Origin of the sequence: Laceyella sediminis (genome assembly GCF_003003125.1) — a bacterium.
Classification (GTDB): Bacteria; Bacillota; Bacilli; order Thermoactinomycetales; family Thermoactinomycetaceae; genus Laceyella; species Laceyella tengchongensis.
Map to the genome: position 1 here is coordinate 56,700 of NZ_PVTZ01000004.1, position 115,343 is coordinate 172,042.

Here is a 115,343-nt window from a genome sequence, read left to right on the forward strand (position 1 = left end):
TGTCCGTTCTTTTGTCCGGATTTTCTTTAATTCCGGCTCCCCTTTTTCGTTGATGACAACAGCATCAGAGTCAGGATATTTGTGATCGACAATTCGGCAAGTGTGGTTCATCCATTCCTGTAACTGTTGGACAAACTCTTTCCCTTGTTTAGGAAAATCCATTTCATCAAGGTATTCAGATAAAAGAGGCTGGCATTCTTCCCAAGATAGCAGTTGCTCGCGATAATCGGCAAAGTCGTCAGAATCTTGAATACAGATATCTCCTGTTTTCAGTTCCGTTGCCATATAGGAAAAGACACACACCTCTAAATGGCGGCGAGCAATTTGATAGCCCCCAACACGCTGTTTGACCCGGATGGTCCGCCGCCAGGCGTCGGAAGCAAACGACAAATCGACCTCATCGGGGAGCCACTCCCGCCGGCTATTTTGGTGTTCTTTCACAAATTCGAGGGCCCGAATCAGACGGCCGTCCTCTGAAGTGGAATCAAGTCGAAGGGCATTAATCAGCCGGAACAGGACAGGGCGATGATTGTGCCGAAAAAACTTCAGAATCAAGGGGAGGTAGTTGTTTCCCTGGCAGGAAGCGACGGCTTCACAATCAACCAGAAGATCCGGAATGCTCCCTCGGGAAGCTAAAACCTCTTTGACCAATCGTCCCGCTTCCGCATCTTCAGGATGATCCTGTAAGGCTTGTAACACTTCTGTGAAAGCCAAAACCAAGGACCCTGTTTTCTCCCGGTGTTGCTCCCTGATTCGCTCCAATTCTTCTTTGGCTGCTTTATGGAGACTGGCCATCCGCTTAATAAACAAGGTTCCAAGATGATCACGGGTTTTCGTTTGGGCGCGATAGATCAGACAGAGAAGAAGTGTGGCTCGTTTGTCCTGTGAAAAATCTTTCATCTCCCGTGCGTCCAGTGCTTTGGCTTGAGCCGCAAAATGGCTTACTTTGGCTGGCGGGATTCCCTCCAAGTACGGTTTTGCATCTCCGAAAGTGGTTAACCAGGCCAAATGATCCAACCGCTCCCGGATCTCCGACAACCTGGACTTTTTAGGTAGGTTTTTCAAACGATTATATTCGCTATAGTGCGATTCTCCCCGTTCCAGTAATTCATCCAACCGTTTAATTTCCTGAATGCCCAGACGTTGAAACACCATTTCAAAAAATCCGTCATTGACGGATTTCCGGATATGGCGCGCCAAACGATCCAGCGTACTGAAAGCGGGAAGTTCATAGTTTTGCCGAACCAGTTCGGCAATGGCCACATTGATCAAGTCTGCCGGATGATCCATGACTTGGGCGGCCTTTTGCACTGTCTCTAGGGCAATCCGTTGGGCTTCTTTCCCATAGGATTGGATGCCTCGGAATTTCCGGATAGCTGTCTGGTGTTGATACCTAGTTCGCGGTTTATCGTATCCTGGAACCGTTTCTACAGGTAGTTTCATTCGATCGCGAATATAATTGACAATCTGAGCAGGCACTTCTTCGAGTTTAGGAAAATAGCCCAACCGCTGCGAAGTCTTCAACAAAATCATGGCACTTAGCAAAGATTTTGGGCCCCGTGCTAATTCGTATACAAACCGAACTTCTTCGTTCGAAGGTTTGTAAACCCGTTCCAACTCTTTTTCAGTGTATGAACGCTTGAGCCGGGGATATGCAGTACGCTCAATGGATGCCAAAGTCAATTTCCCCTCATGCTGTGGTCAAGTTTATTTTCACATAAATCATGGTGTGTCGAGACTGATGGACCTGACCAGTAGTATATTTATTTTCATCTTTGACAAAAATATAAGTACATGCTTATATAATAATGAGGTGATGAATATGATGGATTGGGAGCAGATCGCGGAGTGTCATAAAGCCTTGGCAGATAAAACTCGCTTGCGTATTCTCGCTTTACTAAAAGTGGAGGAATTATGCGTATGTGAGCTGGTAGAAATTTTGAATATGACGCAGCCGGCCGTTTCTCAACATATGCGGAAACTGAAGAACGCGAAGTTGGTGAAAGAACGTCGGAATGGTCAATGGGTTTTCTATTCATTGGATGGTTCCATCTATCCTTTCTTTCAATCTGTATTAGAGACACTTCCAAAGATGAGAAGTGAAATCGAGGAGTTAAAGAAAAGTGGGCGAAAAGTCGTCTGCGACTAAAGCTCCGGCCTCATCCAAAAAACTTAATATGAAAGGGCGTGATGCAATGAGTGGAGTCATGAGAAGACTCTCCTTTCTGGATCGGTATCTGACGTTATGGATTTTTCTTGCCATGGTCATAGGTATCGGATCTGGTTATCTTTTTCCAAGCATGGTGAACGTCTTAACAGAATTGCAGGTAGGGACTACATCCATTCCGATTGCCATTGGATTGATTTTGATGATGCATCCTCCACTGGCCAAAGTTCGTTATGAGGAACTGGGGCAAGTATTTCGGAACCTCCGGATTCTTAGTTTATCCCTGATACAAAACTGGGTGATTGGCCCTATATTGATGTTCGTATTAGCCATCCTTTTCTTAAGAGATCAACCGCAATACATGGTTGGTCTTATTCTGATCGGTCTTGCTCGATGTATTGCGATGGTAATCGTGTGGAACGACCTGGCGAATGGGAATAGAGAATATGCCGCTGGGTTAGTTGCCTTCAACTCGATTTTTCAAATTCTCTTCTATTCCGTTTACGCGTACATTTTCATCACGGTTGCACCGAAATGGTTGGGGTTAGAAGGAACTGTCGTCAATATTACCATGGGTCAGATCGCCGAAAGTGTTTTGATCTACTTGGGAATTCCTTTCTTTGCCGGCATGATCACTCGCTTTGCATTGGTGAAAGCTAAAGGGCGTGAATGGTACGAGACAAAATTCATACCAGTAATCAGCCCAATTACATTAATTTCATTGCTGTTTACGATTATTGTCATGTTTTCATTAAAAGGTGACTTGGTTCTTCAACTCCCGCTGGATGTAGTTCGAATCGCCATTCCTCTTTTAATTTACTTTGTTGTGATGTTTCTCATTTCATTTTATATGGGCAAAAAGGTTGGAGCAGATTATTCAAAAGCAGTTTCCCTCTCCTTTACTGCCGCCAGCAATAACTTTGAGTTGGCCATCGCAGTTGCAATTGGTGTCTTCGGCATCAACTCAGGGGCAGCCTTTGCCGCTGTAATTGGTCCGCTTGTAGAAGTACCGGTATTGATTGGACTCGTAAACGTCGCATATTGGTTCCGGCGTAAATACTTTGCACAAAAACTGTCCGAATCAAACTAAAATCTTTATTTTAAAAAGGAGGGAACAACGATGTCTAATAAAAAAATCATTTACTTCTTATGCACAGGCAACTCTTGTCGAAGCCAAATGGCAGAAGGGTTTGGAAAGAAATACTTAGGCGATCGCTTCGATGTGTACAGTGCAGGGATTGAAGCACATGGATTGAATCCGAAAGCAGTGAAAGTAATGGCTGAAAAAGGAATTGATATCTCCAATCAGACTTCTGATGTGATTGATCCTGAACTATTAAACCGTGCGGATTATGTCATCACTCTTTGCGGAGATGCCAATGATAAGTGCCCGCTCACTCCCTCCCATGTACATCGTGACCATTGGGGATTTGATGATCCAGCTAAAGCAAAAGGGACGGAAGAAGAAGTATGGGAAGTCTTCCGCCGCGTTCGAGATCAAATCGAAGCAAGGATTCAACAATTTGCTAAAGAAGGAAAATAAATAATAGCCACGTCTCTTTGTGGGATGTGGCTATTATTATATTAATCAAAATTGATTAAGATTATAATATTTTTCCATCGGCATAACATCAACAAATGTTCTTTTTCGTTCACTAGTGAGATCCTGCTCGGACGCTTTTCGAATGATCCAGTTTGGTTCCAATAGTTTCTGCCTCCCGATATCGATATTGAAATTCTTCTCGAAACAACTCCAATATTTTATGGTTGATTGCATAGAAATTCCATTTACCTACTTTCGTTTCATGAAGGAGGCCTGCGTCTTTTAATTCTCGCAGATGATAAGAGACTTTGGATTGTCCCATATTCATTTGCTTCTGAATATCACAAACACAGACACCACCGGAACAACATGCAACAGGAGGTGAAGTGCCAAGTTGATCATATCCTGCTTGAATGAGATCAAGGATTTTGATGCGAATCGGATCGCCAAGAGCCTTGGCGATTTGAGCAAATTTTTCTGTCGATAGGGACATCGCGCTCCCCTCCTTACTTCTTATTGATTAAGAGCAACAATCGGTTTCTGATTGTTTCGGTTCAGCGGCCGATTTATTGGATTTTTCTTCGGCATCGGCTAATACGGTAAACACTTCCCAACGGTGCCCATCCGGGCTGGTGACCCAAATTTTATCCTGGCGCGCATAGCAGCAAGTCGTATTCATCTCGTCAAAAGTAGCAAGGCCTTCTTTTTGAAGACGTTCTTTGGTAGCCAACACATCTTCCGTGGATTTCACTTGAATCCCCAAATGATTCAGACCGCCACTTACTTCTCCGCCTTCATTCAAAGTGAAGTTCAAAGCTGGTTGTTCCAGATCAAACTTAGCATACCCAGGACGAACTTTCACCGGCTCAACTCCAAACAATTGCGTATAGAAAACAACAGATTTGTTCAAGTCCTTCACGTTAATCGCTACATGGGGTTTTAATATCATCGTTTTCACTCTCCTGTAACTTCATATCAACTTTTCTTGATTTGAATATACATCAATTTATTTTGATTCGTCAATGCATAAATCAAAAAAAGTTGATGTTTTATTTATCGCAACGTCCTTAAAAGGGGTAGAGGTAGCATCCGTCGATTTCGGGGTCATTTACCCAACAAATGGAAAATGACTTGAGAACCACATGGGAACTCAAGTCATTTCGTGTTTATATAGGAAACTCAGGGATGACACGTTCATATTCATCCTGAGCATCAGTAATGGCCAACTTAGAATACACTTCAAGCGACTTGCGGCTTGCATGTCCAGAATAAGGCTGAATGAGTGCATCGTCAATGCCTTGTTTCTTGAGCCACGTTAACAGGAAGTGACGCAATTTATGCGGCGAAATGGATTGGACCATGCCGGCCTGATCGGAATACTTCTTGAGGATTTTCCGAATGCCGCGGTCCGTGTATTTTTTCTTCCAAGACGATTCAAACAGGTAGACGGCACCCTTTTTCTCCGCGCTATCGGCATGCATGGCCAACAGCTCTTTGAAGGTAGTTGGGAACGGCACGATCCGGTCTTTCTTGCCTTTGCCTTCGTTCACTCTGATTTGGCAGCGCTGAAAATCCACTGATCGGCGTTCTCTGACGGAACCTCCCTCGATTATATCGCAGAATGGAGTTTCTACGATGAAACAGATATGTATATTTTCACGGTGATTCTCCCATAATAATGTCATAATCAAATGACCATTTGACTGTGTAGTGATTCCGTTTTATACTTCAATCAAATAATAATTTGATTATTAAAGTGAGGTGCAAATCATTGAGTGAAGATCGCTGTGAAATATATTGTTACGACGAAGAAAAGGTCAAGCGAGTTCAAACTTCATTAGAAAAAGTGAAACCGATGGATACAGCCCAACTGTTTAAAGCACTTGCAGATCCAACTCGTTTAAAAATTGCTTATGCCTTAGTGCAAGAGGATGAACTTTGTGTCTGTGACGTAGCTAATATTATTGATTCTACCTTGGCTACGGCTTCTCATCATTTGCGTTTACTTCGTAACATGGGCTTGGCAAAGTACCGGAAAGAAGGGAAGCTCGTTTTTTATTCTCTAGACGATGATCATGTGAAACAACTTGTGCAATTGGCGTTTGATCATAGTAAGGAGTTGACCACAAATGGAACAAGTGCAAGATAAAAAAGTGTATCGCGTCCAAGGTTTTACCTGTGCCAGTTGTGCAGCGCAGTTTGAAGAGAATGTAAAAAAACTCCCAGGTGTAAAGGATGCCAAGGTGAACTTTGGAGCCTCTAAAATCACCGTTTATGGGAATCCTTCCATACAAGATCTAGAGAAGGCTGGTGCATTTGAAAACCTAAAGATCTATCCCGAAAACCAGGAAGTACGCATGGAGAGAGAACCGTTTTGGAAGCGGAGAGAAACCATTCAAGTTGGTGTTTCTCTGGTATTTCTCATAGTTGGTTGGTTGATGGGTGAGTCTTATGGAGAGAAAAGTATCCCTTCTGTCGTTTCTTACCTGCTCTCCATGCTGATTGGCGGATACGCATTATTCCGGAAAGGATTACTTAATCTAACACGACTACAATTTGATATGTACACCCTGATGACGATTGCGATCTTGGGTGCAGCGGCCATAGGTGAATGGGGAGAAGGTGCAACCGTAGTCATTCTCTTTGCCATAAGTGAGGCATTGGAGACTTACTCTATGGATAAAGCCCGTCAATCGATTCGTACTCTCATGGATATTGCACCCAAACAGGCCCTGATTCGCCGTGGAGATAAAGAGATCATGGTTCCAGTCGATGAGATCCAGATCGGGGACATTATGATCGTTAAGCCAGGGCAAAAACTGGCCATGGATGGAGTGGTAGTCAAAGGAAGTTCCTCGATTAACCAAGCTCCGATTACCGGGGAATCCATCCCTGCGGCAAAAAACGTCGGCGATGAAGTGTATGCAGGTACTTTAAACGAAGAAGGATTGCTTGAAGTTAAAGTAACCAAACGGGTGGAAGATACGACCATTGCAAAGATCATCCATTTGGTCGAAGAAGCTCAAGCGGAACGAGCACCTTCTCAAGCCTTTGTCGATCGTTTTGCTAAGATTTATACCCCCGCAATTTTGATTGCTGGGTTCCTGGTTGCTTTGGTTCCGCCTCTCTTGTTCCAAGCGGATTGGAGCGATTGGATCTATCGCGGATTGGCTCTCTTGGTCGTTGGTTGTCCGTGCGCATTGGTTGTTTCAACACCAGTATCCATTGTGACGGCCATCGGAAATGCCGCACGAAACGGGGTTCTCATCAAAGGCGGAATTCATTTGGAAGAAGCCGGAGCCCTTTCGATCATTGCCTTTGACAAAACAGGGACTTTAACACGCGGAGTTCCTGTAGTGACAGACTTTATCTCGCTCATACCAAACAAAGAAAGAGAACTCTTGGGTATTGCGGTATCTATTGAGAAAAACTCCCAACATCCATTAGCTTCGGCGATCCTGCGGAAAGCAGAGGAAGAATCCATTCCGATCCAAGAGGTAGAAGATTTCTCCTCTCTGACAGGTAAAGGCGTACAAGCGAAGGTAAACGGAGTCCTTTACTACATTGGTAGTCCGGGATTGTTTGAAGAACTTTTACCAGCTGGTATACCGGAAGAAACGAAGAAGACCATCGTCGACCTTCAAAAACAAGGTAAAACCGTGATGGTACTTGGAACAAAAATCGAAATGCTGGCTCTCATCGCCGTAGCGGATGAAGTACGGGAAAACAGCCGAGAAGTAATTCAACGCTTACACGAGCTTGGTATTAAGAAGACAGTTATGTTGACAGGGGATAACCCGGCCACTGCTGAAGCCATCGGCAAAAAGTTAGGGATTGGAGAAGTTCAAGCCGAATTGTTGCCTCAAGATAAATTGGAGTTTATCAAACAACTCCGGTCAGACGGTTCCAAAGTAGCAATGGTCGGTGACGGGGTTAACGATGCGCCTGCTCTGGCGACCTCGACCGTTGGGATTGCCATGGGCGGAGCTGGAACGGATACAGCACTTGAAACGGCGGATATTGCACTCATGGCAGACGATTTGAAAAAATTGCCGTTTACCATCCGGCTAAGTCGTCAAGCCCTGAGAATTATCAAGCAAAACATTACCTTTTCCTTGGCGATTAAAGCCATTGCTTTACTGTTGATTGTTCCGGGATGGCTTACTCTCTGGATGGCCATCTTTGCAGATATGGGAGCGACGTTGATTGTAACCTTGAATGGACTTCGACTGCTAAAGGTAAAAGAATAAGTCCACCCGCTCTTTAGGAACCCGACTTTCTTTTCACAAGGTCGGGTTCCTCCCATCATAAAATGCTGAGGGAGGACAACGTATGTTCAAAATCATCTATTTTACGGGCTTGATAATAATGTTCATTTTTCGCCTTTTTTATAGGTGGCGGAGTAATTGCCGATTATCAGCTGCCATCTTGGATGGGATGGGCTGGAGTTATGGTCCTCGTTGTAGCCTTCTGGCTATTCTGGTGCTCTCACGCTGATCTGGGACGAAACTGGTCTTATACCCTTGAATTGAGGAAAGGACATCAACTTATTACCAGTGGAGTATACGAATATATCAGGCATCCCATGTATGCAGCCATTTGGATGTGGGGAGTTGCTCAAGTTTTGTTATTGCATAACTGGATAGCAGGGTGGTCCCATTTGTTGTCGTTCAGCCTGCTTTATTTCTTACGTGTGCCGCGCGAAGAACAAATGATGCTCAATCAGTTTGGAGAAGAGTATCAATCTTACATGAATAGAACGGGTAGAATTATACCACGCCGGTTTTGGAAGTAATAGGGCTTTTCCTTAGAGTGGAATAACGAGGTTGTTTGTCTTATTCCGGTTGCTTAGCGTAGGATTTTTTTAAATTGCTGGCGGTACCCCTTGAGGCCAAACGGCTTTTCAAGTCATTTTCCATTTGTTGGGCAAATGACCCCAAAATCGACGGATGCTACCTCTACCCCTAAAAGTAGACCTTTAAAAACTATGAAATCCATGCAGTTTCATGCGTTTAAAAATGTATGAAAATCACTTTTTAAACGTTTATGAAAATACATATACCTTTGGAAACGTAATTAGATACAATAAAAGGGATAAAATCCATTTTATGGAGTGGATTCATGGTGAAAATCGGTTATGTTCGTGTTTCATCTGCAGATCAAAATGAGGAACGCCAAATCAAAAAAATGTTGGAGTTAGGAATCGAGGAACGGATGATCTTCATTGATAAGCAAAGTGGGAAGGATTTTGAGCGGCCCAGTTACCAGATAATGAAGCGTATCCTTCGCAAAGGGGATCTTCTTTATCTGGACGCTCTCGACCGTCTTGGCAGGAATTATGATGGAATCATCCAAGAATGGAAACAGATCACGAGGGAAATTCAAGCAGATATTGTGGTACTGGAAAACGAAACATTGTTTGATAGCCGCAAATATCGAGAGATGGGGGATATCGGCAAACTCATGGAGGACCAGTTTTTGAGTCTCCTCTCCTATGTTGCCGAACAAGAACGGAAGAAAATCAAACAGCGCCAAGCCGAAGGCATAGCGTTTGCAAAAGCCCAAGGTAAACATTTAGGAAGACCCAAGATCAATTTACAGACGCTGTCCCATGAGCAACGCCAGTTATTAGTCTCTCACTATCCGAGATGGAAAGACAGAGAGATTACAGGCGTTGAATTCATGCGGTTACTTGGGTTGAAAAAGAACTCATTTTATAAGGTGGTCAAAGAGTACGAGAGCATGTGATATCTATAAATAGCCGTTCCTTTACTAGGAATCGGCTTTTTCTATTTTTCTCCATTTGTAACTGTATATTTTACACGTATCTCGGATTTACCCCTATTTGATCAGATAGAGGGTTAGATTATCCATTTCTCTATACCATAATCGTGGAGTAGTTGTTATTAGTTCAAAAATTAAGCTTTCATCCATGTACTCTGTAACAAATTCTATTTGTTTCTCAGTTATAAATATAGGATGAATAGGATATTGACAAGGAGCGCCATGTACTTTGGTTGTCGTAAGATATAGCTGCCCTTTTTCGTAGGTAATCTGTAACTCTCGATTTGAGTTCTCTGTTTGATAGGTTCCAAGCAAATGATGAATCGTTGCTTCATTTAAATCTACGGATCGAATTGCCTCTGGAATCTTGATAGGAACGCCGAAAAACACTTTGGCTATATTTTTACCTATCCAAGTCACTGGAGTAAAACTAAGATTACTTAGTACAATTACTGTTAAGTTATCATCTACAAATCGAAGAATGTCACCGCAGAAGCCATTAATATCTCCATAATGACTTATACAAGTCCGCTTTTTACCACCGATCTCAATCTGTTGAATGGCCCATCCGTAACCATAATTTTGCTGATAAGGATAAAACATAGAGCAAAGAGACTCGTCTGAAATAAGTTGATTGGTATATAAAGCTTGGTCCCATCGATATAAATCCTCTACTGTAGAATATAGTCCGTAGCCTCCAAGCGGTATGGACATGTCTATAAATTCAGAATGAATCTTCTCCTTCCATATGGTATATCCAGAAGCCATATGTTTCAAAATGGTACGACCATTGTCTACACCTGAATTATTCATATGAAGGGGTTGTAAAATATATTGTTGCAGATACTCTTCATAGGATTGACCTGATAGTTGTTCAATAATCTTTGTCAAAAGTAGATAGGATGAAGAACAATACGAAAAACGCTCTCCTGGTGTAAATTCTAGTGAAAGCTCCTTAAACAACGCTATGGTTTGATCCAATGTAGATGGTAATCGCATAATACGTGTCCAATAATCTGGAAAACTAGTGAAATCAGGAATACCAGAAGTATGAGTTAATAAATGATGAATGGTAATTTGTTTACCATTGAGGAAGTCAGGAAGGTAGCGATCTATAGTATCCTGTACGGAAAGAACTCCCTGTTCTTGCAATTGCAAAATAGCAGTTGCTGTAAACCCTTTAGTGATTGAGCCGATTCGATATTTTGTTTGCGGAGTATTAGGGACATTATTTTCCACATTTGCTAAGCCATATCCCTGACATATTAAAACTTCACCCTTATAACCGACTAAAATCGATCCACTAAAATATCCATTTTGATCTAAGGCATTCAAATATTCTTCCAATTTGCCCACAATTTTCTTCATGTTTTATTAGCCTCCCCCTAAATAAATCAAATTGGCAAAAGAACCACATCAACTATTCTTTGAGAATCTCCCCGCACTCCACCCTCATTCTCCTTTCCAGACATACTGCACCATTCGCTCACCCACCAATTGCACCGTTTGAATGATCTGGCCTTGTGCTCGGCGGAAGTAGTGTCAGAGCTCGGCCATATCATTCAATATTGGATCGATGATGTGGTCGAGTTGGTCTTAGTATGCCTCCGCTATCTTGAGACACCTCTAAGTGGATATATCGCTTTTGCTTGACTTCAAAATCAAGGTGGTCGTCGTCATACAACATTTTCATCACCCTAAATTCATGATACCACTTAGATTAAGGTTTAGAAGGGAAGTGAAAGAGTTAAAAATGACATAAAAATAGTAATTATTTATATAATTTCTATTTTATTTCATTATTATTTATGATATATTCATAATATAATTAAATTTATGAAAAAGGAGACCTGAGGATGAATTTAAAACGAGTTAGTCTTTGTCTTTTGGCATTGGCTTGCGCTTTAATCATTCCATTCACAACCGCCTCTGCCAGCGAAGTGGGCCAAAAGGGTTGGGTCGTTCCCAAATCAACTGTGTCGAGTGGAAACGGGGCATCCATTTATGGGCCTGGGGAATGGGATTATGTAGGTTCTTCCACCTTCACCTATTCCAGCGCATACGCGTCTTCTGGTGGAGGGGACTTTATGGTTTGCCTCGTATCTGGCCCATCCACCACATATTATTTATATGAATACGATCCAGACAACGCAGATGAATATGTGGGATATGTATACTTAAGTGCCGGTCAATGTGGGGTTTTCCGAGGTATTGGCGGTTATGTGGATGGAGACAACAAAAAGGCTGAATTTTATGTCGAAAAGGACGTCGGTGGAACCGCAACAGTAGATTTCTGGGATTGATTAAATAAAATAAAGGGGATGAGGAGAACATTTCTTCTCTTCCCCTTTGTTCTTATCTTGAGGGTTCCTTAAGGTTAAACTCCTGAAACACGGGTCACGGCAGACCGCATAGCGCGGTCTTATTCTACCTTATATTATTGAATGATAAACTTTACACGCGTTCCGTCTAGATACGGTTCTCATTGATTTCCTACCCATGCACCAGCGCACTGTTCTTGCAATTGCAAAATGGCAGTTGCTGTAAACCCTTTAGTGATTGAGCCGATTCGATATTTTGTTTGCGGAGTATTAGGGACATTATTTTCCACATTTGCTAAGCCATATCCCTGACATATTAAAACTTCACCCTTATAACCGACTAAAATCGATCCACTAAAATATCCATTTTGATCTAAGGCATTCGAATATTCTTCCAATTGCCCCACGATTTTCTTCATGTTTTATTAGCCTCCCCCTAAATACAGAAATTTGACAAAACAGGAGTTGGAAACAAATGCCTAATAAATTAAACCAAAGTAAAGTAAGCTGGTTTTCTTAATGTATCTTTATTTTATCTCCTTTACCACTGGTTGCACGAACGCGGTATTGGGCCTGTTATACATTTTAGTTGTGTCTAAGTGCGCTTTTTGTTTGTATTACAAACTTGTTTATATATTAATCGAGATTGTCGTTTCATGATTCTTTGTGCTGATACCTAAAAGGGTAAGGAGATCATGTTCACTCTCCCCCTTTTACAAGCTTGATTTTCAAATGTTTACCGTAAACACATGTACGATAGCCACTTTATCGTCAAAACCAAAAGTGACACAGAATGCTGCCTGCGTCACTACTTAGTAGATGGAGATTCAACAGCTGTTGAGATTACTTTATATAATTGCAATCCAAGCTTCCGACTACGAGTAGCAATAGAAATCGATCTTTTTCTTCCGAAATTAGTAATAGGCAGAGCGAACAGCTGAAGATGGCCGATATTTTTAGCCATCAATTCGGGGAGAATGGTGATACCCATCCCTGCTGCTACAACCCCAAGAATAAAGTCTCCAAACGCTACCTCGCTAATAATATTAGGCTTATGGCCCAGCAACGCCATCTGTTCGAAAATATGCTTTCTTGTATCACAAGGGGCTTGGTGTACGATTAGTGGTTCATCGCAGAGCTCGGCAAACTCAACCGTTTTTCGCGAACGGAAACGATGATGTAAAGGAAACACTGCATAGTAAGACTCTGTAAACAATTCGCAACTCCACAAAGAATCCCCAACCTCTGATATATCAACGAAGACTGCATCTAGCCTACCTTCCTGTAATGATTGTATCAGTTCCCAGGAAGTATTTTGAATCATCAATGTCATTGGTCGATCCAAGAGGCGAGGTTCCTTGATCCTTGGAGGTAAATAATAAGTTGCCAGACTAGGTAGACTCCCGATGGCAATAGGGGTAGTTCGGCGAAATTGTCTTAACTCTTGACGAATCGCGGTTAATTCAGCGAGGACAGGCACAATTCGATTGTAAAAACGTTCGCCGGCTTCTGTCAGTTCAATACCGGTAGATGTTCTATGAAATAATACAATATCAAGCTCATGTTCTAGATTACGGATATGTTTACTTAATGCCGGTTGAGAAAGATTAAGTGCTTTGGCGGCTTTAGACAAACTTTGTTGCTTAGCTGCTTCAACAAAACTTTGGAACCACTCTATATTCATCTGTTTCACTCCAATTGATATAACCAATCGTTATAGCCCTCAAAAATATCAATTGTTCTGCTCGCCTTAATAGTTTGGTATTCTTTCGGGTGTAAAGGCTCGTTTCATTATAACATATCGTTTTATGTAGAAATCCTTATCAGGGTTGCTCAAATTTAGCTGTGTATCCAACCATGCTACATATGGTGCAAAAAATAAGGGGGGCTATGATGCGAAAAGTTCTTCTCCTCACGATCGGCATGTTCGCTCTTGGATTTGATGCTTATGTGGTGGCTGGTCTACTCCCCGATATCGGAGAAACATTCAAAATCAGTGCTTCTGAATCGGGACAAGTCGTTAGCGTGTTCACTCTTTGTTATGCACTGGCTGCTCCAGTTTTTGCTACATTGTTGGCTGGAAAACCCATGCGCCGGATTTTATTATTGGCACTCGCCGTATTTTCAGTAGGTAATGGAGCTAGTGCTTTAGCCCCGAGTTTCTTCTGGCTACTTATGTCTCGTGCTGTTGCAGGGATGGGAGCTGGGCTTTTTTCTCCACTGGCTGCTACAGCTGCCGCATCCCTCGTTTCCAAAGAAAAACGAGGCCGTGCTCTTGGTATGGTGCTAGGTGGCATGAGCATGGAGTCGTAGGTGTTCCTCTAGGAATGATCGTTGCTGAATATCTAGGTTGGCACGGGACTCTCTGGTTCATCACTGTGCTTGGTCTAATCGCCATGATGGGTATTGCGATCTGGTTTCCTAACTTTCCGGCTTCGGCGCCACCGTCTCTAAGTCAACGTATTGCAATGCTGACCAATAAACGGGTTGCAGCAACCATTGGAGTCACTCTTCTGACTAGCATTGCGAGCTTAGGTCTCTATACGTATATCGCATCCATCTTGCATAGCCTGGCAGACATTCATCACATTACGCCATACCTATGGGCATGGGGGATTGGTGGGGTGATCGGGAGTTTTTCCATTGGTAGCCTGATCGATCGAACGGGCAGACCAGGCTGGCTCATGGCCGGTATTCTAGCCATCATGGCTTTTGCCATGTTCAGCTTGCCCTTGGGACTCAAATTTCCTATTCTCGGCTTCCTGCCCTTTGTTCTTTGGGGAGGAATGGGCTGGGCCTCACAAGCCCCGCAACAACATGTATTACTTCACTTGCAACCTGATCATAGTGCAGCTACTGTTGCTTCAAACAGTTCCGCTAATTATTTAGGCAGTGCGATTGGTTCCGCACTTGGGGGAATGATGATGCTAGCCGGATTGGCACCTTCTCACCTTCCATATGCCGCCGGTTACCTTGTACTAGTCACCTTACTGGGACAACTGTTGGTCGTCATAAGAAAAAACAAGGAACAACAAGGATTAGATAATTAAAGAATAAAAAAAGACTATCTCGCAAAAGGAGATAGTCTTTTTCATCGTTTCCCTGCTGCGTGTCATTATTGCTTATCTCCACCATTTTTCTTGTGGTAACAGAATACAGTGTATATCAAAGTGCTTCTCTAACCAGTTTTTCATTTGTGTTTTCTTGACTAAAAACTCAGATGCCGCGTGGGAGACACCGATCAACGACATCGAAGTTTGATTAACGTACTCCATCATCTGTTGATATCTCTGCCGACCATAATCATTATCGATATGACAATGAATTTCTCCAGTGATATATGCTTGGGCTCCTTTTTCCTCTGCTTCTTTCATAGCACTTACTTTATCTCCACATCCAGCCACAATGGCAATCCGATTGATTTTACTCAAGTGTCTCCCTTCAAAATCCACATAAGGAATATCGAAGATCTGTAATGCCTTGCAAATGAGCGTCTCTGTGTTTGTCTCGGGTATTTCACAAATCAATCCACATTCTTTGAAAAATGAATCAACCACCGTTGCATGGAAGGCTTCTGCGATTGATATACTTGTTCCTACCCTTTTATTTACATCCATGGGCATATGGCAAGTATAGATGGATAATTTCTTTTCACGAATAGCGTCGATCAAGTGCTCTTTAATAGGAACGAATCCTTTTCCCCATGCGCCTCTTGGATCTCCACATTCCATAAACAGTGGATGATGCATGAACAACAGATCCCCTTCTTGAGATTGCTCTAGGAACTTGGTTAAGACATCATCGGTTGGAAACACGGCCAAAAATACATTTCTAACTTCTTCAGCTCCTTTTAACATCAAACCATTAAATTGTTGCGTGAATTTATGATGAAATACATTTCTCCAATCAAATCCAATCGGATCATAAACCATGGGAATAAATCGACTAAACGAAGGATCACTACCAAAGCGGTCTAGTTGAAACAGTTCGTCAAGCTTCTCCTCTAACATTGACAATTTTACCATTTCCCTCTCTCCCTTCTGTCCGTTTGCATGGCGCAGGACGAATAAATGATCTAACTTCTCCAATAAGAAATACTGTTTTGATATTTTATCCTAAATATTTACTGGTCGACACATGTTTGTTTTACAAACTTGTTTGGTTATTAATCATGGTTAGTTCTCATCTTTCTCTTTCAATCGAAGTGTCAACTTAAGATTCTATACTCACCTTTAGGTAAGTACCTGTAATAAAAGTGCATACTTACATTTGTATAGTCATCATCTTATACTCAAATTGAAATACCAATGAAGGAAGATCCATTGATGAAAACACTGGTTATCGTCTCTCACCCAAGCATAGAAACATCGGTCATTAATAAGCGGTGGGTAGAAGAGCTAAGCAAATATCCAGAAAAATATACGGTTCACGACTTGGCCAAAGTTTATCCTGATGGGAACATCGATGTGCATAAAGAACAAAAGTTGGTTGAATCACATGGCAATCTTATTTTGCAATTCCCAATCTATTGGTTTAATTGCCCACCTCTCCTGAAAAAATGGTTAGACGATGTTTTAACTTATGGATGGGCATATGGTTCAAATGGAGATAAATTAAAAAATCGTAAAGTTGCTTTAGGTGTGACGGCAGGAATTAAAAAAGAGGATTACAGCAAAAATGGACGATATCGGTATACGCTTGATGAAGTGTTGGTTCCATTTGAAATGACTTTCAAGTATTGCAATGCAGATTACCGCTCGTTTTTTGCGTTTTATGGCGAAGAACACAAGCCGTCTGCAAGCGAAGTATCAAAAAGCGCCCAGGATTATGTGAATTTTATCGACCAAATCTAACACGCAAAAAGGAAGTATCACCTGGTTATGGGGATACTTCTTTTCATTTAAACAACTCGCCATACCTACCGTTCTCCAGATTCGGCCTTAGGCAACCTGTTTCTTTCTCCCCACTCACACATCATATTTAACAAGGGAATCAGCGAACGGCCTCGTTCAGACAAGGAATATTCAACTCTTGGGGGGATTTGGGGAAATTCTTTGCGAATGATCAGGCCGTCTGCCTCCAACTCTTTTAACATCACACTTAACGTCTTAAAGGAAATGTTGCCAATACTCCGCTTCAGCTCATTGTGACGCATCACCTTATTCTCAGACAGCCAATATAATATAATCATTTTATATTTGCCGCCGATTAAGGACAATGTATATCCAAAGCCTGTATCTGTCGGCTCTACTCCAGTCGGAACACAGGTTTTGCGCATGATCTACACGCTCCTTCAAGTATTTCAAATCTCCCACTGCGGATTCCAGACCACTTCCCACAGATGCCCATCGGGGTCTTGAAAATAACCTGCGTACCCGCCCCAAAAGGTGTCATGCGCTGGGGTTGTAATGGTCGCACCCGCTTGTTTTGCCTGATCAATTATTTGATCCACTTCTTCTTTGCTTCCCACATTATGTCCAAGGGTAAATTCAACAGGGCTGGACGCGGTCAGTGGAACGTTTGCATCATGAGCAATATCTTTGCGTTGCCAAATGGCAAGCTTCAACCCTGATTGCAAGTCAAAAAAAGCCACTGCGCCGTGCTCATATTCTGACCCGATGATGCCTTCTGTGGAAAATCCCAACCCATCACGATAAAATGCCAATGACTTTTCCAAATCATCCACGCCTAAGGTAATTACTGTGATACGTGGCTTCAACACACATCATTCCTTTATCGATGAATTTGGTTCAAGCCCCATTATAAATCCAGTTAACTAATGTAGCGTCAAAAGTAGTGGGCTCTTCAAACATGGGGTAGTGCCCGCTTTGTTCGAAAACGACTTTCTTCACATTCGCAAACCCTTCGTCAACAGGATCCCACAACGAGACAGGACCCACTAGATAATCAAATCTACCCAGACCGACAAACACAGGCTTGTCAAATGCGGCCAACATATCAATCATATTCAGCCGCGCAAAAGCTTCCCCCCATAAATAGTCGATGATCGGCATGTTTGTGCGCACCCCTTCCCACATGGGAGCTGCGTCAATGGTGTAATCAAAAAAACTGTGGGCGCCCATGCGAATGCACATGTGAGCGAACCGTCTCTCCGGCTCTTTTTCAATATCGCCCGCTAATAATGCGAAATCTTTTTCAAACTTTCTTTTTCTATCCGGACTTGCCGTTTCATCAAAGAAAGCCATGCTTTGCGCTTGCCGTTTAGGGCTATTGGTAGGAGCTGAGTTGAGCAAAACCACCTTCTGCACATTGGCAGGATATTTTTTGGCGTATTCCAAAGCGAGAAAGGCATGCCCTGAATGGCCAAGGATGACAACGTCTTCAATCTGAAGTGTTTCTCTCATCTTCTCTATATCATCCAAAATGCGCTCCAATCTATAATCCTCCGGTTGGAGAGATTGTGAAGTCGACTTTGCAAATCCCCTGTGGTCAATAAATATGAATTTCAACGCTTGCTTTATCTTTTTTGAAAACAGCCGCGGATAATAAATCTTGCTACCGACAACCAACACCGGCATCCCTTCTCCCTCGATTTGGTATGCCAGTCCAAACCCGTCAATTGATATAACTCCTTGACGCTCCATATCAGCAGCCTCCTTTTTTGTTTCTCTTCGGTTGCATGTCTTGATACCGAGCTTGCTTACATGCTCATTCTACTACACTCACTAGTGAAAAATAAGTGATAGCGAAACGGACCCGAATTTTTTGTTATATCTGTAAAACATCCCCCATTAATCAGATTCGGCCCGCCGTTGCAAAATAACGGACGTTATTATATTATGTTTATGTATAAAACAAACAACAAGGGGTTTTGTTTATAAATGAAAGATATATCCGACTTGTTCTGGGACGCGTCCGTCGCCGAATTAAAACAAGGCTATGTGCACGATCAGGACACTGGCATCTATCGCTGCTTAATCTGCGGTCAATCTTTTGAAAAAGGCATCATTTATTCTGACGGCGATACTTTCTTTGAAGCCGAACGGTACACCCAGCATCACATCCATAATCAACACGGATCCATGTTTAACTATTTGTTGGGCTTGGACAAGAAATTGACGGGACTGACCGACCTGCAAAAGAAAATGCTGGACTATTTTTTCCAGGGCTTGACCGACAAAGAGATCGTTCAAGAACTTGGCGGCGGTAGCACCTCCACCATCCGGCACCACCGCTTCACCTTACGCGAAAAAATGAAGCAGGCCAAGGTATTCCTCGCTCTGATGGAACTAACAGAAGAACATGCCGCCAAACCAACCAAGTGGATCAATCCCCCGCGTCAAGCCAAAATGCTTGATCAGCGTTTTGATATCACTGAAGCGGAACAGCGCCAAATCTTGGAGAAATATTTCCCTGAAGGTCTAGAGGGGCCGTTGGCCGAATTTCCCAAGAAAGAAAAGCGTAAAGTGGCCATCCTCAAACATCTCATCACCAAGTTTCAAGCAAACCGCAAATACAGCGAACTGGAAGTGAACCGCATTTTGGAACGCATCTATCCAGATTACGTCACATTGCGGCGCTATCTGATTGAGTATGGTTTTATGGACAGAACGCCAGATGGTAGTCAATATTGGATTCTTTGAAGAAAAGGAGTGATAGGGATGGATAAGCAACAGCGCAAACAACTCATTCAAAACTATAAGCAAACTCATCGTCCCATGGGGATTTATCAACTCAAAAACCAAATCAACGGAAAAATGTTGATCGGCAGCAGCATGAATCTGGACGCAACCTTCAATCGGGAAACGTTTATGTTGTCGATGAACAGCCATATAAACCATGAATTGCAAGAGGATTGGAACCAATACGGAAAGGATGCTTTCACTTTTGACATACTGGAACGAATCAAACCCCGTGAAGAAATCATCACCCATCCCGATGAATTGGACAAATATCAAACTGAATTGAAAGAGATGGAAGAAAAATGGTTGCAAAAGTTGCAACCGTATGGAGACCAAGGATATAACAAATTGAAAAAAGCCAAAAATGCACGCTAGGCAGAACGCCTGCTAAGCACTTTGTGAATAATGGGAATCAGGCAAGATGGGTATGTGAAGCAAACTAGTTTACAATTAGCAGAAATGGTGAGTCACCCCTTCACCAGATATAGATGAAAAGGCACCGCTCTGGTAATCACAAGAGCGGTGCTGTTCATTAAAGAATTTAATCACAATATTTCAATATACCCTTCCGTTCCATGCACTCGAATACGTTGCCCATCTTTTATCCGCTTGGTGGCATTTTCAACACCCACAACGGCTGGCAAGCCATATTCGCGCGCGATGACGGCTCCATGAGTCATCAATCCCCCCACTTCGGTGACTAATCCTTTGATGTTTACAAACAATGGTGTCCAGCTAGGGTCGGTGTATGCTGTGATCAAGATATCTCCATCTTCCAGATCTGCCTCTTCCATCTTTAAAATGACCCGTGCCCTGCCCTCTATCACTCCGGAAGAAACCGGCAAGCCGACAATCGCACGCGCAGGAAGGTTTTCTCGTTTGTATTTACCTGCAACGATCTCACCGTCAGACGTAATAACGCGCGGGGGAGTAAGTTTTTCAAATCGTTTGTGCTCTTCTTTTCGCTTGTTGATGATCTGATCATCTAGTTTGTTTGTCGCGACAACTTCGCGAAGTTCTTCAAACGTGAGATAGAAGATATCTTCTTTTTCTCGAATGACGTTGGCTTGTACAAGCTGTTCGGCTTCCTTCATCAACGCTTGCTTGTAAACGAAAAAGCGATTGATCATACTGTATTTTGGATATTCTCGATAACCGATGAAATCCCGAATCAGTCTGATCACTTGTTTTGTTTGTTTAGCTTTATGCTCACCATCTGGCAGTTGCTTCAACCGCTCTAATAACTCTCGTTCCTTATTCAACGCTTCCTGCCGCCCTTGCTCAAATTTTCGCGCACTGGCATTGGGCGCAAAATTTTTGATGTTACTGAGAATCATCGGGATGAGTGCCGTTGGTTTTTCACTCCAACGAGGTTTGGTAATATCGATTTCCCCTGTACAGCGCATGCCGTATTTGTCAAGATAAGCAAGGATCGCCTCCTTCGCTTCCTGACCGCCGTCAAACTTCGTCAGTTCATCCAAAAAATTTTCATCTTTTGTATGTTGCAAATAATGAATCACTTCCGGATAAGGGCGAATCACATCGGCGACATCCAGTAGCGCCAACCCCATCTCCGAAGTAATGTTATTGGGTACCGATAAAGTCAGCGTATCTGCCGCGTTTTTCTCACCCAACCATTCCTGCATTTTTTTATTGATCCAAAAGGAAGCATTCATAGCAACCATAATCACATCTAAGCTTTGTGAATCAGATAACATCTTCTTTAATCGTTCGCAATCTTCCAGAATAAAATCAAACAAATCCAATCCTGATTTCGTTTGGATGTTTTGTTTTAACTCTGCTAACGATACCTCACTCTGCTTAATCAAATCACGAACAATTGTCGGATCTTTATGGAGATTTTTCTCCAAAAATCCCCAAGACATCCCTTCATTGATTTTACTGATATGTTCTACTCCTTCACCATTGGGTCGCGATTTAATAAAGCCTTCTCGCTCCACGATGGTGATGAGCGCATCTTTGATGAGCGGATCAGATTGTTCGATGGCATTTAATAACATCTCTCTGCTGTCAGGTGAAGCTAGCAAATGCGTAACATCGACAAACAACCTCCCTCCCGCTTTCTTCATGGGTTGAAACGATGTTAACTGAAATAAAGACAGGCCCAATGGTTTCATGGGGTCCGTCATCATTTGTTGATGGCCGACCGATACATAGACGCGATTTTCTTGATCATCCGCTTCTGGAATGGGGTATAAGGTCGTGATTGGCCGGCTCTGGACAATATAAAATGTGTCATCAACCAAACACCATTCGATATCTTGTGGGCAACCAAAGTAGGTCTCAATCTGTTTTCCTATGCGTGCCAGTTGTAAGATTTGTTGGTCCGTAAGGGTTTGCGATTTTTGCTGATCAGGATCGATGGGCTTCGTCTCGGTTCCACCTTCTTTTCGCCCATAAATAGCCCATTTTTTGGTTGCTATCATCTTATCGACAATGTTATCTTCTTGCACTTTATAGCAATCCGCTGTGACCAAGCCCGAGACGATGGCCTCGCCCAAGCCAAAACTGGCATCAATAGATACCACCTTTCGGTTTGAATGAATGGGATCGGCAGTGAATAAAACGCCTGAAGCCTGTGGGAACACCATCCGTTGAATAATTACAGATAGATAAACATGTCTGTGATCAAATCCGTTTTGCATGCGGTAAATCACGGCGCGATCAGTAAAGAGGGAAGCCCAACATTTACTAATGTGTTGCAATATTGCATCTTTGCCAATGATATTTAAATAGGTGTCTTGCTGACCGGCAAAAGAGGCATGTGGTAAATCTTCAGCAGTTGCACTGGAACGCACTGCATAGGCATGTTCATCGCCAAGCTGAGTGAGAACATGAGCCACATCTTTCACAACATCGGAAGGAATCTCCACTTCCATTATCACTTTTCGAATCTTCTTACATATTTCGCCAATACGTTCTCGGTCTTCTACGTTTAGCCGTGTTAGTTGATTCAACAATGCACGGAAGGCTTCGTTGTGTTTGAGAGCCTGATGATAAACTTCTGTCGTAATACAAAATCCTTCTGGCACGTGTATTCCATCCATCTTCGATAATTCCCCTAAATTCAACCCTTTGCCCCCGACGCGCAAAAGCTGCGTATGATCAATCTCCTGCAAGCTGACAACATAAGCACTCATTTCAACTCTCCCCCTCTTTTAAACACTGTTTATCGCCACTTTAAAAAAATAACCATCTCATCTTCTCTCTTTTGGCAATGCTCTATAGCGTTGATTACAATATTTATGTATAAATTCTAGAACTTAGCTCTAAGAATAAACAGCCTATATCTTATCCCATTTATACTTTATAATTGAAAGGGGAGAGACATACTCCATTTCACTCCCCTGTTCTTGTTCATGGAGAAAAGAAATGTTACATTCATCTAGTACATATCGAAAGAGCCCGGATGATGCCGATCAAAGGGCTCTTTTTTATGTGAAACGTTGTGACTTAGTAATTGATACCCGTTGCCCGCGCCTCGCACCCTGCGGCAGACGCAGGAACACTCCTCTATCACTCCCTCCTCTGCACATCGCTGTCCAAGCACGTTGGAAGTATGAACTTCCGCTTATTTGATCAAACTACTTCAGATGATTCCTCTTAACGACAAGGAGTGATTTTATGAACATCAAAGTTGTGCAAAACGAATTAAACCAACTGCGAAACCAATTTTCCAATGAAGTGAACGCATTGAAAGAGCAACTGGCCCAACTGCAACAATCTATGGATCGCCTAAGCCAAACCCAGTCATTACATCAGCCCGCATCAGTGCAAGAGCAAATGTCTCAACAAATCATGTCGCGCACAACACAACCTGATCACGAAGCCCATCAATATACCGGCAGATAACACAACTGGCCGATTGACGCGAATATTTCCTCAAGGAGGTCACCCTTGATGAAACCTGATATAGATCCTGAAATCGTCTCCGACGGAAAAAGGACACCATCCGGCTCAATCGACACACGACTGTCCTCTTCCGCCCGAGAAAACGCCCTTGCTCAAGATGAACCCAGCAAATTTGGCGAACTCGCTCCCAGGGACACCCTCGAAGATAAGCGAAACTGAATAATGGCCTTAGTGTAAACGAGCCGATGGTTTCTACGACAGCGAACCATCGGCTCGTTTAGTTATCAAGACACCTTTGCCGAATGAAATCGCCACACAACGCGCCAGCACAGCCGTATGCAAAGTGGCCTAGGCATCCCCCTAGAGGGGTGTTTTTTTCTTTTGCCCATCTTCCTGTGTAGCCACATTTTTCAAATATGCCACTGTCAATGTTCAATCAGATATTTTTTTATATTTATTTAGTTAAAATTATTATTCTTTTTTAAAAATAAATAATATAATGTGTTTATAAAAGATCCATTCACTGAAGGAGCGTGCTGCCAATGGCCAAACGGAACTTCTTTATCGCTACAACTACAGCGATCGCCTTGACGCTGTCCATCCCGATCGCATTTGCCGAACCGGGAATCAACTCTGACCAATCACAAGTAAAAACACTTGATGCCAAGTCCATAGCGGATCAGTACCTGAAGCAGAACGCCGATAAATACCAATTGCCATCAGATCTTTCTGGCCTTAAATACGTGACGACCATTGATACCCCTGCAGGCTCCTATGTTCGCTATCAACAAGAGATCCAAGGTGCACCCGTCTTCACCAAACAGGTGACTGTCACCATCGACCGCACAGGCACTCCCCTGCTCGCTGTCTCGGACTATGTCCCGTACAGTTCTATTGAACAAATGAAAAAGAAAATCTCCCATTCTGAAGCAGAAGCAAAAGCGCTCAGCTATATCGGTGGAAACGACACTAGCAAATGGACGCCGGCATCGCGCCAATTTGGCTATGTGATTGAAAACGGCAAAGCCATCCCGTCTTACCGCGTTGTCGTGAGAACAAAAACGCCTAAGGACGAATGGGATACGTACATTCACGCCGGTAGCGGGAAATTGCTCAAAAAGAAAAACCGAGTGCAACACGTCACTGGTACTGGCACCGTCTTTAACCCCAATCCGGTCGAATCCAAAGGAACGGCCTCTGGTTTGAGCGACAATCAGGACAAGGACTCTGCAGCACTGACAAGCCAGCTGAAATCGGTCATCCTACAGGGGCTGGACGGCTCGGGTTATCTCAGAGGACAGTATGTCACTATTTCGTCTAAAGCGAAAACATATTCTGCAACGAATACGTTCAACTATACTCGCGCGAATGACAGCTTTGAGGATGTCATGGCCTATTATCATATCGACAGTTTGCAACGCTACATTCAAAGTCTCGGCTTCAACAACATCAATAACCGTGCAATCAAAGTCAATGTAAACGGCACAACGGCGGACAACTCTTTCTACTCTCCGGCCACTAAATCATTAACTTTTGGAACCGGCGGTGTGGATGATGCAGAAGATGCCGGAATCATTGCGCATGAGTATGGTCATTCAATCCAAGACAATCAAGTGCCTGACTGGGGCCAATCGGCTGAAGGTGGAGCGATGGGCGAAGGGTTCGGCGATTTCCTGGGAGCCACTTATGAAGACGCCATGACTGGCAATGACTCATACGGGAAAGCTTGCATTGGTGAATGGGATGCTGTCTCATATTCCTCCACCAACCCGCCTTGCTTGCGCCGCTTAGACACAAACAAAGTGTATCCGCGCGATTGGGCTGGTGAAGTGCATGATGACGGCGAAATCTGGTCCCAAGGTGAATATGAAATGGCGAAAGCATTCGGACGGGATGTGGCCACAAAACTAATCCTACAATCCCATTGGTCCCTGACACCGAACGCAACCTTTGCCGATGGCGCCAAAGCAATTAAGCAAGCGGACGTCATGCTCTACAATGGTGCGCACGCCGCCCAAATCGATGCGATCTGGGCCGCACGAGGCATTCCCACCAACTAAAAAACCAAAAAACAGCCGGGAAACCAAAGTTTCCCGGCTGTTTTTCGTTATCACCCATTCAAATGAGATCTTTTTCTGGAATACAAGAAATAAATTGACAATCCAATGGTCAACCAGATGAGAAACGCGTACCAAGTGCTTGCAGACAGATTCGTCATCAAAAAAATGCAAACTGCCATCGACAACAGCGGAACAAAGGGGACAGCAGGTGTGCGAAACTTGCGCGGCAATTCAGGTTGCGTTTTGCGAAGAACAATTACCCCAAGTGAAATCAGGACAAAAGCAGTCAATGTCCCAATATTGATCATCTCCGCCAAACGATCCAGTGGCACGATGCCCCCGAGTAAAGCGGCAACACTACCAATGATCCACGTAGCCCGATACGGCGTTTGAAATTTTGGATGAACCTTGGAGAAAACGGAGGGCAATAGGCCGTCCCTTGACATAGCGAAAGCGATCCGGGTTTGTCCAAACAGCATGACCAACATAACGGTAAGCATTCCCACAATGGCTCCCAAATCGATAAAACCAGCAACCCAGTCCTGCCCCGCATACTGCAACGCGAGTGAAACCGGATGAGCAACCCCTTCGAACTCAGCAAAAGGAACAATCCCCGTCATGATCGCGGAAACAACGATATACAAAAGAATGCAGATAAAGAGCGAATACATAATCCCCCGCGGCAAATCTTTCGCCGGATTTTTGGTTTCCTCCGCAGCGGCAACAACAGCGTCAAACCCCAAAAATGCGGTAAACGTGATTGCGGCAGCAGAGAAAACTCCCTCCAAACCAAAAGGCATAAAATTATGCCAATTGTCAGGTTTGACATAACCGATGCCCACAATCACAAATAAGATCACGACAGCAGTTTTGATCAGCACCATGATATTATTCACACGCGCTGACTCTTTTACTCCTCTGGCTACAAAAAAAGTGATCACGATGACAACGACGAAAGCCGGCAAGTTAAACCATGTCTCAACCCCAGGCACGGCTCCGTGAGCCGCCGTCAATGCTGTTGGCAAGGAGATGCCTAAGCCTTGCAATAAACTCTGCAAATATCCCGACCATCCCGCAGAAACGAGACTGACTGCAAGAAGATATTCCAGAATCAAATCCCATCCGATAATCCAAGCGATCAATTCTCCCAATGTCGCATAAGCAAATGTATACACAGAACCCGAGACGGGCACCAAGGTAGCAAACTCAGCATAGCACAGGGCTGTTAAAGCACATGCCAAACCCGAAATGAGGAATGAAATCATGATTCCTGGACCGGCCGTCACCGCCCCTGTGCCCGTAAGCACAAAAATCCCCGTGCCGATGATGGCTCCCAACCCCAGCAATGTCAGATCCCATGTACCCAAGGTTCTTTTTAATGCTGTGCCTGTCTGGGCTTGTTGCATCATGGCAGAAATACTTTTCTTTCTAAACAAATCCATAAACCAACCTCCTACACCAGCAAAAACATCACAATTGTAAGTCAATTTCACAAAAAACCTTAACTATTTCATCCTTTGATCATAAAGGTATTATCTTCGTAAAACTTGATACAATATGTATGAAATAAGATGAATATTTTTGGATAAAAAGATCAAATCAAGCCACATTACAAAATTCATCCATCACAGAGCAATAAAAAAAGACGCCAGGCGTCTTCTACACTACTCCTTGCGGGAGTGGTTCGTATACAGAAGATTTAGATGGTCGAGGCTGTGTCAACGAAATGCTGACGAACAGAAATCCCTGCGAACATTTAAGTTGCTCGCAGGGCTGAAAGCTTGTGTTCCGTTCCAGTGCACCAGAGATCGTCCTTTATCCCGGCAAGATAAATCCATTCTCCTGCAATGATGTTTTGGTCAATCGCAGATAATCTAGGGATTTTTGCAGGTCTTGTTCGATTTCCACTGTCTTTTGACTTCCATTTAAAAGATTGATCACTGCAATTTTTTCAGGGAAAGATAACATTCCCCGATGGCAAAAGACAGAAATGATATGCTTAAATGCGTCCAAAACATACGGATTGTCTGAAACAACATATTTTTTTATGTTCAGCGAATTAGGGGTCCAATGAACCACATGCAAGTTCAATTGCAAACTCAGATCCAACTCTTTGATGAACGCATGCAACTCTTCAAATAAAAACACAGGCGGGTCCGCACGATGATCGTTGAGCAAATATTGCATCAAATGATCAGTCGTTTTCAACAACACTTCATGGTAATGATACTCCGATTCAAACAATTTGGCGTCAACTCTCCAATATCGGCCAATCAATTCAAGAATGCGGATGCCCGAACGCCTTTCAACGGGCAAGCGGTAATAGGCCTGAATCACTTGGTTTACTTTGTTTTGAACAGCCCGCATCCATTCGGGAGGCATCACATTGCCGCATCTGTCACAACAGAGCCAACCATACATCATATCTTCATCAGACAACACGTTCCCATCTCTCATACCCATTTCTTTCACCTCATTATTTGCCGGGCAGCCGCAGGAAGTTGACTACACTGGAGACACCTTTACCTTCCTCACCGCGACTGGTTATCGTTGCCATCATTATACCATCATTGATAACGATTATCAATGTCAATTTAACCCTCACCATCAACAAAGCATCATCGATTCCTGAAAAAAAAAGAGCGGATGATCTCCGCTCTTTTTCATATCACAAATGTCTTGAAGGCAGTGTAGCCTAATTCCTTTTCTGGTTATCAAAAATAAAATACCAGTAGAGCGCAATTTCGTTAGCAACTTCCTTTATCCCACGATAAACATATTGATCAAAACCACCCAAGACAAACCCATAGCGTTCATAGAATTTACAAGCACGCACATTATTATTTTGAGTTTCCAGCATCATCCCCATCATTCCTTGATCAACTGCCCACTCCTTGATCTTATTCATCAGTTGCCGGCCGAGCCCGTACCCCCTATATCTTTTGTCAACTTGTATATCTTCCACATAGGCCGTCTGATTCCAATTTCGCTTGGCAGCAACAAAGCCAACAATGTGGTTGCCTGCAAGGGCCACATACATGGTGCGATCCAGATGGCTGACATAATCGGCCCAATCCATCAGATCATCCATCTCTCCATATTGTTTTTCATATGCCGGAATCTTGATTACTGAGTAGTTGATTGAACTGTCCGTTATGTGCAAGCGCAATACCGAGTCAACTAAAAATCGGCCGTCAATAGCTACAGGCCGGTGCAGATCTTCGTTTGTTAACTTCTTCATCTCGATGTGCATGCCGGAAGAACAGACGCTAAACATTTCGTTGCGTCTGTTCCCACACCTCCTTATTACAATCACTCTAAAATAGTGAATTCATACCCTATGATTCGTCCAAGCTCTTCTCTATCAACATGCATATGAATATATGGAAAGTTAATAGAAATAATCACTTTCAAATCCGCCTGTAAAGGAGGGGATTTTGATGACTAGACGCGTTAAAAAGTGGGTTTGGAAAAACACAAACTGGAATTCAAACTGGAACAAAAATATTAACAAGAACACCATTAATATCAAAATTGGTGCCAAGAAAAAGAAAAGAAAAAAAAGACGTCGCTAAGACTATTAAATAGAGCTGTAAGCCAAACACCCTACTAAATGTAGGGTGTTTGGCATTTCTTAACCAATACAATAACCTCTCTCACTGGAATTACAACAGTCATTATAAACCAATCCGGCTCATTTTTATAGAATTTTTATAATATATTTTATTATTCACACTCTACGAGGGAGTGAAATGCTTCCCAGTATTCAAGGGCAATAACTGATCAAAAAACTAAAAATAAAAAAAGGGAACGACACCTTAAACAATGGCCGCAGGTGAAGCTTCCAAATACTCTGCTTTCTCTAAGCCCCAGAAGAAATTCTTGAGGGAGATTGCTATTCATAACCAGCTGGCATATAATTATAATAATTATCTAATGATAATCATTATAAAAAAAGGAGGGCGAACATCATTAAATCCCATGATTATCATCATCTCAATCACGTCAAACAACAGCCGACTTCTAAAACCGCCTTATGGATCACCCTGTGTTTGACATTGTTTTTCACCATTGTAGAAATCGTCGGCGGATTGCTGTCAAACTCTCTCGCTCTCTTGTCGGATTCGGCGCATATGATTTCGGATGTGATCGCTTTGGGATTAAGTTTGACCGCTGTCTACCTGGCTGCACGCAAACCAGATCACAAATACACTTTTGGCTTCCTTCGCTTTGAAATCATCGCTTCTTTCTTGAATGGATTGGCGCTCGCCGCCATATCGGTCGGCATTTTCATCGAGGGCATCCTTCGCATGATTCGGCCACAAGCAATCAACCTGCGGCTGATGTTGGGGGTCGCTATCGTAGGCTTACTGGTGAATTTGGTGTTGACAGTCGTATTGATGCGCCAATCCAAGAAAGAAGAAAATTTGAATATTAAAAGTGCCTTATGGCATTTTTTCGGCGACTTGCTCAGCTCAGTCGGCATCATTGTTTCCTCTCTGCTTATCATCACAACTGGATACACCCTGTTTGATCCGTTGGTCAGCATGATGATCGGTGGCATCATCTTCTATGGCGGAGCAAAAATTATTCGAGAATCTTATCTTATCCTGATGGAGTCAGTTCCCACCACATTCGACCTTGAGGCCATTCGCAACGACATCCAGTCGGCACCGGGGGTGGTTGATGTCCACGAAATGCACTTATGGGCGATATCCACTGACCACTACTCGCTGTCAGCGCATGTGTTTGTTCACGAAGATGCGGATCCCCTGCGTACCATTCAGACCATCAATCATCTCCTCAGGGAGACGTACGGCATCGAACATTCGACGATTCAAGCGGAACATCCCGCCATCCATGATCATGGCGAATATGGGAAACAATTTTTGGCCTCACACTGATCGGGAGAATAATCAACACCCAGACTAATAACGGTCTGGGTGTTTTAATGAACGCCTGCATGATGGAAAGGAAACCTCTGGCGGATAATTGGGGGTCAAGCGTTTCATTAGCAATATGCATAAAATTACAGATCCCGCAACCCGTCATTTGACAATGATCTCAACTTCTTCACACCCGTCAAATATCATTATGAAAACAAATGAACGTGATGACCTTATCTTCATTAAAATGGCATGATTATGTGGTGCAAACAGGTAAATATTCACACCATGATGCAAATTGCCATATTTAAATGTTATAATAAATTTGATATTGACAATACAATGAACTATGCCATTTTCCCAACACGAAACATGAAACAATGACGAAAGGTGTGAATTTATGAAGAAACTCTCACTGACAACCAAGATATTAATCGGTATTATTCTCGGTCTTATCGTCGGTGTCATCCTGAACTTATTTTTGCCCGAACTATTCAAAACATTGAACAATTATTTGTTTGACCCGATCAGCGTCTTGTTTATCAAAGCGATTAAAATGGTTGTAGTCCCCTTGGTTTTCTTCTCCTTGGTAGCTGGGGCTGCAGGCATTGCCGACCCCAAGAAATTGGGGCGGATCGGCATAAAGACCATCGTCCTTTATATTCTCACTACCGCGATTGCAATTACCTTCGCCTTGATATTGGCCAACTTCATCGAACCCGGTGTGGGTACCAGCATTGAGAAGCCGGTTGAAAAGCCGAAAATTGAAGCGGCTCCAAGCATGAAAGACACTCTGTTGAACATCATCCCTGAAAACCCGGTGTCGGCGATGGCTAATGCGGAAATGTTGCAAATCATTTTCTTCGCGTTGCTGTTTGGCATTGGCATGGCCATGTTGGGAAACAAAGTAGCGCAAGTACGGCAGTTTATCGATCAAGGCAATGAGATCATGCTGAAATTGGTAACCATCATCATGGCTTGTGCACCGTATGCCGCTTTCGCGTTAATGGCACGGGCGGTCGGGCAAGCTGGTATTGATTTGATCGGCTCGATGGCGTGGTACATGATCACCCTGATCCTGGCTTTGCTCGTTCACATGGCGCTCACCTACAGTGCGTTGCTAAGCTTGTTTGCCAAATACAACCCGATACAGTTCTTTAAGAAAATGGGTCGGGCGATGGAGGTGGCTTTCACCACCAGCAGCAGTGCAGCCACGTTGCCAGTCACCATGGAAGTGGCTGAGAAAGACTTCAACGTTCCCAAGTCAATCAGTAGCTTCGTTTTGCCACTGGGAGCCACTATCAATATGGATGGTACCGCTATCATGCAAGGGGTGGCTGCGCTGTTCATCGCGCAACTGTATGGCATCCCGTTGGGATTGGAAGAGCAATTGGTCATCATCCTGACAGCCACATTGGCTTCCATCGGCACAGCTGCCGTTCCCGGAGCCGGTTTGATCATGCTGACCATGGTGTTGCAATCGGTCGGCCTGCCGGTGGAAGGCATCGCGATCGTGTTGGGGGTAGACCGCTTGCTCGATATGAGCCGGACGGCAACCAACATCACCGGGGATATGTGCGTAGCAGTCGTTGTCGCCAAAGGAGAAAAAGACAAAGAAGAAAAAGCGGCATAACCATCTACAGAAAAAAGCCTCCTTTCGTAAGCGGAAAGGAGGCTCCTTGTTTTGTTCCGCACACAGGTGTCAACCTACGTCATCCATTCCACGCGTTGCAACACCCGGTGCTTCATCAGTGCCAAAATAAAATCTACATAATAATCTTGGCGCACAATCACCCGATATTCATGATTGGGGTATGCGTAAAACAGCACATCTGTATGCACATCATTATCCTCAAACAGCTCTTGCACCCGCTTGATCGCTTCCACAAGCGCTCCATCCAAGCAATGGATGTCAAATTCAACATCATTTCCATTTGCTTTTTCCTGCATGTTTAATTTCTGCTTGTCATATTCGTATCGAAGCATGAGCTCTCTCCTTTACACTAAATAACGGAAATAGACATAGACGCTGGCCAAGACGATAGACAACAACATCAGGGGAAAACCGACCTTCAGGTACTTGATGAAAGTGATTGGATGCCCTTCTTTGCCTGACATGCCGGCAACAATCAGATTCGCACTCGCCCCAATCAACGTACCATTGCCACCGAGGCAAGCGCCCAGCGCCAAACTCCACCACAACGGCTCCAAATTGCTGACCCCCATTTGTCCCATTTCTTGAATCATGGGAATCATCGTGGCCACAAATGGAATGTTGTCAAGAAAAGCGGACGCGAACGCGCTGAGCCACAGGATCAACATCGACGTTACCACCACATCGCCCTTCGTCAGTTCAATCGCTTGCTCCGCCAATTGGGCGATGACTCCTGTTTCAATCAAGCCCGACACGAGGACAAACAAACCGATGAAAAAGAAAATCGTCATCCATTCCACTTTTGTGAACGCTTCTTCCATTGTGTGCTCACCCGTCAACAACAGCAACAGGAACGCGCCGCCGAGAGCGACGGTGGCTGACTCCAGATGTAACAACTGGTGCATGAAAAAGCCCAGGATCGTCAGCCCCAAAACAATCAAACATTTGCGGAGCAGCTTATGATCAGTAATAACTTCTTTTTCATCCAGTTTCATAATGCTTTCTTTCAGTTCGGGCGTGGTTTGAATCTGTTTCCGATATATTAACACAAAAATCGGTACATAAATGGCCAAGATGATTATAGTAATCGGAGTTAAGTTCTCGATAAAGGCCATGAACGTCAATTCTTTCACCGCGCTGCCGATCATAATGTTGGGCGGATCACCGATCAGTGTCGCCGTCCCTCCCACATTGGAAGCGATAATCTGGGTGATCAAAAACGGGACCGGGGGCACTCGCAACTGACGGGTGATGCTGAACGTGACAGGCACCATGAGAAGCACGGTGGTAACATTGTCCAATAATGCCGACCCCAGGGCCGTAATCAGTGCCAACGATATTAATATCCGAACGGGATCCCCTTTGGCCCGCTTAGCCGCCACCACTGATATATACTTGAACAATCCTGTCTCAGCGGTAACGCTGACAATGATCATCATGCCGATGAGCAACCCCAGCGTATTGAAATCGATGTGATGGATGGCAGTTTCTTGATCGATAATTCCCAACGCCACCATCAGTCCTCCGCCAATCATGGCGACAATGGTGCGATGAATTTTCTCAGAAATAATCAAGGCATAAATCACCAAAAAAATGCCTATGGCCAAAATAGCTTGTTGTTCCATATCGTACCTCCTCAATTCTTATTTATTTATATCCACATAAAATGTGAATATAAACAACTGCGATCGGCGACGCTTTATCGCTTTACAATAAAAAAGCGAACATGACAAAAGGAGACCGCCAAGTGGCAGTCTCCTCCTAAATCATGTTCCGCATATTCATTTGTATACCATTATATAAAAACACTCGGGAATTGTAAAGAAATTGACGAGCGCAATGAAAAATAGCGATAACGCCCGTGGTACACCCCAATTTTATGGAATATCATGCACCGTTTTATCCATGCAATAAATATCCAATGTCAGTCCATTGTCGATAAAAATATTTGGCTGTCCAGATAAAACCGTATGGCCGGTGATCTCGGCAAGCATGGAACGCATATAGTTGTGATATTCCCTCTCTTTCATTTCCTGCAAGATTGGATCGATCCGTCTCCCACGAATAGACATGCGTGGAGAAACCTCCTTCATGATTGAAGCATTCCCGGCAATAATGAAAATCTTATCTTGGTGCACAATCGCTTCCACATCCTTGCGCACGGCCCCAAATAACTGACGTTGTCCTTCACTGTACGCATCACAAATCATTTTCTGTATTGCCGGCTGATTGCTTATTTGCATCTTCCCTACCCCTTTCTTACGTTCAGCTTCTGGCCGTGGGAATGGAAAAGACAAAAGGAGCCCATCGGTGACAGGCTCCTCCTAAAAATCCAGATTTAATCTTTTCAGTAATACTATGCACCGAAAACATCCACTTCATACATCCGTCGTTCACGATTCAGCATTTTTGGCAGATGTCTCCAGTTGATCCGTATATTTAACTTTTACAGCCGCAGAACGCTCTTGCTGGAATGACTTCATCAGTGAAACAATCACTCCGAACAAAATGAAAATGAAAGGGAAAGAGGCAATAATGGAAGTTGTCTGCAACGCCTCCAATCCACCTGAATAAAGCAACACCGCGGCCGACGAGGAAATGATAAAGCCCCAGATATACTTAACGCGATTCGGTGGATTTAAAGACCCGTTTGTTGTCTGCATTCCTAACACAAACGTGGCTGAATCGGCCGAAGTGATGAAAAAGGTGGCGATCAACAAGACGGCCAACACTGTCATCCCTTGTCCAAGCGGATATTGTTGTAACACGTTAAACAACACCACTTCTGTGCCTTTGTCATTCATCGTCTCAAATAAGGGGAGCCCTTGGTTGATGTCCAGATGTAAGCCCGCTCCGCCAAAAACGGCGAACCAAATAGCGCAAAAAGTGGTTGGTACCAGAAGAACGCCGATAATAAACTCCCTTACCGTTCTCCCTTTGGAAACACGGGCGATAAATGTGCCGACAAACGGAGCCCAAGCAATCCACCACGCCCAATAAAAAACGGTCCAATTCTGTACCCAATCATTCGCTTCGGGTTGGAACGGAGCCATGTAAAAGCTCATCGCGGGAAAGTTCTGCAGATACCCGCCGATGGTGCTGATCAGCAAATTCATAAGAAACTTTGTAGGCCCGGCGAATAAAAGGAACAACAGCAGCAACAAGGCCAACAAGATATTGAGATTGCTCAAATATTGAATGCCTTTGCTCAAACCTGTAAGCGCAGACAACAAAAACAAACACGTCACCACGATGATGATGGTAAGCTGGGTGGTAAAATTGTTATCAATGGAAGTAAGATATGAAATCCCCCCACCGATTTGGGCGGCACCAAAACCCAATGACGTCGCAACGCCAAACACGGTGGCAAAAACGGCAATCACATCGATCACTTTGCCGATCGGGCCGTTCACCTTTTCTTTCAACAAGGGATAAAAAATGTGACTGATAAGTCCGGGGGTTTTTTTTCGGAAATTAAAGTAAGCCAACGCCAAGGCCAACACACTATAAGTTCCCCAAGGGTGAAGACCCCAATGGAAGAAAGAGTAACGCATGGCCATACGTGCGGCTTCTGGCGTTTGTCCTTCACCTACAAGCGGTACGTGGTAATGGGAAAGCGGTTCAGCCACTCCCCAAAACACAAGCCCAATTCCCATACCGGCGCTAAACAGCATGGCAAACCAGCTGATTCGACTGTACTCAGGCTTATCATCGTCTTTGCCCAGCTTGATTTTGCCATACGGGCTAAAAATCAAATAGAGGGAAAAAATGAGGAATCCGGTGGCGGAAAAGAGGTAAAACCATCCAAAACGGTCTTGGAGAAACGTTTGGATCATAGAGGTAACACTGGCAAGACTTTTGGGTGCTACAACACCCCACGCAATAAACAGAACAGACAATACGATGGAAATGAAAAACACATTGGCAATTTTTTTCTTCATGATTCTCCCTTTCTAATTGGAATAATCTGTATGCCAAATCCGGCTTACTTAACCAATTTAACACAGATTGGACAAGCTTGCATGTCCGCCTGAGCAAAACCCAGGCGCTGACGTCCCCCCTAGCCGGCTTGAAATGATTGAACTACAAGAAAAGCCAACCGTTTGCTAACGGATGGCCGGCAGAAATCTTCTTTTTCACTATGCCCTTCTGTACGACGCTTTAAGGCGTTTTGGCGGGCAATCCCTGCAATTTGATAAACATATCGGCAATGGTATGGATATAGCCAGCATTCCAGCAAAGCATGTTAAAACCCTCGATGATATCCTTTTGTCATACAATATCTTGTCAGTATGAATGCACGATCTGTTTCAGACCGTGCATGCGATATCAGCCACTGGGAACCACGATTACTTCTACCCGGCGATTTTTCTGCATGTTTTCGGGAGAATCGTTAGCCACAAGTGGTTTCGTTTCTCCCCACCCTTTCGTTGACAGCAGAGCTTCGTTTACGCTGAACTTTTCCACCAACGCCTTTTTCACCGCGTCGGCCCGCTCTTGCGACAATTGCAGATTATGCTCATGGGTGCCCCGATGATCGGTATGCCCATGAATCTGGAAGTGAGCATTTTCCGTTTTGGAAAGGGATTTGGCGATTTGAGCCAGCGCCGGATAAGCCTCTTTGCGCAAGACGGCCGAGTCGGTATCAAACAAGATGTGTTCTGGCAGTTCAATCACCACATGCTTGTCAGTCGTTTTGATCTCCATGTCAGGATGGATCATTTCCGGCGGTACATATTTGAAATTGGCCGGTGCCATCTTAGGTGGCGTATAGGGTGGGGCTGGTATGTACATTTTCGGCGGTTGGTATAAATCTTCGGCAGGCGCCACCTTGTATAAATCATCCGGATCAGGTGCCACATACGGTGCTTCTGACTGGTTGGACGAGGAATTTTCTTCTTTCTGGGTCTGTTGATCGGCCACCGTCTTGCTATTCGAACAGGCGGCTACAAACAGCGCCACAGAACCGGCCATCACAACGGATAAAATCCTTCTCATGCGATCCACCTCCAATCAAATACTACAATACAGTCCTATTTCTTTCAATTCAGGCAGAAGGTGCGGGGCTACCCCCATCCGTTCGCAGCGGCCAATCACAGCCACTGCGAATAACTTGGTGACAGCGATCAGTCTATTCATCATAATCAAGTGTGAACACCACAATGGCATCATTTTCATGATCAATGTAACAAATCGATCGATACGAGCCCATGTTTAACTGAAGATTCCCTTCCAACCCAAATAAGCGCCGCATCTCCAACCGCGATGGGAAGCACTGGAGCTCTGCCATCGTTTCCATGATGGTGCGCTGTTCCGAAGGGGATTGCTCCCGCAAAAAAGGTACGATCGCGGCGCTGATCAACACGTGGCAGTCTATTGGCCCATTCCAAGTTACGGGAACAGCCAATTCGGCTTGCAACTCGCTTAGCGTCAACTGTTCCAACAAACCGCTCATTTGTTCCATTTCCCTTTCAGAAATGGGACGAACCACCGCTTCTTTCTTTTCAATCTCGGCATAAAATCGCCTTTTCTGTGATTGAGACGCATCCTGACTCGCTGTTTGCACCAAATTCAAAAGGAAAGCATGCGCCGCTTTCCATTCCCGCGGATCAAGTCGGTCAATGAGATCATATAAGTCCTGTTTTGAAACATCCATGGCGATCCCTCCACTGAATAGACATCAGGTGCATTGTACGCTCAATCATCCCAAAGACGCAAATTTTTCTTGTGGCAGAAACAATGATTGCACCCTTGATCCAGTTCAGCTTTGACCATACTTCCTCACCTTTCTCAACAGCGCGGTGTGGCTGATCCCCAAATCGCGAGCAGCTTGACGGACGCTCTGGCATCGTTTGAGCGCCTCGGCCACGATTTCCCTTTCATATGCTTCCATCCGTTCCTTTAGACCAACGGCATTTGTCGTCCCTTTGCTGGTTGCTTTATTTTCAATATGAACCTTTTTTAGCTCCTTTTCCTCTTCAAGGCAGAGATAGACACTTCGCTCGATCACATTGCGCAATTCGCGGACATTGCCGGGCCAATCATGGGTCAGCAACATATGCATGGCTTGGGAAGACAAAGACAACGGCGGGCGGCCAGCTAATCGGCGGAATTTTCCTGCAAAATGAGACGCCAGCAACGGTATGTCGCTTTTTCGTTCCCGCAAGGGGGGAAGCTGGATCGGTATCACATGCAAGCGGTAATACAAATCACCCCGAAATCGACCTTGCGCGACCATCGCAGACAAATCCCGATTAGTTGCCGCGATGATGCGAAGATCAATCGGGATGCGCTTATCGCCGCCAACCCGCCGCACCGCCCGCTCTTCCACCGCATGCAACAATTTTGCCTGCAAATGGAGGGGCAATTCGGCCACTTCATCCAAAAATAGGGTTCCCCCTTGGGCCATTTCAAACAAGCCCTTTTTTCCACCTTTGGCCGCACCAGTGAAAGCACCCGCTTCATAACCGAACAATTCGCTTTCTAACAGCGCCTCGGGAATAGCCGCGCAATTGACAGGAACGAATGGCCCGGCGGCATGCAAACTCTCGTAATGAATGGCCCGCGCAAACAACTCTTTGCCCGTCCCGCTCTCCCCGTACAAAAAAATGGTTGCGTCGCACCGGGCCACGCGTTTGGCGAGGGCGATGCAACGGGCCATTTCTTCACTACGATGTACAATGTCCGCAAATTGAACCATACCTGTGCTCTTGACTGATTGAATCAAATCGCTGATCTGTTTCATGTCCCTGATCACAATCACGATCCCCTGGTTGCGATTAGCCGTTTCCGAGCGGATCGGGTAGTAGCTGGCCACCATTTGCGCCGTTTCCCCAGTCTTCCTTTGAATCGTCACTGCCTTGTTCAATACCTCGATCCCGCTTTCCAAGCACTGGCTGCAATCGGCAATATGCCTCCCCCACAGATCTGCGAGCGGCCTGCCTTTCAACTGATCCCATGGAATCGGCAACATGCCGCGCGCCGCCCGATTGACAGCTTGAACGCGCAGCGCTTGATCCAACAGGATCATCCCTTCAGAAACAGTTCCCAGGATCGTGTTCATCTGATCTTCCCTGCCTTCTGAAGGCAAGAAAGGTATCACGTCGATGCGCCGCACACCGGAGATCTCCCCAATGGAAGAGATGAGCCGACTGTGCAACCTTTGCTCTAACGATTTGATTTTGATATAGATGTAATGCGGCTTCACTTCCATTCGCATGATATTGATGTTAGAACAAAGAAAACACCCGATTACATCATGAGTGATTCCGACCCGGTTTTCCGTCTCGATCTCAAACGTCGTCGTTTCCATGTCAGCCACCCTTTTTCGGTGTTTTCTTTTATCTTAACAGAGTCTCCGCGTCCATATCACACAAATGAAAGCGCATTCTCGAGATCGCAGATGATATCTTGCACCTCCTCAATACCGACTGACAATCGAATGAGGCCATCCGTAATCCCCATGTTAAGACGCTCTTCCCGTGGGACAATGGCGTGTGTCATGGAAGCTGGATGTTGGATCAACGAATCAACATCCCCTAAACTAACCGCCACTCGGCACAGCGACACATGATTAAGCATTCGCGTCGCAGCTTCATGCCCGCCTTTTAATTCAAAGCTAACCACTCCCCCAAAGCCATCCATCTGCTTTTGGGCCAACGCATGCTGAGGAAATTCAGGCAATCCGGGATAGTGAACGCGCTCCACTTGGGGGTACGACGTTAAAAACTGCGCCACCACCTGTGCGTTTTTCGTGTGTGCTTCCATTCTCACCGCCAGCGTCTTCAATCCGCGAAGGAGCAAAAACGCATCCATCGGCCCGAGAACTCCGCCAAAATCCTTTTGCGTGGTCTTTTGCACCTCCTCCAGCAACGACCGCGGACCTGCGACCAACCCGGCGATCACATCCCCATGACCGCCGATATATTTGGTCGCACTATGGATAACCAAATCACAACCCCATTCGATCGGCCTTTGCAAATAAGGGGACATAAAGGTGTTGTCCACAATGGTAATAATACCCAACTCCTTGCCCACTCGCCCGACCATCTCCAGATCAATCAACTCCATGGTAGGATTGACCGGTGTTTCTACATAAATCAGCTTGGTGTTAGGCTTAATCGCTTGACGCAACATTTCTTCATCGCTCATGGTGGAAAGGGAGTGCTCCACGCCAAACCGGTTTTGCAACCAATTCAACAAACTAAATGTGCATCCGTACATCCCTTTGGAGCACAATATATGATCACCTGTTTTCACCAAAGCCATCAACACCGCTGACACGGCCGCCATGCCCGATGAAAACGCCAAGGCCATCTCCGCCTTTTCCAAGGATGCGATCTTCTCTTCCAAAACGGAGACCGTCGGATTCCCCAACCGGGAGTAAATGTATCCCGACGCTTCACCAGCAAATCGTTCCGCCCCCTCCTCCGCTGTAGGAAACACAAAGGTCGATGTTTGATAGATCGGTGGAACGAGAGGCCCTCCGGCGAATCTTTGATGGGCGGTATCATGGATCGCCTTGGTAGCAAACCCGAAATCTCTTTTTTGTTGTGAATGGCTCATTTCCCTGTCCCCTTTCTGCTGTCTTTACGATCAAAACATGCAAAAGGGGTGCCAACCACAAACACACTACACATAGCCGTTTATGAGCATGCTTTTGGAAATCATTCGAACCGCGTTGGTATCATATGTTTCCACCATCATTGCCCATTTTGAACCAAATTTATAACTTTTGTAACAATTTCGCATTTATACGTCATACTTTCTACAACTTTTTTATGTACAATGATTAAGTTCACCGAATGGGTTGGGGAACATGCCTCTACGGTCATGCGCTACAACCCATTCGGCAACATCGACCTATCTTTTCCCAATTCTTGAAGAGATACCCCATGGCTTGGGGTATCTCGTTCCTCCTTTATCCCCAATGCTTTCCTGGCAATACATTGGCGGGATATCCCTCCCGCTCATGTAGCCCCCCTTCATTGATTCCCATTCACTTGCATCATACTGTTGGCAACGTGCCCAGTTTCTCTCCGTTCCTCACACTGTGTTCCCTGGGGACAACCTTACATCGACCATGCATCGTCCTGCCAATTGATGCCCACAGCAACCCAGAGATTTATAAAGAAAAGAACATCCCTGCTTTTGACAAAGCAAAATGCCCTTTCCCCTCCCAGAGGTGGGTGAAAGAGCTTTTGTTCACTGTTGCAAACCCTCGATTTTCTGCGCCAACTTGGACAGCTCTTGGACCAAGCTTTTTTCATGTCATAATCCCTTTCTTCGTACTTCAACGCTTACCTGCTTCACGCATGCAAACAAAATGACTATTCTGTCCCAGTAGGCGAGATCGTCCGGCACCACCTCCTTCTTTCCCGCGAACGAGTCTTTCCGAAACAGACAAGATGGAAAATTATTTTCCATTGAAAATGAGTTATGGTATAAACAAGGGATCTTTTGAAACAGGGGGAATACAACTCATGGAAAATCGCCTCAGATTGCGCGAATTGGGCATGAAGATCGGCAGATTTGACACTGGTGAATTAAACGGCTTGACCGACGTACCCGGGGTAAAAGTCGGCCACCACACCTTGTCATATGATTTGGAAGCGGGAAAAGCAGTAAGAACAGGAGTGACGGCGATCTTGCCGCATGGCGGCAATCTGTTTCAAGAAAAAGTGCTGGGAAGTGTGCACGTGATCAACGGCTTCGGAAAAACAGTTGGTTCCATCCAACTCCAAGAACTAGGTACCATCGAAAGTCCCATCATGTTGACTAACACCTTGTCCGTTCCCGCCGTAGCCGAAGGAACCCTCCGCTACCTACTAGACCAAAACAGCGACATCGGTGAATCGACCGGAACCGTCAATGTGCTAGTGGGTGAATGCAATGACGGGTACCTAAACGATATTCGAGGATTGCACGTCAGACCAGAGCACGCTTATCGAGCGATTCAATCAGCTACGGCAGGAGCAGTGGCGGAGGGTTGCGTGGGCGCCGGAACAGGCATGTCCTGTATGGGCTACAAAGGCGGGATCGGCACCAGCTCTAGGGTGGCCCCATTCGCTGAACATATCTATACGGTCGGTGCTTTGGTTGTCAGCAATTTCGGCGAAGAACGCGATCTGCTACTGCCTGGGCGTGGCCGGACGGCAGTGGCAGATCACACACCCCCTCCCACCCAAACACCCCACGGGTCCATCATGATCGTCATCGCCACCGATGCGCCCGTCAATGAGCGGCAACTGTACCGCATGGCCAAAAGAGCCACCTTCGGCTTGGCACGCACCGGATCATTTTCCGCCCATGGAAGCGGAGACATTGTCATCGCTTTCTCTACCGCCCATCGCATCCCCCATTATCCAGACCGGTTGACCCGGCCGTGTGCTTACCTTGTTGAGGATGGGGAAGCCATTTCCCGTTTGTTTGAAATGACCGTGGAAGCGGTGGAAGAAGCGATTTGGAATTCACTGTGTAAAGCGACCACCACGATCGGCAACCAAGGCAGAATAAAACGAGCGATCGAATACGACTTGTTCCTGTCCAACCTTGCCCAGCCGTAACCATTTGGCACCACGGCATGGATCCCAAAAAAAGACGAGACGATTTCACCCCAGCTCACCTGGGGCAAAAACGTCTCGTCAATCGTTCCTATCGTTTGATCTCTCAACCCAATTCTAACAACAGATCTCCCGCTTCAATGGTTTGTCCATCCTTCACATGAATGGCTTTCACTTCACCGTCAAACGGAGCTTGCACCGTCGTCTCCATCTTCATCGCTTCCGTGACGATAAGATATTCCCCTTTTTTCACTTTATCTCCCGGCTCCACCAACACTTTCAACACTTTGCCAGGCATGGTCGCGCCGATTTCCCCTGGCTCATCAGGATCCGCTTTGCGGTGGGCCTGGGCGTCTTCTTGCACTGACAAGTCACGCACTGTCACTTCCCGCGGTTGGCCGTTCAATTCGTAGTAGATGGTTCGCGTTCCATCGGAATTCAACGAACCTACATTGATCAGTTTCACAATCAAGGTTTTGCCCTGTTCAATGTCCACCTTGATTTCCTCACCCAAACGCAGACCGTAGAAGAAGGTGGGCGTGTCCAAAACCGAGAGGTCGCCATATTCACTAACTTTCTTCTCCCGATCGAGGAATACTTTCGGATACATGATGTAGCTCAGCAGATCATATTCTGTGACCGGCCGTCCGATCTTTTCTTCAAGTTCCGTACGCACTTTGGCGAAGTCCACTGGTTCCAGTCGTTCCCCCGCGCGGCACGTGAAATGTTCCCGACCTTTCAAGATCAGCTTTTGCAATGTCTTTGGGAATCCCCCCGGCGGCTGTCCGAGATACCCTTGGAAAAATTGGACCACCGACTCTGGAAAGTCCAAACGCTCCCCTTTTTCATACACATCTTGTTCCGTCAAGTGGTTTTGCACCATGAACAAAGCCATATCTCCCACGACTTTGGAGGAAGGGGTCACCTTCACGATATCGCCGAACATCCGGTTGACCGTCGCATAGGTTTGTTTTACTTCCTCCCAGCGGTCGCCCAACCCGACGGCAATCGCCTGCTGATGCAAATTGGAGTATTGCCCGCCAGGCATTTCATGCTCATACACCTCTGAGCTGGGCGCCTTGATCCCACTTTCAAAACCGGCATAGTACGGGCGCACATCCTCCCAGTAATCGGACAGCTTCTGCAAGCTGGCCAGGTCCAATCCGGTTTCCCGCTCCTGCCCCGCAAGCGAAGCCACCAATCCGTTCAGACTGGGCTGGGAAGTAAGCCCCGCCATGGAGCTAAGTGCAGCGTCAACAATATCGACACCCGCTTCATACGCTTTGATCAAGGTGGCCATTTGGTTGCCACTCGTATCATGGGTATGCAGATGAATGGGCAGACCCACTTCTTCTTTCAATGCCGTAATCAATTTGTACGCCGCGAAAGGCTTCAGCAACCCGGCCATGTCCTTGATGGCGATCATGTGGGCACCGGCTTTCTCCAGCTCCTTAGCCAAATTCACATAATACGTCAGCGAATATTTGTCGCGGTTCGGATCTAAGATATCCCCTGTGTAACAGATCGTCGCCTCGGCGATTTTGCCAGCGTCACGCACAGCATCAATAGCCACCCGCATCCCTTCCAACCAGTTGAGGCTGTCAAAGATACGGAACACATCGATCCCAGACTTGGCGGCTACTTTGACAAATTCTTGGATGACATTGTCGGGGTAATTCGTATAACCCACCGCGTTGGCTCCACGGAACAGCATTTGGAACAGGATATTGGGAATCCGCTCACGCAATATGTGCAATCTTTCCCAAGGATCTTCATTTAGAAACCGCATGCTGGTGTCAAAGGTGGCCCCGCCCCACATTTCCAGCGAAAACAAATCTGCCCCCAACTTCCCGGTGGCTTCGGCGATAGCCAACAAATCATGGGTTCGCACGCGTGTGGCAAACAAAGATTGATGAGCGTCTCGGAAAGTCGTATCCGTCACCAACAACCGTTTGCTGGACTTCACCCATTCCAGCAGCCCGTCCACGCCTTTTTCCTGCAAAATCTGCTTCGTGCCCGCGGGGTATGGCTGATCGACAGATGTCGCCGGAATGCGTGGTGCGGCAAAGGTTGGCTTTTTCCCGTGCGGCAACCCAGGATGACCATTGACGATCGTCTGGCCGATATAAGTCAACAACTTGGTACCACGGTCTTTCCGTTTGGGAAACACGAACAATTCTGGTGTGTTATCAATAAAAGACGTATTGTATTCGCCGCTTAAGAAGTTCGGATGCTGAACCACATTTTCCAAAAACGGAATATTCGTTTTCACACCCCGGATTCTAAACTCCTTCAGGGTTCTCAGCATTTTCTTCGCCGCTTGCTCATAAGTCATCGCCCAAGAGGACACCTTCACCAACAACGAATCGTAATGCGGAGTGATTACCGCGCCAGGATAAGCGTTGCCCGAGTCCAATCGAATTCCGAATCCCCCGCCCGACCGATAGGCAAGCAACCGTCCTGCTTCCGGAAGAAAGTTTCTCGCCGGGTCTTCCGTTGTGACACGGCATTGGATAGCAAAGCCGCGGGTGGTGATGGATTCTTGCCCCTGTATACCGATCTCGGGATCGCTCAAGGCATACCCTTCGGCAATCCGAATTTGCGATTGCACAATGTCGACACCTGTGATCATCTCAGTGATCGTATGCTCCACCTGCACGCGGGGATTCACTTCGATGAAATAAAAACGGTGATCGGGGGTGACTAGGAATTCAACCGTTCCTGCATTGTAGTAACCAGCCGTTCGCATGAGCCGCAAAGCCACTTCACAAATCTCGTTTCTTAGCTCTGGTGGCAGGGAAACACTGGGGGCGACTTCCACCACCTTTTGATGGCGACGTTGAATCGAGCAATCCCGCTCAAACAGATGAACGGCGTTTCCGTATCGGTCAGCCAGGATTTGCACTTCAACATGTTTAGGCTGCTCCAAGTATTTTTCAATGTAGACATCCATGTTGCCAAAAGCAGACTTCGCTTCAGACCGCGCTCGCGCAAAAGCTTCTTCCAGTTCTTCACCGGTGCGAACGACGCGCATACCGCGCCCGCCGCCACCCGCCGCGGCCTTCAGGATGATTGGAAATCCGTGCTGTTCCGCAAACTCGCGTGCTTCATCCAATGATTGAATGGGTTCGGGCGTACCCGGAATGACGGGGATGCCTGCTTGAATAGCCATCGCCCGGGCATCCACCTTATCCCCGAACATTTGGATGTGTTCAGGCGACGGCCCGATAAACACAATGCCTTCCTCGGCACACCTCTTTGAAAAGTCAGCATTTTCGGCTAAAAATCCGTATCCAGGATGAATCGCATCCACATGATGGCGTTTGGCCACTTCCAAGATCCCTTCAATATCGAGATAAGCCTCGATCGGCCCCTTGCCTTCCCCAATCAGGTAGGCCTCATCCGCTTTGAAACGGTGGAGCGACACTTTGTCCTGTTCAGTGTAGACAGCGACCGTGCGAATCCCCAACTCCGTACACGCGCGAAAAATGCGGATGGCTATCTCTCCCCGATTGGCCACCAACACTTTTTTGAAAGGTTTTACCACACTCATGAGCAAACGCCTCCTTTATAGGATGTGAAACACTTCTGGCAGGCATCGGAACTAAACCGCTCCCCGACGCCCCCTTTCTTTTATCATACACTCAGCGGTGATCCGTTGGGCGGATCACTTCAAAAAACTTAAGGATGAAACACGCCTCCTATCGCCTGGACAAAGCGACCAGAAGAAAATTTATCAAGTTGAATCTAATAATTATTATTCATATTAACATTATTATATCTGTAAATGAATATTTATTCAGCGCAACGATTGATTTGTTTTTCACATTTTCGCCATAATGATATAAGTATAAATTCAAAAAACATAGATGAAAGGTTATCTTTCATGGATTAATATAAAGTTTTGTCTGGAGGTGAAATTGTGAGCCTATTACATATCCGCTATAAACAGCTAAGTGAAAAATACAATGAGCTGGACCCCGCCAAACAGCAACGCATCAAGGCGAAATTGGTCAAGCAGCTGAAACGCCAAAAGCGGATGGGCAACCTGTGGAACCGATTTTTGACTCGCCTTCGCAAAGACGGATGGAAAATCGTCGCCGTCTTGCTCAGCATCGCCGCTTTGGTCTGCCTCGCCTATGTTGGAGTCAAAGTATGGATGAACACCAAAGGCTTGCAGGCCGAGGAAAACGCCGCTATCATCACCGGCATTGTGGCGCTTGTCACCGTGGCGATCACAGTCTACTCCAATCGCCGGTCCCATATGCAAGGGCAACGCTCTTTTGTGCACAGCCGTATCTATGACAAAAAGATGGAGGCCTACACAAAAATTGCCCAACTGCTACACAATCTCAACATGGCGTATTTCGCATATGATTTTTCAGGCGAAGCGAAATACGCGGAAAGAATTCGCTCCCTGTTTGCACAAGTGATCGGGGAAGTGGTTCCCCAATACTTGCTGTTCATCTCCAACGACGTGTTGGATTATCTCAATGATATGGCGCATACCATGCCCAACCGCGACGAAGAGACGGAAGAGGAAATCGATGAGAAATACGAGCAGTTCCTGCTATACTATTACGAACCGCTGATGGATGAGTTCCGAAAAGAACTTGGCACCGAATCGATCACAAAAGAGCTGCGGGAAATGGTGGAATTTCAATCATCGGAAACATTCCACCTCTTCTGATCGCAAGCGGTTTAAGCAAGGGAGCCGTCCCCCTTGCTTGGCCGCAATCGATGTCATAAGCAGTGAGCGTCGCTTCAGCGCATCGGTTGCAACGCCTGTTTCTTCCGCTCCACAAATCGCGCCATCCGTCGAAAAGCTTCCCTTAACTCCTCAATCGATGTGGCATAAGAACAACGAATATGCCCCTTCCCCGTCTCCCCAAAAGCGCAACCGGGTACGACGGCCACTTCTTCTTCGGTCAACAATGCCTCGGCAAATGCTTGTCCATCCATTCCCAAATCAGTGACGCGTGGAAAAACATAAAAGGCTCCGGCAGGCACATTGCAAGGTAGGCCCATTTCCGCAAACGCGGACACCGCCAGCCGCCTTCGCTCGTCATATTGCCGTACCATCGCTTGGCATGGCCCCCCGCCGTTTTGCAACGCTTCGACAGCTGCAATCTGACTGATCGTCGGAGCGCACAAGGCTGTATATTGGTGGATCTTCAACATTTCTGACAACAGCGGTTCAGAAGCTGCCACGTATCCAACCCGCCAACCGGTCATCGCAAATGCTTTAGACAGGCCGCTAACCAAGATAACCCGGTCTTTGACGCAGGCAAAAGAAGCGATAGACACATGTTCTTTCTCATAGGTTAATTCGGCATAGATCTCATCGGAAATCACAATGAGATCACGCTCTTCAATGAAACGAGCAATGGGCTCCCAATCTTCCCTATCCATGATGGCGCCCGTCGGGTTATTGGGGTAGCAAAAAATCAAGGCTTTGGTCTGAGGTGTAATTACTCGCTCCAGATCTTCCACCGTCAGCTTAAATTCATGCTCAAGCGATGTTGGCACTTGCACGGGCACCCCTCCGCACAGTCGCACAATCGGACCGTAAGGCACATAGCTCGGTTCGACAACCAGCACTTCATCCCCTGGATTGATTAGCATCCGCAACGCCAAGTCAATGCCTTCACTAGAGCCGTTGGTCACCAGTATCTCATCATGCCGATAATCCAAAGCAAACCGTTTGGACAAATAAGAAGCAATTTCTGCAATCAACTCGGGCAATCCCCGGTTAGATGTATAATGGGTCATCCCCTGCTCCAACGCTTCAATCCCCGCTTTGTTTATGGACGGCGGCGTACTGAAATCAGGCTCTCCCACCCCCAGCGAGATCACGGAGGAATTTTGGCTGGCGATGTCAAAAAAACGCCTGATGCCTGACGGCGGGATTTGTTTTACGATACGCGATACCTTGTCGTGTATAGGCATATTTTTCACCAACTAATTCTACTCAAATATTCCTTTTTCATATACTTTAATCAATTTTCCCACAATATCTAATGTGCAGATAAAATGCGTTATTACTGCATTATACCAAAGAATTTTATATAAACGCCATAAAAAAGTGTCATTATACAATTTAAAACATGCACTATGCATCAACTGAGTTTCTTCTCATCAGCCAAACAGCAGGCTACTGCCTCTTCTTAGCCCATTTTACGAATTCCTCTTGAACCTTACGTTACGTCATGTTGTACATTCAAATCAGTCACTCGAAAGGAGCGTACCCAAGTGGCAAAACAAGTTTGGAAAGTGGGAGAGCTGGCCAAACAGACAGGCATCACCGTGCGCACGTTGCGGTACTATGATCAGTTAGGATTGTTGAAGCCCACTGAATACACCGAAACAGGACACCGTCTTTACACTTATCAAGATTTGCTCCGGTTGCAACAAATTTTATCGCTGCGGCAACTAGGCTTTTCATTGGAGGAAATCAAACAAATCCTTGAAAGTGGAAAGCTTATTCCACTAAAGCTGGTTCGTATGCATCGAGAACGAGTGGAAGAACAAATTCGGAAGCAACAGGAGCTTTATCAACAACTGGCCAATTTGGAACGTGCCCTTACGAGTCGACAAGAGCTAAGTGTAGAACAACTTATCCAATTATTGGAGGCGATGAAGATGACGGAAAAGCACTTTAATGAGGAACAGATGGAATATCTGAAAAAAAGAAGAGAAATGTTTGGCGAAGAAACAATTCAGTCCGTTGAGAAGGAATGGCCAGAGTTGATTGCCAAAGTGCGGGCAGAGATGGACAAAGGAACTCCTCCGACTGACCCAACTGTTCTGGCGCTGGCAAAACGTTGGCATGAGTTAGTCCAAATGTTCACAGGTGGGAATAAAGAAATTTTCCAATCGCTTCAAAAACAATATCAAAATCCAGAGATGGCCACTCAGACTTGCGGTGATCCAGAGTGCTTCCGATATATTGGCGAAGCGATAAACCACCTGGGATTAAAATGGTATTAAAAAATTGATTATTGACAATCGACCTCCTCTGATTGATTCAGGGAGGTTTTTCTTTGGAAAGGTATTAACTCGACTCACCTTCATCATCCCATTTACTCTAAGTAAGCAAAAAGATCACCCCCCGGCATGGCCGGAGGATGATCCCCTTGTGCGGTCAGAGGCTCATTTTCAAAATTTCCAACACGTCCGCTTTCCCCACTGGGTAGGTGAGACCGACAGTGCCGTCCCCAGCCGCTTTTTCAGCCATCAATTCCAATTGGCTGTCATCGATGTTATAATCCGCCAATCGGCTGGGAGCCCCGATGCTGTTCCAGTAAGACCGCAGGCGGTTGATACCCTCCTCCGCGATCTCACGATCTGTTTTGCCCGTTGGGTCCACTTGGAAAACGCGGATCGCCAACTGTTTCATTTTGGGCAATGCCTTATCTAAGTTATAACGGATCCAGTTGGGGAAAATAATGGCCAACCCGCCACCATGTGGGATGTCATAAACCGCCGACACCGCATGCTCAATTCCATGCGTACCCCAGTCGCCGGGCATTCCTTGCGACAATACGCCATTTAAGGCCATGGTGCCGCAAAAGAGGATGGTTTCGCGTAGCTCGTAATTCTCCAAGTCCTCTACCAGCTTGCTTCCTTCTTCCATCACGGTGATTAACAGCGACTCAACCATGCGTTCATTATATGGAACGTTGGGTGCTAGGCTGAAATAATGCTCCAACGCGTGTGACATCATATCCACAATCCCATAGACCGTTTGGTCGCGCGGTACCGAAAATGTGTGGGTGGGGTCCAAGATAGAGAAACGCGGGAACACCAGCGGAGAACCCCAACCCAACTTTTCTTTCGTTTCCCAATTGGTGATCACCGATCCACTGTTCATTTCCGAACCAGTCGCCGCCAACGTGAGCACCGTTCCAAATGGCAACGCCGCCGACGGCACTGCTTGTTTGGTGATGATTTCCCAAACGTCCCCGTCATATTTCGCTCCAACGGCGATGGCCTTGGTGGCATCAATGACACTTCCACCCCCGACTGCCAACAAGAAATCAATCTGTTCTTTTTTGCAGATTTCTACCCCTTTGTGCACCGTGGACAAGCGAGGATTTGGCTCGACACCTGGTAGCTCAAACACTTCTGCATTGATTTCCTTCAAAAGGCTGATCGTCTTGTCATAAATGCCATTTCGCTTGATGCTACCTCCGCCGTAAACCAACAACACCTTGGTTCCATATTGGGGCACCTGTTCTTTCAAGGCTGGGAGTGTATCTTTACCGAAAATCAACTTGGTCGGATTATGAAAAACGAAGTTTTGCAAGGTCCTGCCACCTCTTTTAGTAGATAATTATGTACCTCTCATTTGTTATTATATCGAATGGTCAAGTTTTTATCGAGCACTTTGTTTGCATAGCAAACTTGTTTACTCTAATCACAATAATAAAAAGGGAGCAACCGCGTAAATCGCCCTATGTCCATAAATTGAAGAGGATTCAACGCTTTACAACTTTGGACACCCAATCCCGCCACACCCTTCTAATCCAGCCGCGCACCACTGAACCGGACCTTGGCATGGGGCCAGATTGGAAAAGCTTCGCCGACGGAGAATTGGTGATCGACACGCGTTCCATCACAAATGCTTCATAGCCGCCCGTCTGATTTCCCTCGATGACGTACTTTTTAACCTGATCCAAGGTGAGGTCACGCAAGTACAAGCGCTTGCCCCACCCCCCATTCACATAAATGGCCGATTGACAATGCTGTACAGAAATGCGGTCCACGCAAATATATCGATCAGGTTCCGTTTCATCGGTTTCATGCGGATGGGCGATTACCAGTCCACGACGCAAGCCTCTCGCCGCCACATCACACACATGCAATCGATTTCCGACTGGCAGGAGGCGCACCGCCGCATTGTCCATCCCCTCGACATCATGCAGGCCCATTCCCGCTTCGGCCGTGAAGCGCTCAATCCTGCCCGACACCGGCGCTTTTAACCATACGCCAAAGCCATAACACAGTCCATTGCCGGGTCTGACATCCCGTTGCCAGGCGCAGTCGATGATATGAATGTTGGGATGCGTCAAGTCATAGGGATTGGCTGCTCCTTGTGTTTCGGCCACAAATCCCGACGAGCCGGAACAAAGCGACCGACAATGGCGAAACACCATATCTCCTCCCCATCCGTTATGGGTGAGCAAGAATGATACGCCGCGCCCCTCCATATCGGTCACCCCTTCCACCACCGCGTCAAATGTACTGTCCAGGTCTACCGCGTGCCGGGTGCGGCAAGCATACCCATTACGCACCACCACTCCCAGATTGCCACCAAAAAACTGGACGCCATATCCCTGCCCCGAGCCGAGGCGTTGCGGAGGCAGTATCATAAAATTCTCCACAGTCACATCCATGCTACGCCGCACTTGAATCGCGGATTCTACTCCCTGTTCGGCGTACAAACCATTGACATGAAAGTGACGCACTTGCTGGGCCAATATGCCGAAACCTTTGGACGCACCTTGCTTTAAGCGATAACGAAAATTGACTATCCGACAATGCATAAGCGGGGTGATCTTCACCACATTGACCCGCGCCACCCGTTTGGGCAGCCGGATGAAATCACACACCGTCAGCTTGGTAAACACTTCTTTAAACGAAACCTGTTCCACCGACAAAGAGCGGGATTGGACAGCTTGCTCTGATGGCAACCGGAGGAAAATCCGGGCGCATGTTGCTCCGCGGGGGGCAACCCAATTGCAACCCTGATGAACATGCCAACCCTTGTATGAAAAAGAGATCACATCTGAGCGGGCAATCATTTTCCCCTGCTTCCCTACCCATTCCACATAACAGCTTCTACTAACTCCATTATCGGAGATACCGTGCTTAGCGGACACTTCTAATCGGTAGAATCGCCCGGCTTCAACTGGGATCGGCTCAGAGCAAATCAGCGCGGTGCCACGAGGGCCAGAAGGGGAATCCTCCCAACTCTCCCAGACTCGCAACCCAGCGTTCTCCACCGCATCTCCCAGCAACTCCCGCTCCCGGAACTCAACCTCGGCGACTTCATGCACTTCACAGTTGATCTCTTGTTGTCCATCAGACGGGCGGGCGCTGTCATCGCTCAGCCAAATCACATCCCCCTCCTTTATGTCACGAGCGGCGGACGGCGGAAGATAAAGCGCACGATCCCCCCGTTTAGCCTCTCTTAGCATGGGATAGCCGTCAGCGCTTTTCTCCCCCGCAAACCGAAATAAAAACGCCGTCTCCCGATCACTCGCCTCTACCCAGGCTCCCTCGGCAAACCATAGGGAAATGGACTTGGTCACCGTGATTTCTTTCACCGCGTACAGACCGGCGGGAACAAATAACGTCCCGCTTGGAGCCATCGCCCGAATCGCTCGCTTAAACCGGCCCGTGTCATCCGTTTCACCGGGAAAAGGCGGAAAATCGCCCAACTGATAAATGACGTGACCTTGCATCTCCGATTCCGCTCCTCGCACTCAATCGTTTTCGCATGATTCCTGCTACGCATGTATAGCACACATACCACATATTATGAATCTCATCGCTTCAACTATGCTTAGGCTCGAATGAACAACCATCGTTTGCTCCTTCTCTTTTTATGTTATGATAGTGGCGTTTTCACCCCTATTCGAAAGGAGATCCGTTCATCTTGCATATCCGTCCAGTCAATCACACCGACGCTGACATGCTGTTTACCTTCTTTGAACAATTGGACCGCGAAACAAACTTTTTGCTGTTTGAACCTGGTGAACGAATCCCGTCCCGTCAACAGCAAGAAATCCGGCTTCAACAAATATTAGAGGGCGATTCCGAGCGCATGTGGGTGGTGACCGACGAACAGCTCATTTCAGGTTACTTGGGCTTGCGCCGCGGCAACGTGCGCCGCAACCGACATGCTGCAATCATCGCTATGGGCCTCTTGCAATCGTGTTGCGGACAGGGGTGGGGCGCGAAATTGCTTCAACACGCGGAATCATGGGCGCGAGGACATCAGATCCATCGACTTGGCCTCACCGTGATGACCCACAATGAACGGGCATTGCGCCTTTATCAAAAGCAAGGATTTGTCATTGAAGGCCTGCAAAAAGACTCGTTGCTGGTAAATGGGACGTATGTGGATGAATACTTGATGGCGAAGATATTGACATGACGACAAAGAGCCGGGCATCAACTACCCGGCTCTTTGCTTCGACAACTTGTTCATCATTTTAACACGCCTCTTTGGGCCATCTTCCGGCTATACAAGAAAAGAACTAGCATCATGAGCAGGATGACAATGTCAAAAAGCGCTGACCATGGCCCAAACACATGCCAACGATCCCTCAATGCAAACGTCAGAACATCTAAGCAAATTAAAGAAACAAAGCAAATCAGCGCCCCCGAAACCGCCCAACGAGAGCGAAATAAAAGGAGGATGGAAGCAATCAGACCACTGCTGATGCTAACGGCCCAGAAAACATTAAACAGAATGGGATAATCCGTAAAATATGCGACGACAGCCTCTCCGTGATTGTTCATTCTGTAATAAGCCGAATCGTGTCCAAGCATCATAAAGTAATCATAAACTCCGCAAGCATTGAGAAAGACAAAGAATACTCCGACGAGCCAAAGATGCCATGGCGTCCCAACCCTTGCTTTTTTCTTCTCCATCTCACACCTCCTTCTTTGAATACTAAAACCCTACGAAAAGGATAAGTTCTTCTTTTACTTATTCCCAGTTAACTATAAAGATGAAACGATCGATGATCTATCCCTAACAAATCACAGCTGAGTAAATAGGTCATTGATACCAATCGTAATGTTATCGGTGACTCTCTTTTTCGACTGGTAAGTGCGCGGTCAATTTTCCAATTGTAACGGGTTTGACAGAGTCAAAGTAAATCTCCCGAACATACTTGATATTAAAACCACCAGCGCCTGGTTTAAAAAATTTCCCCATCAACCCTAAACTTTCTTTTAAAGCTTGAATCTCATCCTCTGTTGCGATCCGTTTTTCTCCAACGGTTCCTGACAGCCTCACCCCTGGAGGAGCATCAAATTTTCTGGATAGAATGGACCGTAACAAAAACCATTTGCTGTTGTTAATAGCAAGAATACAGACTCGATGATTGTGTTCCAGGTTTCGTGTCATCTGAGAAGTAAAAATCTGAAAATACAAGCCTTTGGGCTCATCTTTATCAAGTATGAGTGACCCGATCGGCGTAACATGTGGAGTGCCGTCAGGGTTGACTGTAGCAAATGAAAATGCAAATGACTGAGAGGCAACATCTTTCCAAGTATACCAGTGTTCAAACGGTTGCATGGTTTTCCCTCTTTTCTTCATATCAGTTGAGCAAAAGCCTTCTCGTCTTTTTCCATCTCTTGCATCATCGGGGATGGGCCACCTCTTTGTTTATCATGATTCATGTACTCCGTCTTTTAGCTTAGTTACACGCTCGCCAAAGCAGATGCGAAGCCTCTTTTTGACAAAGCGAGCATGCAAAATAGGTCTTCCTGTCAATGACCGAGGCAACATCACTTTTCTGCGATAAGTCCCCACTTGTATGGTTAGCTCATCTCCACATTGTATTAGATTCATATCTTTACTGTTGACAAAGGGGATCGTGAGATAAAGGATCAATCCATCTTGTTCTTGCTTGATTTCCTCCACTTTTCCGACATAAAATATTTCTTCCAATTTCCTTTCTCCAAATGCGATATCCGCCAACTCATGTAATGCGCGCAAGCCGGACACTTCCCCATTCATAAGAGGCACTCGCAAAATCGGAATCGGATGAAAGGTGTTGGCAATCTCTTCTTCATATTGCATTTGTCTCTTTTTCCACTCGGCCAAATAACCAACATCCGCATCTTCTGGCAAGACACGATTAACAATAATGGCATCTGAATTAAACCCATATAAATTCAAATAGGTAAATGATCGCCTCGCCTCAGCAATAACCATTTTCTCTGGATTGAGAACGATTCGAACCGAAGTGATTGAATGGTCTAACAACAAACGCTGAACCCTTATAACTCGCCGAAATAATTTTTCAACACTGTCCATCACTTCGTTATCAGGAAGTTCTAATCCACCTGTTACCACTTTCGCCACTGGACGTGCCAGTTTTAACAAGCGGCGGTGGTGAGGGAATATTTTTTCTAACCACCAGGTTAACACGTTTGGATAGCTTAATAAGCGAAGTGTTTCTCCAGTAGGGGCACAGTCAACAATTAAGGCATCATATTGACCGCTTTCTACGTGTTCAAGGATTTTCAACAGACAAAATAACTCTTCCATGCCCGGGAAATGCATTATCTCTTCTTTATTGACATCTTCGAGTTCCGACCAATCGATAACTCGACCAAACCAAGCCTGAATAACACCCCAATTTCGTTCCGTCTCCAATAGGTTATCTACTTCTTGTCCCCATAAGTTGTCAAATATGGGCGTAGGATCTGGCCCCAGCGAAACTTGAAATGCATCCGACAAATTATGAGCAGCATCTGTACTCATCACTAATGTTCGTAACCCTTTCGATACCAAACGCGCCCCTGTTACCGCAGCAATACTCGTTTTTCCCACGCCACCTTTTCCCGTATAAATGATGATTCTCATGATTTCCTCCTGTATGAAATGGAAAGACGGAGTCAATGAATGATAATACGAAATTAGTTCAATATCGTACTAATCCAGCAAAAAGGAAACTTGGTGTTTCCCAAGTTACTCATCTTCAATGTGAATCCGTTTATATAGGGGCTTGGATTGCTCTTCTTTCTGTACAGGTTCTGTTTGCACCACTTTGGCCACTTTGAGCAATAAATGAATGAGTTGCTCCAGTTCATCTGGCGTAAGCACATCTTTAATTTTTCGAAGCACACCGTTTATCGTTTCAAGAATGCGATTGGCGAGCTCTTCCCCATCTGCCGTCAGTCGCAGACGAATGATGCGTTGATCATCTGCATCACGATAGTGTTGAATCAGGCCCCGCCTGGTCAAGCGTTGTCTGATATTCGTGAGAGTGCTTTTTTGGACACCCATATCCGACGCTAGCTGAGACATGGTTGCTTCTCCTCTTTGTTTTAGCATGAGAAGCGCAATCAATTCGGAACGGGTCACTTTTTTCAAAATTTCATTGATCTCTTGATCAATGAGTAGAGGTGTCATCCAATTTTTCAGAAAGAGCGATAATAACTGATTCATATAGCGTCTCCAATGAAATCAACAAATTACTTGATTTTATTTTAATACGATATCGTACCTTTTTTCAAGTAATTCATGACTCTCTTTTTAACCCTTCTCGTTACTGGGTAAATAAAAGAAGATTGTACTGATTGGCATGCCGAATAGGGAGGTTTAGCAATGCGTAATGAAGAAAACCCGACGAATCTGACCGACGAAGAAATGGAGCGAGTCGTAGAAGCATGGCTACGAAAACACCTGCCAAATCAAGCGGAAAAACTGATGTGTGAAATCGGTGCCGCTTTGCTCAACGAAGCGGCGACTGTCGGTAGCCTAAGGATGGATTCACGCACTTATTTTCAGGAAGTAGCTGGTGAACGCTGGTTAAGGCAAGCGGTGGAGTCAGGAAATCCGCAAGCGATGTATGAATTGGGCTGGCGAATGGTCTGCGGGGAAGCATGTATTGCTCGAGATGTAGATACGGGAGAAAAGCTCTTGCGGCAAGCTGCGGAAGCTGGAGAAACAAAGGCGATGTGGGAGCTGGGTTGCCTCTTGTTAGATGGGGAATACCTCCCCCGGAATGAACAAGAAGGCCGCCTTTGGTATGAACGAGCCATTGCACAAGGCAACACGGATGCCCTATATGACTGGATCATCCGCCTTTTAAATGGGGAAGGAATTGCCCCTGATCCGAAACAAGCCGAGCACCTTCTTCGTCATTTATCAGCAACCGGTATGCGCTCGGCAAAGGATATGTTGAAGAAAACCTTTCCTCCAAGTGAATGACCTTTCCCGCAAAATCGGATCACTTGTTATTTATATCTTGCTCTAGGGATATTCTCCTCTTTTGCCAGTCCCAGCAAAAAGTAAGCATGAGTAGACAATATTAGGGAAAAGCCCGATTTCTCTTTGAAATCGGGCTTTTCTCATCTATTTCACAGCAGGCATCACTCATGGCGGTCTAATACCACTATAGTTACAACTAAAACTCAAATATATCGTTACCTCTGACAATCCGTTGACCGATATTTCAATACCACTATGGTTACAACTAAAACTGCTGGATTGTTGTCGATGTCAACGAAGAACTTTGCATTTCAATACCACTATGGTTACAACTAAAACGAATTGCGCGTTGGCATCGAGAGAATGGAGCGAATATTTCAATACCACTATGGTTACTACTAAAACCGATAGCCATCATCCATCTTTACATAGAGTTTTACATTTCAATACCACTATGGTTACAACTAAAACCCGTATGTGAACTTCAGTCATTTCAAGCATTTTCATTATAACAAAAACCAAAATAATCTGTGAACCGTTCATGATGCAAAAATCCCGGGAGGTTCACAGACTTTTTAGCACACTAAAGGATATGGTACATCTCCAATATCCACTTCATCCCTTAATTCTTTTTAGCATATCTATACTACCAACATCAACTCAAATAGCCATGCCCGTCATCTTACCTACCTTATCTCGTTTCGGTAGAAATCACAAGTAGCAAGAAGGTCATGTGCTATGTTTAAAGCCTGCTGATCAACTCAGCAGGCTTTTTTTCTAGTGCATATCTGGTGGCCGGCAATAGAAAAACCGTTTTCCTCGCTTCTATCCGCCAACGTGCTACAGACACGACTTAAGGCGATAACATCTCTTTGATTTTGTTCTCAATCTCCAATGGTATGGAAGCTTGTCCCCCAGCCACATAGCCTTTGAGCAAGAAGTTGCGATTTTCGTTCAGGTATTGCTCCACTACTGGCGGCAAGTCGGTCGTCGTGGTCAGCAAGATTGGAGAAGCGTTGCCGTAGTAGACAAACGCGGCCAGCGGGGTGATAGATAATGCGTCAGAGAAGACATCTCCCCGCGCAACCAGAAAGTGATGCGGCTCCAATTTGAAGTATTTCGCCACATTGACGGCCACTTCGTAGCGATCCTTGCCGCCGATTCGCGACACTTTTCCGAATGCAGCCAGCTGGGAAGCGACGTTGTCGGACACAGAGCCGGGTCCCCCAACGATCACGAACTTGGTGTAGTTGGGATGATTCTTTAAGAACGTGACCACCGAGTCTGGTAAACTCTGGGCTGTGGTCAGCAACAAGGGCATATTACGCCGCCCCGACACTGCTGAAACCGACAAAGCATCGGCAAAGTCCTGACCACTGGCAATGAGGGCGGTATCCCCGGAGGTGTTAAATTTGCCGGCGATACCGGTCGCCACTTCATAACGGTCCTTGCCGTCAATACGGCTCACTCCAATGGAGAGATCGCGCAATTGTTTTTCAACATTGGTAGAAACGGATGAGGTTCCCCCAACAATGACCGCTTGCTTCGGTTGGAGTTGACGAATGCGGTCTATCGTTTGTTGTGTTAATCCGGTAGAGGGGGTCAAAAAGAAGGAATATGCTTTATTGGCGGCGTATGCCCCCGCTCCCAGCGCATCAGCGAATTGGGTGCCACTAGAGATAACGATGGTACGCCCGGTGGGATCAAATCCGTCGTGGACATTTTCTTGCAATGCTTCCACCATGGCTAGATTGCTATTGACAGCCACTTCGTAACGGTCTTTGCCACCGATTCGCTGAAATTCAGGGAACAAGGGATGATAATCGATGTTCAACATATTGCCGTTAGCATTATAGGCATAAAAGTAGACGCCGCCATAAGTCGCTTCCTTCTTACCAAGCGTGAATGAAAACTTGCCGGAAATGGTTTTTTGCCCATCTTCCATATAGTGGGCGTATGCCTCGGTGGCATTCGTTTCGCCGGTGAAGGTGATAGAAGCGCTACCAAGAGGCAACCTCGGTTGCTGTTCAGTAGGACTGGTGATGTTCAGCAACGGCAAGGTGGTATCCGGCCGTCCGGCGAATGTCAGCCCGCTGATGACAAAATGATATGGTTTTTTGATCAAATCATCACTGGGGTCCTGATCGTGCAAAATATCTTCTGTAATATACATCCGATATTTCCCGGCAGGTAGCGTGTCCCCGTCTTTATAGAAACGTGTCTGACAATCATCTTGTCCCTCTTCGCATACGGACGCAATAGAGTAGCTCAAGCGGTCGAAACCGGTCTTAATGTCAAGATTGATCGTTCCTTCTGTGACGGTCTGAAAGTGGTAGACATGCGAGATACCTTCATTTACTTCTCCCTTGTATTCGACTGGGTCCGTATAAGGTTCGGCGGTGGAAGTGCCTACAAGGGATTCTGCGCGCTGAAGCATCATCCGGTCCAAGGTTTGTTCGTTTTTTTGTTGTTGCGTCATGCCGGTCTCTGTGCGCGGCAGAGGGATGGTCTGGGCAAAAGAGGGTGGAACAACCAGCAAACTTCCGATGGTTAAAGCTAAACCAGTGAGGAGGAAGATTTTTTTGGTTTGCCTCTTCATTCTCTCCATGTCATCTCCTTTTAAAAAATTGATTTCATATGAATTTATTCGTGAAATCAAGATATTTTTTGTCATGGTAGAACCGGTTTTCCTTGTCGAAAGAAAGATTGCTCTGCACCTTAAGCAAGGTAGGCTGGGTAGTGCAACAACGGCTAAAGTTGCATTTCTTCTTTTATCTGTCCATAATAAGATAGGAATATATGTTTGCATGGAAGGTGATTCACTGGTGAAGAAAATTTTGCATATGGATCTCGATGCGTTTTTCGCCAGTGTAGAACAGCTTGACCGCCCCGAATTGAGAGGGAAGCCAGTGATCGTTGGTGGCCGGGAGAAACGGGGAGTGGTGTCCACTTGCAGTTACGAAGCCCGGGCGTACGGGATACGTTCGGCTATGCCGATGGGGATGGCTCGTAAGAAATGCCCGCAAGGCATCTTTTTGCCGGTGCGGTACGAACGGTACCGTGAGAAGTCGGCGGAGGTACGCCGAATCTATGCCGCTTATAGTGACCGCTATGAGACTGTGGGATTGGATGAAGTCTACTTAGATGTCTCCCATTATGACAATGCCGTTCCCATCGCCCGTGAAATCAAGCGGCGGATTCAGGCAGAGACGGGGCTAACCTGTAGTGTGGGTTTATCATATAATAAATCCTTGGCCAAAATCGCCAGTGATTTAAAAAAACCGGATGCGTTTGTAATCATCAGACCGGAACAAGCGTTAGAGATTCTAAAGGATTTGCCAGTCGGTGCCCTTCATGGCATCGGCAAAAAATCTCAGGAACGGCTAGCGAAAAAAGAGATCTTCACCATTTCCGACTTTTGGCGACTCTCCCTGGAAGAAGTGGTGCGGATGTTTGGCAAGTTCGGCCATGCCCTGTATTATCGGGCACGGGGGCAGGATGACCGAGAAATTGTTATGGATCGGGCACCCAAGTCGCACAGTCGTGAAACCACATTGCCTGAAAATTTGTTTGAGCGGGAGGCTGTCGCGGAAGTAGCTAGAGAGCTGTTAGCGGAAGTGCAACGGGAGATTGCCGTTGAGAAGGTGACCCCGCAGACCTTGACCCTAAAAATCAAATACGCTGATTTCACGTTGCGCTCCAAACAGCGGACAACTGAGCCTGGCACCGATTGGGAGAAAGTATTGGAAGAGTTGCTTGATGCCTTTGATTATACAGCGGGGGTTCGGTTGGTTGGGGTGGGTTTTTCCAACTTCTTAGAATCGATGGTTGGAGGCTATGAACAATTGACGCTCCCCCTGGAGGAAGGGTAAACGGTTGTATGGCATCGAAAGCCAGCAAAGGCGACCTTATCTGTCGAAGGCCGCCTTTGCTGGCTTTTTATCGTTACCGGTCGGACACATAGATGCAATAGGTGATCCATTCCCCACCGTCATTCGCTTCAATCACTGCTTCGCCCTCTTTCAAGCCAGTAACCCTCAACCGTGGGTAAGAATATTGAAACCAGGTTTCAATCACGCCATCACTTTCACCAAAGTGAACAATGAATTGATCGCCATACAAGTAAAGATAGGAGCCTACATCCAAAAACTTCTTTTTATCACAACTTTGGATGACAGCGTCACTTTCTTTCACGGCGGCGTGCGCGACGTTTCCGCTGACGAGCAAGGGGGCCGCCAGCAGCGTGAATGCGGTTAACCATGCAACAACTTTCTTTTTCATGCGTTTTCCCTCCAGATGTTTAATTTTTTGTTATTGCAGTAATATTATAACATCTAATTATTATAATTTGTTGTATGTTAAATTTTCCAAAATGAAGCGATTGATTCAAAGTGGTTGGTACACCGCGAATGAACACGAATGAATAGATGAAAAATGATAATAAAGTAGCAATTAAACGGTGATAAGAGGATGAAATGTACAAGATGTTTAAATAGCTTTGGCCATTTATTGGCTCATGCTGCCAATCTACCTATATATCCTGTTCTATCTGGTGGTATATACATAGTTATGGACATAAATCAACCGTCTGTATTACATCGACAGACGGCTCTCTTAAGATAATGCTTTTTTACTTTTGAACATCGATTAACCCTTGGCTCTCCATAAAGCGCCTTTTTTTCATTAGTGAATCATATATAAATTCACCTGTATGTCGATCAAAGCTCGCAGTAACCAACAATAATGGAGAGGTATTCGGGATATTTCCTGAAAAACGGATGATAGGCAGATGATCAAAGACATATTGAGGATCATTGCGTACGATATCCCATTTCCCTTGTAGATGTACCCTGAATACTTCTCCAACATAACGTAACAAAGCATCTAGAGTCATTTTTTCTCGATCGTCCAGCATGGCATCCATTGAAGGATAATTTGCCAATATCCAACCCTCTAAGCGTAGTAACGATTCCGGCGAATAATCCAGATCAAGATGATGAAGTGCCTTCTCTAACTTCTCTAACTCATCTGGAAGTAGCATTAGCCATTCTTCAAACCAATCCTCGTTGTGATCATTTATTTTTTCTACCAATCGAACACCTCGATGTTGAAGATTAGGCTACTGGTTATTCCATCCAGTAGCTTTATTTTCTTGCTAGCAAATGCTCCACCCGCTCGATCGTCTTTTTAAAACCCTCCAGATTTCCAATCATAAACCGGCTAACCTCATGCTCCGCCCCATATCGCGTGACAATATCGTCTATCCGCTCTTTCACAGAAATCTTTTTCCCCACTGGCGATGTATGCAGATCACAATAAGTAATCAAGTCAATGAACAGCCGATCGGTTTCATCCAACCATTGCGCGTTGTAAGCATAGATCGAAACTAGATCCTGCCTTGTCTTTTTCACACTTTCATATGCTCCCGAGTGAAATAAGACGGCCGCAATCACTGGTTTAGGAAAACCGCATTGTTGTGCAAAAAACGCTCCGTCAAGGGGATGATAATCATATTGATTTAGCTTGTCGCTGTACCCAATATCATGCAAAAAAGCCGTTTGCAAAAGCAGATCCTTTGTTTCTTCTTCCATCTCTATTTGTGCCAATACCTCCTTCATCCGCTCCACAACGCCAAGAATATGCTTATAGCGATGACGATCTGGCGGAATATATTCACTTAACTCCTTCTCATCCATCACAACTCGACCCACCTCTTGGGATTGCTCCAATAAAAGAACGTCCGACAATTGCTGAAGATTGCGATCATTATGCATGTGATCCCCTCTTCCTTTTCAATAATAAGTGCCGTGTTTAACTAACTTCATCAGTCATCAACCAGCTGCTGTATGGCAAGATGACTTTCTCCTTAGCCACTTCAATTTTATATTACAGTGCGATTTTTTGTGTGAAATTTCGTTATCCCCCGGGTCAAGAGAGTTCAATCTACCATCTTGATACTTTTATACATAGACGGGATTTATTTTATTTCTCGGAGCTAGACTAAATATTCACTCCACTAAAAAATAATCAGAATAAAAAGGATTTCCCTGCATATCATAGTAATTAATTACTTAATACTATCCATTCGGTCAGAAAAGAAAAGGAGGATGTTCAATGAGTGATGAGTTGAACAAAAAATGGTCTCAGCTGCCCGATGATGAGAAGGCTGAACTTCTCAACTGGGCTGAGTACAAAAACAATCGAAACCGCCACAAAAGGCTAGATGTCGTCACCTTCCAACCTCATATAGCCGGGGTCTATCAAATCATTTGTGGCGTTAATGGCAAAAGATACATCGGCCAGTCTTCCTGCATCAATAAACGGATCATTAGCCATCGGACATCATTGGCCAACGGGTATCACCCCGCTCTGAAGTTACAAACCGAATTCCACAAGTATGGTCCCGGCGCCTTTGAAGTTGAAATCATGAAAAGATATCTGACAAGAAAAAGAGAAAGCAACGGGAAGCGTTTTGGATCGCAATGTATCCCTTTTCTAAGCTCTACAACACGGAACAAGATTATGACCGGGCAACGCAGGCCAAACGGAAAAACAAACAACGGATATCGTTCTACCAACCCTCGCTATTTGAACTCAGTTAGTCTTTTCAGCTAAAGTTATTAAAATAGCCAACCGACACTCACGGCTGGCTAAACGTTCCGGGGTATTATGTTAAGTCGCCGAAAGGCAAATTTTTGCCATATAAACGTCCTTTTGCCTTAGGCCGGTTCGAAAGTACACTATTTTTTATAAATAAACGTAGCATTCAACTCATCTATCAAAAAATAACCAATCGCAACGATTGTAGTAAAAATATAAAATTGTTCTAGATTATGGCCAATCGATAAAATAACACTTCCAATCACACCAGAAATCATATAGAGAATCAACTTAACAATATACTTTGTTCCACCTTTTATTTTTTTGGTTATAAAATCAAAAATGATTGATGTCAATTGAACGGGATAGCGCCTCTTTGGCGTTTATCGCCACCCCACGGAGAATATTCACACTTGCACGCAAATAAAATAAATCATATAATTAGTTAGTCAGATAACTAACTAAGGAGGGTAATGCTCGTGGCTAAACCCAATGGCATATCGAAACAGGAACTCATCGCCTCAGCAATGCGATGCATCGCCGAAAACGGCATCGGCAAATTGTCGCTCAAGGCAGTAGCCGAAGGTGCCGGCGTTACGCAAGGAACCGTGTATTACCATTTCAAGAGCAAGGAGCAATTGTTGTTTCAAATTGTCAAAGAAATATGTGAAACTTCATGGAACGAGCTCGTCAACACGGAACATTCTGATCTTAAACAAGCCGTCGCGCAAGCACTTCATTCGGCCCGAAGCCGATGCGATTATGAGTCATTCTATCATCAAGTGCTCCTATCGCTCGTCGTCACCAGTTTTCATCACCCAACCATGCGTGAACAACTGGGGACGTTGTTTCAGAAGGAGAATGATTATCTAGCACAATTACTTGATCGGCTCGGAGCCGAATTTCTCCCCCCAGAGGTGTCCCCGCAAACCGCAGGCATTTTATTCAATGCCCTGATTGACGGATTGGCTCTGCAAGCGTTGTTAAATCGAAACTTTCCTGCTGATCTTGTTTACAGCGAGTTGGAATCTTTGTTAACGAAGAGAATCAAAAAGAATGAAATATGAGGTGAGTTTGATGGTGTATTTTCCATTATTCGGCACTTCGCTTTGGCTCATCGCCACGCTGATCTTCCGGGCGTTCGGTACCAATCTGCTTAATGTGGAACGTCCGATTGTCCTTGTCGCTCTATTCGCCGCCGTGCCCATCATGGCGATTCCGCTCTTGCCGGCGCTCAAGCGCATCCCTGTCGACAAGCGGCTGCCCGGTACAGTGTTAATCGCCCTTCCCGGGATGTTGCTTGACATTTTCAGCTTAATCTTTCACGAAAGCGTATTTCCCGCGCTTGACCCTCAGCAAATCACCTTGCTTGCCGCATGGTTACTGTGGGCATATGGAATCATCATCAGTTGTGGTTTCATCAAAAAACAATTCACCCCAAAAAGTTGACTTAAGTGTCGATGATATGCCCCACAACCCGTCTGTTTAAACATAACGCAAAGAGCCGGACAGCTGATGCCCCGGCTCTCTTCTATCTCCGATGGTCTATCAAACAAAATCAAGCAACCCTTTTTTCAAAGCATAGCGAACCAATTCTGGCCGCGTTTTCAAATGCAGCTTTTCCATGATGTTAGCTTTGTGTGATTCGATCGTTTTAACTGATAAGACCAGTTTCTCAGCGATTTCTTTGTTCGTGTATCCCTGGGCGATCAAACTCAGCACTTCTTGCTCCCTCTGCGTCAAAATATGATAATCCTCCAACTGTTCCCCTTTTTGCACACGGTTGAGAAATTCTTGAATCAACATTTTGGTGGCTGAAGGGTATAAATAGGCCGCGCCTTGGGAAACAGTTTGTATGGCCCGGATCAACTCCATATCTTTGGCGTTTTTCAATATGTATCCAGAAGCGCCCGCGTGCAATACCCGAAACAAGTATTCTTCATCATCGTGCATGGTGAGGATCAATACATTGATCTCCGGAGCAGCTTCTTTCAGTTTTTTGGTGGCCGTCAACCCATTCTCTCCAGGTGGCATGCTTAAATCCATCAAAACGATGTCCGGCTGAAGTTCTAAGGACAGATCCACCGCTTCTTTGCCATCCATCGCAGCCCCAACCACTTCCATGTCGGGCTGAGAATTGATAAGCAATGTCAGCCCTGAGCGGACAATGGCATGATCATCCGCGATGAGTACCCTCGTCGGCATGAACAGACTCCCCCTCTCTGTCTATTGGTATACGAACATACACCATCGTGCCTTCATTAGGAGCTGATTCGATCCGCAATGCTCCCCCCAACAGCGCGGCCCGCTCTTTCATCCCGTACAAACCTAATCCGGTCCCCTCTCCCTCCACCTGGGACGGATCAAAGCCTCTGCCGAAATCCTCGATGAACAGGCGAACCTCTGCCGTGGTGTCAATTAGGCTGAGTTTGATTTTGTCGGTAGCCGCGTATTTGGCTGCATTGATCATCGCCTCTTGCACTATCCGATACAATGCTGTCTCAACGGTGGACGAATAGCGGCGTTTGGGGCCTTTCACCACAAGCTCCACCTTAATACCGAAAGTGGCTTCAAATTTTTTGGCGTATGAACGGATCGCTGGCAAAAATCCCAAGTCATCAAGTGCCGACGGCCGCAAGTCGGTAGCCAGGTTTTTCACTTCATCCAGCGTCTGCTCAACCATCGCTTGCACATCAAGCAAATGCCTCTTTTTCTCGTCATCAAGTGGGAGATGGTTGATCACTTTCAAGCCGATCAGAATGCTGTACAGCGCTTGCCCGACACCATCATGCAGTTCGCGGGACACTCTTTTACGTTCCTCTTCCTGCGCCTGAATGATTTTATTGGTGACAAGCCGATGATACCGCTCCCGCTCAGTGCGTTGCAATTGCGACATATCTCTGATGACGATGACCATGCAACCCAGCGGATCTTCGGGCAAGGTCGCCGCACTCGCCGTCACCGGATATTGTCTGCCATCCTTGGCCCTGATCTGCATTTCAAAGGAAGACAGCGACTGATGGTTGAAAAAACAGCCTGTACAGCTGGCCTCCTCCACACACGTCGCAATTCCTTTACAAATCGAGCAAAAAAGGATGTTTTTCAATTCTGACCGACTATATCCGGTCAATGTCAGAGCGGCCTGATTGGCTTCTCGGATTACACCGCCGGACTGAACGACAAAGATCGCATCCGCCGCGTGCTGAAAGATGGCCTCATAATAAGAAGGAACAACCAAGTCGCTCTCGCCGCTCAAATAAGTCATCATGTGTCGCCCCCTCCTCCAAACAGATCGAATGGCACCCCTACCGCCCGGGGGTGCTTGCTATGGATCACTGAAATGTAACCACCACTCTTAGTCTACCTTGGAGCAGGCAGACTTCGCCATGGGGGAATTCCCTGATGGGTGCTCCCCCGTCATGCCTCTTTTCCCATCCAGCGCCCACTTGTACAGACAACCGGGGTTAACCAATGCTCAACCTTCTCAAGCAAGCCTTTACTTTGCCACCGGCGACAAAATCGAGCGCTTCCTTGACATCCTTTCTCGTTCCCACAATCGAGCCTTTAATTCTGATTCCAAACAACACCTTGTCGAATTGCGGTACTTTCAACTCCTCATGGGGACTCCAAACCAGGGCAACCGTTCCGCCCCGCCGGACGACCAAGTATGATTGTCGGAACGGATTTTTCCTGATATCCAAACAGAGGGATGTATGCACACCTCCGATTTTTTGCATAATCACGGCAACGGGATCCGTATCTTCAGTATCCAAAACCATGTCGGCCCCCGACTTTTTCGCCAACTCTCTGTTTTCTCGCTGTTCATCCACTGCTACTACCCTCAAGCCCATCGCTTTAGCGTACTGCACGGCAAGATGTCCCTGGCCCGCCATTCCAAACACAGCTACCCATTCACCTTGTTTGACGCGGCTTTCTTTTAACGCTTTGTAAATCAAGACGCCCTTGCAAAAAATAGGAGCCGCCTCTTGAAAATGCAGATTTCCAGGAATTTTGACCACATGCGAAGCCGGGAAAACGCCATAATCGACTCCGTCGCCGAACACCTCTTCACTGTCTTCCAACTGATGTTCGCACATCCTTTCCTTTCCGGAGCGGCAATACCCGCATTCGCCGCAAGCAGAATGAAAACAGGGAAGGCCAACACGATCACCCACGGCCAGCGATGAAACCCCTTTGCCGATGCCGCATACGATCCCCATGTATTGTGGCGAAGGGCGATTGGAAGCCGCTGTGACACAGGCGGTTGAGTGACATCCTATGTGACACCCCCCGCAGCAATCATGCATTCGTATCAATACCTCACCAGATCCAATCAAGGGCGCAGACATCTCTTTCAGTTCAAGCTGGTTGAAAAACCGATTCACAACAGCCACTTTCATTTTACTCCTCCTACATAACCGATGTTGGTTAAAATCCCCACCGCAAAGTGATCCGTTGAGTTGGCTTTCTTTATTTATGGGTAATGGCCGATCATGGTCATAGACGAACGGTTGGTTGTGTTAATCTGTATCCGGTCTTCCGGCAAAGGACGATCCAATGGACTCTCCGCATTCCGGTCGATTGGCATGCCGCATTTGCCAACTCTTCACGTCTATCTTAAAACATCGGGTCGTAATTGTATTTCAGGGAATTCACTGATCCAGCGTAAAAATCTACCGGACATTTCGGTAGCGATTCCCGGCCGTCATTTTTTATACTTTTTAATTTAATATATTGATTAAATAAGCGAGTTATTGCATAATTAAATTAGAAAGGAATACCGATTACATAGGAGGGTTCTGAAATGGCGAAATTCGAACAGCCCGCATTGCCTTACGCTTTTGACGCATTGGAGCCGCACATTGACGCGCAAACCATGGAAATCCACCATGACCGCCATCATGCCACATATGTGAACAACTTGAACGCCGCTCTGGAAGGGGTGGAAGTGAGCGCTACTTCCGTAGAGGCCTTGATCTCCGACCTGAATGCGCTGCCGGAGAACGTGCGCACCGCTGTTCGTAACAATGGTGGTGGCCACGCCAACCACAGCCTGTTCTGGGAAATCTTAAGCCCCAACGGCGGCGGTGAGCCGACTGGTGAAGTGGCTCAAGCAATCGCGGATACCTTTGGCGGCTTCGACAACTTCAAGAAACAATTCACCGATGCAGCGGCCAAGCGCTTCGGTAGCGGTTGGGCTTGGTTGGTTGTGAAAGACGGCAAGTTGGCTGTGACCAGCACCCCTAACCAAGACAGCCCGCTGATGGAAGGAGCTACACCGATCTTGGGCCTGGACGTATGGGAGCACGCTTACTACCTCAAATACCAAAACAAGCGCCCCGCTTACATCGAAGCGTTCTGGAATGTGGTCAATTGGGATGAAGTAAACCGGCGCTATCTTGCCGCGCGCGCATAACTTTCATCCTATTACGCCAGCACAGAAATGAACGGCTGAGCCATGTGCGTTCAGTCGTTCATTTCATTTAAAATCATACTGATTATTACCAAACGAAGCAGACTGACGTTCCCACCTCTGGCAATGAAATAAGCCCTCCTGGCAATGGAAGGGCCTAATGCTTTATGTGTATTGGCATCCATTGACTGTGTGCGCTTTTCGACGTAATCATTATGTAACCTTAAGCTTGTGGCGGTTCGCCATACAGATATTTCATCCCGCTTTCACCTCCGTTTTTTTATTTTCTACAAATTCAGTTATTTAACCTTCTTTGGTTGCAATTTACACCGAATAATATTAAAAATATTAATCGTGTTGCTTGCGCAAATAGTAAATGCTACAATACGGATAAACCAGCGAAAGGAGAGTGCCCACATGAAAAAGAAATCACTGGAGTTTTCGTCCAAAGGGGTTGGGTACTCGACTGCTGTTTTTTACAATCTTTCTAATCACGGGATCAGCCTGTCTAAAAACAAAGCTTGCCAACGACTCGTCATCCTTTGATCAGAAAGCTTATAAAATGAAGGATGGATCACACGCCACGGGTCGTTAGCCCCGTGGTTTCGTATATCGCAATACCAACGCCACAGGGCCAACCTGTGGCGTTTTTTTATCTAGGACGAGTGTTTGGGGCATCAACGAGGAGGTTATGGCAAATGGAATTAAAAGGGAAAGAAATCTTCGTCCGAATGCTAGAAGTTGATGACGCTCCGGCTTTGGCGCGTCTTGAAACGGAAAACCGCGATTTTTTTCAAACATACACCCCCTTGCGCGACGAAGCGTTTTACACTGTGCAAAGGCAACAGGAACTGCTCAAGCAAATGAAGAAAAGAAAAGCTGCCGATCTAGAATACTGGTTTGGGATCTTCCTGTCGAAAAACGGGGAATTGATCGGCAAAATCACCCTTTCAGAAGTGATGCGACATAACTTGCAGAGTTGCTGGATCGGGTATTATCTGGATAAACGTCACAACGGCAAAGGCTATATGACCGAGGCCGTCCGCCTTGTCGTCTCCTATGCCTTCAACGAACTGAAATTGCACCGGATTGAAGCAGGAGTGATGCCTCATAACCTCGGTTCAATCCAAGTCTTGAAAAAAGTGGGATTCCACACCGAAGGTATCAATAAAAAAAATGTGCGGATTAACGGAAAATGGGAAGATCATGTGCATCTCGCCATCATCAACGAAGAAGATTGAGGAAAACAACAAAAAATGACTTGAGTGGCATAGCGCCTCAAGTCATTTTCCCTTCTGCCCAGTTTGCTGACACCCGCAGCAACCGGCCTTCCTGCGCATCGGCGACCTAGCTGATACCAAAGTGCCGTTTGGCCAATTCATTGAAAGTTTCCTGATCAATCTCTTCTTTCGTCGCCTGTCCGTCAACCCACCACGTGAAGGAACCTTCTGTTAACGTCAACCTTCCCCCTTCCGTCAATCGGGTGATTAACGGCTTTTTGTTAAAGGGTGATTTTTCGTGTTCGGCGATGATGGTTTGGATCTCTTCCAATTCTGTAGCCTTTTGCACCGGGTGTTTGGAATCAAACGCATAACCGATCCGCCAATCCTTGTCGGTATGCTTTATTTTTATTTTCAAAACATGATCACCGTATTCGGTATCCATTTGTTCCACCCGAAACTCCCCATTCGGCGATGTGACGGCCTCACCGCTCATCGGTACGGGGCGTAAGGGCAAATTCCCCCCGAACCCGGTGTCCACTAGATAGGTTTTTCCTTCATGTGTCAATAAGATGACAGCATGTGTTCTCCCCACTTCCTCAAAGTCTTGATTTTCGGCGTTGTACACCGCCCCCTTGACCATGATCGCATTAAACCCATGCTCCAACAAGAAATAGTAAAAAAGCGTGTTTAATTCATAACACAGGCCGCCTTCATTTCTCACCAACACTTTGTCGATCAGATTCTCTTTGGTGATAGCCTTCCTTTCCTTGCGGATGACGCACAAATTTTCGAACGGGATGGTCGTCGCTGTCTTTTCTAATATTCGCCCCAAGGCTTCAAATGTGACTTTTTCATCGACGGGAAACCCAATTCGCTTGCAAAACAATGCATGCATTTTCAACGTCATAAATAACCACTCCTAATATTGCGTATTTTTCTACATTCTATAAATACCCCAGCCACCTCTTTTTCAATCCTTGGAAATTACGAAACAAAAAGCCAAATTCGTCGTAGTTCCTTTTTAAGCAACGGCGGACCCGGAGTTTATGTTGTTCATACAAGTCACGCAAGCGCGATTTTGAACGAAAGTCCAAATCATTGGTCAACATAAAACCTTCTTTTCGGTATAACAGCCATTCGCCATGCTCATTAGCACTACCATGTTTTTTTCATGCGCGTTAACCCCTTTTCAAAAAGACATCAAAGGGGTTAACGCATCGCTCGTGATTACACCTTCCGTCTCCGGCGCGGTGTCGGGGTCGCCGCCGGACCGGTTTCAGTTCCAGCCGCCCTTCGCGCCTCCGTCCCCATCCCCGTATCTGTCATTGTCGGTGCTACTTTGGACGCATTCAAGCTACGTTGCAACGCTTCCATCAAATCGACCACATTGTCTGTTCGCGGCGCAGCATCTGGCTCTTCAATTTCCTTGTTTTGAATTTTGGCTTGAATCAACTCTTTGAGTGCTTCTTCGTAGTTGCTCTTATAGTCGTCACCAAAATTCTTGCTGATTTCCTCTATCAATTTGGTGGCCATTTCCAATTCCGCTTCACTTACCTCTGTTGCCGCAATCCCCTCAATTCCGGGCAAGCCTTCAACCGCTCTCACTTCAGCCGGATAATGAATGATGTTCAGCAAGAGGCAATCTTTGTGAACCCGAATGACCGCCAGATGCTCACTGGTGCGAAACGCAACTTTGGCGACTGCCACCTTCCCTGTCCGGTTCATCGCTTCATGCAACAGCTTGTACGGCTTCCCTCCATATCCCCCAGGCCCCAGATAGTATGATTTCTCATAGTAAACCGGATCAATGCTATCTTTGTCTGTGAAATGAAGAATCTCAATCGTGCGCAAGGTGGGCAAAGGCAATTCGTTGATGTCGTCATCAGTGATAATGACATAGTTGCCTGGAGCGTATTCATAACCGCGAATCACCTCTTTGGCTCCCACTTCACGGTCACAGACCGGGCACCATTTTTTGTATTGAATCGGGTGCTTACACTTTTCATGCAAACTGCGGAAGCTGGTCTTGTGGTCTTCGGTTGCCTTGTACAGGCTGACGGGGATATTGACCAACCCAAAACTGATACTCCCTTTCCACATGGATCGCATGGACATCCACCCTTTCGCTCTTTTCACTTATGTTCTCCAACCTCTTCCTGAATCACTCAGCGCCCCAACGCATAAAGGCTTTTTCGCCAGGCCACCCTATATCCAAATTGAGATGCGGACGGTGTGGAAGGTGTTGGACAGATTAGCGGAAATCAAAGTCAAAGCCGAAGGAACGATTTTTGAGGAGTTTGTGTCTTCGCAAGTGGAGAACTACAAGCGACAAAAACAAAAAGAACTAAAAAAAGCGAACATCAACAACAAATGGATTGACCATGCCGACGCGCTTTTCAACTTATTCGCCCAAATCAGCGAAGAGGTTAAACCACAAATCGAACCGTTTGTCGCGCGTGTCGAGTTTGTAGACAATAGGGAAAGCGACGGCGCCGTCATGCTTACCGTAGCCAATTTCAAAGATGAAACATTCTCTTTGCGATGCGCTGACCTGCATACAATGGAAGATTACGCGAAGTTGGAAGACGATGCATTCGTGGAAACATTGGACGAAGCGCAAGAAGAGGGAGGGGTTCAGTTCTTTTTTGACCCGGACGAATTAGTTGAGACGGTTGCGCATTCCCGTATTTTCAAGGAGGATGATCCCTTTGCCGCCCTCAAGCAGGTAATCGAACCCCATCTAGTGGAACTGCTCAAACGGACATTCGATATCGCCGCTCTCTTGGAAAAGAAAACCTGAGATAACCAGCTTACCCGCCATTTACATAACCAAAAAAAACATGGGGTTTACCCATGTTTATTACATCACCCGCCGTATCTCTTCCTCATGTCTCATGAACATCACATGTTCAGGATAGCTGTAACTACCATGTTCACTGATATCCAACCCCTTCAGTTCATCTTCCTTCGACACGCGGAGCCCCATGGTTTTATCCAATATCCAAAGTGCAATAAAAGTAACCAAGGCAACATATAAAGCCGCCACGACCACGCCAACCAATTGCACACCCAATTGACTGAATCCACCGCCATAGAACAATCCCGCTTTGCCGATCCCCACTTTCTCCACCAAACGCGGCGAAGCGAATAACCCCGTGGACAGACTGCCCCAAATTCCAGCAATGCCATGGACGGAGAAAGCAAACACAGGATCATCAACGCCTTTTTTGTCGAAATAGACAGCAGTGTATGTGGTCAGGGAACCAGCCACCAATCCGATTACCACCGCCGCCCAAGCCTCCACGAACGCACACGCGGCAGTGATCGCAACCAAAGCGGCCAGCACTCCGTTTAAGATAGCTGGAATTTCCGCTTTTCCCGTCAACAGGAGCGAGGTGCAATAGGCCGCCAAAACCCCTGCCGCCGCGGCCAACACCGTAGTCAGCGCCACATAACCATAAAATCCGTCTTGCGCGCTAAGCGTGCTTCCTGGATTAAAACCGAACCAACCCAGCCAAATGATCAGCACGCCCAATACAGAATAAACTTGGTTGTGTCCTGGAATCACATTGGATGAACCGTCGCGGTTGTATTTGCCTAAACGCGGTTTCAACATCAGTGTGGCGACCAGCGCCGCGACGCCCCCTTGCAAATGAACGACCGTTGATCCAGCGAAATCTTGTTTACCCAAGCTGTGCAACCAGCCTTCCGCGCCCCAAATCCAGTGCCCGACCACCGGGTAAATGGCCACGGTATAGATGAAGGCAAAAATCAAATACACACTTAATTTGGCTCGTTCAGCAAAGCCACCCCAAGCGATGGCCAAGGAAACCGCCGCAAAGGAAAGCTGAAACAGAAACGAAAGTTCATTTGGTATAGCGTCTTTCTCCTCCGGCAGATCAAGAAACCAGCCCGTTTGACCAATCCATGACCCCTCACCAAAAGTCAGCCCATAACCTACAGCCCAGAAAGTCAACGCGGCTACTGAAAACCCGAGCAATTGTTTGCCGGCAATGTGACCCGCATTTTTCATCCGTGTGGCCCCGGCTTCCAACAAAACAAACCCCGCTTGCATAAATAAGACGAGAATGGCAGACAACATCACCCAAACGCCATCTACTGCCAACATGCCTGACATATTCGCACGCCCCTTCATGTCATGTTAATTAACACCTTAAGGGCATATTAACATGTAAAGTATCTCCTAACCATATTTATGTCAGATAATATGACATATAAATCAAGCAGAAAATAAAAAACCAGCCTTGCCGATCACTTTCGGCATGCCGGTCAGTTTCTTCATCATTTACTGTTCTTGGTTCACCCAGTTATAAAATGAAAAGCCATTGGGCCGCGTAGAAGCTCTCTCTTGCACGTTGGTTTGGTACAGCATCCCTTTTTGTCTGAATTTACGGGAATATTCCACAGCATCTTCTGCTGTGCGGACTTGGTTGCGCTGCCACTCAAACAAAATCCGGTCAATATAGCGGAAATTCAATTTGCCGCAAAACACGGCTTCGCGCAACGCGGCTTCAATCAGTTCTTCCCGGTGTCCATCTTCACTCAGCCACCGCGCCAACATTTGGCACTCCATGGGAGACAAGGCTCTGCCAAATTCTTGTTCAAACAAACGGAAAATAAATTGATAGGATTCCTCGCTAGTTGAAGTGTCTTCCTCTTCCTTGGCGATATAGGAAGAGACTAGTTGCTGATACAGCGGCGTCAATGAAAACCGTTCGCTGCGCAACCCGTATTCATTCACTTCATCATCAATATGCAAAAAGCCGCCCCGCACTAACTGCTCAATCAAGCTGACGATCTGTTCTTTTGTCATGTTCATGCGTTCAGACAATTCGCTTGCCGTCGGAAACGCCTTATGTTCTTTTTGCTGATAGAGCATGATATGGATCATCAGCATCACTTGCGGCTCTGTCAAACCTACCCGCTTATATTCCGTCAACAACAGCACAGGCAGAGAAAGCGAACCTTGTTCAAGGAGATGAACGAGAGCGGTCTGCACTGATCCTTTTCGATCCATGTTCATCCACCTCACTTATCCACTTTACTATATCACGCACGGATAATCAGATATAGACTTGAAAAACGAAAAAACACGTTGAAAGATTTCCGTATCAAGTGCCTGGCACCACAACAAATCTCTTATCATCGGACATTCGACCGCTTAAGCCCGCAATGCGAAAAGCCATTTTTCCCCACAACGAACGGCGGTGAAAAAATGGCTTTCACAAGCGATGCGCGTCCCCTCGCCCGCCTAAAGTTCGACCGGGAGGGCGCCGGGATCTCCTATTACGGATACAGTCGGTTCAACATGCGTGGGAATGGAATCGTCTCACGCACATGGTCTAAGCCGCAGATCCAGGCAACGGTCCGTTCCAAGCCCAATCCGAAGCCAGAGTGCGGTACGCTACCATATTTGCGCAAATCCAGGTACCATTGGTATGCCTCAAGCGGTAGGTTATGCGCGGCATAACGCTCTTCCATCAAGGCAGGATCGTCAATCCGTTGGCTTCCGCCGATGATTTCCCCATATCCTTCCGGAGCGATCAAATCGGCGCACAATACCACTTCTGGGCGGTTGGGATCTGGTTTCATGTAGAAAGCTTTGATCTCTGTCGGATAATGCGTGATGAAAACAGGTTTGTCGAAGCTTTCGGCGATTTTCGTTTCATGAGGTGCGCCAAAGTCTTCACCCCACTTGAAATCGGTAAACCCTTCCCGATGCAATAGCTCAACCGCTTCATCATAGGTAATCCGTGGGAAAGGCGCCTGCACTTTTTCCAATTTGCTGATATCCCGATCCAGTGTTTTCAATTCACGCTCACAATTTTTCAGCACTTGCTGCACCACATAGCTGAGCATCTGTTCTTGGATTTCCAAGCTTTGCTCATGTTCGACGAAAGCCATTTCCGGTTCGATCATCCAGAACTCAATCAAATGGCGGCGCGTTTTCGACTTTTCGGCACGGAACGTGGGGCCGAAAGAATATACATTGCGCAAAGCCATAGCCGCCGCTTCCATGTAAAGCTGGCCGCTTTGCGTGAGAAACGCGTCTTCATCGAAATATTTGGTGTGGAAAAGGTTGGTCGTCCCTTCGCAAGAAGAAGGCGTCAACACTGGCGGGTCGACCAAGGTGAATCCCTGTTGATCAAGGAATTCTTGAATGGCCCGGATGATTTCCGCGCGGATGGTAAGAATCGCGCGTTGGCGCGGCGTACGCAACCACAAGTGGCGATGGTCCATCAAGAAGTCGACACCATGCTCTTTTTTAGTAATCGGATACTCCTCTGCCACTTGAATGATTTCCACATGTTTCACATCGAGCTCAAATCCGCTTGGCGCCCGGTCATCTTGCCGAACTGTCCCGGTCACGTACAGGGAGCTTTCTTGCGTCAATTTGCTCGCGTCTTCCCATACTTCCGGAGCGACTTGGCTCTTCACCAACACGCCCTGAATAAACCCGGTGCCATCACGCAATTGCAGAAATTGGATCTTTCCGCTTGAGCGCTTATTATATAGCCAACCGCCCAATTTGACCTCCTGGCCAACATGTGCGGCTACATCTTTAATCGTAGTTAGCACGTATGTAAACCCCCATCCCTTAAGTTAAACCGATTCAATTATACAACTCTGCATTTTGAACAGTCAATGAACCGCCATCATCCCACACATGCATAAACATGCCATAAGTTTATAACATATAAATTAAAGTTAAATAGATCACTAACAACGAAGTAGGTGACTCTCTCTGAAAAAGATAGTAACATTGTCAGCCCTTTTCTTTCTCCTCATTTTGGCCATGCTGTTTTCCTCCTTCTGGATTCCGCGTGCGCAACCCCCTTCCTCAAAGAACCCGCCCAGAGCCGACCCAGCACCATCTCAACCCAAGGTTGTTAAAATAGCGGCATTTGGTGATGTGATGATGCATATTCCGCAAATGAAAGCGGGCAAAACCGCGGCAGGGGGATACGACTTCCGACCCTTTTTCAAGGAAATCAAGCCTTACCTCTCCGCCGCCGACTTGACAATCGGCAATTTGGAAATGACTTTGGGCGGCAAACGATTGCCTTTCAGCGGCTTCCCCCGATTCAACGCGCCTGATGAAATCTTGACAGCCCTCACTGACGCAGGCGTAGACCTGTTGAGTACAACCAACAATCATGCGATGGACACCGGCGAAAAAGGGGTGATACGAACTTACCAACAAGTGCGGAAGGCAGGCATGCAGCCGATCGGCACAGCCCCGTCGGCAAAGGACAGAAAACCGGTGTTGGTGCGCAAAAACGGCTTAACCCTGGCTTTTCTCGCTTACACCGAATCTACCAATGGCCTGCCCGTCCCCAAAGAAAAACCCTATCTGGTCAACCGGCTAAACCTTACGCAAGTCGCCAAGGATATTGCTGACGCGAAAAAGCAGGGGGCACACGCGGTAATCGTGTCTCTTCACTTCGGTGTGGAATACCAGCGCCAACCAAACCCCAAGCAGATCAGCATCGCCCGACAGATCTTGAAAAGCGGAGCGGACGTGATATTGGGCAGCCATCCCCATGTGGTGCAACATGCCGAAAAAGTAAGCATCAATGGCCAGGACAAGCTGATCATTTATTCCATGGGCAACTTCATCTCCAACCAGCAAAAACGGTACACTGACGAGGGGATCATTTGGTATTTCGATGTGGTGCAACACCCGGATACCAAGCAGGTCACATTTGACAACATCGCGTATTTGCCGACTTTGACCCACCGTTATATCGGTCAAAAGGGCAAACAATATACCGTGCTTCCAATCACGGAGCAATTGCCGGAGCGACTGCCGCCGTATCCTGGCATCACCAAAGCGAAATGGCAAAGCGCATGGCAACACACCACTTCCTTGATCAACGCGAAAGGAACCTTTCCCGTATATTCCCCATGACCCCCATGTTAGAAAGTGCTTAAGCATTTCGGCAAAGCATCCCCAAACCGAAGTTTTTAGTCTGCATTCTTTCATCGCTATGCGGGAACGTACATCGACACCAACCGCAGGCAATGGGCAAAGTCTAACGCTCTTCGCTCGATTCACGTTCCCAGTCATGTCGTTTTTAAATTGATCCAACAGCTTAAGCACTTTCTCCATATGAAAGTGCTTTTTTCATCCCGCCATCCCTGTGTTTCCGGCATTTGCAGTTCATACACCGCATTAGCCAGGCAACCTTTTCCAAACGTTCGGTTTTATTATCGCCCAGTTCACAAATAAATTAAGATATAATAAATTGATGTATCCAATCTAAAAGAAAGGTGGCTCCCCATGAACATCCAGATCCGACCTTACACGCTCGCCGATTTCCCACAACTGCTGGAGATCCAAAAAGAGGCCTTCCCGCCTCCGTTCCCCGAGGATCTCCTGTGGAACCGCGATCAGATCTCCGCCCATGTCCACACATTTCCCGAAGGGGCCCTTCTGGCTGAAGTGGATGGGGTAGCGGCCGGTTCGGCGACCGCTTTGATTGTCCACCACACAGGCAAGCCCCACACGTGGGCAGAGGTGTCTGACAACGGTTATATCAAAGGAAGCCATGCGCAAGACGGGGACAGTCTATACGGCATCGATGTTTGCGTGCGGCCACAATTCCGCGGTCAAGGCATAGCGCAAGCGCTATATCAAGCGCGCAAAGAGCTGGTGGTGCGCTTAGGCTTGACGCGGTTGATCGCCGGATGCCGAATCCCAGGCTATCACCGCTATCAGCATGCGCTGTCGGTTGATACGTACGTGAGGAAAGTGAAGCAAAACGAAATAAGAGACAGCGTACTTAGCTTTATGCTCAGTCAGGGACTTGAACCTTTGCAAATTTTGGAACATTACCTGGATGATGAGGAGTCTTGCCATTTTGCCGTCTTGGTGGAATGGAAAAATCCATACAAAAAAGAGGGATGAACAATGAAACCACTGCGCATCGGCATTGTGCAATACGAACTAGCACCCTTAAAGTCGGAAGCGGACTTTTGGGATGGCATCCGGCGCGATACGGATCAAGCAAAAGCTGACGGGGTACAATTGCTGATCTATCCAGAATACTTAACCGCCCACCTCTTGGCCTTGAGCGAGCCGCTGGCCCACGATGAAGCGGCTCCTTACCTTGATCAGTTCACCGATCGATACATCCACTTTTTCATTGACTTAAGCCGCGACACTGGCATCATCATCCTCGCGGGGACGCACATCCGCCGCGTTGGGAGCGGCTATGTGAATGAAGCCTATCTCTTTTTCCCGGACGGTCGAATCGAGACCCAGCAGAAGCTCCATTTGACGCCCGAGGAGCGCAACTGCTGGCATCTGAGCCCAGGCAACCGCCTTAATATCATTGACACAGATTTCGGCCGAATGGCGATTCTGGTCTGTTATGACATCGAATTCCCGGAACTTTCCCGCATCGTGGCTGAACAGGAAGTGGCGCTCATCCTCAACCCCATTTATACCGATCAAGCGGCCGGTTACTATCGCGTCCGCCACTGCGCCCAAGCGCGTGCGATCGAGAACCAACGCTTTGTCGCCTTGAGCGGGATGGTTGGAAGCTTGCCGTACATTCCGCAGATCGACGCTGGTTACGCCGAAAGCGGCTGTTTCTCGCCTTGCGACTTTCCATTCCCGGCAAATGGCGTGCTGTGTATCACAGATAACATGCAAAAAGATCTGGTCATTGTCGATCTAGACCTTACCCAATTGAAGCGCAACTGGGAAGAAGGGCAAGTCTCTCCTTATCGGGATCGGAAGCCTGAGTTATACCAACAGTTGGCCGGTCAACCATCTCAATAAACGTAATCAATGAAAGGCACGATCGCTGTCAGGGATCGTGCCTTATGCTATATGCAAATAAAAAACACCCCCCAGGTCATTGGAGAAGTGCTTTTTCTCACGCTTTCTTATTCTCTCCGCCTTCGTTGGCGTTTTTCTCGCTACTGGATTGATCGCCCACATCTCACGGCTTAAGGTAGGATCAAGTTTGCCTTCTCGAATTTGTTTTAGTCGGTGTTTTTTCGCTTTGCTTCTGACCATCGTTCATTTCACTCCCTTTCTGTTTCCTATGGTGCATCAACAGGACTTCCCATTCCAATAGCCATGGTATACCCGTTTTGGAACCGGGTTAATCATGCATTCACCCCACTCAGGTGACTGCTCACAAAAACATCATCGAGGCAAGCCCAACAAACAATAGCCATAGAGATCGTCAACGGGCAACCCTAAGCCCACTTCTGAAATTTAGCGGCCAAGACTTTTCATATAAGTGACCTAAAACGCAGATTCAACCATCGGTTCTAGAGCGTGTCTGATGAATAGGCCAGCGGCTCCAAAACCATTTTCTCATTCGCTTCACGCGTTGCTAGGAGCTCCTCGAGAAAAGGTTTTTCCGCCGCTTCTTCCCTACCAACTCGATTTGCCAGACACACCCTAGACTCCTTTGTCGACTACCTAATCATTGTTCCCCAACTTTATGACCTCGATAAATGAACAGGTCAAATTGCCCTATCATTCGCCTTCTTCCGTGATCTCATCCAAGACATGATCAGCCAGTGCGGTGACAACTTTTCTATCAACCTTGCCTGCCACCGGTTGGGCCGCGTTCGCCGCTCCAGCCGCCACCGCTGTGGCCAGCGCGCGTTTTGCAGTAGAACCGTTGGCCAGACTCCACAAAAGTCCCCCCATAAATGCATCGCCTGAGCCGACGGGATTCACCACATCGACTTGCGGTGCAGGCACATGGTAATAGATCGATCGGTGATAAGCGACAGCCCCTTGGTCACCCAGCGTAATAATGGGAAAGTCGATTCCTTTTAAGACTAAGTCCGCCAATGGTTTGCGCCAGTGTTGGAGGCTTGGCGCCGCTGGTTGCTCCCCGGCATCCGCTTTCGTCAGAGCCGCGAACTCATGCTGGTTCGGTGTGATGATGCTGGGCTGACAAGCGATGGCGGCCGCCAAGGCCGTGCCACTGGTATCAACAACCACACGTGCGCCCCGCTGACGGACAAAGCGAAGCAAGCTACGCCATTCCTCCATCGGAAGACCTGGCGGCAAGCTCCCGGAAAACACGACGATCATACCTGGGGTGATCAGAGATTGGAGGCGCCTTTTTAACCGCTCCATTTGGCCAGCTGTCACATGTAAGCCCGGCTCCAAAATCTCTGTCGCCTTCTGGTAGCTTTCATCAATGATGGATAAGCAGATGCGAGACTCTCCCTCTGGGACTTCGCAAAATGCGGCGTCTATTCCCTCTTCCTGCAATTTTCTGATGATGGTTTGCCCATTGTCCCCTCCCACAAACCCGGTCGCCGTCACCGTCCCTCCCAAACGGTGAATGGTACGGGCTACATTAATGCCTTTTCCTCCCGCCTGGGTATACTTTTGCCGCACTCGGTGCACTTCCCCAGCTTGAAAATTATCCACTACATACGTGGTGTCCAAAGCGGCGTTTAATGTCACTGTCAAAATCCGGCTCATATCCCCCTCCTCATCTGCCTTACAAATCGAGTGCGAGGCATTGATGGAAAAACATGACAACCAATTCAGAGATAGCACCCATTTATGGCGTCACAACTTTTTAATGCGCCCCTTAAACCGTTCGATAAACCGCGCATTGGCCTCATCTCCGCCTGGTGCATTGCCGCTCATCCAAATCGGCGGCGTGATCCCTTTTTGCACCATCAGTCGTACCGCCTCTGCCATCACGCAGTTTAATAAGTAAGCGTTAGCAAAGGTAGACATGGCGGCGACCGGTTGATCCAGATTTGGAATGTTGATGACCGCATCTCCCACTTCTACCTTGCAGTCTAAAACCACATCCACCAATTCAAACAGATTTTTTTTGCTCGGATGGCGGGCTGGATGGTTCTCCGGCGTGGCAGTGGCATGTTTCACAGAGGTGACGCCGATGGTGGTCACTCCCCGCCGTTTCGCTTCCAGCGCCGCGTCGATTGTCGCCGCGTTAATTCCATACGCGTTGACGATGATAAGTAAATCACCCGCTTGCAGATTGTAATCGTCGATGACAATCGTCCCGTATCCCGGAGTGCGTTCAATGGCCATCGAGCGTAAGGCGCCCCCGCTCAAAAGGGTTCCTTCATCAAGGATGGCACTAACATGCATCAGCCCCCCGGCCCGGAAAAAGACTTCCTGCGCCCCCAGATTGGAATGACCCCCTGGGCCATACACATAAACGATCTTATCTTGGCTGACATGGTCGGCAATTAGGCGCGCCGCTCGATTGACCGCGTCCGCTTCCTCACGCAGCGATTCCAAGTGAGCGACGATCTTCCGCAAATACTGTTCCATGATGATCTCAGCCATCGGCACCGCCCCCTTGCATGTGGGTGTCTGCTTCATGCAGAATCGCCCCTTGTTTGATCGTGCGGAGTATCCGCACCTCCTCATCCTCCGGCTCAAACACGACCAAATCAGCCGGCGCACCGACAGCCAATCCCCGCCGCGCCGACAATCCCAAGTAAGCGGCAGGTCTTATTGATGCCATGTCCCATGCATCTTGCAATCTGCACAGTTGTTTCTTAAACAAGTTCCATACGCCCTGCCGCAAGGTCTGGACAGAACCGGCCAGCAGCTGCGGCCTACCTTTCAGATGGAGTTTGCCCTGCGGTGTCAACACCACGCGGCCGCCGATATGCGTCTCATACTCTCCCGGCTCACGCCCGCCCAGCTGCACCACATCACTGACCAGCATGGCTTTGTCCCGCTTCACGCGCATAATCACTTTGATGACCGAATCAGGCAAGTGAAACCCGTCGCCGATCATGCACGCCCACAAGTCCGGCTCGGCAAGCTGATCCCAAATGTAGTTGGGATGCCTGGGGAGCATCGGATGTGCACCATTGCCGAGATGGGTAGACAAGGTTGCTCCAGCCCGCACCGCTAATGCAAGTTGCTCTGTGTTGGCCGCAGTGTGACCGATGGCCACTTTCACCCCATGCCGGACGCAGGATTCTATGAATTCGTGTGCGCCTGGCCACTCCGGCGACAAGGTCACCAAGCGGATACGCCCGTCCGCCGCCTTTTGCCATCGCTCAAACAGTGCCCAATCCGGGGCTTTGACAAAGGCGGAATCATGAGCTCCACGCGGACCGTCCTGCGGCGAGATAAACGGGCCTTCCAAATGAATTCCCGGTATGACACGGTCAAGTGTAGGTAACTGGCGGATCGCTTCAGCAACGGCCCGTACCGCTTCTTCAATTCCTTCGTCATGGTTGGTAATGATGGTTGGCAAATAGGCAGTCACCCCTTCCCGCCACAACATACGGGTCACGGCGGTGACCGAGTCGGGGGAAAAGGGCGGTGTATTCAAGTCCACCCCGCCGAATCCATTCACCTGCAAGTCAACCAGTCCGGGCGCCAGCCACGGCAAACCCGGTCGGTTCTGAATACGGCGGATATGGCTGATGATTCCCCCCTCGATTTCCACCGCAATCGAACATCCCGTCCGATAATCCACTCCCTCGATGTGTCGAATCTCAGTCTCCTGCATATTCGCTCACCCCGTATGCAACCGTGTCCAGATACAATACCCCATCTTGGTGCCTGCGCAGGATCGACGCAGGGCAGTCCTCAGACACGGGACCGGTAAGAGCTCTGCGCACCGCCTCGCGCTTTGTCGGACCTGGAACGACGCCAATCAGGTGATCTGCGGACATCAGTGCTGGCACAGTCAGAGTCAGCGCAGTCTGGGGAACAGATGCAAGATCAGGGAAACACCCGTCGTTTACCTGTTGTTGCCTGCATTTCTCGTCCAGGCAAACTGATTTGACAACAGCGGGGTCATTAAAATCAGCCACGCCGGGATCATTAAAAGCGATATGCCCATTCTCCCCAATCCCCAGGCACACAATGTCAATCGGCGCTTCGCTCAACAACTGGGCGTACCTGGTACACTCCCGCTCTGGATCACCGTCTGGCCGGATCAGTTGCACTTGCCCCGGGTGGACGTGGCGAAACAAATGTTCTTGCAGATAATAGGAGAATCGCTGAGGTGAGTCCTCCGGCAACCCGATATATTCATCCATATGAAACACCTCAACACATGACCAATCCACTCCTTCTGCGCGACAAAGATGCATGAGTAGTTCATTTTGCGACGGTGCGGCCGCAAACACCATACGAACCCTTCCCTTACGCGCTTGCACTTCCTTCATCTTGTTCACAACCTCGGCCGCGGCCGCCGCACCCATGGCATCTCGGCTTTTGTAGACGCGAATCCGCAAATGGTCCACAGTGGTTTGCACGACTGGTTGCCATCTGGCATCCATGCCCATCCCCCTTTCCCGCAATCGGACGCGGTGCTTACGTCGACGAATCGCTGGCTTCCCCTTTGCTTTGTTGCGCCAGCAGGATTTTTCTCTTGGCCGCTTGTTTGACCGCTTCCCGCGCTGTAAGGAAATAGCGGCGGGGGTCGGCCTCATTCGGATGCGCAAGCAAGTAGTCTCGCAAAGCTTCCGCAAACGGCAATTTTAGCTCAGTAGAAATATTCACCTTGCTGACACCACATTGCACCGACCGACGCACCCCTTCATCCGGCACACCTGACGCTCCATGCATAACCAGCGGGATGGCGACGCGCCGAGAGATCGCTTGCAACCTGGCGAAATCCAGTTGGGGCTCGCCTTTGTAAACGCCATGCGCCGTGCCGAACGCCGGAGCCAAAAAATCAATTCCGGTTCGGGCAACAAACTCTTCCGCCAAAGCGGGGTCCGTATAAGTGGCTTCCGCTTCACCGACAGAACCTACCTCCTCGGCTCCGCCAATGGTACCCAACTCTGCTTCCACGGGCACGCCAACGGCATGGGCGATCTCCACCACCCGTTTGACTAGCGCCACATTTTCTTCGAACGGAAGATGAGAGCCATCAATCATCAATGACGTATATCCAGCACGCAAACATCGGACTACCGTCTCCACGCTGTCTCCGTGATCCAAGTGCAACGCAATCGGTACCTTGGCAGACTGTGCGGCCATCTTTGCCATCGACACCATGTAATCCAGCCCGACATAGTGAATCGTCCGTGGGGTTGTCTGGAAAATGACAGGGGCCTCCAGCTCTTCCGCTGCTTCGGTTACAGCCTTCATAACCTCTAGATTATGGATGGCAAACCCCACGACAGCGTAATGATGGCGATATGCGTCTTCCAGCATGGCTTTTGAAGTTACCAATGGCATGGCGACATCCCCTCCTCATCTATTCCGCCCATTGCCTCAACTGACTGGAAAAGCAGTTGTCTTCGCACCCCTACCAAGCGAATAAGAACACGGTTTTGAAGCCGCTGGTCTATACACCAGACACGCCCTATTCATCCAGCACAACCACTTGCTCCAGATTACGCGGCGAGTCTGGATTTAAGCCCATCTTCAACGTACGGTGATAAGCAAACAGTTGCAAAAATGGCAAATACAACAGACTCCGGCTAAGATCGCCCAAACCGCTGTCCAATGCGATTTTCACGTTGCAATGGAAATCATCCAATCCATCGCCCAACACCACCGCGTCGGCTCCAAACTTCCGCACATCATCGACCAACGCTCGCTCATAAGAGCGAATCGCCCCATTGCTCAACAGGAGAACGCGACATTGCCCGTCCAGTACCGAAATCGGGCCGTGGCGGAATTCAAGTGGGTTAAACGCTTCAGCGTACAGTTGTGTCATCTCCTTTAACTTCAACATCCCTTCATAGGCCAAACCCAGATATGCGCCAAGACCCAGATAAATAAAATGACCATACGCTTCATCCGCCGCCAATGATTCTGCAATTGGTTCGACACGGGCAATGACCGATGCGCCGATGTCGGGCAGGCGTGACAATTCTGCCAAAAACCCTTCGTCCGCAGACAGGATGCCAGCAAGCAACTGTGAAACAAGCAACAGATTCGTAAATGAGCCAGTCATGACCACACTTTTCTCCTGGGAGTGGGGCAAGCTGATCACATCATCTGCTATGCGGGCTAACTCACTATCTGGTTGGGTGGTAATCGCGATGCAATGTGCCAGCTTGTTTTGCTGGGCATAGGCAACTGCTCGGACTACCTCCGTGGTGTTTCCCGAACGGGAGGAACCGATCAACACCGTCCGCTTGTTCTTGCCAAAAACGGCACCTGGATTGAGGAAAACTTCCGAAGCAGGCACCGCCTTGGCAGAAATCCCCGTTTTTTCCTGAAATGTCGACGCGGCGGTCATCGCAATGTAATAAGACGTTCCGCAACCGGTGAACAACACTTCATCCGGATTGAGGTTGTTAAAGAGTTGTTTCAACTCCGCCGCTTTGGAAAGCACTAATTTGATCGTCTGCCGCCAAGTCTCCGGCTGCTGTTTGATTTCTTGGTAGGTGTGTGTTTGCACCATCCGTCTCCCCCTCTTTTTTTTTGCAAGTGATGATCCATTACGCCTTCTCCACTTTCTGCTTGGCGTAAAGCGCGCTGCCGATCACCCCCGCATCATCCGGCCAATGGGCCGTGCGTATCTTAAGGCGTGACCAGTATCCTTGATAAACGGATCGTTGCAACTCTTCCCGCATCGGCGCAAGCAACCGCTCCCCCGCTTCGGCTACTCCTCCGCCGATCACGACTACGTCCGGACTGAATAGCGTCACGGCGTAAGCTAAAGCCCGGCCCAACACCCTGCCGGTGTGATCCAGCACTTCCCGCGCCACCCGGTCACCGGCGTCATACGCTTTGGAGACGTCGGCCGCCGTTAATCCCGACAGATTGGCGGCGGGAAACCAAGTCCCTAAAACGCTCTGTTTCCCCTGGGCGACAGCCTCGCGAACCTGTCTGACAATGCCTGTGGCCGAAGCGACCGTCTCCAAACACCCCTGCATGCCACAAGCACAAGTAGCCTGTTCCCCCTCCATCCTCATGTGTCCGAGTTCGCCAGCCATAAAACCGCCGCCGTAATAAACCTGGCCCCGGACGACCACTGCCGCGCCTACCCCCGTGCCAAGCGTGATTCCCAGTACATGGTCATATCCCTTTCCGGCACCTGTGATCGCTTCGCCAAACACATACATCCGAACATCATTGTCAACAAAAACCGGAAGATTCAGTTTTCTACCCAACCGTTTCGCCACTTCCACACGGTTCCAACCGAGGTTTCCAGCAAACAGGGTAATCCCCTGTTCCGGATCAACTAGGCCGGGACTGCCCATTCCCACGGCCAGCACTTGACTGGTATCCCCTTGCCGAGATGAAATCAGTGTCTTTACCGTCTGGGCGATCGCCTCCAGCACATGTTCACTGCCGAGATGGGCTTTGGTTGGCCGCTTAATTTTTTCAAGCAGACGACCTTCACCATCCAACAGCCCGCATACGATGTTGGTGCCACCCACATCCATTCCCACCAGATATTTCATGATGATTCGCCCCCGTTTCACGACAATCGCCGCACCATCTGCAAGAAGTGATCACTGATCGATCAGCCGGTAGATCGCTTCATGGATGGCCGTTTCGACGGTAGCTTCGAACGGGGCGGGCAGACAGAAATAAACAATCGATTCCCGCGCCTCGTAACCGCCTTCGGCCACCTGACGTTGAGTGGGTACATATCCGATCATGCCGTTGCTATAAGGCACTGGCAACACAGACCCGGCAAATCGTTGTTTGATGAACAATCCGTATTCCACCACCATCTCCGCATTCATCGTCAGCAACGACAACCCCTCACACAGCTTCAACCAAGACATCTCCAACGGGATGGGAGGCAAATGATGTCGAGGCTCATCCCGCGCTAACTCATTACGGAACAGCAATGATTGAAAAGGCAACGGGACATGCGTCATTCTCCCAATCAAACGACATGGAGCCAATGTTTCCATCGGTTGGTTTAAGACCCAGGTCACCTCCTCCGCGAGGAGCTTCCCCAGCTGGCGAACATCCCGCTCACCGCCTCTATAAAACCGCCCCTCTTTGACCAAAGCAGGCCGGACATCACCGCAACATCCCTGCAAAAATGCGGCCACTGCCCCCGAATCCAAACTACTTTCAAGCAGCGCCATAGCCGCGCCGGGATACTCGGATGAAACGAGCGGCTCATCCGTGGTTGTGGGGTGGCAAGTGAAATGGACGAGCAACGCTTTGGTTTGGTTCGCTTTCGTGCGGAAACGCACCACATGCACTTCCGGATCGGCGGGTCCGTCGGGATCGGGCGCCATCTCAATCTTTCCGGCGACCGGTTTGCGGCGGTGGATGCTGAAACGGCAGGCGCCCTTTCCCCGCTCTGCTACCACCGGCTCCACATTGGCAGTAGCCAATGCAATCCCCTGAAGCAGTCTCTCTTCCAACCATGTTAGATACCCTGGATCGGCTTCTCCCAATGCGGGAGAAAAACGGTGGGTTGTCTGTGGCCCCGAATGGGTGTGTGTAGCATGCAGGATGAAAAACGGCGCCTCGATCCCCCACCTCTTCGCCAAGTGGCGGCGCAAGCTCTCAACCAACTCTGGCCCCCACCAAATCAGATCAGCCGACACAAGCAACGCCGACTGTGTTTTCCCGGCGTCGCTCCGCTGTTCAAAAAACAACATTCGGGCGTGCAATGGCAAAGATACACCGCGATATTTCCCTACCCGCCCTTCAAATCCCGCCAATGGCACCGGCCAAGTCGGGGTGATATCAACCTTGGCCGTTCCCAATGCCAATGTCGGTGTCATGTGGCATCCCCCAAGTGTATTTCCTTACCCGATGCATTAGACTGGTAAATCGCCTCGATCAACCGCACTGCATCTCTTCCTTCACGGGCAGCAACAGCGGGAGACCTTCCCTCAGCCAATGCGTTCACAAAGTCGGTTAGTTGCAATTGATGATACTCTGATGGGATGTCACGCGGATCAGTGACACCGGCTCCGTCGCCACGCACCCCGTCAAGTTGCGGCAGTGGCATGTCGGGAACGCTCCAATGCGTGATCGCCATCCCTTCCAATTTGATGGTGCCGCTTTCCCCATAAAAAGAGAGAGTGGGAGCAAAGCCCGGCCGGATACTAGTGGAAGAGAGGAGTGTGCCAAATGCTCCATTGGCAAACGTGAGCACAGCCAAGCCCATATCCTCTGCCTCCATACGGTGCGTCTGGGTAGCTATTTTGCCAAAAACTGACTTAACTGGGCCTGCCAACCATAACGTCAAATCGATGGAATGAATGCCCTGGTTCATCAGCGCCCCTCCGTCTTCGGCCAACGTCCCCCGCCACTTTGCACTGTCGTAATACGCTTGTGGGCGATAAAATGGGCAGGCCACTTCCACCATCAGCAATTTGCCGATCCCCCCGCTGTCCAGGACGCGTTTGACCTGTTGGTGTTGCGGTTCAAAGCGACGTTGTGACACGACCGTCAAATAAAGACCGTTTGCTTCTGCCGCTTGGATCAGGCGATCCGCCTCCGCCGCGCTCATCGCAAGCGGTTTTTCTACCACCACGTGTTTTCCCGCCTGTAGCGCCTCCAAGCCGATTGCGCCGTGGCTACCGCTGCTGGTCGTCACGCAAACAATGTCCACTTCCGTATCGCGCAACAACGTGCAGTAATCCGTTGTCCATTTGCACCCTTCACGCTCACCGACGGCACGTGCTTTCCGCTCATCCCGGCTGGCGACCGCTACCATCCGGGCCCCTTTCATCTTGCGGATCGCTTGCAGGTGGAACTCGGCGATCGCCCCGCAACCGATCAAGGCAAACCCCCAGGTTTTCACAACCACTCCGCCTCCTTCAGGAGCTTTTGCAACCCTCTTAACGACTGTTGCGTGCCATCCTTCGCGGTTCCGCCCGGCGGAATGTAGTGCGTCTCAATGGTGTAGTATCCTTTGTACCCATCGGCTTCTAACGCTTGCAACTGTTCTAGCATGCGCACTCGGCCACGGCCAATCGGCACGCATTGTGGTTCACCGTGGTCGTCGACCAACGCGTCTTTCAAATGCACATGGCCAAGCCAATCCTTCACCCATCTGTACCCTTCCGGAAAAGCGGGACGGCCCCCGTACTCTTCATTGCCAGGATCCCACAGCACCCGGAGGGCAGGAGAATCGACCGCTTCTGCAAGACAGGCCACTTCTTCGGCATAACCGCCATTACAAGACGGTTCGTTTTCCAGCAAAAGCAACATCCGTTCTTGTTCCGCTATTGCGGCTGCCTGTCGCAAATGACCAACAATCTCCGCTTGATACCGCCGTGGTTCCTGTTCCCGCCAGAACGAAAACAGGCGGATTTTTCTCGTTTGCAACATGTTGGCTATCTGGATCGTGCGGTGCAACATAGCGAAGTGTGTAGCAACATCCTCTTCAGGCTGCCCGAACCTGTCCCCAGAAGCCACCGGGCGCGACGGATCAAGGGCGCATTTGAACAACGGGGAAGCGATCGCCGACACAAACAAGCCACGCTTCACCACCTCTTCGTGCACCCACGCGATCTCCTGATCCGTCAAATGTACGACATTTTTTCCGTCCACCATGCGGATTTCCACATGCGACAACCCCTGGTTCGCGGCCCAATCCAACGCTTCAGTCAAGTCACTCGACACTTCGTCGGTCACCACACCCAACCGTTTGAGCATGCACGTCACCCCCTTTCTCTCATCATGGTTTTTGGTAATGCGCGGTCACTTTGCGAATGCCTTGGATGATGTCCTCAATATCCTGCTCATCGAAAAACTCGCTCACCCCGATCCGCACCGCTGTCTGCAATATTTGTTCCGCTGTCGGACACAATCCTCGCGGATAAGTAACATCAGACAAGTCAAATGGGAAATGGCTGTTCAGATACGCTTGTCGCTTTTGAAAGAGCGGTTGCAAATATACGACTTCCGGAATATATCCCGGCTGGTTGGGAATGCCCTCAGCCGCCAACGCTTCGGAAAATTCCGCACGACTACAAGTGAGCGCATCCAGATCAAGGCGAAACATGTAAAACCAATAAGAGCATGTGCCCCCTTCATACACCTGATGCGGCTGAATGCCCCGGAGTCCGCTGATGCCCTCAGTGATGCGATCCCCGTAACGTCGCCTTGTTTCACAAATCCGCCGTAGCTTTTTCAATTGGGCTACGCCGACCGCGCCTTGTAGCTCGGTCATCCGATAGTTGGGAGCCAAATACGATAGTTCCCGTCGCACTTGCCCCTGCAACCGTTGATAATTCTTGTCGGCGAAAGCATGAACCAAGCGATACTCCTCTTCGTCCCCCGAATTGACCGTCACGATTCCGCCATCCCCTGTGGAGATGTGCTTAAAATCGTTGGTACTGAAACAGCCATAGTCGCCAATCGTACCGACCAATCGCCCTTTGTACCGGCACAGGTAGCTTTGGGCACAGTCTTCAATCACCTTCAAATCATGCTTGCGGGCGATAGCCATGATCGCATCCATGTCGCTGGGATTCCCTGCCAGATGCACGACCAGGATGGCCTTGGTTCGCTGGGTGATGCGGGACTCGATCGACGCAGGATCCATGTTGTAAGTATGGGGATGTAAGTCGGCAAAAACGGGAATCGCATTTTGATAAAGGATGCCGATCAAGGTGCCTTGGTCGGTGATCGGACTGGTGATCACCTCATCGCCCACCGTCACCCCTGCCGCCCCCAAAGCGACATGAATGGCGGCCGTGCCGGAAGAAACGGCTACACTGTAATCCACACCATACAGCTCGTTGAAATCCTGCAAAAATTGTTTCACTTTTTTTCCATGATGGTAAAAAAGCGTATTCTGCTCCAGCGCTTCCAACAACTCTCTGGCCTCTTCCTCGCCAAAGCGTTTCCCCGTGCCAAACGGCGTTGTTTTCACTTTCGGTCCACCGTGAATCGCCAACCGGCGTTCATCCATGCCGAATCCCTCCCGCCCATTTTCTTTGCTTACCCCCGCGATCATCCTCGGTTTTGTTCACTGACACCACCTTTTTGATGCAGGGAACCCCAAACGGCCGTGCCATCGTTTCTGCCGACAGTTGGCGCTGGCCCTGTGGAACCGGCACCCACACGACCAGATCGGCTACGTCTTTGCCACTGGTCAGCTGTACTGTTCCATCCTCTTTGATCCCTACGACGCGCACAGTGCGGCGAGCCCGCTCCCATTCACTGATCTGCTTGCCGGTCCAGAAGACGAATCCCCGACGTTTGGCTTCATGCACGACATTTCGCAACGCCTTACGTACCGAGGGTTGATTGTGGATGTGAACCTGGTGAAACAGAAAATGGGCCACCCCTCGCACCTGGCGAACCCGTTCAAGAAACGGGACAGTCACACTCATGTCTGCTAACCGGGGATGATTCAAGTCCTGAGTCAAAAACCCGACTTCCAACACATCATATAGGCGGTTTTTCTCATCCGCCCATGAGATCGGAAAGTAAGGGTGGCATGTGCCAAACAAAAAGCCGACATTTCCTTTTTTGCTCGGCCCCCTCGTTTGATCTGACGCTATGCCGTGGGTTTCACACCAGCGAAACAATTCGCCCCAGCCTTCAAATCGAGTGTAGTGATTTTTGTTGGAATGGATTTCTGTTAAGCCGGTCGCCTTTTTCAGCCACTGCAATTGGCGCTGGAATTCGGCTTCTCCCCACTTTCCATGGTCATGCTCCACCGCATTGTAATGGAAAGCCAACTCATGCCCCTCGGCCAGTACCCGTGGATAAATGTGAGGATCATATCCCGGTTCTATCATGCACCAAGTGGCTTTGACACCGTGTTCCCGCAACACCGCCAGCGTCGTTTCGGCCGATTCATTCACATTCAAATCGCTGTCGAGAGAAATCATAGCCACTTGCTCTATGCCTGCGGGCCAATAGCCAACAAAAGGCAACGTCAACCCCCTGTCGACTACCCTGTTTAGCAGATGGCCAATCATCACTTCTCGCCACCAATCAGCATAAGGATGCGCAAAATAAGGGGTAGCGGTCTCCGTTGTCAAGCGATCCAATTCCCAATCCATCGCCATGCCATCGTCCGCTTTCAACATGCCATCATCAATGGAGCCAGTGCCATCCAACGCCGGAATCCCATCTTCTATCACCGGTTCGGCACCTTGCTGCAAACCGACGACGGTTTCCGCTATATCAACCGCCCAGCGATCGATGATCCCTTTTCCCACATGGAATTGAAGCAAAGCCGAACCGAGGCTGGCCCCCTGCGGATGCTCCGAGTGAATCTGGCCAATCGCGCTATAAGGCGGCCCGTCTTCCGACATCGCGATCCAGGGAGTGGCCCGCAAGTACCTGAGCGGATGCGATACGCCAACGTGCATAGGCAACCACGCATACCCTTTGCCAACGGGGCCTCTGTCGGCAAACCCGAGCCGACCCGCCAAAGAGGACAGCCCCCCATAGGCGATCACGATCCCCCCTCGCTCCGCAAAGCGCCAAATCGGCGTTACCGCCCCCTCCTCTTTTCGATCTAGCGCCACCAACAACACATCAAATGCCCGTTCTGTCAATTGTTCGACATCATCAATCCATTCAAACGGAATACCAGCATGAGACAATATTTCGCCAAGATAGACTTGAAATACATTTAGTCCGTTGTCCCATCTTCTAAGAGCTGCTTTCCGATCCAATAAAACACCCACTCGGGCCATCTTCATCGCCAAATCCACCTTTTCATTCCATTTCGAAGAGTCACTCAAATACGCCATCAGACATAATTTAATCCGCCGGCATAGGGAAACGGAATCGGAAACAATTCTTTCAAAACAGAGAGCAAACCCTGAAGGTGATTCGTGTGAGAAGCCGGATCAAACAGCAACGACACAAACGCCTGCGCATCCAAGATGACCTGCTCCCCATCTAGACGCAGTTCCGCGCGGCCATTCGGCAAAGCCTGCACTTCCAAGCCGGCGCCTAGGCGCTGGTGTTTCTCCTGCAGATATGGGCGCAGTTGCTGGATCAGCCTTTCTGGATGAACGATGCGCACGGTTCCCAAGTTTTGCTCAGCACAGTGTTCCGCAGGTGCCAAGGCTTGTGCCAACTCCGCCTCATGCCATAAAACCGGGACGTCCAAACGCCCAAGCCGATATCGCTTAACAGCATGTGCCAATGCAAGCGCAATCAAGCGTGGTTCCCCAGCCCATTCGATGGCTAGAGCAGGAGTTGCCGCTCCCTCGTCCGCAGGCACAGCCACCACCGCAAAGGCTTTAACCCGCCCTTCCTCTTCAGCAATCAACACGCGGTGACGCAAGTTCATGCAACTGGCATTTGCTTCTGCCTGCATCAGGGTGGCTATATCCCAAACACTCTGCTCAAATCTGACTTCCCTCTTCCGTGCCAATTCCGTCACCTTAAACCAATCCGTCGGCCCCAACTCCCTCAGATGCACTTCCGCATCTGCCGAGACGTTCCGGACAATCTCCGACGCTGAGTCCGACCCGATCATGAACCGGGTGATCGTCCCAAATCGGAAACAATCTATCCGCTCATACAACGGCCCATAGCCGGACACCAACAATAAAGAAGCTTCCGCTTCGTCGATATGAGCCAAGATGCGCCGTAGAATCAACCCGGCAATCCCTTTTCCACGATAGTCGGGATGGGTGCAAACCGAACCGATCGAATACACATTCAACCGGGCGCTACCAATGTGCACAACGCTCGGCACTAAGCCTACAAACGAAACAAGCCGGCCATCCGCAAACGCACCGTATGACTGGCCTAGACTAGATGAAAATACATGGGGAAAAGCCTGCGCCATTGAAGGCTGGCTAGACGTGCGAAACGTTTCGTCAGAAAGCCGAACAGCTGTCTTTAATTCATCAGCATGCAACAAACGAACATCGACCATGGGCATGCTCCCCTTTCTCACAATTCGTGGATCAATTGATCATAGTCAGCTGGATTTAGACTGTATAGTTCGGCGCGCGTCTTTTTCGCTTCGGGACAGAACTCGCTTGCGTCCTGAAATAGAAACACCCGGTTCAACGCCCGCTCCACCTGATCCGACTGCCCCGACTCCTTTAATAGCTGCATCAGCTCGTAATCCCGGATTCCCCGTTGCAACCATTTGTATCGAAGCGACAACAACGGTTTTCCGGCAGCTCCCGGATAAACGAAGTTCATGTCTCCCGCTTTCCAAACCGGCGCCCGATATGACAACTTTTCCAAGGGGCGCTCTGGCCAAACCGTGTAATTCCAACGCAAAAAGCCGTCCAACTTCCACTTTTCTGCTAACCATGGAATCAGTCTGCACTCCACCGGCGGCGACCCAATGAACGTGTTGGGAAAGTCAGGGTGACAACAAACATAATACAACAACTTTCCGGGGATTTGCGGTTTTCGTTCCAGCAACTGTTCATACTCGGCGGCCACACATTGCAAGATGGGAACATAATCATGGATTTCGGAAAGATTGTGGTGGAGAAATGCAGTTTGAGCGATGGCAATCTTATAACGAAAACAGGGAGCGACTTGCCGCAAAGCAGCCACTCTCTCTTTAAACACGGCAAACTCTTTTGGCTCATCAGCAAGAACGCGGACGCGGTCAATCCAACCTTTTTCGATGAAATGCGCTTGCAACGCCCGCACGTAGGCGTCGAAATCCTCCCTCCGGCGCATAAAGCGAAATGTGCCCGACCCGCTGTCATAATAGCGAATGCGGACACCATCGGGATGATCCGCGATGACGGACCCATAACCCGCCTCGGGGTCCTGCCAGATGTTCAACAATCCGAACAATTCAATCTCCGCCGCAATCCCATATCGTTCCGCAAGAGCTACATAGCGGTCTATGACAGAAAAATCATATACAAACTGGCCGTCCCCGCGTCGAGTGACCCGAACCATGCTGTATTCGAACAAATCGGCAGGTTCTGGATCGCGATGACTGTGTTGTCCCGACCACGGGATTTCCGACACCACCACGGACACCGCTTTTTGCCCCAATTGCGCCAAACTGTGCAGATAACGGTCAAGAATCGCAAAATGTTCGTCAGACCACAGGCGGACGTCGTACTTTCTGGCAATGTTGGAGTTGTGTTGCCACAAATCGAGATAAAACCGGTATTGCGACGGTTCCGGCAACAAGTAATCTTTGATGGTAAGGGAAAACTGGCACTCACCCAACAGCCGCTCATCTTCAAACAAAGTGCGGGCATATATTCGCACTCGGCCGCTGTACACACCAGGCTGGCTGGCGTCGGTCGTTTCGCACTCCACCCACACTTGTTGCAAATGCCAACGTTCCACAAACATCGCGCTTTGCTCCAGCAACACGTCCGATTTCAAACACCCATCGTCGTCCTCAATCAATCCGATCAAACGGACTTCCGTCCGCACCGGCGCATCGGTGTTAATTTCCAAGCGCACAATGTTGAGCGGACCGCCTTTCCAAAACAAGGGATCGGTGCTTGTAGTGAGCAGAAATGCTTCATCTGCGGCCATGAGCACTTGGAAAGCAGCACTATCCCTCCGGCAACACGCGAGATCCAGCCGTTTGGTGGCCGTCACCTGCCGCACTTCCTCCCAAGTGAGTGATCCCTTCACATATTTGTGAAACATCGTGGCCAAACCGAAATGCAACGCGATCCCTCCAGACTGCATGCGCTAAGATTGGTTATAACGCAACGGTTTCTCCGGTCAGGCGGCTTTCGTTCACCGCCTCGATGAAGCGGATGATTTGCCGTGTTTCCCGGAAATCAACAGGTGTTTTCCCTGTGGTGAACATCTCCATGATATGCGTGAGCAGACTGGCATAGTACGGTTTGGCGCTGGCGTTCACATCAACGGCGCGCGTGCCCCCGCATCGATGGATTAAAGCGCCGAACCCATTGTTTCCCTTGCGGTTGCCGCGGACAACGCCTATACGTCCATCTTCCCACACCCCTACCGCCACATCCTGCTCATCGTTGCCTGCCGCAGTGACGCGGACACACCCTTTGCCCAGGATGGCAAATAGCATTTCCACGGTGTGAATTCCATACCAGAACCAACCGGGTTGCGTCGGTTCAAGCGGCATGGGGCCGTAACAATCCGCTCCGTAAACATCACCTTGTTCCGTTTCAGCTAGCGCCGTTGTCAGCGCTTCCGCGTAACGGAGCGCGGAGCAACTCAATACCGGCACCTGATATCGGTCGGCGAGAGCAAAGATTTTGTCCGCATCGGTGCTGGTGAGCGCCAATGGTTTATCGATGAACACCGGCTTACCGTAGGGAGCAATTTTTTCAAATTGTTCCAAGTGCACCCGCCCATCAACGGATTCCAATAAGATGGCGTCGGCTTGTTCGGCGACGGTTTCAGGCGTGCTGACAATGGCAACGCCATACTGATCCGCCAGCTGACGCGTATATCCTTCAACGCGTGTTCGGCTCAGATCAAAATCAGGTGACCCACCTGGATATGCCGCAATGACCCGCCCGCCCGGCACATGATGTGGTTCCTTTGGATCATGCAACAATTTCGTAAACGCCGTCACGTGCGACGTATCCAAACCGATGATGCCCAATCTCAATTCACTCAAGGTTTTTCACCTCTTCCGTCATGTATTGCTCCTTTCTGGATCCTCCGGCCAGCCAATAGGCAAAAAGGCGTTGGTCAGCGCCGACTCCCTCGCCCTCAAGCACATCAACGCACTTAGCAATCCGGCTTCCATCGGCGCAATCGACTTCGCCTCCCCTTTCATCACCGCGATAAAATTGCGGGCGAGCACTGCGTCTCCACCGAAGTGGCCCGCCTCTTCAGTCATTTCGTATGTCTCAACCACGGGTGAATGGTGCATGTAGACTTTGACCGCATTTGTGTAGAAGTCGAACTCCAACGTCCCTTTGTAGCCCAGTAAGCGGGCTCCCCGGCTTCCGGCCTTCCCTCTGGCGAAGAAATTTTGTGAATAAGAGACATGCATCCCGGTCTCATATCGGATCAACGCGCTTCCTGCATCTTCATTCCCCGTATCTACCGCAAAGCAACAGTATTCACCGGCTGGTGTTTCATGGGGCAATCTGCGAATATTCACCGTGCTATCCGGACATGCATGCCGCTCATCGCAATCAACGCATTTGAGCCCGGCCGGTTTATTCCCTTTGAACACCTGTTTGGACGTCATCGCGCAGATCAGCGTCGGTCGCATCCCCAACAGATAATTGATGTAATCAAAGTCGTGCGTCGCTTTTTGCAAAAACAATCCGCCCGTTTCCTTTTCATCGCGGTACCAGTGATGATAATACACCCCGCCGTAGGGCACATTGTTAACCGCTTGCACATGCTCCACCGTACCGATCTTTCCCGAATCGATAATCTCTTTGACCAATGTCACCAACGGCGCCGCCCGAAGTGGGAAGGAAACCACCACCTCGGTTCCGGTCGCCTCATATTTCTGTTTGAGTCGAAGCAATGCGTGCTCATCAGTAGCCACCGGCTTCTCCAAAAACAGGGGAATTCCTTTCGGCAAGACTCTGATGGCCAAGTCCGCATGTAGCGAACACCGGGTGCCGATCAATATACCATGCAATTCGGCCTCCTGCACCATCGCTTCCGGACTGTCATAAAAAACGATCTCCGCAGCTTCCTCTCCCAACTCCTGCTTAATATCATTGTTTTGCAAATCATTGATGGCCACCACCCGGCAATCCGGATCGATTCGGCGCATTTCCGCCACCATGTGCCGAATCCGCCGTCCATACCCGATAACACCTAACCGCACCGCCGTTCCCTCCTATCCTTTAATGGCCCCTTGCATGCCGGAAACGAAATAGCGTTGCATCATCAGATAGAAAACGATGATCGGCAACAAGGAGACCACCGTGCCAGCAGCCATGACTCGCACATCATCGCCAAAGGTGCCCGACAAATACGCAAGCCCTAGCGCCAAGGGATACAAGTCATCATTCTTTAACACGATCAACGGCCAGATGAAGGAATTCCACACGGATATGAACGAAAATACGCTTAACGCCGCCAGCGTCGGTTTCGTCAATGGCAACATGATGCTCCACCACATCCTAAACGGGCCGCATCCGTCCAAAATGGCCGCTTCCTCCAGCTCTTTCGGAATGCTGAGATACGCTTGCCGCATCAAAAAGATGGAAAATCCGCCCACCAGTCCCGGAATGATCAATCCCCACCACGAATCGATGAGCCCCAGTTTTTGCGTAATGATAAACAACGGCACCAGTTTTCCTTCTTCCGGAAAAAACATGGTGCCGATAATTGCATAAAAAATCAGATCCCGACCCGGAAACGTCATCCTCGCCAACGGATACGCGGTCAATGAGGTTAAAAACAGGTGGGCAGGCACCATCACCACGATCAGGATGAAGGAATTCAACAAATATTTCGGGAATGGGATCACCGTCAGAGCCTCCACAAACTGATCCCATACCGGCGGTTTCGGGATCAAGTCTGGCGGAAATGTGAATACATCCTGTGCATTCGATTTGAACGCCGTCGACAGAAGCCACAAAAAGGGACCGACAAATAAGAGTGCGATCAAAAGAAGCAACAGGTACATCAACGCTTTGCGCGCGATGGCAATCCCCATGCGCTTGCGCTTCGCATTCATCCTACCCGCCCCCCGTTGGACAACTTGAAATTAATGACCGTCAAAACCATCAAAATGAGCCAAAGCACCATCCCCATCGCCGTCGCATACCCCATATCTAGCTCGACGAATGCTTTTTGATAAATGTACAGCGGCAATGTCAACGTGCTATCAAATGGCCCACCACCCGTCATGATATAGATGCTGGTAAACATCTGCACGCTAGCCAACGTGGATAAAACAAGGATCACAGCAATGGTCGGCCGTAATTGCGGCAAATAGACATGCCACAATACCCGCAATCGGCCGGCACCATCCATCTTGGCAGCCTCCACCAACTCCTGTGAAATCGTCTGCAATCCGGCGAGATAGATCACCATGTAAAAACCAAGCGATTTCCAAACTTCCAGCACAGCAACGGCAGGGAGGGCGGTGTCGGGGTTTAGAAGCCAGTTGACAGCCTCTTTTTGTAGGCCGATTCCCTGCAAAACGGCGTTAAGCAAGCCGGCGGGATGGTATAAATATTTCCACACGATGGCCACCGCCACCATCGAGGTGACCACAGGCAAATAGTAGATCACCCGAAACAATTGGATGCCTCGCAGTTTCTGATTGACCAATATCGCGAGGAACAAAGGCACCGTTAACAGCAAAGGAACGATGATAAGGAAGTATGTCAAAGAATTGCTGACCGCGATCCAAAACTTCGTATCTTGCATCAATGCCCGATAATTCTCCCATCCCACCCATTCGGCGGGAGACAGGATGTGGTACTCAGTGAATGAATAATAAAAGGCACTGAAAATAGGCAAATAGTCAAAGGTGAAGAACAATAGCAACGCCGGAAGTAAAAACAGATAAGGGAGTAAGGGAATGTTCCGCCTCTTTTTTTTAGATGCGCGATATTCGGTGGTTGGTACGATTTCATTGCCCAAATCGCATCTCCCCCCATTGAAGAAAATCGGGCGGCGAAAAAGGGCTTCGCCGCCTGTGCCCATATGGGCGGCTATGACTTGGCAAGGGCTTCATTCCAATGCTTGACTGCTGTATCAAGTGCATCTTTCACTGTTTTTTTCCCAAGCATGGCCGCCCGGATCTGTTCTAGGTAAAACTCGCGCAGTTCTTTTTGCTTGGGATGGCCCATGTAAGTCAAGGTGAGGTGGGGAGCGTAGGTAACCATCATTTTGCGCGCATGGTCTTGAATCGTTTTCACCTCAAAATTAGTGAAAAAGGGATCTTTCAACGTATCTTCCGTCGAAGGGAAGATTGGGACCAACTTGCAAAATTCCAACTGTTTTTGTGGGCTGGTCAAGTATAGAGCAAAGTCGGCCGCCTCTTTGGGATGTTTTGCTTTCTTGGGTATCACAAACAGCTGGATATCCTTGACCGCCACTTTTCCCGTGGCGGTGACTGGCGGAACCACTTTCAGTTTGGACAGGACATTGGGCGCATTTTTCTCAATGTTGTTCAACTGAAACGAGCTGGCCAAACCGACGTGCGCCGTCAATCCGTTGTCAATGGTTTGTTGTAATTGTCGATCATCTTTTACCAGCGCTCCCGGAGCAATCGCCCCGTCCTTGTACGCTTGGATGAATTTTTCCACAAATGCGATGTGTCGAGGAGAATTGAATACAGCCTTCTTCCCATCGGCGCTTAATATCGGCAATCCTTCGGTGGTGAACGTTTCCAACCCAGGCAAGTCATTGGAGCCATAAACATGGGGCAATCGCTGATGAATTTGTTTGCCATATGCAAACAGTTCATCCCACGTTTGCGCCGGCTTGTCGGACGGAAGTCCCGCTTTTTGATACAGCTCGGTGTTGACCAAGCCGATTGGTGGTCCGGCATGGTACCAAGGAATGGCCATCACTTCGCCATCACGGTTGGTCACGCTTTTAACCAGCCCGTCAATATAAGGGGCCATTTTCTCTTTGGCGACAACCTCTGAAATCGGTCTTAATGCATGATACCCTTGCAAAACGGATAATCCTTCACTCGTCTCGTTGACCAAATCGGGAGCGCTACCGCTTGACAAAGCAGTGAACAACTTTCCGGTCATGTCCGCCCCGGGAACATCCACCCAATGGATATCCACATTGGGGTGGTTTCTCTCATACTCCTGGATGGCACCCTCGATGTAACCCGAGAAATTTTTCTTCAGGTTGATCGTCCAAAACTCCAGCTGAACCCGTTCGGATTTGTCAGCCGCCGGGTCGGAGCCAGTGCAACCTGTCATTCCCACAACCAACAAGAAGGACAAGACCCAAGTCGCCGCACGACTGATATTCATCTTTGTTTCCCCCTTGGCCCTCTTATTCCAATTTCATGCGGTAAAGTTGAACCAATCGTTCGATCTTGCCATTCCATAATGCCGCTGTTTCCTTTGGAATATGGATGCCCGTCAATGCGCGGATCTCAAGCGATAGGATACTGAGTGACTGAATAGCACTACGATTCCGTTCCGAAAAATGGGCGTCGATGGCCCGGTTCATCTTGTTCAACAGGCTGCGCTTAATCCCATGACGAAGATCAGCGTTGACAATCTCATCCTGCAACTTATAGGAAACGTAAGCGGCTTCGACCGCTCGGAACGCCTTTTCGCGGCGATTGGGGTCGTAAATGATATTCTCGCCGATCATCCCAGCGTAACTGCTGGAAATGCTCCAGCCGCTTTTCTTCTCAAAACCGCTGTTCTTCATCGCGAAACCGCGTGCGTTGAAGTCATCAAACCCGACATTGTCCCAATAATTTCTGACTCCATTTTTCTCATACAACCGGATCGTCAATGTCGCCGATGTTTTCCCAGTGAGGTAAGGGGTTAAGTCCAGATTCACCTCTTCCCACTGGCCGCTCACGGTGTTTTGGGCTACATCCTGCTCCCACACCACCTGCTCATCAATCAACAGTTGCTTGATGTGATAGCCCTCCAATTTGGGACCTTCGGCCATCGTTCGGAAAGAAAGCGCATAGTTGCCTGATCCATCCGGATGGATAACCTGGCTGGCGGAAACGTTATCACCCGGCTTGGTCGAAACCCCCGACGGCACAAAGAAGCTCATATAGCCGTTGCCAGTAGCCGCCTTCTTGTCAGGCTCTGCAATAAACTCTTTCTCCAATTCATACGTGATCATGCCTGCCAGTTTACCTTTCCGCAGATTGTCCACTGCTGTCTGGACCGTTTCGCGAACATATTCCACCGATGGGTTGCCAGGCGTGTTGGTCAAATACGAAGTGTACACCATCCACACGAGGGGCAAATTGTATTTTTTTAACAACTGGTAAGCTTCATCAATCTGCTGTTGCTCAGTGGACCAGACCGAGGTGTTGCGGTAAGGATCATCGCGGTAAGCTACGATCACACCATCGATATAGTCTCCTCTGGTTTTCAGAAATTCGTCTGTCAAGGCAGGGAAATACATGAGGGGCATGAACGAAGGCAAGAACTTCAGATTGGGGTTAATCACTTTGGAGGCTTCTCTCATCTTCGCCATATATTCTGGCGTGAAGAAATCAAGGTTGTGGTTGAAGTCGTCAATCGCCCAACCGATGAGATTGTCGTATTGTACAGAAAGCTCGGCAATCGCTTTCCCCCACGCCACATAATCCGTGGTATATGGGTAAGATTTGCGGCTACCGGTCGATTCCGATGGGGGAACCAAATACAAAATAACATTGATGCCGGCTTTCTTGGCAGCGGGCAAAAACTCGTCTTTGAAGTCGTCCCAATCGGTCGGTTGGTACCAGTTCAGATAATAATACGTATTGACGTTTAATTCTTTCAGTTTTTTGATCATAGCCGGAGTGTCCACATGCCGGACCCCGTCGGCCCGTGGTGTGGCTTCCCGCTCAAATCCCGCATAATCGGACAGTTTGGCGTCTATGTGACTGCGGTTGGACACAGGTTCCGCTTTCACAACCGGGGGTGGGCCGATGTTCAACGCCCCCCACAGGATGACAATCAGGGCCAACAAGTACATCCCTTTTTTCATTCTGCTCTCCCCTGTAAATGGATTTTAACCGCACAAGCGCAGCAACCACTGAGAAACCCAAACGAACCACCCGATTCTCCGTTCCCCTCGGGATCTGACGAAGCTGGCTGTTTATTGGGCACCAATATCAGCCCGAACATAAACTACACGGCGAAATGACTTTAGCCTACTAAATGGGAACAGCAACAACTCCAAAATCATTCTATTCGGCAATGGGTTGGATCATGCGTTCGTCGGAACAAATCTCATGTGTCTGGCTTCGATGGGACATCACAGCAGGAAACCATCGATCGGGGGCAGGGTGGCAAGCCCGGGGCAACGCTTGACAGCCAGTCCGCCTGCGCCGCACAATGGGCACATGTCCACATGAAAAACAACAGGGTTAACATGGAAAACTTGTATGTTAATTTCAACCATATATATTTCAAAATATCATGAATTTTCCAGGTAGTCAAGGCCACCGCCTTTACTCTACTGGTTGGCCGCGTTCTGTTTCGCCTCCCTATACGCACGCATAAACAAGCTGGCTCTTTGGGCGATCACGGCATCATCCCCACCGGGCGCCACCCCTTTGGTCAGTTCCGAACCAACTCCCACCGCCGCCGCTCCGGCTGCGATCCACTCTCCTACTCTCTCAGGGGTGATCCCGCCCGTCGGCATCAGATTGGCTTGAGGCAATGGGCCCTTCACCGCACGGAGCAGGCTGGGGGAAAACTGATTTGCAGGAAACAACTTTATTATGTCCACACCCATCTCCAGCGCTTTTTGCATTTCCCGCAATGTGACTGCTCCAGGGATCACAGGCACGCGATAGCGATTGCACAAGATGACGGTGTTTTCGTGTAAGCTGGGAGACACGATGAATTCGGCCCCGCAGAGGATGGCCGCTCGCGCCGTCTCCGGATCAAGCACCGATCCTGCCCCGATCACGACACCCTCGCTGGCACACTCTGCTGTCAATGAGGCAATCGCATTTAAGGCGTTCGGGACAGTCATAGTGATTTCGACCGCTCTAATCCCCCCGTTGATCGCATGCCGCGAGATGTTGATTGCTTCTTCCGCCGAACGTCCGCGCACGACGGCCACCACTCCTGCCTCCATCAATAACTGCAATGTTTTCAACTTCTTCACTCCCCGCCACCTCTCACCTTTCAATATGGTTGCGCGTACCAAGTGCTTGCTCCACTTCTTCCCATGTAGGCAATGCCTCCCAATCACCCGGCGAGCCAACGGCAATAGCTCCAACCACATTGCCCAAATGCGCCGATTCCGCTAGGCTTTTGTTTTTCAGAAGCCCGACGATGAATCCAGCGCAAAAGCCATCACCCGCCCCCACCGTGTCTGTCGGCCGCTCAACTCTAACATGAGGGACAACCGTTATTTTTCCGCGCTCGTGCACGTAGGTTTCATTGGCCCCGCCTTTGATGATCGTAGCGCCTGGCAATGCTTGCACATGTTCCAAAATCTCCGCAAAATCGTCCGTTTGATAAAGTAACCGCAATTCCGGCAACCCGGGGAGAAAATAATCGGCCATTTTCGCCAACTCCAATAAAATCGGCCGCGCTTGGTCCATAGACCAAAGTTTGAGGCGTATATTAGGGTCGAAGCAAACTTTGACCTGTTGAGATTTGGCCACCTCAACTGCGCGAAGCACCGTTTGGTGACAAGAATCGCTCAACGCGGGCGTGATTCCCGTGATATGCAAAATTTTGGCGTTGGTGATATATGCTTCGTTCAAATCAGCTGGCGACATCAAACTGGCAGCAGAATGTTTGCGGTAATAATAAACAGCGGATCGCCCAGATATCGTTTCCCTGAGCATAAGGCCGGTGTTTGCATCTGTTAAAAAATGGACTTGTGACACATCAACCCCCTCACCCCGCAATACCTTGCCAATGTGGCGCCCGATCGGATCGTCCCCTAACAAGCCGCACCAGCCCGCTACATATCCCAGGCGCGCGATGCCGATGGCCACATTGCTTTCCGCACCGCCAAAGGATTTTTCAAACAGCGTGGAGTGAGCAATGTCTTTGCCACCCATCGGCGTAAATAAACCCATCGTTTCACCAAACGTCACCACATCAACGCGCGGAAAAGATGGATGCCGATCAGCCAAGCTCATCACATCTCCCTTCAAACGCCTCGTTCCCTTGCAACATCAAACCCCGGCATAAGCGGCAAAACCGCCGTCGACCGGAATCGTGACACCCGTGACGAAGCCGGACATGTTTTCATCGGCTAACCAGATTAACGTACCAAGCAAATCTCGTGGGACACCAAACCTACTCATCGGCGTGTGGGACAAAATTTTTTGGGATCGTTCAGACAACGACCCATCTTCCTTCATTAATAATGCCCGGTTCTGTGATGTCAGGAAAAAGCCCGGTGCAATCGCATTCACTCGAATCCCCGCTTCGGCCATGTGCACGGCGAGCCATTTGGTAAAATTCTCTACCGCCGCTTTGGCCGCGCTGTAAGCCGGCACTTTGGTCAACGGGCAAGAAGCACTCATCGACGATATATTAATCACCACCGCCCCTTTTCGGTTGACCATTTTCCTTGTGAAAACCTGTGTCGGAATGAGCGTACCCTGCATGTTGAGATTAAACACCGCTTGGAATCCTTCACTCGTCAAATCAAAAAAGGTGGTGATGTCCTCATTGTCGTCATCTTCCGCTTTCCATGTTTCATGGGTCGTGGTTGCTTGCGGATGATTTCCGCCCGCGCCGTTGATCAATATATTGCATGCGCCCCAACGCCCTGATACGACCTCTTCCGCCTTTTTCACACTGTCTTGATCCAGCACATCACAAGCGATGGCGATCGCTTCGCCTCCGAATTGCACGATTTCGTGCGCCACTTGTTCACCGCGTTCCACCCTCCGGTTCAGAATGGCCACCTTCACCCCCTGCCGGCCGAGCTCCCGCGCCATTTCACCGCATAAAACCCCGCTTCCGCCCGTTATCACCGCCACTTTTCCTTTTAAGTTCTCGTTCCTTATCATGCACGTCTCTCCTGCCCTGCTTTTTCCAGTGCATCCCAGATCCCCCATAAATACATGATCCCGAGTGCCCGATCATACAGACCGTAGCCCGGCCGGCACTTCTCTCCCCAAATGTGCCTGCCGTGATCCGGCCTTGCGTAACCCTTAAATCCGCTCTCATGATACGCCTTCACGATATCGCAAATATCGAGCGAGCCGTCGCAAGTTCGATGCGATGTCTCAATGAAATCGCCGTTTTCGTAAACTTTCACATTGCGAATGTGGGCAAATGGGATGCGATCGGCAAATTCCCTAACCATGGCGGCAACATCGTTAGCTGGATTAGCTCCTAAAGAGCCGCTGCAAAGAGTTACTCCATTGGAAGGGCTGTCTACGAGACTTAGCACCCTTTTGATACTTTCCCTGCTCGTGATAATCCTGGGCAATCCAAACACCGGCCATGGCGGATCATCAGGGTGAATCGCCAGCTTAATGCCATGCGCCTCCGCGACAGGAACCACTTGTTCCAGGAAATACTTCAAGTTGTTCCATAAGTCTTCTTCAGTCACATGCCGATACGCAGTAAACAGTTTCTCCAGATCCTTCAATCTCTCCGGCTCCCAACCGGGCATTGTCAAATCGCGTTGATCCGCCATTCGCTTGACCAACTCGTTGGGGTTCATCTGATCCACTTTTGCTTTTTCATAAAAAAGCGCTGTTGACCCGTCTTCCATCTCTTTATACAAGTCCGTCCGGGTCCAATCAAACACGGGCATGAAATTATAGCAAATCACCTTCACCCCGACTTGCGCCAGTTTTTTGATTGTTTTTTTGTAATTTTCAATATATTTTTCGCGAGAAGGGTATCCCAATTTGATATCTTCATGCACATTCACACTCTCGACAACCTCAATGTGCAACCCATGCTCCTCGGCGACCCGTTTGACTCTCAATATATCCTCGAGCGGCCATTCTTCACCTGCCGGCACATCGTGCAGGGCCCACACAATCCCTTCCACACCGGGAATTTGTTTTATTTGAACCAAACTAATCGTATCATTGCCCTCACCATACCATCGAAACACCATTCTCACTGTTGATCCCCTCCATTCAGGTATGAAACCGCTAGGACACCGAATACTCTGTTTGAGAAAAATAAAAACTTTCTATACCCCCTCCTTCCCTCATCATATTCAAGTTGAATTATTCAATAACTTCTCGTTTAATGGGAAATTTCCTCTTTCATCCACCGGATCAGCAGGCGAAACATCTCCACCGGTTTCCGTGATAAGATGAAAAGAACCGACGCCTGTCTTTGTCGGTTCTTGTGCCATTCGTGCTGATGGTAATGCAACGGCTTGCTTTCTTCTTCTGTGCGTGCCTCAGATGAGATGTGTACATGATGCACCCAATTCTGCGGCCAATCCGCAGATTCTCGCCAATATCTGGTGTAGCTCTTCCGTGGTCGTCCCTGGGTGAATAGTACAAAGACGCATGACCACTTTCCCTTTCAAGGTGGTGGTGCTCACCATCGCAAACCCTCTGCGAACGACTTCTTCCGCCAGTTGCTTGTTGAACTCATTGATGGTGTCCAGTGTCGCCATACCCTTCGGCAGGTAGCGGATCGTGAGCACGCCCAATTGCGCGGGCGTCACCACCTCCCAGTCCTCCGTTTGGCGCATAAATGCCTCCGCCTGTTCAGCCAGCATGATCCCATGGTCAATTGCTTGGCGAAATGACTCAGCGCCAAACGCTTTGAGTGACAACCACACTTTGAGCGCCCGGAATCTGCGCGAAAGCTCAATGCCGCATTCCCCGAAATTGATTTGTTGTTCATTGCCGAGGTCGATATCTTGCAGATACTCCGGTGCCATGCTAAATGTTTCTCGCAAATGCCGCCGATTCCGAATCAACACGCAGCCGACGTCATACGGCTGAAACAACCATTTGTGCGGGTCCATGGTCAGTGAGTCGACGCGTTCAATCCCGCGCAACAGCTTTTTTCCTTTGTCCGTGAGAGCCACCGGTGCCCCATATGCTCCATCGGCGTGCAACCAGGCATCCACTTCGCGACAAACATCCGCCAATTCATTAAGTGGATCAACTGGTATTTGATTACATTAAATTACTTCGGGTTGGTAAATTGAAGGAGGTTGATTCATTTGAAGAAAAAAATGTTTTCACTCCTGGCATTAGCTGCTACTTTTGTAATGCTTGGCTCCTTCGTCGCATATGCAGCATCTGCATCAGTGTATTTACCCACCAACGTGAAATCCCGCCAGTCAGCTCTCATCTCAGTAAAAGAGGGAAATCTCCATGTCGCAGTAACTTCAAACAACCGAAGAAATGTTGGCTTTGAGGTCTATCGTTATGTTTCATGGGGCAGAGACCAATTTATTACAGGTGGGCAGACTACGAGCAGATCTGCCTATGCAAGAGCTGTCTCAAGTGGTCGCTACTACATCGTATTAACTTGTAAAGATGGCAATGGTTATGGATGCGATGCTAGAGGTAGCATTTCTCAGTAAAAACAACCTGAATGTGGACACGAGCAATTGTTCACATCTATGTGTAATATAAACATGAAACAACAAAACGAGAGCGTTCAGCTCTCGTTTTGTTGTTTCATTCGTTTATGACACCCTCTGGTGAAAGCAATGAGATATGGAAGTTAAATATGGAGACACTTCTCAGTATGAAAAAAACATTTTGAAGAGACCCTCTATGTCCCCTTCAATTTTTTTGTTGAATTTACACCAAATTTTCCTCACCTAATGGGCAGTATAATCGTGTTCGCCTCTAAAATAGTAGTTTGTCCATGAATCATCTAGATAAATTTCATAGCTAGCTCCCTTCATGTGTTGAATTGACGACTGTGATGAACTAACGACCCTACGCCGATTTCGTGATCGGTATATGTCCATTTTTGAAGAAGGTCAAAAAGAGAACCTTGCATACTACCCCGATGCTCTTCGTATTGTTACCCAAATGTATTTTCTTTTAGAGTATGCTACAGCAAAAAGGAGGCTCGTTTGAGCCTCCTTTTTGCCAAATCAGTACAGAGACATATATTGTTCGCGCTCCCATGGATGCACGGCGGTACGGAACATATCCCACTCGATTTCTTTTGCTTCCACGAAGTGCGCCAATGCGTGTTCACCCAAAGCCTCAACCATGACCGGATCGCGTTGCAACTCGATCAGCGCCTCATGCAGGTTGCTTGGCAAGTTCTCGATTCCCGCATCGCGACGCTCTTGCTCTTCCATGATGTAGATGTTGCGGTCGGTTTGTTTCGGCAACGCCAGCTTGTTTTTCACACCATCCAAACCGGCTTTGAGCATCACTGCCAAGGCCAGGTAAGGGTTGGCAGCTGGGTCTGGAGAACGAACTTCGATCCGGGTGCCGAGGCCACGGGATGCGGGTACGCGCACCAACGGACTGCGGTTTTTAGGAGACCATGCAACATAACATGGCGCTTCATACCCCGGAACCAAACGCTTGTAAGAGTTGATCAATGGATTGGTCACCGCGGTAAACGCACGAGCATGTTTCAAAATGCCAGCCAAGAAGTGACGTGCGGTCGCAGACAGGCCCAACTCATCGCTTTCATCATAAAACTCGTTTACATCGCCTTTGAACAGAGACATATGACAGTGCATGCCCGAACCATTCACCCCGAACAGTGGCTTCGGCATGAAGGTAGCGTGCAGCCCGTAGCGGCGGGCAATGTTTTTTACAACCAGCTTAAAGATTTGGATGTTGTCGGCCGTGGTCACCGCGTTGGCGTATTTGAAATCAATTTCATGTTGACCCGGGGCCACTTCGTGGTGAGAAGCTTCCACTTCAAAGCCCATTTTGTCCAAGGTCAGAACGATATCGCGACGGCAGTTTTCACCAAGATCCAGTGGAGCGAGGTCAAAGTATCCGCCTTTGTCGTTCAGATCCAGTGTTGGTTCCCCTTTTTCATTTGTCTTGAAGAGGAAAAACTCCGGTTCTGTCCCCACATTGAACGAAGTGAAGCCCAATTCTTCAGCTTCTTTCAACACTTTTTTCAGGATACCGCGCGGGTCGCCCGCAAACGGCGTACCGTCAGGCAGATAGATGTCACAAATGAGACCAGCTACTTTGCCTCCTGCGTCCGCACCCCAAGGGTAAATGACCCAAGTGTCCAAATCCGGATAGAGGTACATGTCGGACTCTTCGATCCGCACAAACCCTTCAATCGACGAACCATCAAACATCATTTTATTATCCAGCGCTTTTGGCAATTGGCTGGTTGGGATTTCAACGTTTTTGATGGTTCCCAAAAGATCAGTGAATGTCAGGCGGATATAAGCTACATCTTCTTCTTGCACAATGCGCAAAATATCTTCTTTGGTGTATTTAGCCATCGCAGTCGTTCTCCTTTCATTTAAGCAAGATGTCTATCTTGACCGAAAGCAACAATCAGTGGCGGAAAAACCGAGATAATTCACCATGATTCAACGGGATCTGCCCCCGTCTCGGGTGGATGATCTGTTGTTTCAGCATGCGGCGCAATTCGCGCTCGCTCAGCTCCTTCTTGGCGGTTTCCGCTTCCCGTTTTGCTTCCAGGACTTGCTGTGACTGTTTGAGCATTTCACGGATTCCCGCGATGTTGATACCCTTTTCCAAATAAGATTTGATCTGGAGCAAGCGATCAACATCGTTGAAAGAGAATAACCGTTGGTTTCCCTTGGTCCTTTCTGGGCTGATCAGGCCTTGTTGCTCATAATACCGAATTTGACGCGGGGTCAATTCGGTCAGCTTGGTCACAATTCCTATTGGAAATAAAGGCATGTTCCGTCGAAGCTCATCTTTCACGTTCATTGAGGGCGCCCCCTTTCAGCTATTCGGGAATGCCTTACAACTTCATTATATTTATGTAAGGTTTGTTAGTCAATGCATGTAAGGAAAAATGACATTGCTATTTTTTTCCCCTTAACCACCTATTGCTCCTGTTCATAGCCTTTGTTTCCGCTTGCTTCCATATTATTGCGGTGATTGACTTCGCATATTCCACCAGCTCAGGTTTTTCATTCATTTACTAACACGATCGTTGATCAACACCATGAATGGTTCGATCAGCAACCCACGCAGACAATCTTAACCATAGCCCGCGTGTGGGAATGCGAATAAGGCGTGCAAGGGACACCGGCACACCTCTTGCAACACTAGCCGATTGAAACGCAAAATATCCCGCGATCCCCCTACCGGAACATTGATTATTCTGAATCCATGGGTGGCAATGATTTCTTAATGCAATCCCTCTCAAAATCGTTTAAAATATGAAAAGGCTTACATCCACTGCATGGTGCGCCTTTTGTTTTCACCTACACAACTCTTTCATTCACATGGGACGCTTCCGCAAGCGTCCTCTTTTTTGTTGCCGAAGCCTTTGGTAACTAAAAAAAGCCGCTTCCCACAATGGAAACGGCTTTGTTCTTTAAAATATCACTAAGAAGCTGAACCAAATCACTAAACCCAACATCACTAAGAATTTGACGAAAATCCCGCCTAAAAATCCAACCAATGTGCCATATGCCACTTTGAAGGCTTCAGTGGCATTTCTCTTGATTACCAGCTCCATCAAGAAAACCAAGAGAAAGGGTCCCACGATAATGCCGATCGGGCCGATGATGAACGGGAACGTCAGCACCCCCAATACAGCGGCAACGACCGCCAGCGTGGACCCTCCGTATTTTTTCACGGCGACACTACTTGAAATGTAGTCCACCAACATCAACAAAACGGCCACCAACAGCGTGGTGATCCAAAATCCGGTACCCAACTGCTCCCCGCCATCAATCAGGAAGTGATACACGGCAAAGCCGGCCACCAACAGCGGTACATCCGGCAACACAGGCACGATTAGCCCAACGAATCCTAGTATGATTAAGAAAAAGACTAGTACCCACAACAGCCATTCCACTACTCGTTTCCCCTTTCAAACGCGATGTGGCCCGTTTCTGCCATGTGATCCAGCGCTTGCACAATGCCGATCTTCACATGGGAATACGTCAATCCCCCTTGCATAAAAGCGATATATGGCGGTCTGAGCGGACCGTCCGCCGAAAGCTCAATGCTAGCGCCTTGCACAAACGTTCCGGCCGCCATGATCACTTCATCACGGTATCCTGGCATGGGAGACGGAACGGGCAGAATATGCGCGTCAATGGGGGAAGCCGATTGAATTCCTTGGCAGAAGGCCACCAACAACTCTGCGCTTCCCAAATGGATTTGTTGAATGATATCCGTTCTTGTTTCTTCCCATGATGGGGAGGTTTTGAAACCCAATTCTTCCAAAAAGGCCGCCGCGAACACCGCACCTTTAAGGGCTTCACCCACCACATGAGGCGCCAAAAACAGCCCTTGATAGTAATCGCGCAAATACCCGTGCGTCGCCCCGCCTTCAACGCCAATTCCCGGTGCAACCAAGCGGGAAGCTGCCCGCTCCACCCATTTTGCTTTACCGGCGATATATCCACCTGATTTGGCCAAACCGCCGCCGGGGTTTTTGATCAGCGAACCGGCAACTAAATCGGCGCCCACCTGAGTCGGTTCGACCTCCTCCACAAATTCGCCGTAACAATTGTCGACGAAAATGACCGCCTCGGGACAAATCTCACGTACCCGCTCAACCATGTCTCGGATGTCCGCGATGGTGAAGGAAGGACGGTCTGCATATCCTCGTGACCGCTGGATACCGATCATGCGGGTGCGCGCGCTTACTGCTTCCCGAAACGCATCCCAATCGATTCGACCCGCAGAAGTCAAAGGGATCTCCCGATAGGCGATGCCTAAATCCGCCAGTGATCCCGATCCATCGCATTCTTTTCCAATCACTTGGTGCAACGTGTCATAAGGACGGCCCGTCAAATAGATCAACTCATCTCCTGGGCGCAACACTCCGTACAAACAAGCGGCGATTGCATGCGTGCCCGAAATGATATTGGGTCGCACTAACGCTTGCTCCGCGCCAAACAGGGAGGCGAACACTTTTTCAAATGCCTCTCGCCCCAAATCGTCATACCCGTATCCTGTTGAAGCCTGAAGATGAATTTCGCTCACCCCATGCTCACGGTATGCGGCCAGCGTTTTCCACTGCTGCCGATCGACGTTTCGCTCGATCCGTTTGAGCACAGGAGCGATTTTCGCCTCGACGGCAGCTACTTTCTTTTCGATCCATTGTCCATGTCGCAACTGGTTATACACTGATTCATCATTCCTATTGATTAAATTTCTAAGTAACTTGTTGTTTCAATTCCGACGGCAATTTCTCCAGCTGTTTGTCCGTCAAACGGCACTCTATCTCCATGAAAGCGTCATTCGCCTTGGCGGAAACGACTTCCGCCATCCGATGCAAAGCAGAAAGGAGATCTCCCCGCTCAATCGGGATTTCCAGATGGACAGTCATGGGCTTAGAACGGAGCAAGTTTTCGATTTTCCTCTTCAATTTGTCCACATCTTCCTCCCGCAACGCGGAAATGCGAACGATCTCCCGCCCATCGGGTTCGATACCTTGCCCATCCAACAAATCCGCTTTGTTGAGCACCATCAAGGTGGGAATATCCGTCGCCTGTAACTCTTCCAACACCTTCTCCACCGCCGCAATCTGTTCGGCCGCTTCAGGGTGCGCCGCGTCTACCACATGCAACAAGAGATCCGCTTCCCGCACTTGTTCCAGCGTAGAGCGGAAAGCGGCCACGAGATGATGAGGCAAATTGCGGATGAAACCGACCGTGTCCGTCAAGATCACTTGTTGGCCTGAAGGCAACTCAAGCATGCGCGAAGTCGGGTCCAACGTGGCAAATAATTTATTTTCAGCCAACACCTCTGCTCCCGTCAACCGATTGAGTAAAGTGGACTTGCCCGCGTTGGTGTAGCCAACCAAGGCGACTTGAACTACTTCGTTTTTTTTGCGCCGCTCCGAATGCAAACGACGATGTTTTTTCACTTCTTCCAATTGTTTCTTCAAGTCGCGGATTTGCCGGTGGATGTGCCGGCGGTCCGTTTCCAATTTCTTCTCACCCGGTCCGCGGGTACCGATGCCCCCACCCAGGCGCGACAACTCTTTGCCGCGACCTGCCAAGCGGGGCAACATGTATTCCAATTGCGCCAGCTCCACTTGAATCCGGCCTTCTTTGGTCTGGGCGCGTTGTGCGAAAATGTCGAGAATCAACTGCGTGCGGTCAATCACTTT

General features: G+C 48.0%; 111 protein-coding genes and 1 pseudogene (2 of these 112 cut by a window edge). 37 read left to right on the forward strand and 75 right to left on the reverse strand.

Annotated features, from left to right (window positions below; translation table 11 throughout):
* A protein-coding gene (locus CLV36_RS06435; RefSeq protein WP_106342083.1) for a Tn3 family transposase crosses the window boundary here: on the reverse strand, nucleotides 1-1,677 show its 5' portion. 1,290 nt of this gene lie to the left of the window's left edge; 1,677 of the gene's 2,967 nt are visible here — the first part of the coding sequence; it begins with the start codon at nucleotides 1,675-1,677; its stop codon lies off the left edge, out of view.
* Between the two features lie 148 nt (nucleotides 1,678-1,825).
* Here CLV36_RS06435 and CLV36_RS06440 point away from each other — a divergent pair, with 148 nt between their 5' ends.
* Genes CLV36_RS06440 through arsC form a run of 3 tightly spaced genes read left to right on the forward strand, consistent with a single transcriptional unit; the run spans nucleotide 1,826 to nucleotide 3,710 of the window.
* Complete coding sequence (locus CLV36_RS06440; RefSeq protein ID WP_102993834.1) at nucleotides 1,826-2,149, forward strand: ArsR/SmtB family transcription factor; 324 nt, start codon at nucleotides 1,826-1,828, stop codon at nucleotides 2,147-2,149.
* Nucleotides 2,150-2,207: 58 nt separating this feature from the next.
* Complete coding sequence (arsB, locus tag CLV36_RS06445; protein WP_102993835.1) at nucleotides 2,208-3,257, forward strand: ACR3 family arsenite efflux transporter; 1,050 nt, start codon at nucleotides 2,208-2,210, stop codon at nucleotides 3,255-3,257.
* A 30-nt stretch (nucleotides 3,258-3,287) separates the two neighbouring features.
* On the forward strand, nucleotides 3,288-3,710 hold the full coding sequence (gene arsC / locus CLV36_RS06450; RefSeq protein WP_102992498.1) for an arsenate reductase (thioredoxin): 423 nt from the start codon (nucleotides 3,288-3,290) through the stop codon (nucleotides 3,708-3,710).
* A gap of 112 nt (nucleotides 3,711-3,822) precedes the next feature.
* Here the strand turns inward: arsC and CLV36_RS06455 are convergent, their stop codons facing one another.
* The 3 genes from CLV36_RS06455 to CLV36_RS06465 form a co-directional block, all read right to left on the reverse strand.
* Entirely contained in the window at nucleotides 3,823-4,203 is a 381-nt protein-coding gene (locus tag CLV36_RS06455; RefSeq protein WP_102992499.1) for an ArsR/SmtB family transcription factor, read from the reverse strand.
* Between the two features lie 27 nt (nucleotides 4,204-4,230).
* Nucleotides 4,231-4,659 (reverse strand): ArsI/CadI family heavy metal resistance metalloenzyme, encoded by a 429-nt coding sequence (locus tag CLV36_RS06460; RefSeq protein WP_102992500.1) that lies wholly within the window; start codon nucleotides 4,657-4,659, stop codon nucleotides 4,231-4,233.
* A 217-nt stretch (nucleotides 4,660-4,876) separates the two neighbouring features.
* Entirely contained in the window at nucleotides 4,877-5,287 is a 411-nt protein-coding gene (locus CLV36_RS06465) for a tyrosine-type recombinase/integrase (RefSeq protein WP_102992501.1), read from the reverse strand.
* A 194-nt stretch (nucleotides 5,288-5,481) separates the two neighbouring features.
* Between CLV36_RS06465 and CLV36_RS06470 the strand changes: the two genes are divergently transcribed.
* The 4 genes from CLV36_RS06470 (at nucleotide 5,482) to CLV36_RS06485 (ending at nucleotide 9,458) form a co-directional block, all read left to right on the forward strand.
* Entirely contained in the window at nucleotides 5,482-5,859 is a 378-nt protein-coding gene (locus tag CLV36_RS06470; RefSeq protein WP_223247939.1) for an ArsR/SmtB family transcription factor, read from the forward strand.
* Nucleotides 5,840-7,960, forward strand: a complete 2,121-nt coding sequence (locus CLV36_RS06475) for a heavy metal translocating P-type ATPase (RefSeq protein ID WP_102992502.1) — start codon at nucleotides 5,840-5,842, stop codon at nucleotides 7,958-7,960. Before CLV36_RS06470 ends, CLV36_RS06475 begins: the two co-directional genes overlap by 20 nt.
* A 155-nt stretch (nucleotides 7,961-8,115) precedes the next feature.
* Nucleotides 8,116-8,505, forward strand: a complete 390-nt coding sequence (locus CLV36_RS18020; RefSeq protein WP_425436571.1) for a protein-S-isoprenylcysteine O-methyltransferase — start codon at nucleotides 8,116-8,118, stop codon at nucleotides 8,503-8,505.
* A gap of 326 nt (nucleotides 8,506-8,831) precedes the next feature.
* Nucleotides 8,832-9,458: a recombinase family protein gene (locus tag CLV36_RS06485; protein ID WP_181352852.1), complete on the forward strand. Its 627-nt coding sequence runs from the start codon at nucleotides 8,832-8,834 to the stop codon at nucleotides 9,456-9,458.
* A 93-nt stretch (nucleotides 9,459-9,551) separates the two neighbouring features.
* On the opposite strand, the gene CLV36_RS06490 is transcribed toward CLV36_RS06485, so the two are convergent.
* Nucleotides 9,552-10,862 (reverse strand): serine hydrolase domain-containing protein, encoded by a 1,311-nt coding sequence (locus tag CLV36_RS06490; protein WP_106342084.1) that lies wholly within the window; start codon nucleotides 10,860-10,862, stop codon nucleotides 9,552-9,554.
* 488 nt (nucleotides 10,863-11,350) lie between these two features.
* Between CLV36_RS06490 and CLV36_RS06495 the strand changes: the two genes are divergently transcribed.
* Nucleotides 11,351-11,797, forward strand: a complete 447-nt coding sequence (locus CLV36_RS06495) for a hypothetical protein (protein WP_102992505.1) — start codon at nucleotides 11,351-11,353, stop codon at nucleotides 11,795-11,797.
* Nucleotides 11,798-11,976: 179 nt separating this feature from the next.
* On the opposite strand, the gene CLV36_RS06500 is transcribed toward CLV36_RS06495, so the two are convergent.
* Both CLV36_RS06500 and CLV36_RS06505 read right to left on the reverse strand, forming a co-directional pair.
* Entirely contained in the window at nucleotides 11,977-12,234 is a 258-nt protein-coding gene (locus CLV36_RS06500) for a serine hydrolase (protein ID WP_102992506.1), read from the reverse strand.
* Nucleotides 12,235-12,623: 389 nt separating this feature from the next.
* Entirely contained in the window at nucleotides 12,624-13,499 is an 876-nt protein-coding gene (locus tag CLV36_RS06505) for a LysR family transcriptional regulator (protein ID WP_106342085.1), read from the reverse strand.
* 209 nt (nucleotides 13,500-13,708) lie between these two features.
* Between CLV36_RS06505 and CLV36_RS17815 the strand changes: the two genes are divergently transcribed.
* Complete coding sequence (locus CLV36_RS17815) at nucleotides 13,709-14,128, forward strand: MFS transporter (protein WP_262983024.1); 420 nt, start codon at nucleotides 13,709-13,711, stop codon at nucleotides 14,126-14,128.
* 14 nt (nucleotides 14,129-14,142) lie between these two features.
* A complete protein-coding gene (locus tag CLV36_RS17820; protein ID WP_281257239.1) occupies nucleotides 14,143-14,865 on the forward strand; it encodes an MFS transporter in 723 nt (240 codons plus the stop codon).
* A gap of 72 nt (nucleotides 14,866-14,937) precedes the next feature.
* Here the strand turns inward: CLV36_RS17820 and CLV36_RS06515 are convergent, their stop codons facing one another.
* Complete coding sequence (locus CLV36_RS06515; protein ID WP_106342086.1) at nucleotides 14,938-15,840, reverse strand: Nif3-like dinuclear metal center hexameric protein; 903 nt, start codon at nucleotides 15,838-15,840, stop codon at nucleotides 14,938-14,940.
* Nucleotides 15,841-16,140: 300 nt separating this feature from the next.
* Between CLV36_RS06515 and CLV36_RS06520 the strand changes: the two genes are divergently transcribed.
* Nucleotides 16,141-16,668 (forward strand): NAD(P)H-dependent oxidoreductase, encoded by a 528-nt coding sequence (locus tag CLV36_RS06520; protein ID WP_106342087.1) that lies wholly within the window; start codon nucleotides 16,141-16,143, stop codon nucleotides 16,666-16,668.
* Between the two features lie 65 nt (nucleotides 16,669-16,733).
* On the opposite strand, the gene CLV36_RS06525 is transcribed toward CLV36_RS06520, so the two are convergent.
* Genes CLV36_RS06525 through CLV36_RS06535 form a run of 3 tightly spaced genes read right to left on the reverse strand, consistent with a single transcriptional unit; the run spans nucleotide 16,734 to nucleotide 18,420 of the window.
* The gene (locus tag CLV36_RS06525; protein WP_106342088.1) at nucleotides 16,734-17,093 is read right to left on the reverse strand and encodes a winged helix-turn-helix transcriptional regulator; all 360 of its coding nucleotides are present in this window, start codon (nucleotides 17,091-17,093) and stop codon (nucleotides 16,734-16,736) included.
* 24 nt (nucleotides 17,094-17,117) lie between these two features.
* The gene (locus CLV36_RS06530; RefSeq protein WP_106342214.1) at nucleotides 17,118-17,534 is read right to left on the reverse strand and encodes a VOC family protein; all 417 of its coding nucleotides are present in this window, start codon (nucleotides 17,532-17,534) and stop codon (nucleotides 17,118-17,120) included.
* Between the two features lie 31 nt (nucleotides 17,535-17,565).
* On the reverse strand, nucleotides 17,566-18,420 hold the full coding sequence (locus CLV36_RS06535; RefSeq protein ID WP_106342089.1) for an alpha/beta fold hydrolase: 855 nt from the start codon (nucleotides 18,418-18,420) through the stop codon (nucleotides 17,566-17,568).
* Nucleotides 18,421-18,657: 237 nt separating this feature from the next.
* Here CLV36_RS06535 and CLV36_RS06540 point away from each other — a divergent pair, with 237 nt between their 5' ends.
* On the forward strand, nucleotides 18,658-19,419 hold the full coding sequence (locus tag CLV36_RS06540) for a DUF2087 domain-containing protein (protein ID WP_102992511.1): 762 nt from the start codon (nucleotides 18,658-18,660) through the stop codon (nucleotides 19,417-19,419).
* Nucleotides 19,420-19,437: 18 nt separating this feature from the next.
* Entirely contained in the window at nucleotides 19,438-19,833 is a 396-nt protein-coding gene (locus CLV36_RS06545) for a GIY-YIG nuclease family protein (protein ID WP_106342090.1), read from the forward strand.
* Nucleotides 19,834-20,003: 170 nt separating this feature from the next.
* Here the strand turns inward: CLV36_RS06545 and ppsA are convergent, their stop codons facing one another.
* Nucleotides 20,004-22,619 (reverse strand): phosphoenolpyruvate synthase, encoded by a 2,616-nt coding sequence (gene ppsA / locus CLV36_RS06550; RefSeq protein WP_106342091.1) that lies wholly within the window; start codon nucleotides 22,617-22,619, stop codon nucleotides 20,004-20,006.
* A 484-nt stretch (nucleotides 22,620-23,103) separates the two neighbouring features.
* Between ppsA and CLV36_RS06555 the strand changes: the two genes are divergently transcribed.
* The 3 genes from CLV36_RS06555 to CLV36_RS06560 all read left to right on the forward strand — a co-directional run bounded on the left by CLV36_RS06555 (nucleotide 23,104) and on the right by CLV36_RS06560 (nucleotide 25,391).
* A complete protein-coding gene (locus tag CLV36_RS06555) occupies nucleotides 23,104-23,331 on the forward strand; it encodes a hypothetical protein (protein WP_106342092.1) in 228 nt (75 codons plus the stop codon).
* A gap of 45 nt (nucleotides 23,332-23,376) precedes the next feature.
* A complete protein-coding gene (locus CLV36_RS17205) occupies nucleotides 23,377-23,550 on the forward strand; it encodes a hypothetical protein (RefSeq protein WP_181352853.1) in 174 nt (57 codons plus the stop codon).
* 323 nt (nucleotides 23,551-23,873) lie between these two features.
* Nucleotides 23,874-25,391, forward strand: coding sequence for a M36 family metallopeptidase (locus tag CLV36_RS06560; protein ID WP_106342093.1), 1,518 nt, complete (start codon nucleotides 23,874-23,876; stop codon nucleotides 25,389-25,391).
* A 50-nt stretch (nucleotides 25,392-25,441) separates the two neighbouring features.
* Here the strand turns inward: CLV36_RS06560 and bcaP are convergent, their stop codons facing one another.
* From bcaP to CLV36_RS06575, 3 genes are all read right to left on the reverse strand, one after another.
* Nucleotides 25,442-26,833, reverse strand: a complete 1,392-nt coding sequence (gene bcaP, locus CLV36_RS06565) for a branched-chain amino acid transporter BcaP (RefSeq protein WP_106342094.1) — start codon at nucleotides 26,831-26,833, stop codon at nucleotides 25,442-25,444.
* A 373-nt stretch (nucleotides 26,834-27,206) separates the two neighbouring features.
* Complete coding sequence (locus tag CLV36_RS06570; protein WP_106342095.1) at nucleotides 27,207-27,854, reverse strand: hypothetical protein; 648 nt, start codon at nucleotides 27,852-27,854, stop codon at nucleotides 27,207-27,209.
* Nucleotides 27,855-28,086: 232 nt separating this feature from the next.
* Nucleotides 28,087-28,632 carry a GNAT family N-acetyltransferase gene (locus CLV36_RS06575; protein ID WP_245888307.1) on the reverse strand — a complete coding sequence of 182 codons (546 nt, stop codon included), beginning with the start codon at nucleotides 28,630-28,632 and terminating at the stop codon, nucleotides 28,087-28,089.
* A gap of 199 nt (nucleotides 28,633-28,831) precedes the next feature.
* Here CLV36_RS06575 and CLV36_RS17825 point away from each other — a divergent pair, with 199 nt between their 5' ends.
* The 3 genes from CLV36_RS17825 to CLV36_RS06585 all read left to right on the forward strand — a co-directional run bounded on the left by CLV36_RS17825 (nucleotide 28,832) and on the right by CLV36_RS06585 (nucleotide 31,910).
* Nucleotides 28,832-28,966, forward strand: a complete 135-nt coding sequence (locus CLV36_RS17825; RefSeq protein ID WP_262983026.1) for a hypothetical protein — start codon at nucleotides 28,832-28,834, stop codon at nucleotides 28,964-28,966.
* Nucleotides 28,967-29,362: 396 nt separating this feature from the next.
* Entirely contained in the window at nucleotides 29,363-30,295 is a 933-nt protein-coding gene (locus CLV36_RS06580; protein ID WP_106342096.1) for a cation diffusion facilitator family transporter, read from the forward strand.
* A 382-nt stretch (nucleotides 30,296-30,677) separates the two neighbouring features.
* Complete coding sequence (locus CLV36_RS06585; RefSeq protein ID WP_106342097.1) at nucleotides 30,678-31,910, forward strand: dicarboxylate/amino acid:cation symporter; 1,233 nt, start codon at nucleotides 30,678-30,680, stop codon at nucleotides 31,908-31,910.
* A 74-nt stretch (nucleotides 31,911-31,984) separates the two neighbouring features.
* Here the strand turns inward: CLV36_RS06585 and CLV36_RS06590 are convergent, their stop codons facing one another.
* The 8 genes from CLV36_RS06590 to megL form a co-directional block, all read right to left on the reverse strand.
* Nucleotides 31,985-32,263, reverse strand: coding sequence for a hypothetical protein (locus CLV36_RS06590; protein ID WP_106342098.1), 279 nt, complete (start codon nucleotides 32,261-32,263; stop codon nucleotides 31,985-31,987).
* A 12-nt stretch (nucleotides 32,264-32,275) separates the two neighbouring features.
* On the reverse strand, nucleotides 32,276-33,556 hold the full coding sequence (locus CLV36_RS06595) for an ArsB/NhaD family transporter (RefSeq protein ID WP_106342099.1): 1,281 nt from the start codon (nucleotides 33,554-33,556) through the stop codon (nucleotides 32,276-32,278).
* Nucleotides 33,557-33,808: 252 nt separating this feature from the next.
* Nucleotides 33,809-34,174 (reverse strand): hypothetical protein, encoded by a 366-nt coding sequence (locus tag CLV36_RS06600; RefSeq protein WP_106342100.1) that lies wholly within the window; start codon nucleotides 34,172-34,174, stop codon nucleotides 33,809-33,811.
* A 150-nt stretch (nucleotides 34,175-34,324) separates the two neighbouring features.
* Nucleotides 34,325-35,872: a glycine betaine uptake BCCT transporter gene (locus CLV36_RS06605; protein WP_106342101.1), complete on the reverse strand. Its 1,548-nt coding sequence runs from the start codon at nucleotides 35,870-35,872 to the stop codon at nucleotides 34,325-34,327.
* A 388-nt stretch (nucleotides 35,873-36,260) separates the two neighbouring features.
* The gene (locus CLV36_RS06610) at nucleotides 36,261-36,929 is read right to left on the reverse strand and encodes an OmpA family protein (RefSeq protein ID WP_106342102.1); all 669 of its coding nucleotides are present in this window, start codon (nucleotides 36,927-36,929) and stop codon (nucleotides 36,261-36,263) included.
* A gap of 133 nt (nucleotides 36,930-37,062) precedes the next feature.
* Nucleotides 37,063-37,587, reverse strand: a complete 525-nt coding sequence (locus CLV36_RS06615; RefSeq protein WP_106342103.1) for a hypothetical protein — start codon at nucleotides 37,585-37,587, stop codon at nucleotides 37,063-37,065.
* 105 nt (nucleotides 37,588-37,692) lie between these two features.
* Nucleotides 37,693-39,243, reverse strand: coding sequence for a sigma 54-interacting transcriptional regulator (locus CLV36_RS06620; protein WP_102992530.1), 1,551 nt, complete (start codon nucleotides 39,241-39,243; stop codon nucleotides 37,693-37,695).
* A 56-nt stretch (nucleotides 39,244-39,299) separates the two neighbouring features.
* The gene (gene megL / locus CLV36_RS06625; protein ID WP_106342104.1) at nucleotides 39,300-40,496 is read right to left on the reverse strand and encodes a methionine gamma-lyase; all 1,197 of its coding nucleotides are present in this window, start codon (nucleotides 40,494-40,496) and stop codon (nucleotides 39,300-39,302) included.
* Between the two features lie 917 nt (nucleotides 40,497-41,413).
* Between megL and CLV36_RS06635 the strand changes: the two genes are divergently transcribed.
* Nucleotides 41,414-42,496 (forward strand): P1 family peptidase, encoded by a 1,083-nt coding sequence (locus CLV36_RS06635; protein ID WP_106342106.1) that lies wholly within the window; start codon nucleotides 41,414-41,416, stop codon nucleotides 42,494-42,496.
* A gap of 103 nt (nucleotides 42,497-42,599) precedes the next feature.
* Here the strand turns inward: CLV36_RS06635 and pyc are convergent, their stop codons facing one another.
* The gene (pyc, locus tag CLV36_RS06640; RefSeq protein WP_106342107.1) at nucleotides 42,600-46,046 is read right to left on the reverse strand and encodes a pyruvate carboxylase; all 3,447 of its coding nucleotides are present in this window, start codon (nucleotides 46,044-46,046) and stop codon (nucleotides 42,600-42,602) included.
* A gap of 369 nt (nucleotides 46,047-46,415) precedes the next feature.
* Between pyc and CLV36_RS06645 the strand changes: the two genes are divergently transcribed.
* Entirely contained in the window at nucleotides 46,416-47,183 is a 768-nt protein-coding gene (locus CLV36_RS06645) for a hypothetical protein (protein ID WP_106342108.1), read from the forward strand.
* A gap of 74 nt (nucleotides 47,184-47,257) precedes the next feature.
* On the opposite strand, the gene CLV36_RS06650 is transcribed toward CLV36_RS06645, so the two are convergent.
* Complete coding sequence (locus tag CLV36_RS06650; RefSeq protein WP_106342109.1) at nucleotides 47,258-48,442, reverse strand: aminotransferase class I/II-fold pyridoxal phosphate-dependent enzyme; 1,185 nt, start codon at nucleotides 48,440-48,442, stop codon at nucleotides 47,258-47,260.
* 303 nt (nucleotides 48,443-48,745) lie between these two features.
* Between CLV36_RS06650 and CLV36_RS06655 the strand changes: the two genes are divergently transcribed.
* The gene (locus CLV36_RS06655) at nucleotides 48,746-49,483 is read left to right on the forward strand and encodes a MerR family transcriptional regulator (protein WP_102992537.1); all 738 of its coding nucleotides are present in this window, start codon (nucleotides 48,746-48,748) and stop codon (nucleotides 49,481-49,483) included.
* A 154-nt stretch (nucleotides 49,484-49,637) separates the two neighbouring features.
* On the opposite strand, the gene CLV36_RS06660 is transcribed toward CLV36_RS06655, so the two are convergent.
* Nucleotides 49,638-50,801: an iron-containing alcohol dehydrogenase gene (locus CLV36_RS06660; RefSeq protein ID WP_106342110.1), complete on the reverse strand. Its 1,164-nt coding sequence runs from the start codon at nucleotides 50,799-50,801 to the stop codon at nucleotides 49,638-49,640.
* Nucleotides 50,802-50,973: 172 nt separating this feature from the next.
* Entirely contained in the window at nucleotides 50,974-52,962 is a 1,989-nt protein-coding gene (locus tag CLV36_RS06665; protein WP_106342111.1) for a hypothetical protein, read from the reverse strand.
* A 194-nt stretch (nucleotides 52,963-53,156) separates the two neighbouring features.
* On the opposite strand from CLV36_RS06665, the gene CLV36_RS06670 reads away from it, so the two are divergent.
* On the forward strand, nucleotides 53,157-53,657 hold the full coding sequence (locus CLV36_RS06670; RefSeq protein ID WP_106342112.1) for a GNAT family N-acetyltransferase: 501 nt from the start codon (nucleotides 53,157-53,159) through the stop codon (nucleotides 53,655-53,657).
* A 53-nt stretch (nucleotides 53,658-53,710) separates the two neighbouring features.
* Here CLV36_RS06670 and CLV36_RS06675 read toward each other — a convergent pair whose 3' ends face one another.
* The 4 genes from CLV36_RS06675 to CLV36_RS06690 all read right to left on the reverse strand — a co-directional run bounded on the left by CLV36_RS06675 (nucleotide 53,711) and on the right by CLV36_RS06690 (nucleotide 56,690).
* The gene (locus tag CLV36_RS06675) at nucleotides 53,711-54,157 is read right to left on the reverse strand and encodes a hypothetical protein (RefSeq protein WP_106342113.1); all 447 of its coding nucleotides are present in this window, start codon (nucleotides 54,155-54,157) and stop codon (nucleotides 53,711-53,713) included.
* Between the two features lie 151 nt (nucleotides 54,158-54,308).
* Entirely contained in the window at nucleotides 54,309-54,809 is a 501-nt protein-coding gene (locus CLV36_RS06680; RefSeq protein ID WP_181352854.1) for a pyridoxamine 5'-phosphate oxidase family protein, read from the reverse strand.
* Between the two features lie 93 nt (nucleotides 54,810-54,902).
* Nucleotides 54,903-56,105, reverse strand: a complete 1,203-nt coding sequence (locus tag CLV36_RS06685; RefSeq protein WP_106342115.1) for an ArsA family ATPase — start codon at nucleotides 56,103-56,105, stop codon at nucleotides 54,903-54,905.
* Nucleotides 56,106-56,210: 105 nt separating this feature from the next.
* On the reverse strand, nucleotides 56,211-56,690 hold the full coding sequence (locus tag CLV36_RS06690) for a MarR family winged helix-turn-helix transcriptional regulator (protein ID WP_106342116.1): 480 nt from the start codon (nucleotides 56,688-56,690) through the stop codon (nucleotides 56,211-56,213).
* Between the two features lie 159 nt (nucleotides 56,691-56,849).
* Here CLV36_RS06690 and CLV36_RS06695 point away from each other — a divergent pair, with 159 nt between their 5' ends.
* Nucleotides 56,850-57,455, forward strand: coding sequence for a tetratricopeptide repeat protein (locus CLV36_RS06695; RefSeq protein ID WP_106342117.1), 606 nt, complete (start codon nucleotides 56,850-56,852; stop codon nucleotides 57,453-57,455).
* Between the two features lie 853 nt (nucleotides 57,456-58,308).
* On the opposite strand, the gene CLV36_RS06700 is transcribed toward CLV36_RS06695, so the two are convergent.
* The gene (locus tag CLV36_RS06700) at nucleotides 58,309-60,063 is read right to left on the reverse strand and encodes a cell wall-binding repeat-containing protein (protein WP_181352855.1); all 1,755 of its coding nucleotides are present in this window, start codon (nucleotides 60,061-60,063) and stop codon (nucleotides 58,309-58,311) included.
* Nucleotides 60,064-60,280: 217 nt separating this feature from the next.
* Here CLV36_RS06700 and dinB point away from each other — a divergent pair, with 217 nt between their 5' ends.
* Entirely contained in the window at nucleotides 60,281-61,327 is a 1,047-nt protein-coding gene (gene dinB, locus CLV36_RS06705; protein ID WP_106342216.1) for a DNA polymerase IV, read from the forward strand.
* Between the two features lie 73 nt (nucleotides 61,328-61,400).
* Here the strand turns inward: dinB and CLV36_RS06710 are convergent, their stop codons facing one another.
* From CLV36_RS06710 to CLV36_RS06720, 3 genes are all read right to left on the reverse strand, one after another.
* On the reverse strand, nucleotides 61,401-61,736 hold the full coding sequence (locus CLV36_RS06710) for a hypothetical protein (protein WP_106342119.1): 336 nt from the start codon (nucleotides 61,734-61,736) through the stop codon (nucleotides 61,401-61,403).
* Nucleotides 61,737-62,085: 349 nt separating this feature from the next.
* Nucleotides 62,086-62,547, reverse strand: coding sequence for a hypothetical protein (locus CLV36_RS06715; protein ID WP_181352856.1), 462 nt, complete (start codon nucleotides 62,545-62,547; stop codon nucleotides 62,086-62,088).
* A gap of 52 nt (nucleotides 62,548-62,599) precedes the next feature.
* Nucleotides 62,600-63,229 (reverse strand): HD domain-containing protein, encoded by a 630-nt coding sequence (locus tag CLV36_RS06720; protein ID WP_106342120.1) that lies wholly within the window; start codon nucleotides 63,227-63,229, stop codon nucleotides 62,600-62,602.
* 340 nt (nucleotides 63,230-63,569) lie between these two features.
* Between CLV36_RS06720 and CLV36_RS06725 the strand changes: the two genes are divergently transcribed.
* From CLV36_RS06725 to CLV36_RS06740, 3 genes are all read left to right on the forward strand, one after another.
* The gene (locus CLV36_RS06725) at nucleotides 63,570-64,070 is read left to right on the forward strand and encodes a GIY-YIG nuclease family protein (protein WP_106342121.1); all 501 of its coding nucleotides are present in this window, start codon (nucleotides 63,570-63,572) and stop codon (nucleotides 64,068-64,070) included.
* Between the two features lie 464 nt (nucleotides 64,071-64,534).
* Nucleotides 64,535-65,122 (forward strand): TetR/AcrR family transcriptional regulator, encoded by a 588-nt coding sequence (locus tag CLV36_RS06735; protein ID WP_102992551.1) that lies wholly within the window; start codon nucleotides 64,535-64,537, stop codon nucleotides 65,120-65,122.
* A gap of 10 nt (nucleotides 65,123-65,132) precedes the next feature.
* Nucleotides 65,133-65,504: a DUF5367 family protein gene (locus tag CLV36_RS06740; RefSeq protein ID WP_181352858.1), complete on the forward strand. Its 372-nt coding sequence runs from the start codon at nucleotides 65,133-65,135 to the stop codon at nucleotides 65,502-65,504.
* 99 nt (nucleotides 65,505-65,603) lie between these two features.
* Here CLV36_RS06740 and CLV36_RS06745 read toward each other — a convergent pair whose 3' ends face one another.
* From CLV36_RS06745 to CLV36_RS06755, 3 genes are all read right to left on the reverse strand, one after another.
* A complete protein-coding gene (locus tag CLV36_RS06745; protein WP_102992553.1) occupies nucleotides 65,604-66,260 on the reverse strand; it encodes a response regulator in 657 nt (218 codons plus the stop codon).
* Nucleotides 66,232-67,323, reverse strand: a complete 1,092-nt coding sequence (locus CLV36_RS06750) for a PAS domain-containing sensor histidine kinase (protein WP_106342123.1) — start codon at nucleotides 67,321-67,323, stop codon at nucleotides 66,232-66,234. Before CLV36_RS06750 ends, CLV36_RS06745 begins: the two co-directional genes overlap by 29 nt.
* 196 nt (nucleotides 67,324-67,519) lie before the next feature.
* Complete coding sequence (locus CLV36_RS06755; protein WP_106342124.1) at nucleotides 67,520-68,455, reverse strand: zinc-binding dehydrogenase; 936 nt, start codon at nucleotides 68,453-68,455, stop codon at nucleotides 67,520-67,522.
* Between the two features lie 404 nt (nucleotides 68,456-68,859).
* Here CLV36_RS06755 and CLV36_RS06760 point away from each other — a divergent pair, with 404 nt between their 5' ends.
* From CLV36_RS06760 to CLV36_RS06765, 3 genes are all read left to right on the forward strand, one after another.
* Nucleotides 68,860-69,471, forward strand: coding sequence for a superoxide dismutase (locus tag CLV36_RS06760; RefSeq protein ID WP_106342125.1), 612 nt, complete (start codon nucleotides 68,860-68,862; stop codon nucleotides 69,469-69,471).
* Between the two features lie 414 nt (nucleotides 69,472-69,885).
* Complete coding sequence (locus tag CLV36_RS17830; protein WP_281257240.1) at nucleotides 69,886-70,014, forward strand: hypothetical protein; 129 nt, start codon at nucleotides 69,886-69,888, stop codon at nucleotides 70,012-70,014.
* Nucleotides 70,015-70,166: 152 nt separating this feature from the next.
* Complete coding sequence (locus CLV36_RS06765; protein ID WP_106342126.1) at nucleotides 70,167-70,709, forward strand: GNAT family N-acetyltransferase; 543 nt, start codon at nucleotides 70,167-70,169, stop codon at nucleotides 70,707-70,709.
* Nucleotides 70,710-70,815: 106 nt separating this feature from the next.
* Here CLV36_RS06765 and CLV36_RS06770 read toward each other — a convergent pair whose 3' ends face one another.
* Together CLV36_RS06770 and ku are read right to left on the reverse strand one after the other, a co-directional pair.
* Nucleotides 70,816-71,598 carry an arylamine N-acetyltransferase family protein gene (locus CLV36_RS06770; RefSeq protein ID WP_106342127.1) on the reverse strand — a complete coding sequence of 261 codons (783 nt, stop codon included), beginning with the start codon at nucleotides 71,596-71,598 and terminating at the stop codon, nucleotides 70,816-70,818.
* Between the two features lie 320 nt (nucleotides 71,599-71,918).
* Nucleotides 71,919-72,800, reverse strand: coding sequence for a non-homologous end joining protein Ku (gene ku / locus CLV36_RS06775; protein WP_106342217.1), 882 nt, complete (start codon nucleotides 72,798-72,800; stop codon nucleotides 71,919-71,921).
* A gap of 133 nt (nucleotides 72,801-72,933) precedes the next feature.
* Between ku and CLV36_RS06780 the strand changes: the two genes are divergently transcribed.
* Entirely contained in the window at nucleotides 72,934-73,491 is a 558-nt protein-coding gene (locus tag CLV36_RS06780; RefSeq protein WP_181352859.1) for a hypothetical protein, read from the forward strand.
* 60 nt (nucleotides 73,492-73,551) lie between these two features.
* Here CLV36_RS06780 and CLV36_RS06785 read toward each other — a convergent pair whose 3' ends face one another.
* From CLV36_RS06785 to asnS, 3 genes are all read right to left on the reverse strand, one after another.
* Nucleotides 73,552-74,829, reverse strand: a complete 1,278-nt coding sequence (locus tag CLV36_RS06785; protein ID WP_245888308.1) for an ammonium transporter — start codon at nucleotides 74,827-74,829, stop codon at nucleotides 73,552-73,554.
* A 168-nt stretch (nucleotides 74,830-74,997) separates the two neighbouring features.
* Nucleotides 74,998-75,729 carry a DnaD domain protein gene (locus CLV36_RS06790; RefSeq protein WP_181352861.1) on the reverse strand — a complete coding sequence of 244 codons (732 nt, stop codon included), beginning with the start codon at nucleotides 75,727-75,729 and terminating at the stop codon, nucleotides 74,998-75,000.
* 269 nt (nucleotides 75,730-75,998) lie between these two features.
* Nucleotides 75,999-77,291 carry an asparagine--tRNA ligase gene (asnS, locus tag CLV36_RS06795; protein WP_106342131.1) on the reverse strand — a complete coding sequence of 431 codons (1,293 nt, stop codon included), beginning with the start codon at nucleotides 77,289-77,291 and terminating at the stop codon, nucleotides 75,999-76,001.
* Nucleotides 77,292-77,508: 217 nt separating this feature from the next.
* Here asnS and CLV36_RS06800 point away from each other — a divergent pair, with 217 nt between their 5' ends.
* From CLV36_RS06800 to CLV36_RS06810, 3 genes are all read left to right on the forward strand, one after another.
* Nucleotides 77,509-78,624: a CapA family protein gene (locus CLV36_RS06800; protein WP_281257242.1), complete on the forward strand. Its 1,116-nt coding sequence runs from the start codon at nucleotides 77,509-77,511 to the stop codon at nucleotides 78,622-78,624.
* Between the two features lie 372 nt (nucleotides 78,625-78,996).
* Nucleotides 78,997-79,623 carry a GNAT family N-acetyltransferase gene (locus CLV36_RS06805; protein ID WP_106342133.1) on the forward strand — a complete coding sequence of 209 codons (627 nt, stop codon included), beginning with the start codon at nucleotides 78,997-78,999 and terminating at the stop codon, nucleotides 79,621-79,623.
* A 3-nt stretch (nucleotides 79,624-79,626) separates the two neighbouring features.
* Nucleotides 79,627-80,502 (forward strand): carbon-nitrogen hydrolase family protein, encoded by an 876-nt coding sequence (locus CLV36_RS06810; protein WP_106342134.1) that lies wholly within the window; start codon nucleotides 79,627-79,629, stop codon nucleotides 80,500-80,502.
* A 42-nt stretch (nucleotides 80,503-80,544) separates the two neighbouring features.
* Here the strand turns inward: CLV36_RS06810 and CLV36_RS06815 are convergent, their stop codons facing one another.
* The 27 genes and pseudogenes from CLV36_RS06815 to CLV36_RS06940 form a co-directional block, all read right to left on the reverse strand.
* Nucleotides 80,545-80,742, reverse strand: coding sequence for a uracil phosphoribosyltransferase (locus tag CLV36_RS06815; protein WP_106342135.1), 198 nt, complete (start codon nucleotides 80,740-80,742; stop codon nucleotides 80,545-80,547).
* 260 nt (nucleotides 80,743-81,002) lie between these two features.
* Nucleotides 81,003-81,134 (reverse strand): hypothetical protein, encoded by a 132-nt coding sequence (locus tag CLV36_RS17835; RefSeq protein WP_281257241.1) that lies wholly within the window; start codon nucleotides 81,132-81,134, stop codon nucleotides 81,003-81,005.
* 79 nt (nucleotides 81,135-81,213) lie between these two features.
* Nucleotides 81,214-82,182: a 1-phosphofructokinase family hexose kinase gene (locus CLV36_RS06820; RefSeq protein WP_106342136.1), complete on the reverse strand. Its 969-nt coding sequence runs from the start codon at nucleotides 82,180-82,182 to the stop codon at nucleotides 81,214-81,216.
* 90 nt (nucleotides 82,183-82,272) lie between these two features.
* Complete coding sequence (locus CLV36_RS06825) at nucleotides 82,273-83,028, reverse strand: sugar isomerase domain-containing protein (protein ID WP_022737664.1); 756 nt, start codon at nucleotides 83,026-83,028, stop codon at nucleotides 82,273-82,275.
* The gene (locus tag CLV36_RS06830) at nucleotides 83,021-84,214 is read right to left on the reverse strand and encodes an N-acetylglucosamine-6-phosphate deacetylase (protein WP_054096391.1); all 1,194 of its coding nucleotides are present in this window, start codon (nucleotides 84,212-84,214) and stop codon (nucleotides 83,021-83,023) included. Before CLV36_RS06830 ends, CLV36_RS06825 begins: the two co-directional genes overlap by 8 nt.
* Nucleotides 84,201-84,998, reverse strand: a complete 798-nt coding sequence (locus CLV36_RS06835; RefSeq protein WP_029072015.1) for a glucosamine-6-phosphate deaminase — start codon at nucleotides 84,996-84,998, stop codon at nucleotides 84,201-84,203. Before CLV36_RS06835 ends, CLV36_RS06830 begins: the two co-directional genes overlap by 14 nt.
* Nucleotides 84,999-85,026: 28 nt before the next feature.
* Nucleotides 85,027-85,899: a class II fructose-bisphosphate aldolase gene (locus CLV36_RS06840; RefSeq protein WP_106342137.1), complete on the reverse strand. Its 873-nt coding sequence runs from the start codon at nucleotides 85,897-85,899 to the stop codon at nucleotides 85,027-85,029.
* A 127-nt stretch (nucleotides 85,900-86,026) separates the two neighbouring features.
* Nucleotides 86,027-87,076, reverse strand: coding sequence for an SIS domain-containing protein (locus CLV36_RS06845; RefSeq protein WP_106342138.1), 1,050 nt, complete (start codon nucleotides 87,074-87,076; stop codon nucleotides 86,027-86,029).
* Between the two features lie 37 nt (nucleotides 87,077-87,113).
* Nucleotides 87,114-88,082: an ROK family protein gene (locus CLV36_RS06850; protein ID WP_106342139.1), complete on the reverse strand. Its 969-nt coding sequence runs from the start codon at nucleotides 88,080-88,082 to the stop codon at nucleotides 87,114-87,116.
* Between the two features lie 51 nt (nucleotides 88,083-88,133).
* The gene (locus CLV36_RS06855; protein WP_106342140.1) at nucleotides 88,134-89,375 is read right to left on the reverse strand and encodes a neutral/alkaline non-lysosomal ceramidase N-terminal domain-containing protein; all 1,242 of its coding nucleotides are present in this window, start codon (nucleotides 89,373-89,375) and stop codon (nucleotides 88,134-88,136) included.
* A complete protein-coding gene (locus CLV36_RS06860) occupies nucleotides 89,372-90,403 on the reverse strand; it encodes a Gfo/Idh/MocA family protein (protein ID WP_106342141.1) in 1,032 nt (343 codons plus the stop codon). Before CLV36_RS06860 ends, CLV36_RS06855 begins: the two co-directional genes overlap by 4 nt.
* Nucleotides 90,400-91,260, reverse strand: coding sequence for a sugar phosphate isomerase/epimerase family protein (locus CLV36_RS06865; protein ID WP_106342142.1), 861 nt, complete (start codon nucleotides 91,258-91,260; stop codon nucleotides 90,400-90,402). Before CLV36_RS06865 ends, CLV36_RS06860 begins: the two co-directional genes overlap by 4 nt.
* A 22-nt stretch (nucleotides 91,261-91,282) precedes the next feature.
* A complete protein-coding gene (locus CLV36_RS06870; RefSeq protein ID WP_106342143.1) occupies nucleotides 91,283-92,521 on the reverse strand; it encodes a DegT/DnrJ/EryC1/StrS family aminotransferase in 1,239 nt (412 codons plus the stop codon).
* On the reverse strand, nucleotides 92,514-94,271 hold the full coding sequence (locus CLV36_RS06875) for a polysaccharide deacetylase family protein (RefSeq protein WP_106342144.1): 1,758 nt from the start codon (nucleotides 94,269-94,271) through the stop codon (nucleotides 92,514-92,516). The genes CLV36_RS06870 and CLV36_RS06875 overlap by 8 nt, the downstream gene beginning before the upstream one ends.
* Before the next feature lie 50 nt (nucleotides 94,272-94,321).
* Entirely contained in the window at nucleotides 94,322-95,464 is a 1,143-nt protein-coding gene (locus CLV36_RS06880) for a GNAT family N-acetyltransferase (RefSeq protein WP_181352865.1), read from the reverse strand.
* Nucleotides 95,465-95,481: 17 nt separating this feature from the next.
* The gene (locus tag CLV36_RS06885; RefSeq protein WP_106342146.1) at nucleotides 95,482-97,197 is read right to left on the reverse strand and encodes a DUF4091 domain-containing protein; all 1,716 of its coding nucleotides are present in this window, start codon (nucleotides 97,195-97,197) and stop codon (nucleotides 95,482-95,484) included.
* 34 nt (nucleotides 97,198-97,231) lie between these two features.
* Entirely contained in the window at nucleotides 97,232-98,134 is a 903-nt protein-coding gene (locus CLV36_RS06890) for a Gfo/Idh/MocA family protein (protein ID WP_245888309.1), read from the reverse strand.
* 18 nt (nucleotides 98,135-98,152) lie between these two features.
* On the reverse strand, nucleotides 98,153-99,313 hold the full coding sequence (locus CLV36_RS06895; RefSeq protein ID WP_106342147.1) for a Gfo/Idh/MocA family protein: 1,161 nt from the start codon (nucleotides 99,311-99,313) through the stop codon (nucleotides 98,153-98,155).
* A gap of 12 nt (nucleotides 99,314-99,325) precedes the next feature.
* Nucleotides 99,326-100,171, reverse strand: a complete 846-nt coding sequence (locus CLV36_RS06900) for a carbohydrate ABC transporter permease (RefSeq protein WP_219904892.1) — start codon at nucleotides 100,169-100,171, stop codon at nucleotides 99,326-99,328.
* Nucleotides 100,168-101,085 carry a carbohydrate ABC transporter permease gene (locus CLV36_RS06905; RefSeq protein WP_181352867.1) on the reverse strand — a complete coding sequence of 306 codons (918 nt, stop codon included), beginning with the start codon at nucleotides 101,083-101,085 and terminating at the stop codon, nucleotides 100,168-100,170. The genes CLV36_RS06900 and CLV36_RS06905 overlap by 4 nt, the downstream gene beginning before the upstream one ends.
* 71 nt (nucleotides 101,086-101,156) lie before the next feature.
* Nucleotides 101,157-102,440, reverse strand: a complete 1,284-nt coding sequence (locus tag CLV36_RS06910; RefSeq protein WP_106342149.1) for an ABC transporter substrate-binding protein — start codon at nucleotides 102,438-102,440, stop codon at nucleotides 101,157-101,159.
* Nucleotides 102,441-102,462: 22 nt separating this feature from the next.
* Complete coding sequence (locus tag CLV36_RS06915) at nucleotides 102,463-104,139, reverse strand: type 1 periplasmic-binding domain-containing protein (protein WP_106342150.1); 1,677 nt, start codon at nucleotides 104,137-104,139, stop codon at nucleotides 102,463-102,465.
* 471 nt (nucleotides 104,140-104,610) lie between these two features.
* Nucleotides 104,611-105,270: a bifunctional 2-keto-4-hydroxyglutarate aldolase/2-keto-3-deoxy-6-phosphogluconate aldolase gene (locus tag CLV36_RS06920; RefSeq protein ID WP_106342151.1), complete on the reverse strand. Its 660-nt coding sequence runs from the start codon at nucleotides 105,268-105,270 to the stop codon at nucleotides 104,611-104,613.
* Nucleotides 105,271-105,283: 13 nt separating this feature from the next.
* Nucleotides 105,284-106,261, reverse strand: a complete 978-nt coding sequence (locus CLV36_RS06925) for a sugar kinase (RefSeq protein ID WP_106342219.1) — start codon at nucleotides 106,259-106,261, stop codon at nucleotides 105,284-105,286.
* Nucleotides 106,262-106,297: 36 nt separating this feature from the next.
* Nucleotides 106,298-107,143, reverse strand: coding sequence for an SDR family oxidoreductase (locus CLV36_RS06930; RefSeq protein ID WP_106342152.1), 846 nt, complete (start codon nucleotides 107,141-107,143; stop codon nucleotides 106,298-106,300).
* Nucleotides 107,140-108,216, reverse strand: coding sequence for a mannonate dehydratase (gene uxuA, locus CLV36_RS06935; RefSeq protein ID WP_106342153.1), 1,077 nt, complete (start codon nucleotides 108,214-108,216; stop codon nucleotides 107,140-107,142). Before uxuA ends, CLV36_RS06930 begins: the two co-directional genes overlap by 4 nt.
* 288 nt (nucleotides 108,217-108,504) lie before the next feature.
* Nucleotides 108,505-109,227: pseudogene (locus tag CLV36_RS06940) on the reverse strand (pyridoxal phosphate-dependent decarboxylase family protein); the annotation flags it as partial.
* Nucleotides 109,228-109,284: 57 nt separating this feature from the next.
* Here CLV36_RS06940 and CLV36_RS06945 point away from each other — a divergent pair.
* Entirely contained in the window at nucleotides 109,285-109,650 is a 366-nt protein-coding gene (locus tag CLV36_RS06945) for a hypothetical protein (RefSeq protein WP_102992590.1), read from the forward strand.
* Between the two features lie 525 nt (nucleotides 109,651-110,175).
* Here the strand turns inward: CLV36_RS06945 and glnA are convergent.
* Both glnA and CLV36_RS06955 read right to left on the reverse strand, forming a co-directional pair.
* Nucleotides 110,176-111,513 (reverse strand): type I glutamate--ammonia ligase, encoded by a 1,338-nt coding sequence (gene glnA, locus CLV36_RS06950; RefSeq protein WP_106342155.1) that lies wholly within the window; start codon nucleotides 111,511-111,513, stop codon nucleotides 110,176-110,178.
* 55 nt (nucleotides 111,514-111,568) lie between these two features.
* A complete protein-coding gene (locus tag CLV36_RS06955; RefSeq protein ID WP_054096417.1) occupies nucleotides 111,569-111,964 on the reverse strand; it encodes a MerR family transcriptional regulator in 396 nt (131 codons plus the stop codon).
* 180 nt (nucleotides 111,965-112,144) lie between these two features.
* On the opposite strand from CLV36_RS06955, the gene CLV36_RS18025 reads away from it, so the two are divergent.
* Nucleotides 112,145-112,279 (forward strand): aminoglycoside adenylyltransferase domain-containing protein, encoded by a 135-nt coding sequence (locus CLV36_RS18025; protein WP_425436569.1) that lies wholly within the window; start codon nucleotides 112,145-112,147, stop codon nucleotides 112,277-112,279.
* Between the two features lie 307 nt (nucleotides 112,280-112,586).
* On the opposite strand, the gene CLV36_RS06960 is transcribed toward CLV36_RS18025, so the two are convergent.
* The 3 genes in view from CLV36_RS06960 to hflX are tightly spaced (at most 28 nt apart) and all read right to left on the reverse strand, a layout consistent with a single transcriptional unit that may run on beyond the window.
* The gene (locus CLV36_RS06960; RefSeq protein ID WP_054096386.1) at nucleotides 112,587-113,072 is read right to left on the reverse strand and encodes a DUF456 domain-containing protein; all 486 of its coding nucleotides are present in this window, start codon (nucleotides 113,070-113,072) and stop codon (nucleotides 112,587-112,589) included.
* Nucleotides 113,072-114,355, reverse strand: coding sequence for a methionine gamma-lyase family protein (locus CLV36_RS06965; protein WP_054096385.1), 1,284 nt, complete (start codon nucleotides 114,353-114,355; stop codon nucleotides 113,072-113,074). Before CLV36_RS06965 ends, CLV36_RS06960 begins: the two co-directional genes overlap by 1 nt.
* A gap of 28 nt (nucleotides 114,356-114,383) precedes the next feature.
* A protein-coding gene (gene hflX, locus CLV36_RS06970) for a GTPase HflX (protein WP_425436572.1) crosses the window boundary here: on the reverse strand, nucleotides 114,384-115,343 show its 3' portion. The gene runs 303 nt beyond the window's last position; the window shows 960 of its 1,263 coding nt (coding positions 304-1,263); its start codon lies beyond the right edge, outside the window; the stop codon is at nucleotides 114,384-114,386.

Excerpts from the sequence above, each read along its gene's own strand:
- CLV36_RS06440 (WP_102993834.1), top strand. The coding sequence starts at position 1,826 with ATGGATTGGGAGCAGATCGCGGAGTGTCATAAAGCCTTGGCAGATAAA.
- arsB (WP_102993835.1), top strand. The coding sequence starts at position 2,208 with ATGAGAAGACTCTCCTTTCTGGATCGGTATCTGACGTTATGGATTTTT.
- arsC (WP_102992498.1), top strand. The coding sequence starts at position 3,288 with ATGTCTAATAAAAAAATCATTTACTTCTTATGCACAGGCAACTCTTGT.
- CLV36_RS06455 (WP_102992499.1), bottom strand. The coding sequence starts at position 4,203 with ATGTCCCTATCGACAGAAAAATTTGCTCAAATCGCCAAGGCTCTTGGC.
- CLV36_RS06460 (WP_102992500.1), bottom strand. The coding sequence starts at position 4,659 with ATGATATTAAAACCCCATGTAGCGATTAACGTGAAGGACTTGAACAAA.
- CLV36_RS06475 (WP_102992502.1), top strand. The coding sequence starts at position 5,840 with ATGGAACAAGTGCAAGATAAAAAAGTGTATCGCGTCCAAGGTTTTACC.
- CLV36_RS06485 (WP_181352852.1), top strand. The coding sequence starts at position 8,832 with ATGGTGAAAATCGGTTATGTTCGTGTTTCATCTGCAGATCAAAATGAG.
- CLV36_RS06490 (WP_106342084.1), bottom strand. The coding sequence starts at position 10,862 with ATGAAGAAAATTGTGGGCAAATTGGAAGAATATTTGAATGCCTTAGAT.
- CLV36_RS06495 (WP_102992505.1), top strand. The coding sequence starts at position 11,351 with ATGAATTTAAAACGAGTTAGTCTTTGTCTTTTGGCATTGGCTTGCGCT.
- CLV36_RS06500 (WP_102992506.1), bottom strand. The coding sequence starts at position 12,234 with ATGAAGAAAATCGTGGGGCAATTGGAAGAATATTCGAATGCCTTAGAT.
- CLV36_RS06505 (WP_106342085.1), bottom strand. The coding sequence starts at position 13,499 with ATGAATATAGAGTGGTTCCAAAGTTTTGTTGAAGCAGCTAAGCAACAA.
- CLV36_RS17815 (WP_262983024.1), top strand. The coding sequence starts at position 13,709 with ATGCGAAAAGTTCTTCTCCTCACGATCGGCATGTTCGCTCTTGGATTT.
- CLV36_RS17820 (WP_281257239.1), top strand. The coding sequence starts at position 14,143 with ATGATCGTTGCTGAATATCTAGGTTGGCACGGGACTCTCTGGTTCATC.
- CLV36_RS06515 (WP_106342086.1), bottom strand. The coding sequence starts at position 15,840 with ATGGTAAAATTGTCAATGTTAGAGGAGAAGCTTGACGAACTGTTTCAA.
- CLV36_RS06520 (WP_106342087.1), top strand. The coding sequence starts at position 16,141 with ATGAAAACACTGGTTATCGTCTCTCACCCAAGCATAGAAACATCGGTC.
- CLV36_RS06525 (WP_106342088.1), bottom strand. The coding sequence starts at position 17,093 with ATGCGCAAAACCTGTGTTCCGACTGGAGTAGAGCCGACAGATACAGGC.
- CLV36_RS06535 (WP_106342089.1), bottom strand. The coding sequence starts at position 18,420 with ATGGAGCGTCAAGGAGTTATATCAATTGACGGGTTTGGACTGGCATAC.
- CLV36_RS06540 (WP_102992511.1), top strand. The coding sequence starts at position 18,658 with ATGAAAGATATATCCGACTTGTTCTGGGACGCGTCCGTCGCCGAATTA.
- CLV36_RS06545 (WP_106342090.1), top strand. The coding sequence starts at position 19,438 with ATGGATAAGCAACAGCGCAAACAACTCATTCAAAACTATAAGCAAACT.
- ppsA (WP_106342091.1), bottom strand. The coding sequence starts at position 22,619 with ATGAGTGCTTATGTTGTCAGCTTGCAGGAGATTGATCATACGCAGCTT.
- CLV36_RS06555 (WP_106342092.1), top strand. The coding sequence starts at position 23,104 with ATGAACATCAAAGTTGTGCAAAACGAATTAAACCAACTGCGAAACCAA.
- CLV36_RS06560 (WP_106342093.1), top strand. The coding sequence starts at position 23,874 with ATGGCCAAACGGAACTTCTTTATCGCTACAACTACAGCGATCGCCTTG.
- bcaP (WP_106342094.1), bottom strand. The coding sequence starts at position 26,833 with ATGGATTTGTTTAGAAAGAAAAGTATTTCTGCCATGATGCAACAAGCC.
- CLV36_RS06570 (WP_106342095.1), bottom strand. The coding sequence starts at position 27,854 with ATGGGTATGAGAGATGGGAACGTGTTGTCTGATGAAGATATGATGTAT.
- CLV36_RS06575 (WP_245888307.1), bottom strand. The coding sequence starts at position 28,632 with ATGAAGAAGTTAACAAACGAAGATCTGCACCGGCCTGTAGCTATTGAC.
- CLV36_RS17825 (WP_262983026.1), top strand. The coding sequence starts at position 28,832 with ATGACTAGACGCGTTAAAAAGTGGGTTTGGAAAAACACAAACTGGAAT.
- CLV36_RS06585 (WP_106342097.1), top strand. The coding sequence starts at position 30,678 with ATGAAGAAACTCTCACTGACAACCAAGATATTAATCGGTATTATTCTC.
- CLV36_RS06590 (WP_106342098.1), bottom strand. The coding sequence starts at position 32,263 with ATGCTTCGATACGAATATGACAAGCAGAAATTAAACATGCAGGAAAAA.
- CLV36_RS06595 (WP_106342099.1), bottom strand. The coding sequence starts at position 33,556 with ATGGAACAACAAGCTATTTTGGCCATAGGCATTTTTTTGGTGATTTAT.
- CLV36_RS06600 (WP_106342100.1), bottom strand. The coding sequence starts at position 34,174 with ATGCAAATAAGCAATCAGCCGGCAATACAGAAAATGATTTGTGATGCG.
- CLV36_RS06605 (WP_106342101.1), bottom strand. The coding sequence starts at position 35,872 with ATGAAGAAAAAAATTGCCAATGTGTTTTTCATTTCCATCGTATTGTCT.
- CLV36_RS06610 (WP_106342102.1), bottom strand. The coding sequence starts at position 36,929 with ATGAGAAGGATTTTATCCGTTGTGATGGCCGGTTCTGTGGCGCTGTTT.
- CLV36_RS06615 (WP_106342103.1), bottom strand. The coding sequence starts at position 37,587 with ATGGATGTTTCAAAACAGGACTTATATGATCTCATTGACCGACTTGAT.
- CLV36_RS06620 (WP_102992530.1), bottom strand. The coding sequence starts at position 39,243 with ATGGAAACGACGACGTTTGAGATCGAGACGGAAAACCGGGTCGGAATC.
- megL (WP_106342104.1), bottom strand. The coding sequence starts at position 40,496 with ATGAGCCATTCACAACAAAAAAGAGATTTCGGGTTTGCTACCAAGGCG.
- CLV36_RS06635 (WP_106342106.1), top strand. The coding sequence starts at position 41,414 with ATGGAAAATCGCCTCAGATTGCGCGAATTGGGCATGAAGATCGGCAGA.
- pyc (WP_106342107.1), bottom strand. The coding sequence starts at position 46,046 with ATGAGTGTGGTAAAACCTTTCAAAAAAGTGTTGGTGGCCAATCGGGGA.
- CLV36_RS06650 (WP_106342109.1), bottom strand. The coding sequence starts at position 48,442 with ATGCCTATACACGACAAGGTATCGCGTATCGTAAAACAAATCCCGCCG.
- CLV36_RS06665 (WP_106342111.1), bottom strand. The coding sequence starts at position 52,962 with ATGCAAGGTCACGTCATTTATCAGTTGGGCGATTTTCCGCCTTTTCCC.
- CLV36_RS06675 (WP_106342113.1), bottom strand. The coding sequence starts at position 54,157 with ATGGAGAAGAAAAAAGCAAGGGTTGGGACGCCATGGCATCTTTGGCTC.
- CLV36_RS06680 (WP_181352854.1), bottom strand. The coding sequence starts at position 54,809 with ATGCAACCGTTTGAACACTGGTATACTTGGAAAGATGTTGCCTCTCAG.
- CLV36_RS06685 (WP_106342115.1), bottom strand. The coding sequence starts at position 56,105 with ATGAGAATCATCATTTATACGGGAAAAGGTGGCGTGGGAAAAACGAGT.
- CLV36_RS06690 (WP_106342116.1), bottom strand. The coding sequence starts at position 56,690 with ATGAATCAGTTATTATCGCTCTTTCTGAAAAATTGGATGACACCTCTA.
- CLV36_RS06695 (WP_106342117.1), top strand. The coding sequence starts at position 56,850 with ATGCGTAATGAAGAAAACCCGACGAATCTGACCGACGAAGAAATGGAG.
- CLV36_RS06700 (WP_181352855.1), bottom strand. The coding sequence starts at position 60,063 with ATGGAGAGAATGAAGAGGCAAACCAAAAAAATCTTCCTCCTCACTGGT.
- CLV36_RS06710 (WP_106342119.1), bottom strand. The coding sequence starts at position 61,736 with ATGAAAAAGAAAGTTGTTGCATGGTTAACCGCATTCACGCTGCTGGCG.
- CLV36_RS06720 (WP_106342120.1), bottom strand. The coding sequence starts at position 63,229 with ATGCATAATGATCGCAATCTTCAGCAATTGTCGGACGTTCTTTTATTG.
- CLV36_RS06725 (WP_106342121.1), top strand. The coding sequence starts at position 63,570 with ATGAGTGATGAGTTGAACAAAAAATGGTCTCAGCTGCCCGATGATGAG.
- CLV36_RS06740 (WP_181352858.1), top strand. The coding sequence starts at position 65,133 with ATGGTGTATTTTCCATTATTCGGCACTTCGCTTTGGCTCATCGCCACG.
- CLV36_RS06745 (WP_102992553.1), bottom strand. The coding sequence starts at position 66,260 with ATGCCGACGAGGGTACTCATCGCGGATGATCATGCCATTGTCCGCTCA.
- CLV36_RS06750 (WP_106342123.1), bottom strand. The coding sequence starts at position 67,323 with ATGATGACTTATTTGAGCGGCGAGAGCGACTTGGTTGTTCCTTCTTAT.
- CLV36_RS06755 (WP_106342124.1), bottom strand. The coding sequence starts at position 68,455 with ATGAAAGTGGCTGTTGTGAATCGGTTTTTCAACCAGCTTGAACTGAAA.
- CLV36_RS06760 (WP_106342125.1), top strand. The coding sequence starts at position 68,860 with ATGGCGAAATTCGAACAGCCCGCATTGCCTTACGCTTTTGACGCATTG.
- CLV36_RS17830 (WP_281257240.1), top strand. The coding sequence starts at position 69,886 with ATGAAAAAGAAATCACTGGAGTTTTCGTCCAAAGGGGTTGGGTACTCG.
- CLV36_RS06765 (WP_106342126.1), top strand. The coding sequence starts at position 70,167 with ATGGAATTAAAAGGGAAAGAAATCTTCGTCCGAATGCTAGAAGTTGAT.
- CLV36_RS06770 (WP_106342127.1), bottom strand. The coding sequence starts at position 71,598 with ATGACGTTGAAAATGCATGCATTGTTTTGCAAGCGAATTGGGTTTCCC.
- ku (WP_106342217.1), bottom strand. The coding sequence starts at position 72,800 with ATGCGATCCATGTGGAAAGGGAGTATCAGTTTTGGGTTGGTCAATATC.
- CLV36_RS06785 (WP_245888308.1), bottom strand. The coding sequence starts at position 74,829 with ATGTCAGGCATGTTGGCAGTAGATGGCGTTTGGGTGATGTTGTCTGCC.
- CLV36_RS06790 (WP_181352861.1), bottom strand. The coding sequence starts at position 75,729 with ATGGATCGAAAAGGATCAGTGCAGACCGCTCTCGTTCATCTCCTTGAA.
- CLV36_RS06800 (WP_281257242.1), top strand. The coding sequence starts at position 77,509 with ATGCTGTTTTCCTCCTTCTGGATTCCGCGTGCGCAACCCCCTTCCTCA.
- CLV36_RS06805 (WP_106342133.1), top strand. The coding sequence starts at position 78,997 with ATGAACATCCAGATCCGACCTTACACGCTCGCCGATTTCCCACAACTG.
- CLV36_RS06810 (WP_106342134.1), top strand. The coding sequence starts at position 79,627 with ATGAAACCACTGCGCATCGGCATTGTGCAATACGAACTAGCACCCTTA.
- CLV36_RS06815 (WP_106342135.1), bottom strand. The coding sequence starts at position 80,742 with ATGGTCAGAAGCAAAGCGAAAAAACACCGACTAAAACAAATTCGAGAA.
- CLV36_RS06820 (WP_106342136.1), bottom strand. The coding sequence starts at position 82,182 with ATGAGCCGGATTTTGACAGTGACATTAAACGCCGCTTTGGACACCACG.
- CLV36_RS06825 (WP_022737664.1), bottom strand. The coding sequence starts at position 83,028 with ATGGCTGAGATCATCATGGAACAGTATTTGCGGAAGATCGTCGCTCAC.
- CLV36_RS06830 (WP_054096391.1), bottom strand. The coding sequence starts at position 84,214 with ATGCAGGAGACTGAGATTCGACACATCGAGGGAGTGGATTATCGGACG.
- CLV36_RS06835 (WP_029072015.1), bottom strand. The coding sequence starts at position 84,998 with ATGGGCATGGATGCCAGATGGCAACCAGTCGTGCAAACCACTGTGGAC.
- CLV36_RS06840 (WP_106342137.1), bottom strand. The coding sequence starts at position 85,899 with ATGCCATTGGTAACTTCAAAAGCCATGCTGGAAGACGCATATCGCCAT.
- CLV36_RS06845 (WP_106342138.1), bottom strand. The coding sequence starts at position 87,076 with ATGGTGCAAACACACACCTACCAAGAAATCAAACAGCAGCCGGAGACT.
- CLV36_RS06850 (WP_106342139.1), bottom strand. The coding sequence starts at position 88,082 with ATGAAATATCTGGTGGGAATGGATGTGGGTGGCACCAACATCGTATGC.
- CLV36_RS06855 (WP_106342140.1), bottom strand. The coding sequence starts at position 89,375 with ATGACACCGACATTGGCATTGGGAACGGCCAAGGTTGATATCACCCCG.
- CLV36_RS06865 (WP_106342142.1), bottom strand. The coding sequence starts at position 91,260 with ATGCTCAAACGGTTGGGTGTGGTGACCGACGAAGTGTCGAGTGACTTG.
- CLV36_RS06870 (WP_106342143.1), bottom strand. The coding sequence starts at position 92,521 with ATGGATGAACGCCGGTTGGCGATTCACGGTGGACCGAAAGTGAAAACA.
- CLV36_RS06875 (WP_106342144.1), bottom strand. The coding sequence starts at position 94,271 with ATGAAGATGGCCCGAGTGGGTGTTTTATTGGATCGGAAAGCAGCTCTT.
- CLV36_RS06880 (WP_181352865.1), bottom strand. The coding sequence starts at position 95,464 with ATGGTCGATGTTCGTTTGTTGCATGCTGATGAATTAAAGACAGCTGTT.
- CLV36_RS06900 (WP_219904892.1), bottom strand. The coding sequence starts at position 100,171 with ATGAATGCGAAGCGCAAGCGCATGGGGATTGCCATCGCGCGCAAAGCG.
- CLV36_RS06910 (WP_106342149.1), bottom strand. The coding sequence starts at position 102,440 with ATGAATATCAGTCGTGCGGCGACTTGGGTCTTGTCCTTCTTGTTGGTT.
- CLV36_RS06915 (WP_106342150.1), bottom strand. The coding sequence starts at position 104,139 with ATGAAAAAAGGGATGTACTTGTTGGCCCTGATTGTCATCCTGTGGGGG.
- CLV36_RS06925 (WP_106342219.1), bottom strand. The coding sequence starts at position 106,261 with ATGAGCTTGGCTGATCGGCATCCATCTTTTCCGCGCGTTGATGTGGTG.
- CLV36_RS06930 (WP_106342152.1), bottom strand. The coding sequence starts at position 107,143 with ATGATAAGGAACGAGAACTTAAAAGGAAAAGTGGCGGTGATAACGGGC.
- glnA (WP_106342155.1), bottom strand. The coding sequence starts at position 111,513 with ATGGCTAAATACACCAAAGAAGATATTTTGCGCATTGTGCAAGAAGAA.